86 protein-coding genes, 3 tRNA genes, 1 other RNA gene and 29 pseudogenes (2 of these 119 running past the window's edge) are annotated in these 115,343 nt (G+C 57.7%); 43 read left to right on the top strand and 76 right to left on the bottom strand.

Features of this window, described 5'->3' with window-relative positions; translation table 11 throughout:
- Positions 1–351, bottom strand: partial view of an oxygen-dependent tRNA uridine(34) hydroxylase TrhO gene (gene trhO / locus AC6I8M_RS05175; protein ID WP_010617284.1) — the beginning only. It extends 705 nt beyond the left edge of the window; 351 of the gene's 1,056 nt are visible here — the first part of the coding sequence; the start codon lies at positions 349–351; its stop codon lies off the left edge, out of view.
- Positions 352–618: 267 nt separating this feature from the next.
- Here trhO and AC6I8M_RS05170 point away from each other — a divergent pair, with 267 nt between their 5' ends.
- The 3 genes and pseudogenes from AC6I8M_RS05170 to AC6I8M_RS05160 all read left to right on the top strand — a co-directional run bounded on the left by AC6I8M_RS05170 (position 619) and on the right by AC6I8M_RS05160 (position 2,896).
- Positions 619–1,542 (top strand): Kdo(2)-lipid IV(A) acyltransferase, encoded by a 924-nt coding sequence (locus AC6I8M_RS05170; RefSeq protein ID WP_058948769.1) that lies wholly within the window; start codon positions 619–621, stop codon positions 1,540–1,542.
- A 563-nt stretch (positions 1,543–2,105) separates the two neighbouring features.
- Positions 2,106–2,372, top strand: coding sequence for a hypothetical protein (locus AC6I8M_RS05165; RefSeq protein ID WP_010617286.1), 267 nt, complete (start codon positions 2,106–2,108; stop codon positions 2,370–2,372).
- 121 nt (positions 2,373–2,493) lie between these two features.
- Positions 2,494–2,896 (top strand): annotated as a pseudogene (locus tag AC6I8M_RS05160) (MysB family protein).
- A 19-nt stretch (positions 2,897–2,915) separates the two neighbouring features.
- Here the strand turns inward: AC6I8M_RS05160 and AC6I8M_RS05155 are convergent.
- From AC6I8M_RS05155 to AC6I8M_RS05145, 3 genes and pseudogenes are all read right to left on the bottom strand, one after another.
- Positions 2,916–3,137 (bottom strand): annotated as a pseudogene (locus AC6I8M_RS05155) (YceK/YidQ family lipoprotein).
- A gap of 306 nt (positions 3,138–3,443) precedes the next feature.
- Entirely contained in the window at positions 3,444–5,996 is a 2,553-nt protein-coding gene (gene mdoH / locus AC6I8M_RS05150) for a glucans biosynthesis glucosyltransferase MdoH (protein WP_010617290.1), read from the bottom strand.
- Positions 5,989–7,524 carry a glucan biosynthesis protein gene (locus AC6I8M_RS05145; RefSeq protein WP_195910865.1) on the bottom strand — a complete coding sequence of 512 codons (1,536 nt, stop codon included), beginning with the start codon at positions 7,522–7,524 and terminating at the stop codon, positions 5,989–5,991. The genes mdoH and AC6I8M_RS05145 overlap by 8 nt, the downstream gene beginning before the upstream one ends.
- Before the next feature lie 281 nt (positions 7,525–7,805).
- On the opposite strand from AC6I8M_RS05145, the gene mdoC reads away from it, so the two are divergent.
- Positions 7,806–8,951, top strand: coding sequence for a glucans biosynthesis protein MdoC (mdoC, locus tag AC6I8M_RS05140; protein WP_498013691.1), 1,146 nt, complete (start codon positions 7,806–7,808; stop codon positions 8,949–8,951).
- Between the two features lie 40 nt (positions 8,952–8,991).
- Here mdoC and AC6I8M_RS05135 read toward each other — a convergent pair.
- Positions 8,992–10,452 (bottom strand): annotated as a pseudogene (locus tag AC6I8M_RS05135) (phospholipase D-like domain-containing protein).
- 138 nt (positions 10,453–10,590) lie between these two features.
- On the opposite strand from AC6I8M_RS05135, the pseudogene AC6I8M_RS05130 reads away from it, so the two are divergent.
- Positions 10,591–11,730 (top strand): annotated as a pseudogene (locus AC6I8M_RS05130) (glycoside hydrolase family 1 protein).
- Here the strand turns inward: AC6I8M_RS05130 and AC6I8M_RS05125 are convergent.
- The 23 genes and pseudogenes from AC6I8M_RS05125 to AC6I8M_RS05015 all read right to left on the bottom strand — a co-directional run bounded on the left by AC6I8M_RS05125 (position 11,727) and on the right by AC6I8M_RS05015 (position 32,414).
- Positions 11,727–11,909 carry a hypothetical protein gene (locus AC6I8M_RS05125; RefSeq protein ID WP_498013848.1) on the bottom strand — a complete coding sequence of 61 codons (183 nt, stop codon included), beginning with the start codon at positions 11,907–11,909 and terminating at the stop codon, positions 11,727–11,729. The pseudogene AC6I8M_RS05130 and the gene AC6I8M_RS05125 overlap by 4 nt on opposite strands.
- 309 nt (positions 11,910–12,218) lie before the next feature.
- Positions 12,219–14,343 (bottom strand): annotated as a pseudogene (locus AC6I8M_RS05120) (TonB-dependent receptor).
- 247 nt (positions 14,344–14,590) lie between these two features.
- On the bottom strand, positions 14,591–15,823 hold the full coding sequence (locus tag AC6I8M_RS05115) for a beta-ketoacyl-ACP synthase (protein ID WP_010617295.1): 1,233 nt from the start codon (positions 15,821–15,823) through the stop codon (positions 14,591–14,593).
- Positions 15,823–16,555 (bottom strand): annotated as a pseudogene (locus tag AC6I8M_RS05110) (3-ketoacyl-ACP reductase FabG2). Before AC6I8M_RS05110 ends, AC6I8M_RS05115 begins: the two are co-directional and overlap by 1 nt.
- Positions 16,555–17,028, bottom strand: a complete 474-nt coding sequence (locus tag AC6I8M_RS05105; RefSeq protein ID WP_010617298.1) for a hotdog family protein — start codon at positions 17,026–17,028, stop codon at positions 16,555–16,557. The pseudogene AC6I8M_RS05110 and the gene AC6I8M_RS05105 overlap by 1 nt, the downstream one beginning before the upstream one ends.
- Positions 17,021–18,179: pseudogene (locus tag AC6I8M_RS05100) on the bottom strand (beta-ketoacyl-[acyl-carrier-protein] synthase family protein). The gene AC6I8M_RS05105 and the pseudogene AC6I8M_RS05100 overlap by 8 nt, the downstream one beginning before the upstream one ends.
- A pseudogene (locus AC6I8M_RS05095) lies at positions 18,176–18,747 on the bottom strand (DUF3261 domain-containing protein). Before AC6I8M_RS05095 ends, AC6I8M_RS05100 begins: the two co-directional pseudogenes overlap by 4 nt.
- Positions 18,744–19,637, bottom strand: a pseudogene (locus AC6I8M_RS05090) (MMPL family transporter); the annotation flags it as partial. The pseudogenes AC6I8M_RS05095 and AC6I8M_RS05090, both read right to left, overlap by 4 nt.
- A gap of 445 nt (positions 19,638–20,082) precedes the next feature.
- Positions 20,083–20,688: pseudogene (locus AC6I8M_RS05085) on the bottom strand (outer membrane lipoprotein carrier protein LolA).
- Positions 20,661–21,101 carry an acyl-CoA thioesterase gene (locus AC6I8M_RS05080; protein WP_010617302.1) on the bottom strand — a complete coding sequence of 147 codons (441 nt, stop codon included), beginning with the start codon at positions 21,099–21,101 and terminating at the stop codon, positions 20,661–20,663. The pseudogene AC6I8M_RS05085 and the gene AC6I8M_RS05080 overlap by 28 nt, the downstream one beginning before the upstream one ends.
- Positions 21,094–22,784, bottom strand: a pseudogene (locus AC6I8M_RS05075) (glycosyltransferase family 2 protein). The gene AC6I8M_RS05080 and the pseudogene AC6I8M_RS05075 overlap by 8 nt, the downstream one beginning before the upstream one ends.
- A complete protein-coding gene (locus AC6I8M_RS05070; protein WP_041387672.1) occupies positions 22,781–23,128 on the bottom strand; it encodes an ApeI family dehydratase in 348 nt (115 codons plus the stop codon). Before AC6I8M_RS05070 ends, AC6I8M_RS05075 begins: the two are co-directional and overlap by 4 nt.
- Positions 23,115–24,416: pseudogene (locus tag AC6I8M_RS05065) on the bottom strand (AMP-binding protein). Before AC6I8M_RS05065 ends, AC6I8M_RS05070 begins: the two are co-directional and overlap by 14 nt.
- Before the next feature lie 13 nt (positions 24,417–24,429).
- Complete coding sequence (locus AC6I8M_RS05060) at positions 24,430–24,978, bottom strand: COG4648 family protein (RefSeq protein WP_010617305.1); 549 nt, start codon at positions 24,976–24,978, stop codon at positions 24,430–24,432.
- Positions 24,979–24,986: 8 nt separating this feature from the next.
- The gene (locus AC6I8M_RS05055; RefSeq protein ID WP_010617306.1) at positions 24,987–25,238 is read right to left on the bottom strand and encodes an acyl carrier protein; all 252 of its coding nucleotides are present in this window, start codon (positions 25,236–25,238) and stop codon (positions 24,987–24,989) included.
- Between the two features lie 11 nt (positions 25,239–25,249).
- On the bottom strand, positions 25,250–25,507 hold the full coding sequence (locus AC6I8M_RS05050; RefSeq protein ID WP_010617307.1) for a phosphopantetheine-binding protein: 258 nt from the start codon (positions 25,505–25,507) through the stop codon (positions 25,250–25,252).
- A 3-nt stretch (positions 25,508–25,510) separates the two neighbouring features.
- Positions 25,511–26,311: a lysophospholipid acyltransferase family protein gene (locus tag AC6I8M_RS05045; protein ID WP_010617308.1), complete on the bottom strand. Its 801-nt coding sequence runs from the start codon at positions 26,309–26,311 to the stop codon at positions 25,511–25,513.
- Positions 26,301–27,034, bottom strand: a pseudogene (locus AC6I8M_RS05040) (beta-ketoacyl synthase chain length factor). Before AC6I8M_RS05040 ends, AC6I8M_RS05045 begins: the two are co-directional and overlap by 11 nt.
- A gap of 232 nt (positions 27,035–27,266) precedes the next feature.
- Positions 27,267–27,626, bottom strand: a complete 360-nt coding sequence (locus tag AC6I8M_RS05035; protein ID WP_498013793.1) for a hypothetical protein — start codon at positions 27,624–27,626, stop codon at positions 27,267–27,269.
- Between the two features lie 202 nt (positions 27,627–27,828).
- A pseudogene (locus tag AC6I8M_RS05030) lies at positions 27,829–29,234 on the bottom strand (efflux transporter outer membrane subunit).
- Positions 29,231–30,323, bottom strand: a pseudogene (locus AC6I8M_RS05025) (HlyD family secretion protein). The pseudogenes AC6I8M_RS05030 and AC6I8M_RS05025 overlap by 4 nt, the downstream one beginning before the upstream one ends.
- A pseudogene (locus AC6I8M_RS05020) lies at positions 30,320–31,980 on the bottom strand (MFS transporter). Before AC6I8M_RS05020 ends, AC6I8M_RS05025 begins: the two co-directional pseudogenes overlap by 4 nt.
- Before the next feature lie 2 nt (positions 31,981–31,982).
- A pseudogene (locus AC6I8M_RS05015) lies at positions 31,983–32,414 on the bottom strand (MarR family winged helix-turn-helix transcriptional regulator).
- A gap of 478 nt (positions 32,415–32,892) precedes the next feature.
- Here AC6I8M_RS05015 and AC6I8M_RS05010 point away from each other — a divergent pair.
- Both AC6I8M_RS05010 and AC6I8M_RS05005 read left to right on the top strand, forming a co-directional pair.
- Positions 32,893–33,150: a biofilm/acid-resistance regulator YmgB/AriR gene (locus tag AC6I8M_RS05010; RefSeq protein ID WP_022548827.1), complete on the top strand. Its 258-nt coding sequence runs from the start codon at positions 32,893–32,895 to the stop codon at positions 33,148–33,150.
- Positions 33,151–33,301: 151 nt separating this feature from the next.
- The gene (locus AC6I8M_RS05005) at positions 33,302–34,801 is read left to right on the top strand and encodes a SulP family inorganic anion transporter (protein ID WP_010616822.1); all 1,500 of its coding nucleotides are present in this window, start codon (positions 33,302–33,304) and stop codon (positions 34,799–34,801) included.
- A 41-nt stretch (positions 34,802–34,842) separates the two neighbouring features.
- Here the strand turns inward: AC6I8M_RS05005 and AC6I8M_RS05000 are convergent, their stop codons facing one another.
- Positions 34,843–35,571 (bottom strand): FAD-dependent oxidoreductase, encoded by a 729-nt coding sequence (locus AC6I8M_RS05000; RefSeq protein ID WP_498013690.1) that lies wholly within the window; start codon positions 35,569–35,571, stop codon positions 34,843–34,845.
- 137 nt (positions 35,572–35,708) lie between these two features.
- On the opposite strand from AC6I8M_RS05000, the pseudogene AC6I8M_RS04995 reads away from it, so the two are divergent.
- A pseudogene (locus tag AC6I8M_RS04995) lies at positions 35,709–36,578 on the top strand (helix-turn-helix domain-containing protein).
- A 115-nt stretch (positions 36,579–36,693) separates the two neighbouring features.
- Positions 36,694–36,864: a hypothetical protein gene (locus AC6I8M_RS04990; RefSeq protein ID WP_022548828.1), complete on the top strand. Its 171-nt coding sequence runs from the start codon at positions 36,694–36,696 to the stop codon at positions 36,862–36,864.
- 112 nt (positions 36,865–36,976) lie between these two features.
- On the opposite strand, the gene AC6I8M_RS04985 is transcribed toward AC6I8M_RS04990, so the two are convergent.
- From AC6I8M_RS04985 to uvrY, 6 genes are all read right to left on the bottom strand, one after another.
- Positions 36,977–37,062 (bottom strand) — tRNA-Leu (locus tag AC6I8M_RS04985).
- An 11-nt stretch (positions 37,063–37,073) separates the two neighbouring features.
- Positions 37,074–37,147: transfer RNA gene (locus tag AC6I8M_RS04980), tRNA-Cys, on the bottom strand.
- Positions 37,148–37,190: 43 nt separating this feature from the next.
- A tRNA-Gly gene (locus AC6I8M_RS04975) sits at positions 37,191–37,266 on the bottom strand.
- Between the two features lie 151 nt (positions 37,267–37,417).
- A complete protein-coding gene (gene pgsA, locus AC6I8M_RS04970; protein ID WP_010616660.1) occupies positions 37,418–37,966 on the bottom strand; it encodes a CDP-diacylglycerol--glycerol-3-phosphate 3-phosphatidyltransferase in 549 nt (182 codons plus the stop codon).
- Between the two features lie 68 nt (positions 37,967–38,034).
- Positions 38,035–39,867, bottom strand: a complete 1,833-nt coding sequence (uvrC, locus tag AC6I8M_RS04965; RefSeq protein ID WP_058948772.1) for an excinuclease ABC subunit UvrC — start codon at positions 39,865–39,867, stop codon at positions 38,035–38,037.
- Complete coding sequence (gene uvrY / locus AC6I8M_RS04960; protein ID WP_010616663.1) at positions 39,860–40,519, bottom strand: UvrY/SirA/GacA family response regulator transcription factor; 660 nt, start codon at positions 40,517–40,519, stop codon at positions 39,860–39,862. Before uvrY ends, uvrC begins: the two co-directional genes overlap by 8 nt.
- Before the next feature lie 440 nt (positions 40,520–40,959).
- Between uvrY and AC6I8M_RS04955 the strand changes: the two genes are divergently transcribed.
- Positions 40,960–41,187: a DUF2594 family protein gene (locus AC6I8M_RS04955; protein ID WP_010616664.1), complete on the top strand. Its 228-nt coding sequence runs from the start codon at positions 40,960–40,962 to the stop codon at positions 41,185–41,187.
- A 31-nt stretch (positions 41,188–41,218) separates the two neighbouring features.
- On the opposite strand, the gene AC6I8M_RS04950 is transcribed toward AC6I8M_RS04955, so the two are convergent.
- The 3 genes and pseudogenes from AC6I8M_RS04950 to AC6I8M_RS04940 all read right to left on the bottom strand — a co-directional run bounded on the left by AC6I8M_RS04950 (position 41,219) and on the right by AC6I8M_RS04940 (position 43,113).
- Positions 41,219–41,830, bottom strand: coding sequence for an acyl-homoserine-lactone synthase (locus AC6I8M_RS04950; RefSeq protein WP_031279842.1), 612 nt, complete (start codon positions 41,828–41,830; stop codon positions 41,219–41,221).
- A gap of 124 nt (positions 41,831–41,954) precedes the next feature.
- Positions 41,955–42,677: pseudogene (locus tag AC6I8M_RS04945) on the bottom strand (autoinducer binding domain-containing protein).
- Between the two features lie 259 nt (positions 42,678–42,936).
- Positions 42,937–43,113 carry a hypothetical protein gene (locus tag AC6I8M_RS04940; RefSeq protein WP_195910864.1) on the bottom strand — a complete coding sequence of 59 codons (177 nt, stop codon included), beginning with the start codon at positions 43,111–43,113 and terminating at the stop codon, positions 42,937–42,939.
- Between the two features lie 230 nt (positions 43,114–43,343).
- On the opposite strand from AC6I8M_RS04940, the gene AC6I8M_RS04935 reads away from it, so the two are divergent.
- Positions 43,344–43,886 (top strand): DUF4396 domain-containing protein, encoded by a 543-nt coding sequence (locus tag AC6I8M_RS04935; protein WP_010616669.1) that lies wholly within the window; start codon positions 43,344–43,346, stop codon positions 43,884–43,886.
- A gap of 1 nt (position 43,887) precedes the next feature.
- Here AC6I8M_RS04935 and AC6I8M_RS04930 read toward each other — a convergent pair whose 3' ends face one another.
- A complete protein-coding gene (locus tag AC6I8M_RS04930) occupies positions 43,888–44,586 on the bottom strand; it encodes an extensin-like domain-containing protein (RefSeq protein WP_058948773.1) in 699 nt (232 codons plus the stop codon).
- 286 nt (positions 44,587–44,872) lie between these two features.
- Between AC6I8M_RS04930 and cycA the strand changes: the two genes are divergently transcribed.
- On the top strand, positions 44,873–46,264 hold the full coding sequence (gene cycA, locus AC6I8M_RS04925; protein ID WP_010616670.1) for a D-serine/D-alanine/glycine transporter: 1,392 nt from the start codon (positions 44,873–44,875) through the stop codon (positions 46,262–46,264).
- A 41-nt stretch (positions 46,265–46,305) separates the two neighbouring features.
- Here the strand turns inward: cycA and AC6I8M_RS04920 are convergent, their stop codons facing one another.
- Together AC6I8M_RS04920 and rutR are read right to left on the bottom strand one after the other, a co-directional pair.
- Positions 46,306–47,280: a metal-dependent hydrolase gene (locus tag AC6I8M_RS04920; RefSeq protein WP_010616671.1), complete on the bottom strand. Its 975-nt coding sequence runs from the start codon at positions 47,278–47,280 to the stop codon at positions 46,306–46,308.
- Positions 47,281–47,305: 25 nt separating this feature from the next.
- Positions 47,306–47,913 (bottom strand): annotated as a pseudogene (gene rutR / locus AC6I8M_RS04915) (HTH-type transcriptional regulator RutR).
- A 308-nt stretch (positions 47,914–48,221) separates the two neighbouring features.
- Between rutR and rutA the strand changes: the two are divergent.
- The 6 genes and pseudogenes from rutA to AC6I8M_RS04885 all read left to right on the top strand — a co-directional run bounded on the left by rutA (position 48,222) and on the right by AC6I8M_RS04885 (position 51,984).
- Positions 48,222–49,313: a pyrimidine utilization protein A gene (rutA, locus tag AC6I8M_RS04910; RefSeq protein ID WP_010616672.1), complete on the top strand. Its 1,092-nt coding sequence runs from the start codon at positions 48,222–48,224 to the stop codon at positions 49,311–49,313.
- A gap of 4 nt (positions 49,314–49,317) precedes the next feature.
- Positions 49,318–50,028, top strand: a complete 711-nt coding sequence (gene rutB / locus AC6I8M_RS04905; RefSeq protein ID WP_010616673.1) for a pyrimidine utilization protein B — start codon at positions 49,318–49,320, stop codon at positions 50,026–50,028.
- A gap of 42 nt (positions 50,029–50,070) precedes the next feature.
- Complete coding sequence (gene rutC / locus AC6I8M_RS04900; protein ID WP_010616674.1) at positions 50,071–50,466, top strand: pyrimidine utilization protein C; 396 nt, start codon at positions 50,071–50,073, stop codon at positions 50,464–50,466.
- A pseudogene (gene rutD / locus AC6I8M_RS04895) lies at positions 50,466–51,265 on the top strand (pyrimidine utilization protein D). The gene rutC and the pseudogene rutD overlap by 1 nt, the downstream one beginning before the upstream one ends.
- A gap of 14 nt (positions 51,266–51,279) precedes the next feature.
- The gene (gene rutF, locus AC6I8M_RS04890; RefSeq protein WP_022548837.1) at positions 51,280–51,801 is read left to right on the top strand and encodes an NADH-dependent FMN reductase RutF; all 522 of its coding nucleotides are present in this window, start codon (positions 51,280–51,282) and stop codon (positions 51,799–51,801) included.
- Positions 51,802–51,846: 45 nt separating this feature from the next.
- Positions 51,847–51,984 carry a hypothetical protein gene (locus tag AC6I8M_RS04885; protein ID WP_498013847.1) on the top strand — a complete coding sequence of 46 codons (138 nt, stop codon included), beginning with the start codon at positions 51,847–51,849 and terminating at the stop codon, positions 51,982–51,984.
- Positions 51,985–52,025: 41 nt separating this feature from the next.
- Here the strand turns inward: AC6I8M_RS04885 and AC6I8M_RS04880 are convergent, their stop codons facing one another.
- Positions 52,026–52,616: a recombinase family protein gene (locus AC6I8M_RS04880; protein ID WP_498013689.1), complete on the bottom strand. Its 591-nt coding sequence runs from the start codon at positions 52,614–52,616 to the stop codon at positions 52,026–52,028.
- 185 nt (positions 52,617–52,801) lie between these two features.
- On the opposite strand from AC6I8M_RS04880, the gene AC6I8M_RS04875 reads away from it, so the two are divergent.
- Both AC6I8M_RS04875 and AC6I8M_RS04870 read left to right on the top strand, forming a co-directional pair.
- Positions 52,802–53,371, top strand: coding sequence for a tail fiber protein (locus AC6I8M_RS04875; RefSeq protein ID WP_022548509.1), 570 nt, complete (start codon positions 52,802–52,804; stop codon positions 53,369–53,371).
- Positions 53,372–53,373: 2 nt separating this feature from the next.
- Positions 53,374–53,883 (top strand): tail fiber assembly protein, encoded by a 510-nt coding sequence (locus AC6I8M_RS04870; protein WP_022548508.1) that lies wholly within the window; start codon positions 53,374–53,376, stop codon positions 53,881–53,883.
- Here AC6I8M_RS04870 and AC6I8M_RS04865 read toward each other — a convergent pair.
- On the bottom strand, positions 53,790–54,362 hold the full coding sequence (locus tag AC6I8M_RS04865; protein WP_498013688.1) for a hypothetical protein: 573 nt from the start codon (positions 54,360–54,362) through the stop codon (positions 53,790–53,792). The genes AC6I8M_RS04870 and AC6I8M_RS04865 overlap by 94 nt on opposite strands.
- Positions 54,363–54,547: 185 nt before the next feature.
- On the opposite strand from AC6I8M_RS04865, the gene AC6I8M_RS04860 reads away from it, so the two are divergent.
- Positions 54,548–55,138 (top strand): recombinase family protein, encoded by a 591-nt coding sequence (locus AC6I8M_RS04860; RefSeq protein WP_022548474.1) that lies wholly within the window; start codon positions 54,548–54,550, stop codon positions 55,136–55,138.
- A gap of 198 nt (positions 55,139–55,336) precedes the next feature.
- Here AC6I8M_RS04860 and gcvP read toward each other — a convergent pair whose 3' ends face one another.
- The 7 genes from gcvP to AC6I8M_RS04825 form a co-directional block, all read right to left on the bottom strand.
- On the bottom strand, positions 55,337–58,210 hold the full coding sequence (gcvP, locus tag AC6I8M_RS04855) for an aminomethyl-transferring glycine dehydrogenase (protein WP_010617066.1): 2,874 nt from the start codon (positions 58,208–58,210) through the stop codon (positions 55,337–55,339).
- Positions 58,211–58,308: 98 nt separating this feature from the next.
- A complete protein-coding gene (gcvH, locus tag AC6I8M_RS04850) occupies positions 58,309–58,695 on the bottom strand; it encodes a glycine cleavage system protein GcvH (RefSeq protein WP_010617065.1) in 387 nt (128 codons plus the stop codon).
- Positions 58,696–58,716: 21 nt separating this feature from the next.
- Positions 58,717–59,814, bottom strand: a complete 1,098-nt coding sequence (gene gcvT, locus AC6I8M_RS04845; protein ID WP_010617064.1) for a glycine cleavage system aminomethyltransferase GcvT — start codon at positions 59,812–59,814, stop codon at positions 58,717–58,719.
- 555 nt (positions 59,815–60,369) lie between these two features.
- Entirely contained in the window at positions 60,370–61,572 is a 1,203-nt protein-coding gene (gene ubiI, locus AC6I8M_RS04840) for an FAD-dependent 2-octaprenylphenol hydroxylase (RefSeq protein WP_010617063.1), read from the bottom strand.
- 20 nt (positions 61,573–61,592) lie between these two features.
- A complete protein-coding gene (gene ubiH, locus AC6I8M_RS04835; protein WP_010617062.1) occupies positions 61,593–62,771 on the bottom strand; it encodes a 2-octaprenyl-6-methoxyphenyl hydroxylase in 1,179 nt (392 codons plus the stop codon).
- Positions 62,768–64,090 carry a Xaa-Pro aminopeptidase gene (gene pepP / locus AC6I8M_RS04830; RefSeq protein ID WP_010617061.1) on the bottom strand — a complete coding sequence of 441 codons (1,323 nt, stop codon included), beginning with the start codon at positions 64,088–64,090 and terminating at the stop codon, positions 62,768–62,770. Before pepP ends, ubiH begins: the two co-directional genes overlap by 4 nt.
- A 50-nt stretch (positions 64,091–64,140) precedes the next feature.
- Complete coding sequence (locus AC6I8M_RS04825) at positions 64,141–64,716, bottom strand: YecA/YgfB family protein (protein WP_498013687.1); 576 nt, start codon at positions 64,714–64,716, stop codon at positions 64,141–64,143.
- Positions 64,717–64,886: 170 nt separating this feature from the next.
- Here AC6I8M_RS04825 and zapA point away from each other — a divergent pair, with 170 nt between their 5' ends.
- The 3 genes from zapA to AC6I8M_RS04810 all read left to right on the top strand — a co-directional run bounded on the left by zapA (position 64,887) and on the right by AC6I8M_RS04810 (position 66,115).
- Positions 64,887–65,216, top strand: coding sequence for a cell division protein ZapA (zapA, locus tag AC6I8M_RS04820; protein ID WP_058948731.1), 330 nt, complete (start codon positions 64,887–64,889; stop codon positions 65,214–65,216).
- A 39-nt stretch (positions 65,217–65,255) separates the two neighbouring features.
- Positions 65,256–65,439: non-coding RNA, 6S RNA (gene ssrS, locus AC6I8M_RS04815), on the top strand.
- 70 nt (positions 65,440–65,509) lie between these two features.
- Positions 65,510–66,115 carry a 5-formyltetrahydrofolate cyclo-ligase gene (locus AC6I8M_RS04810; RefSeq protein ID WP_041387281.1) on the top strand — a complete coding sequence of 202 codons (606 nt, stop codon included), beginning with the start codon at positions 65,510–65,512 and terminating at the stop codon, positions 66,113–66,115.
- Positions 66,116–66,145: 30 nt separating this feature from the next.
- On the opposite strand, the gene serA is transcribed toward AC6I8M_RS04810, so the two are convergent.
- Positions 66,146–67,384, bottom strand: coding sequence for a phosphoglycerate dehydrogenase (gene serA, locus AC6I8M_RS04805; RefSeq protein WP_010617057.1), 1,239 nt, complete (start codon positions 67,382–67,384; stop codon positions 66,146–66,148).
- Between the two features lie 279 nt (positions 67,385–67,663).
- A complete protein-coding gene (gene rpiA / locus AC6I8M_RS04800) occupies positions 67,664–68,323 on the bottom strand; it encodes a ribose-5-phosphate isomerase RpiA (protein WP_010617056.1) in 660 nt (219 codons plus the stop codon).
- Between the two features lie 182 nt (positions 68,324–68,505).
- Between rpiA and AC6I8M_RS04795 the strand changes: the two genes are divergently transcribed.
- Complete coding sequence (locus AC6I8M_RS04795) at positions 68,506–69,411, top strand: LysR family transcriptional regulator ArgP (protein WP_010617055.1); 906 nt, start codon at positions 68,506–68,508, stop codon at positions 69,409–69,411.
- A gap of 115 nt (positions 69,412–69,526) precedes the next feature.
- Here AC6I8M_RS04795 and AC6I8M_RS04790 read toward each other — a convergent pair whose 3' ends face one another.
- The gene (locus tag AC6I8M_RS04790) at positions 69,527–70,258 is read right to left on the bottom strand and encodes an oxidative stress defense protein (RefSeq protein ID WP_498013686.1); all 732 of its coding nucleotides are present in this window, start codon (positions 70,256–70,258) and stop codon (positions 69,527–69,529) included.
- A 281-nt stretch (positions 70,259–70,539) separates the two neighbouring features.
- Between AC6I8M_RS04790 and AC6I8M_RS04785 the strand changes: the two are divergent.
- Positions 70,540–71,787 (top strand): annotated as a pseudogene (locus AC6I8M_RS04785) (MFS transporter).
- On the opposite strand, the pseudogene AC6I8M_RS04780 reads toward AC6I8M_RS04785, so the two are convergent.
- Positions 71,774–72,472, bottom strand: a pseudogene (locus AC6I8M_RS04780) (IclR family transcriptional regulator). The pseudogenes AC6I8M_RS04785 and AC6I8M_RS04780 overlap by 14 nt on opposite strands.
- A 61-nt stretch (positions 72,473–72,533) precedes the next feature.
- Here AC6I8M_RS04780 and AC6I8M_RS04775 point away from each other — a divergent pair.
- Positions 72,534–74,811 (top strand): annotated as a pseudogene (locus tag AC6I8M_RS04775) (FAD-dependent oxidoreductase).
- Here AC6I8M_RS04775 and argO read toward each other — a convergent pair.
- From argO to tkt, 6 genes are all read right to left on the bottom strand, one after another.
- On the bottom strand, positions 74,790–75,413 hold the full coding sequence (gene argO / locus AC6I8M_RS04770) for an arginine exporter ArgO (protein WP_010617050.1): 624 nt from the start codon (positions 75,411–75,413) through the stop codon (positions 74,790–74,792). The pseudogene AC6I8M_RS04775 and the gene argO sit on opposite strands and share 22 nt — an antisense overlap.
- A gap of 162 nt (positions 75,414–75,575) precedes the next feature.
- Positions 75,576–76,418: a small-conductance mechanosensitive channel MscS gene (gene mscS, locus AC6I8M_RS04765; RefSeq protein WP_058948729.1), complete on the bottom strand. Its 843-nt coding sequence runs from the start codon at positions 76,416–76,418 to the stop codon at positions 75,576–75,578.
- 187 nt (positions 76,419–76,605) lie between these two features.
- A complete protein-coding gene (gene fbaA / locus AC6I8M_RS04760; protein WP_498013685.1) occupies positions 76,606–77,685 on the bottom strand; it encodes a class II fructose-bisphosphate aldolase in 1,080 nt (359 codons plus the stop codon).
- Between the two features lie 104 nt (positions 77,686–77,789).
- Positions 77,790–78,953, bottom strand: coding sequence for a phosphoglycerate kinase (pgk, locus tag AC6I8M_RS04755; RefSeq protein WP_010617047.1), 1,164 nt, complete (start codon positions 78,951–78,953; stop codon positions 77,790–77,792).
- A 51-nt stretch (positions 78,954–79,004) separates the two neighbouring features.
- Positions 79,005–80,024 (bottom strand): erythrose-4-phosphate dehydrogenase, encoded by a 1,020-nt coding sequence (gene epd / locus AC6I8M_RS04750; RefSeq protein ID WP_010617046.1) that lies wholly within the window; start codon positions 80,022–80,024, stop codon positions 79,005–79,007.
- Positions 80,025–80,423: 399 nt separating this feature from the next.
- Positions 80,424–82,415, bottom strand: coding sequence for a transketolase (gene tkt / locus AC6I8M_RS04745; protein WP_010617045.1), 1,992 nt, complete (start codon positions 82,413–82,415; stop codon positions 80,424–80,426).
- A gap of 273 nt (positions 82,416–82,688) precedes the next feature.
- On the opposite strand from tkt, the gene loiP reads away from it, so the two are divergent.
- Positions 82,689–83,444: a metalloprotease LoiP gene (loiP, locus tag AC6I8M_RS04740; protein WP_010617044.1), complete on the top strand. Its 756-nt coding sequence runs from the start codon at positions 82,689–82,691 to the stop codon at positions 83,442–83,444.
- A 160-nt stretch (positions 83,445–83,604) separates the two neighbouring features.
- On the opposite strand, the pseudogene speB reads toward loiP, so the two are convergent.
- The 7 genes and pseudogenes from speB to speA form a co-directional block, all read right to left on the bottom strand.
- Positions 83,605–86,097 (bottom strand): annotated as a pseudogene (gene speB / locus AC6I8M_RS04735) (agmatinase).
- Positions 86,094–87,156, bottom strand: a pseudogene (locus AC6I8M_RS04730) (TolC family protein). The pseudogenes speB and AC6I8M_RS04730 overlap by 4 nt, the downstream one beginning before the upstream one ends.
- Positions 87,157–87,410: 254 nt before the next feature.
- Entirely contained in the window at positions 87,411–87,650 is a 240-nt protein-coding gene (locus AC6I8M_RS04725; RefSeq protein WP_022548897.1) for a type I secretion C-terminal target domain-containing protein, read from the bottom strand.
- Entirely contained in the window at positions 87,634–88,548 is a 915-nt protein-coding gene (locus AC6I8M_RS04720; RefSeq protein WP_041387283.1) for a VCBS domain-containing protein, read from the bottom strand. The genes AC6I8M_RS04725 and AC6I8M_RS04720 overlap by 17 nt, the downstream gene beginning before the upstream one ends.
- Positions 88,520–90,538, bottom strand: coding sequence for an Ig-like domain-containing protein (locus AC6I8M_RS04715; protein WP_498013684.1), 2,019 nt, complete (start codon positions 90,536–90,538; stop codon positions 88,520–88,522). The genes AC6I8M_RS04720 and AC6I8M_RS04715 overlap by 29 nt, the downstream gene beginning before the upstream one ends.
- Before the next feature lie 200 nt (positions 90,539–90,738).
- Positions 90,739–91,407 (bottom strand): EAL domain-containing protein, encoded by a 669-nt coding sequence (locus tag AC6I8M_RS04710; protein WP_498013683.1) that lies wholly within the window; start codon positions 91,405–91,407, stop codon positions 90,739–90,741.
- Positions 91,408–92,139: 732 nt separating this feature from the next.
- Positions 92,140–94,036, bottom strand: a pseudogene (gene speA / locus AC6I8M_RS04705) (biosynthetic arginine decarboxylase).
- A gap of 798 nt (positions 94,037–94,834) precedes the next feature.
- On the opposite strand from speA, the gene metK reads away from it, so the two are divergent.
- Positions 94,835–95,986, top strand: a complete 1,152-nt coding sequence (gene metK / locus AC6I8M_RS04700) for a methionine adenosyltransferase (RefSeq protein WP_010617035.1) — start codon at positions 94,835–94,837, stop codon at positions 95,984–95,986.
- A gap of 159 nt (positions 95,987–96,145) precedes the next feature.
- Here metK and AC6I8M_RS04695 read toward each other — a convergent pair whose 3' ends face one another.
- Together AC6I8M_RS04695 and AC6I8M_RS04690 are read right to left on the bottom strand one after the other, a co-directional pair.
- Positions 96,146–96,418: a DUF943 family protein gene (locus tag AC6I8M_RS04695; protein ID WP_022548904.1), complete on the bottom strand. Its 273-nt coding sequence runs from the start codon at positions 96,416–96,418 to the stop codon at positions 96,146–96,148.
- Positions 96,415–96,600, bottom strand: a complete 186-nt coding sequence (locus tag AC6I8M_RS04690) for a hypothetical protein (protein WP_153005911.1) — start codon at positions 96,598–96,600, stop codon at positions 96,415–96,417. Before AC6I8M_RS04690 ends, AC6I8M_RS04695 begins: the two co-directional genes overlap by 4 nt.
- A 780-nt stretch (positions 96,601–97,380) precedes the next feature.
- Here AC6I8M_RS04690 and AC6I8M_RS04685 point away from each other — a divergent pair.
- The 7 genes and pseudogenes from AC6I8M_RS04685 to ruvX all read left to right on the top strand — a co-directional run bounded on the left by AC6I8M_RS04685 (position 97,381) and on the right by ruvX (position 103,081).
- Positions 97,381–98,775, top strand: coding sequence for a sugar porter family MFS transporter (locus AC6I8M_RS04685; RefSeq protein WP_010617033.1), 1,395 nt, complete (start codon positions 97,381–97,383; stop codon positions 98,773–98,775).
- Positions 98,776–98,879: 104 nt separating this feature from the next.
- Complete coding sequence (locus AC6I8M_RS04680; RefSeq protein WP_010617032.1) at positions 98,880–99,380, top strand: SprT family zinc-dependent metalloprotease; 501 nt, start codon at positions 98,880–98,882, stop codon at positions 99,378–99,380.
- 79 nt (positions 99,381–99,459) lie between these two features.
- Entirely contained in the window at positions 99,460–100,167 is a 708-nt protein-coding gene (endA, locus tag AC6I8M_RS04675; RefSeq protein WP_010617031.1) for a deoxyribonuclease I, read from the top strand.
- A 73-nt stretch (positions 100,168–100,240) separates the two neighbouring features.
- Positions 100,241–100,975 (top strand): annotated as a pseudogene (gene rsmE / locus AC6I8M_RS04670) (16S rRNA (uracil(1498)-N(3))-methyltransferase).
- A 96-nt stretch (positions 100,976–101,071) separates the two neighbouring features.
- On the top strand, positions 101,072–102,016 hold the full coding sequence (gshB, locus tag AC6I8M_RS04665; RefSeq protein WP_010617029.1) for a glutathione synthase: 945 nt from the start codon (positions 101,072–101,074) through the stop codon (positions 102,014–102,016).
- An 85-nt stretch (positions 102,017–102,101) separates the two neighbouring features.
- On the top strand, positions 102,102–102,665 hold the full coding sequence (locus AC6I8M_RS04660) for a YqgE/AlgH family protein (RefSeq protein ID WP_058948726.1): 564 nt from the start codon (positions 102,102–102,104) through the stop codon (positions 102,663–102,665).
- Positions 102,665–103,081: a Holliday junction resolvase RuvX gene (gene ruvX / locus AC6I8M_RS04655; RefSeq protein ID WP_010617027.1), complete on the top strand. Its 417-nt coding sequence runs from the start codon at positions 102,665–102,667 to the stop codon at positions 103,079–103,081. The genes AC6I8M_RS04660 and ruvX overlap by 1 nt, the downstream gene beginning before the upstream one ends.
- Positions 103,082–103,147: 66 nt before the next feature.
- Here ruvX and AC6I8M_RS04650 read toward each other — a convergent pair.
- A pseudogene (locus AC6I8M_RS04650) lies at positions 103,148–104,135 on the bottom strand (type IV pilus twitching motility protein PilT).
- 16 nt (positions 104,136–104,151) lie between these two features.
- On the opposite strand from AC6I8M_RS04650, the gene AC6I8M_RS04645 reads away from it, so the two are divergent.
- From AC6I8M_RS04645 to hemW, 4 genes are read left to right on the top strand one after another with little or no spacing between them, the layout of a single operon-like run.
- Positions 104,152–104,859: a YggS family pyridoxal phosphate-dependent enzyme gene (locus AC6I8M_RS04645; RefSeq protein WP_010617025.1), complete on the top strand. Its 708-nt coding sequence runs from the start codon at positions 104,152–104,154 to the stop codon at positions 104,857–104,859.
- 12 nt (positions 104,860–104,871) lie between these two features.
- Positions 104,872–105,426, top strand: coding sequence for a YggT family protein (locus AC6I8M_RS04640; protein ID WP_010617024.1), 555 nt, complete (start codon positions 104,872–104,874; stop codon positions 105,424–105,426).
- Positions 105,427–105,446: 20 nt separating this feature from the next.
- The gene (gene rdgB, locus AC6I8M_RS04635) at positions 105,447–106,046 is read left to right on the top strand and encodes an RdgB/HAM1 family non-canonical purine NTP pyrophosphatase (protein WP_010617023.1); all 600 of its coding nucleotides are present in this window, start codon (positions 105,447–105,449) and stop codon (positions 106,044–106,046) included.
- A complete protein-coding gene (gene hemW / locus AC6I8M_RS04630) occupies positions 106,039–107,169 on the top strand; it encodes a radical SAM family heme chaperone HemW (RefSeq protein ID WP_010617022.1) in 1,131 nt (376 codons plus the stop codon). Before rdgB ends, hemW begins: the two co-directional genes overlap by 8 nt.
- A gap of 70 nt (positions 107,170–107,239) precedes the next feature.
- Here hemW and AC6I8M_RS04625 read toward each other — a convergent pair whose 3' ends face one another.
- From AC6I8M_RS04625 to trmB, 5 genes are all read right to left on the bottom strand, one after another.
- Entirely contained in the window at positions 107,240–108,208 is a 969-nt protein-coding gene (locus AC6I8M_RS04625; RefSeq protein ID WP_010617021.1) for a hypothetical protein, read from the bottom strand.
- Between the two features lie 122 nt (positions 108,209–108,330).
- Positions 108,331–109,479, bottom strand: a complete 1,149-nt coding sequence (locus AC6I8M_RS04620; RefSeq protein WP_022548909.1) for an Ig-like domain-containing protein — start codon at positions 109,477–109,479, stop codon at positions 108,331–108,333.
- A gap of 210 nt (positions 109,480–109,689) precedes the next feature.
- Entirely contained in the window at positions 109,690–110,406 is a 717-nt protein-coding gene (locus AC6I8M_RS04615; RefSeq protein WP_010617018.1) for a YggN family protein, read from the bottom strand.
- 172 nt (positions 110,407–110,578) lie between these two features.
- A complete protein-coding gene (locus AC6I8M_RS04610; protein ID WP_010617017.1) occupies positions 110,579–110,905 on the bottom strand; it encodes a YggL family protein in 327 nt (108 codons plus the stop codon).
- Complete coding sequence (gene trmB, locus AC6I8M_RS04605) at positions 110,905–111,624, bottom strand: tRNA (guanosine(46)-N7)-methyltransferase TrmB (protein ID WP_010617016.1); 720 nt, start codon at positions 111,622–111,624, stop codon at positions 110,905–110,907. Before trmB ends, AC6I8M_RS04610 begins: the two co-directional genes overlap by 1 nt.
- 154 nt (positions 111,625–111,778) lie before the next feature.
- On the opposite strand from trmB, the gene mutY reads away from it, so the two are divergent.
- The 3 genes from mutY to mltC are packed head-to-tail and all read left to right on the top strand — an operon-like array spanning position 111,779 to position 114,270.
- Positions 111,779–112,864, top strand: a complete 1,086-nt coding sequence (gene mutY / locus AC6I8M_RS04600) for an A/G-specific adenine glycosylase (protein ID WP_010617015.1) — start codon at positions 111,779–111,781, stop codon at positions 112,862–112,864.
- Positions 112,864–113,136, top strand: coding sequence for an oxidative damage protection protein (locus AC6I8M_RS04595; protein ID WP_010617014.1), 273 nt, complete (start codon positions 112,864–112,866; stop codon positions 113,134–113,136). Before mutY ends, AC6I8M_RS04595 begins: the two co-directional genes overlap by 1 nt.
- 54 nt (positions 113,137–113,190) lie before the next feature.
- Positions 113,191–114,270, top strand: a complete 1,080-nt coding sequence (gene mltC, locus AC6I8M_RS04590) for a membrane-bound lytic murein transglycosylase MltC (protein ID WP_058948724.1) — start codon at positions 113,191–113,193, stop codon at positions 114,268–114,270.
- 69 nt (positions 114,271–114,339) lie between these two features.
- Here the strand turns inward: mltC and AC6I8M_RS04585 are convergent, their stop codons facing one another.
- On the bottom strand, positions 114,340–115,343 hold the 3' end of the coding sequence (locus AC6I8M_RS04585; protein WP_058948723.1) for an ornithine decarboxylase. It continues 1,144 nt past the right edge of the window; only the last 1,004 of its 2,148 coding nucleotides appear in the window; its start codon lies beyond the right edge, outside the window; its stop codon occupies positions 114,340–114,342.

Raw genomic sequence — 115,343 nt, 5'->3', positions numbered from 1 at the left:
GATGCGATCGCGCACTTTCAGGCGCAGCACCCAGAACGATTTGCCGTCGTCATCCAGCGCGATGTTCATGCGCAGGTTGTCGAGCGCCGGGTCAAAGGCATAGAGCATCGCCTTCATCGCCTCATAGCGACTGGCCGGCACGCTGATTTGCGCATTAATCCCTTCCTGCGCCACGTAGACGCGGCCGAACACCTTCAGATGGGTTAAGGCAACATAGAGACGGTCGCGGAATGCCTGTGGATCGGCAATCTGGAAGTATTTGTAAAAAGAGACTGTGGTACGCGGCTCGGTTTCGGCTAGCATACGTTCTTTCAGCTCTTTATTGGAAACGAGGTTGTGTAACACTGGCATGGTGAACACCTGTTAGCAATCAGAGAAATTTAGCGCGCATATAATACCTGAATTGTGCGTGATGCAAAGCCTCTGGTGCAATTCTCCTGCCGTCAGCCACAATCGACAGGGTTCAGCGTTATGCTCGCCAATATCTGCGCAGAAATGCTGTTCGCCGTGCGCTGACGCACGGATGGTTGATTTCAGTCAGAGAGAAAAAATGGCATAATCCCGGCCAATTACAGAAACCGGACTCTCTGGTACACGACGCAGAACATTGATATTTCCATGACGCAACTTCCGCAATTTACCCGCGAACTCCTTCATCCACGCTACTGGCTGACTTGGCTGGGCATCGGTTTCCTCTATGTGCTGGTGCTGTTGCCCTACCCGCTGCTGTACGTGATTGGCTGCGGGCTGGGACGCCTTGCCATGCGTTTTATGAAACGTCGTGTTCAGGTCGCGCAACGCAATCTGGCGCTGTGCTTCCCGGATATGCCAACCAGCGAACGTGAAGCCATGGTGAAGAACAATTTCGAATCCGTGGGGATGGGGCTGATTGAGACCGGCATGGCGTGGTTCTGGCCAGACTGGCGTATTCGTAAATGGGTCAGCACCAGCGGCCTGGAGCACGTTACCGAGGCGCTGGCACAAAAGCGCGGCATCCTGCTGATTGGCATGCACTTCCTGACGCTGGAGCTGGGTGCGCGCGTGTTTGGCATGTACAACCCGGGCATTGGCGTGTATCGCCCTAACGACAACAAGTTACTGGACTGGCTGCAAACCTGGGGACGCATGCGTTCCAATAAAAGCATGCTGGATCGCAAAGATCTGAAAGGCATGATCCGCGCCATGAAGAACAACGACATCATCTGGTATGCGCCCGATCACGACTACGGCCCGCGCAGCAGTGTATTCGCCCCGTTCTTTGCCGTTCAGGAAGCCGCGACCACCACCGGCACGCATATGCTGATTCGTCTGGCCAATCCGAGCGTGGTGCCGTTTCTGGCACGCCGCCTGCCGCACGGCCGCGGCTACGAACTGAAAATGATGCCGGATATCCGCCACAAATTCTCTCTGGAGAGTGAACTGGATACCGCTATCGTGATGAATAAAGTGGTTGAAGAAACGGTGCTGCTGGCACCTGAGCAGTATATGTGGCTGCATCGCCGCTTTAAAACCCGGCCCGAAGGGCAGCCTTCACGCTATTAATCGGTTGCGGGGTATTATCAATGCCCCGCGTTATTTACCGCGCATTTGCCTTAATTCACGTGATTGTCTGCGCAGTGGCGCGCTAAAAAAGGCCCAGCCTGAGCTGCTATGCCTTCCACACGGTGACACTTAAGTAAACGACACCCTTTACGCCGCCTGCTGCTATCTTGCGTATTTATCACGGTTTTTTTCTGCTACGCCAACATGTTCCCCTTTGCCAGCCGCTGCTTTTCGGTGCCTGGATTTATACGGCAATACGCGTAAAACGCGGCGGGTGCGGATCTGATTTTGACGACTTCCAAGCCTTTTCCTATTTAATTTTACTCAGGCTTCCCGTCTTGTTTACTTATCTAATAAATTTTACTGATTAAACAAGTCAAGTGTTTGTCTGAAAGTTAACCGCAATATTCCCTTTTGATTTAAAATCCATCTTTAATATATCTTTATGGAATTGGTTAGCCCGATCGAATCCAGTTAGTTTCGACCCTGACAGTTAGCTCGTTAACTGCGCGTTTAAAAATATAAAAAGATTACACACAGCAAATATATTCAGGACACATAATATGAATAAAGGTATCTACTACTACGTGACGATCAGTACCGATCAGGAGGGTTACCATCTGCTGCATCGGAAGGAGTGTAAACGTCTGCCGGTTAAGAAGGATATGGTGTTCATCGGTACGCTCTATAATTTAAATCAGGCTTTGGCCACCGCACGAATTAATTTTAAAAAGGTGAAACCCTGTATTAAATGCTGCATCCGTTATTCTGCACCCGTGTTACGCGAGTCGGTACGACCGGTTCTGCACTTTCCGCAAAAAATGATGTAACCGGCGCGGGTGGATGACTTTTTACGCATCCACCCCGTCATTGTTCTCTCCCGCCCTGACAGCCGCCAATTTTCGTCTATTCTTCTGTGAAATCCCTTTTTGCACTGACAAGGAGTTGCAGATGAGCCTGTATAGTACGTTAGAAGAAGCCATTGAAGCCGCACGCGAAGAGTTTCTCGCCAGCCAGCCTGAGCTGGAGCAGGATGACGCCAGCGTCAGCCAGTTTGCGCTGCAGAAGTACGTGATGCAGGATGGCGACATTATGTGGCAGGCGGATTTTTTCGCTGACGAAGACGGCCAGGGCGAATGAATGCCTGCCAATTTGCAGCGGTGAAGCGGCGCAGGCGGTCTTCGACGGTAATTTCGATGAAATTGAGCTGCGCCAAGAGTGGCAGTCGGAAAATACCCTGCACGAATGGGACGAAGGCGAATTTCAGCTGGAGCCGCCGCGCGACCTGGAAGAAGGCGAGGCAGCGGCCGAAGAGTGGGAAGACGACGACAGTCCGTCAGACAACTGGGCGTAAGTTACTCGTACGGGCCGTGCTATGCGTCAACCGGCAGTAGCAGCGTGTCCATCACCAGCGACAGCGGCAGATCGAGAATGGTCAGCACGCGCTACGGCCCGTCACGCACATCCCACTGCACGCCGGGATAATATTGGTTGCCGTACCCCTGTCCGGGTACGGTCCGGCTGATAATGCTGCCACAGCCCGTCAGCAGCAAAATGGCAGCGCACAGCGCAATAAACTTCAGGCAATATTTCACTGCATTTACTTACCCTGAACTGACACCCTTGATTCTAATGTGCGTCAGTTACTCTTTAAATGTGCTCAGGAACGCTGGCACTTGTCATCGCGCCGCAATGAATTGCGCGATGAATCACACCGCGACAATCAGGGTGCGACGTGCGGCTTTGTTAACCGATCGGCATTGCGCCATTTTAGCCGCGGGTGCAGCTAAACCGCTATACCTTTATGCGTAAAGATTGTGTGAGGCGCGTTAAGCACCCCGCTGAAGCGCAGGCATAAAAAAAAGCGGCATCGCTGCCGCTTTTTCATCACCGTTAGCCTGTCAGGCGCGCTGAGGCAGCGCCTGCGGGTTAAGCGTGAGTTTCTGATAACTCTCTACCCACTGATGATATTTATCCGCACTTTCCCACAAGCGCGTGTGCACGCGGGCCAGCACCACCGGATCGCTGATCAGCTGCAGACGCTGTTCGCGATTCAGTTTTTCCGGCGCATCGCTCAATGCCTGATCGACGCGGCGATCGCGCGCGTGATCCAGCAGTGCGCTCTGCTTATGGCGCGATGTCGCCATCGCCGTCGCCAGCGCGTTGAACGCCGGATTGAACAGCGCATGCATGAAGCCATGCTTCAGCGCACGTTCACGGTTCAGCTGCAGATAGTGATCGGTGTCGACCAGCTCTTTCGGCGGCTCATACTCTTCCGGGATCAGGAACAGGTTGGCACGCTTACTCTTCAGCCCGACCGTGGCGCGACTCGACATCACTGAGACAAACGGCGACAGAATCAGCGAGAAGACGATTGGCGCCAGCCACAACAGGAAGTTGAGATCGAGCACGCCCATACCGACGGCCCAGACAATGCCCTGCAGCATTTGTGAACCATGGCGACGGAACGCTTCGCTCCACGGCGTGGCGTCATCGTCACGCTGCGGCGAGTTCCACACCACTTCCCAGCCAAGGAACGCGCTGACCACAAACACGGTGTGGAACAGCATGCGCACCGGTGCCAGCAGCACCGAGAACAGCATCTCCAGCAGCAGCGAGAGGAACAGGCGGAATGCGCCACCGTACGGTTTGGCCCCTTTAAACCAGATCAGCACCACGCTGAGCAGTTTTGGCAGGAACAGCAGCACCAGCGTGGTGGAGAACAGCGCAATGGCTAAATCCGGACGCCACTGCGGCCACACCGGGAACAGCTGACGCGGCTGCAGGAAGTAGGTCGGTTCCATCAGCGTATGCACCACCTGCAGGGCGGTTGACAACGCAAGGAACATAAACCACAGCGGCGCCGACAGGTAGGACATCACGCCGGTCAGGAACACCGCGCGGTGTACCGGGTGCATGCCTTTTACCAGGAACAGGCGGAAGTTCATCAGGTTGCCGTGGCACCAGCGACGGTCACGCTTCAGCTCGTCCAGCAGGTTCGGCGGCAACTCTTCATAAGAACCCGGCAGATCGTAGGCGATCCACACCCCCCAGCCGGCACGACGCATCAGCGCCGCTTCCACGAAGTCATGTGATAGGATCGAACCGGCAAAGGAGCCTTCACCCGGCAGCGGCGCCAGCGCACAGTGTTCAATAAACGGCTGCACGCGAATGATGGCGTTGTGCCCCCAGTAGTGCGATTCGCCCAGCTGCCAGAAGTGCAGACCAGCGGTAAACAACGGCCCGTAAACGCGGGTGGCGAACTGCTGACAGCGCGCATACAGCGTATCCATACCCGACGCTTTTGGCGACGACTGGATAATACCGGCGTTCGGGTTCGCTTCCATCATGCGTACCAGACCGGTGAGACACTCGCCGCTCATCACGCTGTCGGCGTCCAGCACCACCATGTAGCTGTAGTTGCTGCCCCAGCGACGGCAGAAGTCATCGATGTTGCCGCTTTTACGCTTCACGCGGCGACGACGACGGCGATAGAAGATCTTGCCCGCTCCACCGACATCCCGCACCAGCTCCATCCACGCTTTTTGCTCGGCGATGGCGATGTCGGCATCGTAGCTGTCGCTCAGGATGTAAACGTCGAAATGCTCCGCGTTACCGGTGCGTTTCACCGACTCCCAGGTGGCGCGCAGACCGGCGAACACGCGTTCCACGTCTTCGTTACAGATCGGCATGATCAGCGCGGTGCGATGTTCCGGATTGAGCGGCTCATCACCGGTGGTCGAGTACGAGATGCTGTACTTATCGCGGCCGATCAGCAGCTGCAGGAAGCCCATCAGCGCGGTCCAGAAACCGGCCGATACCCAGCAGAACAGGATGGCAAACAGGAACAGGATGCCGGTCTGCAGAATATACGGCAGGATCAGCTCCACCGACTGCAGCCAGTTCTGGTTAAACAGCTCGACCGGATCGAGCAGCGTCCAGCCCTGATACGGCAGAATGGTTTTCATGTACCAAGTGGCGACCATGGTCTGCAGAATGGTCAGAATCAGCAGCACGTAGCGACGCATGGAACCCACGTGGCGCCATTTGTCTTCCGCTTTCTGCTCTTCCACCGTGGCATAGCGTGGATTGCCTTTTTGCCCGTGCAGGAAATCCCAGGCGCGGGCAATCGGGTTAGTACGCCAGGCTTCCGGGAACATCAGCGAACGCTTCACCGGCGGCATCGCCTTCAGCGTGGTGCGGTCGAGATAATCTTTACTGAGCTGCTGGCCACCGGCGAGCGAATCCGGCCACGCCATGGATACGCGCGAAGAGACCGATTTCAGCGGCGCATCGTCCGGCCGTTCGCTGGCGGCGATATCCTGCCCCAGCGCGCTGTGAATGGCATGAAACGCCTGCGCATTCTGCAGCGAGGCGCTGAGCGTGGCGCGTGCTGCCGCATCAAGCGACAGCGCCTCCACGTAAGATTGAGGTAAATAAGTCGATTTATTCATTGGCAGGTAACTGATAGCTCCACGTTTCCGTCAATGTCTTGTCGCCGCTCACCAGCGCCGCACGCATTTCGGTCGGCTGCTTGTTGTCTTTGACGCGCAGACGCAGCACCAGACGCCAGCCTTTGGTGACCGGGTTGTAGCGTACGCTCTGCTCGACCACGTCGGCGTTGTTACCGACGCTGACCTGCGGCGCCACCTGGGTGTTTTCCGGCAGCTTGCTCATCGCTTTACCGACAAAGTCCACGGTAAAGGCGATGGAACCATCCGGCTGACGCACCAGGTTAGACTGCTTCACATCGCCCGCAGAACGCAGCGTGTCTTTCACCCAGGCCACGTCGTCCTGGTGAAGCTGGTTTTCGTCACGCGTAAAGTGCAGACGATACTTGAAGTTCATCTCTTTGCCTGGCTCTGGCAGGCTCTCCGGCGTCCAGAAGGCCACGATGTTATCGTTGGTTTCATCCTCCGTCGGGATTTCCACCAGCTCTACGCGGCCTTTGCCCCAGTCGCCCTGCGGCTCAACCCAGCCGCTTGGACGCAGGTCATAGCGGTCGTCCAGGTCCTGGTAATGGCTGAAGTCACGGCCAGGCTGCAGCAGACCGAAGCCTTTCGGGTTTTCGATGGTAAAGGTGCTGACCGCCAGGTGTTTCGGATTATTGAGCGGACGCCAGATCCACTCGCCATTTCCGGCGTGAATCGACAGGCCGTTCGAATCATGCAGTTCCTGGCGGAAGTTGCTGACCGGCGACGGCTGGTTAGCGCCAAACAGGAACATACTGGTAAGTGGGGCTACGCCGAGTTTGCCGACGTTGTCACGCAGATACACTTTAGACTGCACGTCCACGGTGGACTCTTTGCCCGGCTGGATCACAAAGCGATAGGCACCGGCGGCGCGCGGACAATCCAGCAGCGCATAAATCACCAGCTGTTTATCCTGCGGCTTCGGCCGCTCGATCCAGAACTCTTTAAAGCGCGGGAACTCCTCACCGGAAGGCAGCGCGGTATCAATCGCCAGACCACGCGCCGACAGGCCATACACCAGGCCTTCGCCAATCACGCGGAAATAGCTGGCCCCCAAGAAGCTTGTGATCTCATCGTCTTTACCCTTTTTATTTAAAGGATACAGCACTTTGAATCCGGCAAAACCGAGGTTTTTCACCGCATCGGCATCGTGTTTTACGTTGCCGAAATTGAAGTAATCAGGGTTATATTTGATTTCACGTACCGAAGACGCGGTGACTTCATTGATTTTCACCGGCGTGTCGAAATACATGCCCTGATGATAGAACTCGAGCTTAAACGGCGTGCGCAGTTTGCGCCAGTATGCTTTGTCGTGGTTAAACTGGATCTGCTGATAGTCAGCAAACTTCATTTCACGAAACTGAGAGGGTAAATTGCTTTTTGGCGCATCAAAACCTTTCCCTGCCAGCGCCTTAGCTTGCTTTGCCACATCATTAATGTTGAACGCCCAGCTATTGTTGGCGTACAACGCCAGCAGAACTGCTGCGCCTACCCAGCGCATCTTCACCAGCCCGCCATTATTCTTCACTTTAGTCAGCACATCCCCCCCCCTTTCGTGTGCTTAGATCAAACCCCTTTATCTTAAAGAGATTATTCGGTTTTCCGACAGCTTATGTAAAAGATTGTTCCCCTGATTCGTAAGCCGAAAGTGTACTTTTCGGATAATTAAACCCGGAAGATTAAGAAACAGATTCACCTGATAGTATACGCTGTTTACAGCCGGTAAAATTTCGTCCGGCATAATCCGGTTTCAGGGTGAAACCGGTAAGTAAACTGACAAACCGGAAGCTTATGAGTTCAGCCAAACCCGAACGTGAATATTTCCTCGACTCGATTCGAGCGTATTTAATGCTGCTGGGCGTGCCTTTTCACGTCTCTCTGATTTACTCGACCCAACGCTGGTCGGTTAACAGCCAGGACGCCTCACTGTGGCTGACGGTGCTGAATGATTTTATTCACGCCTTCCGCATGCAGGTGTTCTTTGTTATTTCAGGTTATTTCTCTTATATGCTCTATCTGCGCTATCAGCCCAATCGCTGGCTGAAGGTGCGGCTGGAGCGCGTCGGCATTCCGCTGTTAACCGCTGTGCCGCTCATTACCCTGCCGCAGTTTTTTATGCTGAAAAATCTCACCAGCAAAGTCGGCGACTGGGCAAACTTCTCGCTGTATGACAAGTACAACGCGCTGATGTGGGATCTGATTTCGCACCTGTGGTTTTTACTGGTACTGGTGATTCTCACCGCCTTTGGCATGCTGAGCTTCCGCTGGCTGCGCGATCAGCAGCGCCGCATCGATTATCAGCAGGTTGGCTGGGGCAAACTGACGCTGGCCCTGCTGGCCTATGCGCTGGTGTGGTGCGCCTTCCGTCGGCTGATTTTCCACTTCGCCCCCGCACTGTTAATGGATGGCCTGTTCAGCATTGCGGTGATGCAGTCGCTGTTTTTCCTGCCGTTCTTCATGCTGGGTGCGCTGAGCTGGAAACATCAAGCGCTGAAAGCGCTGTTTGTCCGTTTTAATCCGGTGATGTGCTTTGGTGCCATTGCGGTGTTTATCGCGTACAGCCTGAATCAGCGCTACAGCAGCGGCGAAGGCTGGCTGTACGAGCTCGATGCCATCATTTCTACGCTGATGGGCTTGTGTATGCTGAACGTCTGCTTCAGCTTCGGCCACAAGCTGCTGAACAGCCACTCGCCGCGTATCATGTATCTGGTGAACGCGTCGCTGTTTATTTATCTGGTGCACCATCCGCTGACTATTCTGTACGGCATCTACGTTACGCCACACATCAGCAGTAATACGCTGGGCTTCTTTGTTGGTCTGCTGATGGTGTTTGGCGTCGCCTTTGCCTTGTTCGAGATTCATCTGCGAATCCCGCTGCTGCGCTTTTTGTTCTCCGGCAAGCCGCAGCGCAAAACCGATCGCGCCGCGCAGGCGTAACGGCGTACTTACCGCCGGGCTGCACCATTGTGCAGCCCGGCTATAGCAGCCACTCCACCGGCAGACGCCATACCAGTCGCACGAGCAAACGCTGCAACAGCGTGCACTGCGGTTCGTGCTTATGCACAACTTCCCGCGCTTCGCCGCTGTACTCCACCCAGTTAACGCGGCCCCACTTATCCAGCCGCAACGCCCAGGCGCGGTCGCGCATGCCGCTGCTGAAGCGCTGATGGGTCTGCTGCGCCAGCGCTTCGCTCTCAATCACCAGCCCCATCTCAGTGTTCAGCACCGCCGAACGCGGATCGAAATTGAATGAGCCAATAAACACTTTGCGGTTATCGACGGTGAAGGTTTTGGCGTGCAGGCTGGAGCCGGAATTCCCGGTCAGACCGCGATCGTGCGGGGCATCCGCGGCATTGGCCTGCGGCTTCAGTTCATAGAGCGCAATGCCGTGACGCAGCAGCTTCTTGCGCCAGCGCGCATAGCCGGCGTGAACCACGGTGACACCATTGGCGGCCAGCGAGTTGGTTAAGATGGCGATCTTAACGCCACGCCGCTTCAGCGCCAGCAGCTGCGCCACCCCGGCACGGGTCGGGACAAAATAGGCCGAGATGATATCGAACTGCTGCTGCGGCGTGCCGATCACCTCCAGCATGCGCTGCGGCAGCAAAGAGGATCGCTTCGCTTTGCCCAGCCCTTTGCGCGGATCGTCACTCAGCAGCCTCGTGTGTGCCTAGGTCATGCTCAGCGAGCCCTGCTCCAGCTGACAGACAAACGAGGATTTCTCCAGCCGCGCCAGATAGCGCTGCACCGCCTCGCTCTGCTGCCACTCCGGCGGTAAACGCACCGCTTCATGCGGCGGTGCGCCGGTGTCCACGACGCTGCGCAACAGCGATACCGCTTTGCTGTGCCAGTAGCGGGCGAAATCTTCCGCCAATTCATCTACCGCCGGTCCCAGCGCCAGTACGTCGAGATCGGTAAACAGTGGCTCATTGCCGGTGCCAAAATATTCGTCGCCGATGTTACGGCCGCCCACCAGCGTTACCGCGCCGTCAACGGTCAGGCTTTTGTTGTGCATCCGGCGATTCAGGCGGGCGAAGTCGGTCAGATAGCCCAGCGCGCACAGGGTTCGAAACGAGAAGGGATTAAACAGCCGCACGGCGATATTTGGATGCCGATCGAGTTCGGCCAGCGTTTCATCCAGCCCGGGCGTATTGTTGTCATCCAGCAGCAGGCGCACCTGCACGCCGCGCTCCGCCGCATCCAGCAGCGCGCTGAACAGCAGGCGTCCGGACATGTCGTTGTGCCAGATGTAATACTGGACGTCGATGGTGTGCTGCGCCATGCCCATCAGCAGATAGCGTGCCGCAAACGCATCCAGCCCATCGTTCAGCGGATGAATGCCGCTCAGTCCCGGATGACGGGCACATTGCTGTTGCGCATGTTCTCTCAGCCCGTCGCCCGGCCGTTCGCGTGAGGAACGCAGTGCCGCTTCGCTCATACTCAATCCCTGCTTACCCTGAAGCTGTTATTGTTGGTATCACCGCACGTAAAGGCAATCAGATCCGTCTACTTCCGCGTCGGGTGCGGCGTTAATTTAGTCTAGACTTAGCCAAGCGTTCTTCGTGAGGAGAAGATCATGACTCAGCTATCCCCGCGCCATCAGCCCCGGCTATTTCGCAGCTTTTTTCAGGGCAGCTTCCCCTGCTCTACCGCCTGCCGCAGCGGCGGGCGACGACTGGATATGGTCATCAGCAGCGGCCACGACATGCTGCTGGAGAAAGATTACGCCGCGCTGGCGCAGGAGGGATTGCGCACCGCGCACGACGGCGCCCACTGACACCTGATTGAGGCCACGCCAGGTGAATACGACTGGCGCACCTTTCTGCCGATGATTCACGCGGCGGCGCGCCATGATTTACAAATCATCTGGGAGCTGGCGCACTTTGGCTACCCCGATCATCTCGATATCTGGAAGCCGGCGTTTGTGGAGCACTTTGGCCGCTTCGCACGCGCCATGGCGCAGCTGATGCGGGATGAGGGCGTGAAGCAGCCGTTCTTTACGCCCATCAATCAGATATCCTTCTGGTCCTGGGCCGGCACCGATGTCTCCTGGCTCGATCCCTACGCCAGCGCGCGTGGCCGCGAACTGAAACGTCAGTTGGTGCGAGCCTCGCTGACGGCCATGCACGCCATTCGCGACGTCTATCCGGATGCCCGCTTTGTACTGACCGACCCGCTGGTGCAGATCGCCGCCGATCCGCATAACCCCGACAGCAAACCCTATGCCGATAGTCAGCATCAGGCGCAGTTTGAAGCTTGGGACTGGCTGGCGGGTCGTGACGCACCGGAGCTGGGTGGTCAGCCCGATTTTCTCGACATCCTTGGACTGAACTATTATCCCGACAACCACTGGTTCTTCTCCGGCGACACCATTCCGCCCGACCACCCGCAGCGTCAGCCGCTGCACCGGCTGCTGATGCAGTGCTGGCAGCGTTATCAGCGCCCGCTGCTGCTGGCGGAAACCGGCGCGGAGGGCGACGCGCGCGCGCGCTGGCTGCGGCATGTCAGTGATGAAGCGCGGCTGGCCTTAGCGCAGGGCGTGGCGCTGGAAGGCATTTCGCTCTATCCGGTGGTGGAGTATCCGGCGTGGGCCGACGATCGGCGCTCGCCTGGCGCGCTGTTTGGTCTGGGCGATCCTAACGGCAATCGCACCCTGCACGAAGCGCTGGCGCTGGAGTTACGCAGTCAGCAGATTAAATGGCGCACCCAGGATTAAGAGTGCTGCACCGGGCTGGCGGTTTTGGGCGGGCAGGTTTGTACATCCAGTGACGGATCGGCTGGATGGCGTACGTCCGTCAGCCAGGTCATGGTGAAAAGGAACACTACGCCGATCAGGCAGGCGGAAAGCAGTCTAATGATGGCGATCAGTTTGTCATCCCGGGATTCCATCGACATCTCCTTGCGGGCGTCCGTAGTCGGCTGCTGGCCTCAGCTCATCCATTAATGTAAGCATCAGGACGAAGATTATAAGGGTAACCGAGGTCACTGCAAGTACCACAATGGCGAAGTGCGCATCATCCAGCGGTTGCCGTAAAGGTTCGTCGTGATCGTCAGGTGGCGCGGGTGAACTCATGATGACTCAACAGGAAAGAGGCGTTTTTCAGCGGGATTGCCGCACAGAGTGTAATGGAATAGCGGCCAACGTACAGCATTATATTCTGCCGGAAAAGACCACGGAGCGTCGCTACGCCCCGTGGTGGCCGCTTAGAAATCGTAGCTCATGCTGATTTTCAGCGTACGCTGGTCGCCCTGCGCGAGGTAGGTGCCCGTGTCATCAACGTTTGACCAGTACTTCTCATTGGTGACGTTTTCGACCGCCACGCGCCACACCAGATCGTTCTGATTCACCTTCATGCGGTAACGCATGCCGAGATCCAGCGTGGTATAGCTGTCCAGCTTCAGGGTGTTGGCCGAGTTGGCGTACTGAGAACCGCTGTGGTTGAGCAGCGCCGTGGCCGTCAGACCCTCCACCGGCTTGATGTCATACTCCGCGCCCAGCACGTAGGTGTAGCGCGGCACGCCGATCGCCTGTTTGCCATCGTAGGTGCCGCCGGCGGTTTTCTTCATCACCGGATCGATCCAGGTGGCGCTGGCGTTGAGGCGCAGGCCCAGCACCGGCTCACCAAACACGTTGGCTTCCACGCCGCGATGGCGCTGCTCGCCATCCATTACGTAGACATTGTCACTGTTGATCAGGCCGGACGGTTTCTGGATTTCGAACAGCCCCAGCGAGCCGCCGATGCGGCCGAAATCCGTTTTCACGCCGATCTCATTCTGCTTCGAGTACGCCACGCCGGTCACGGTGCCATAGTTGACGGCGTCTTTGGGTGCCACTTCACCAAGCTGCAGCGCTTCCGTATGGTTCGCGTACAGCGCCACTTCTTTCCACGGCTTGTAGACCACGCCATACGTTGGCATCCAGCGGTCGTTGGTGAAGCGCGAATCAACGCTTTCCGCGCCGGTGTTGTAGTTATAGCTGCGCACCACCACTTTCTGATGGCGTGCACCAACGGTCAACCAGCAGCGTATCGTCCAGTAATCCCAGCGTATCGCTCAGCAGATAGCCCTGAGTGCGGGTGCGCGAAGTGGTGAGCGGATCGGAGAACTTGCCGCCGGCGAAGGTGGCCGCCGGTTCAGCCACGTTACCGCTGTGGTAGATATTAAACGGCGTGCCCACCAGCGACATGTCGTAGGCATTTTTCGCATTGGTGGTCAGCGCCGAGTAACCCACGTTGACTTTATGACTGACGAAACCGGTGTGGAAATCACCTCGCAGCCCCACCATGCCGCTCATGTTGTCCTAAATGCGGTTGGAGTAGAAGCTGCTAATGGTACCGTCACCGTTGCTGTCGGTAATGGTCGGCGCGCCGTAATTGCCGGTTTCATGGGCGTGCTGTGCGCCGAGGCCGGCATACGCCGTCCAGCTGTCGGTAATATCGTATTCTGCTTTGGCGATACCGAATTCGGATTCCATATCGCTGTACACCCATTTCTGGCTGTAGTTGTGCGAATTTGACGGCACCGCCGGGATCACGCCGGCGCTGGCGAATTTCACGCCCTGTAAGCCGTCATGGAAGGTTTTCTTCTGATAGCCGACGTCCAGCGAGGTGCGCAGCCGGTCGCCGCGATAATCAAGACCGACCGAGGCCGCCGTGGTGCGTTTTTTCTCACCGTCAACGCCGGTTTCGCCCTCGCGATGCACGGCGTTAAGCCGCACGCCAAACTGATTGTTATCGCCAAAGCGACGCCCCACGTCCAGCTTTCCGCCGACCTGTGACGAGGAGGTGTAATCAATACCAACACGATTGACCGGCGTATCTTCGGCATGCTTCGGCTCGAGGTTGATCATACCGCCGACGCCGGAACTGGCTGCGCCGTTAACCAGACTGTTCGCGCCTTTGAAGATCTCCACGCGATCAATCAGCGAAGCGTCCATCACCTGGCGCGGTACAACGCCCGGCAGACCGCCGAAGGTCATATCATCGCCGTCGAGAGTGAAACCCCGAATGCGGTAAGTTTCAGCAAAATTGCCGTAACCTTTTACGTTCTGAACGCCCGCATCGTTGCGCACCACATCGGCGATGGTTTGCGCTTGCTGGTCCTGAATCATTTTTGCCGTATAGCCGATGACGTTGAACGGCACGTCCATGGCGTTTTGCTCGCCCAGCATGCCGAGGCGACCGCCGTGGGCAATCTGGCCGTCGAGAAAGGCCGGTACTAAGTCGTTACCGCCGGGTTTGAATTCACTCTGCGGCGTGGCGGTGACGGTCAGCGTCTGCTATTCGTTATCGCCCTGAGGAGCATTACTGGTGTTAGTGGTAGCAGCCATCACTGGCAAACAACCGGCGCTGACCAGCATGGCCAGCAGCGTCGGTTTCATTCCGGGATTGAAAGGCGTTCTGCGCATGGTTATCCCCTGATGCAAACTATACTGAGAATCATTATTATTGCGTTTTGCGATTATGCACAGCGTACAGCCAAATGCAAGCGAAATCCGGCGGAGTATCACCGCCAGAGGCATCATTGGGGAGAAAGATTCCCGCCGGGCGACGGGAATAAGGGGTAAACGGAGAGACTCAGGCGTCGCGCCAGCGTTTAAACACCAGCGAAGTGTTGATACCGCCAAAAGCAAAGTTGTTTGACTGGACGTAATCGGTCTGTAGCTGCCGAGGCGCGCCAATGATGTAATCCAGCTCACCGCATTCGGCGGCGGGCTGCGTCAGATTCAGCGTTGGCGCAAACCAGCCCTCACGCATCATCTCAATACTAATCCAGGCTTCCAGCGCGCCGCAGGCGCCCAGCGTGTGACCGAAGTAGCTTTTCAGCGAAAAGATTGGCGTACGATTGCCAAAAATCGCTGCCGTCGCCTGGCTTTCAGCAATATCGCCGCGATCGGTGGCGGTACCGTGTGCGTTAATGTAACCAATCTGCGCTGCCGTCACCCCTGCGCTGTCCAGCGCGCGCTGAATACAAATCTGCATAGTTTCACGCTGCGGCTGAGTGATATGGGCCGCGTCACAGTTAGTGTGAAAACCGACCAGCTCAGCATAGATGGTCGCGCCGCGCGCCTGCGCATGTGCCAGCGATTCCAGAATCAGCGTGCCCGCCCCTTCGCCAATCACCAGACCGTCGCGCTGTTGATCGAACAGTGCCGGCGAGGTGTGCGGCGCGTCGTTACGCTGGCTGGTGGCAAACAGCGTATCGAACACTGCGACTTCCGAGGGGCACAGCTCCTCTGCCCCGCCCGCGACCATCACGGTCTGATAGCCATGGCGAATGGCTTCCCACGCGTAGCCAATCGCCTGGCTGCCGGAAGTGCAGGCGCTGGACGTGGGGATCACGCGACCGCGCAGACCAAAAAACAGTCCGGCGTTAACCGCCGTGGTGTGGGGCATCATCTGCACATAGGTGGTGCCGGTGATGTTGTTGGTGTGCTTCTCGACCAGCATGGTGGCGAACTCGCTCACCGGGCCGGTGCTGCCGGTCGAAGACCCATAGGCGATGCCGGTTTCACAGTTAGTCAGCACCGGATGGTCAATCAGGCCGGCCTGCTCCAGCGCCAGCTCGGTGGCACGCGTCGCCAGCAGTGAGACGCGGCCCATGGCGCGGATGCGTTTACGCGTGTAGTGCGGCGGCAGCGTGAAGTCATCGACCGGCGCGCCCAGCAGAGTGTGCAGGCCATCATAGACTTGCCATTCCGGCATTTTACGTACCGCATTCTGGCCCTGTTTAATGCGCTGCGCCACCGCGCTCCAGCTCTCGCCAAAAGCGGTGACGCCGCCCATACCGGTAACAACTACCCGCTGCATCACAACATCCCTCCGTTGATGGAAATCACCTGCCGCGTAACGTAGCCAGCGATATCCGACATCAGATAGCTGGCCAGGCCAGCGACTTCTTCTGCCGCGCCCATGCGTTTCATCGGAATGATTTTCAGCGCTTCGTCGATCACCTGCGGCTCAAGATCGGTCATGCCGGTATCGATCAAACCCGGCGCGATACAGTTAACGGTGATTTTGCGTTTCGCCAGTTCAATCGCCAGCGCTTTCGTGGCGCCGATGATACCGGCCTTGGCCGCGCTGTAGTTGACCTGCCCGCGGTTGCCCATCATGCCGGATACTGAAGAGAGGGTAATGATGCGTCCGCCCTGGCGCAGGCCGATCATCGGCATGACGCATGGATGAATCACGTTGTAGAAGCTGTCGAGGTTGGTGTGGATCACGCTGTCCCATTCGTCTTCGGTGAGCGCCGGAAAAGCACCGTCGCGGGTGATGCCCGCATTGCTGATCACACCATAATAGGCACCATGCGCGGCGATATCCTGCTCCAGCGCGTTACGCGTGGCTTCCCGCTGTGCAACGTCAAACTGCAGAGTGCGGCCGCGGCCTGCCTGCAGCAACGATCTGCGCCGGCGTCTGCTGTGCACCGGCGGCGTCGCGGTGGTAATGCACCACGATATCAAATCCGTCGGCAGCCAGACGTAAAGCCATGGCACGGCCAATACCTTTACTGGCCCCGGTTACTAATACGCTGCGGGTCATCACTCGGTTCCTTGTTGCGCTAATCGGGTTAATTCGTCGTCGTCGGGCTGGTAGGTGTTCAGTAGTCCGCTGGCCAGCAGGCTGGTGCCGCAGCGGATCTCGCCCTCAAAACTGCCCAGTTTGTTATCGCGCATCAGCAGGTGCATCTCAATCTGCAACTCACTGTATGCCGCGAAGGTGGGTGCACTGGCACGATAGCCGCGCCCGCCCAGCAGCATGCCGGGGCGGATGTCACTGGCGCCGCGCTGGCGGGCATGAAAGCCGGACCAGACGCCCACGGTCTGCGCCATAATCTCGACACCAAACCACGCCGGCAGCTCGCCCTGCGGCGTGAGAAACGGTGCCAGCACGCCGTGCGGGCTCACCGTGACCGCACAGACAACGCTGTCTGGCGTGACGTCAAGCACGCGCTCAAGCAGCAGCAGCGGCGCGCGGTGCGGCAGGTAATCGCCCACCGGCAAAAAATCATTCATGCGAAGATCCTACAATCAGGCAGGTATTGTTCCCGCCAAAGGCAAATGAGTTGGAGGCAATCACCGGGCGCGCCAGCGGCTGTGCCACAGTCAGCAATCCACAGGGCGGCAGCGTACTATCCTGCGTCGCGTGCGAAAAATCCTGCGGCGGCAGCGACAACTGTTGCTGGATAATCAGGGCCGCCAGCGCAGCTTCGGTTGCGCCTGCTGCGCCCAGCGTGTGGCCGGTGAGATGCTTAGTGGAACTGCACGGCACGGCATCGCCAAACAGGCGGTGAATCACCGCCGCTTCAGCCTGATCGTTCAGCGGCGTGGCGGTACCGTGCAGATTGATATAGCCCACCTCGTGCGGCTGCAAACCGGCCTGCTGCAGCGCCATGTGCATGGCGGCTTCCGCGCCCACGCCCTGCGGATGCGGCGCTGACATGTGCCAGGCATCTGACGATTCACCGCAGCCCAGCAGCGCCAGCGGCTGTGGCTCACGCGTCAGCAGCAGCAGCGCCGCCGCTTCGCCAATCGAAATACCGTCGCGTCCGGCGCTGAACGGTGCGCAGTGATGTTCCGACAGCGAATCGAGGCTGGCAAAAGCCGTTAATCGGCATGCGGCTGAGCGAGTCCGCACCGCCCACCAGCGCCACGTCGGCCAGACCGGCGGCAATCAGCCGCGCCCCGCTGATGATGGCGCGCGCGCTGGAGGAGCAGGCAGTAGAAAGGGTGTACGCCGGGCCATCCAGTTGCAGATAGTGCGCCAGAAAGCGCGACGGATCGCCCAGTTCCTGCATCCAATAGTCAAAACCGGCATGGCCGCCGTCCGTCTGCCGATCGCCCTCATCCACGCCGGAGGTACTGGTGCCCAGCACGATGGCCACGCGGGCGCGACCATAGCGCGTAATCGCCTCATCCAGCGCTGGCTGGCACTGCTGCAGCGCCGCCAGCAGCAATCGATTGTTGCGCGTATCATGCGCAGCCAGTGCCGCCGGTACCGGCGGCAGCGCGCCCGGCACTTCGCCCAGCCAGCAGCGCTTGCCCTGCGCTAACCAGCCGTCACGCGGCTGCATGCCGGGAGCTGTGCCCTGCTGTAGCTGGGCGGCAATCTGAGCCAGGCTGCTGCCCAGCGCATTGACCATGCCAAAAGCCGACAGGTAAATCATGAGGAGGCGTCCAGATGCTGGATATGAATCTGATAGCCAAAGGCGCGCTGATCGACGCTAATCGGCTCACGCTGTTCCCCGCGCTGCAGATAATGAATCTGGCTGATCAGCTGGCCGGAGGCATCGCGCAATTCGCGCCGATGGCCAAGATCGCGCAGCGTCCAGCCGGACGGCAGCTGCGGCTGCCACGCGCTGACCGGCCAGTAGCTCAGCATAATATCGGCCAGCACCTGGCTGGCGGCAGGTCGGGCAGCGCCATCATCTGCTGGGTATGAATCCCCTGTTGATCGTAAGTGACGCGGAATAGCCGGATGCCAAGCGACGACAGCCCGGCCAGCGAGATCTGCTGCGCATCCGCGCTGAGCAGCACCAGCAATGACTGGGTTTTGCCCTTCACGCGCCCGGTCAGCAACTGCTGCTGCTGAAAGCCGGGCGAGATGCCCGGTGCCGGCAGCGTGACGCGCACGCCGGGTTTGAGCCAGGCCGTGGGCCGGCTGGACTCGTCATGGTAAGACGCACACCCGCTCAGCAGCAGGCTGAGCGCCAGCAGTAACGCACCCATTCTCATCGTGATTTCCTTTTTCCGCCCGCCAGCGCCAGCGGCGCCAGTAAAAATGCACAAAAAATTCCGCTGCACAGCACGGTACCAAAGCTGCTGATAGGGCTGGTGCTGCTGAATACCAACATGCCCTGCGTCAGCAGCGTGGTCATCATCGCCAGCGTTACCGCCAGCATCGACGTCAGCGGCGTGCCGCGCGGATTACTGAAGAACAGCGTGTAATTGATGCCAATGCCCAGCACCAGAATCAGCGCCAGCAGCGCAAACAGATTCAGACTGGCACCCAGCCAGCCGAGCGTGGCCAGCGCGGCCGCCAGCGACAGCCATGACGGTAGCGCGCTGCGCAGCCCGGCTTTGAGGCCAAGGCGCAGGGTATAACTGACGGTGATCAGCAGCAGCGCCAGCGCCAGCAGGCCGCTTAGCAGCGTGCGCCAGAAGCCAAACAGCTCATCGTAACGGGCTTTGCGATCGACCCAGCTCACGCCTGCCTGCGGTGTCGCCAGTTTTTGCAGCGCGGCACTGTTCTTCACGCCACTCACCGGGACCAGCACGCTGCTGCGTCCGTCAGGCAGCGACAGCCACAGCAGCCACCAGCCTTCACTCAGCGGACTCGCCAGCCAGCCCTGCTGCTGCGCGCGCTGCAGTTCGGGCGCCAGCGCATTAAGCCGCTGCAACACCTGCTGCTCGTTATCACCCCAGATCACAAACCAGGTTTGATAGGCCTGCTGCCCGGTGAGCTGCGCCAACTGGCGATCCTGCGCCAGCAGTTGCGCCGGCGCGCTCTGCAGATGGGCAATATTATCGTCGACGCGCAGCTGTAAGATGCCGCTCAGCGCGTAAAGGGCTACCAGCAGAGGTAAACCGACGCGCAGCCCGCGCTGGTGGCGCCACGCGGCCAGCTCTTTGCTGCTGACCCCGGCAAACGCCGAGAACAGCTGCGCCAGAATCCAGTCGGCCTGCGCGCCGCCGCCGTGCTGCAGTCGCGCACGCGTCAGTGGATCGATCAGCCCGTTGCGATGCTGATAAGCAAAGCTTCCCCAGCGCTGCAGCTGATGATCATCCAGCGCGCCGCTGACCTCACTGAGCATCGGCAGTGCCTCGAGCTGAGCCTGCCACCACGCGGCGGCGGCGTCACCGTCCGCACCGGGCGCACTCACCAGCCACACCAGCTGGCGGTCGAGCCGCTGCATAAAGCCCTGCTGAATCTCTGCCGGTGCCTGGCCAAGATTCTGCTGCGGCAGCAGAGCCAGCACGCTGCTGTTGATGTGGCAGCGCGGCAGTAACCAGGCCAGCGCCAGCATCAGCAGCAGACAGACGGCCAGCCACGCGCGCGCGGCAAAAATTTCACTGCGCTGCGGCAAAACGGGCTCGCTCTTCATCAGTCAGTTGGCTGGGCTGCGTACGGGTATCGCTCAGAGTGATTTCCGTTTTATCGCCCTAGCGGTCATCCAGCGTAATGCGGTTGAGATACGCCGCGCCCTGCAAATCGATGCGGTTAAAGATCTTATTCAGCGGTGCCGCTTTTGGCGTCAGACTCAGCTGCCAGCCGTCGCGACCGCCATCGCGGAAATCGAGCACAAAATTCTCGCGCAATACCTGCTCATCCGCCTGGAACAGCGCGCGCAGCAGATGGTTAAACTGGAACATTTGCGGATTGCTGTCAGCGGTGATCACCTGCGGCGGCTGGCCGCTCATGCTTTGCACCATGCGGTGATCATCCAGAATCAGCGTCATCGGGAACGGTGTCGCCTGGTGCCACCACAGCTCCTGCTGCTGAGCAATCAACAGCTGGCCGCGCGACACCAGCGGCTGAGCCATGCCGGCGATGCTGCGCACCTGAACAAAGCTGGCGCGAATCACCGGCTGGCTGGCAAAGCGCTGCTGTAGCTGTTCCAGCGTCACCGCGCTGGCGCTCAGCAGCGTCAGCAGCAGGCAGAACAGACGAATAATGATGACACCCCCAAACGCTGCAGCAGAATATCTGGCGAGACAAAGCACATCTGCTGCGTGCTGGCGCTGAACGCCACCTGTAGCGTGTGCGCTTTGGTGGTCACCTGCCCGGCAGCGTTACGGATGACATAATCGATGCGCAGCCGGTTTTCATATTCGCTGATGCTGGCTTCAACACGAATGGCCTCTTCACAGCGCAGCGGCAGACGGTATTTAACCCGGGTATCGACCACCGGCCAGACGTAGCCGCTGGCGCTCATCTCTGCATAGCTGTAGTTAATGCTGCGCAGCAGCGCTTCACGCGCCACTTCGAAGTAGCGGAAATAGTTGCCGTCCCACACCACGCCCATCGGATCGCAGTCATGAAACGAGACCACCCGTTCAATCTCCGCGCGCCAGCTTGCGTCACGCATCGCGTTGCTCCTCTTCGGGCAGAGCCCAGAAATCGTAAAAGTTAAACCAGTCCAGCGGGGCCAGCAGGGCGTGATGCTGCAGGCGCGCAGCGTAGCGATCGACCGCCGCCTGCAGTGCCTGCTGTCGCCCATTGCGCGGCAGCGGTAAAGGATCGGCAAAGGCCTCGCAGTGCACGCGCAGTTTGCCCTGCTGGCGCAGCGCGAACATCAGCAGCACCGGACAGCGCAGCGCTGCCGCCAGCACAAACGGTCCCTGCGGGAACGGTGCCGGTTGGTCCATGAATTCACTCCACACCACGCGCCGTTCGCCGCCGCGCTGACGCTGCACGGCGGTGCGGTCGCCAACGATGGCCACCCACTCACCGGCATCCAGCTTTTGCTGCAGTAAAATTGCGGTGTCCGGGCCGATATCACTGACCGGCAGCAGATTGACGCCCGCCTGCGGCGCAATGCTCTCCAGCACCGCGCGGAAGCGCTGGGCGTTGTCGGTGAACGCCAGCGCGTTGATCACCAGACCGCTGACCTGCTTCGCCATCGCCCGGCAGGCTTCGATATCGCCCAGATGCGAGGCGAGAACCAGCTGGCCTTTGCCTTCAGCGGCGCTAATCACCGCTTCAGCACCGGACGCGAAGTCGATATCGCGTCCCCATTGCAGGTCACCGCGCCAGCTGGCGACTTTATCCAGCATGCTGTCGCCAAAACGCAGGAAGTGGCGATAGCTGCTGAGCGGCCGCGGCAGCGCAATCTGCTGTTGATGCGCCACGGCCTGTACGCGCGTCAGCCACTGCTGCGACGCCGCCCGCGCCGCGCGACCGCTCAGCCAGTACACCGCCACCACCGGCCACAGCAGCAGAATAAACGGCAGGCGACCGGCACGCTGGTACAGCCACAGCATAAAGCGCAGCCCCTACTGCCCGCGGCGCTCTGGCGTCGCTACCCAGTACGCCTGCTGACGCCAGCGGGATAGCAGCTGCGGGATGCGTGGCAGCATGCCAAAGAACAGGCGGGTGTGCATCCACGAGATACGCAGGTTGTCGTGCAGCGCGTCAAAGTGTGAGACGCCGCTCGGGGGATAGGTCACGCGCGTGCGGATAAACCGGCTCGGCGTGCCCTGCCAGTAGAGGCGCACCATGATCTCGGTGTCAAAATCCATGCGCTGGCCAATAGCGCGGCGATCGCACAGCTCAAGCGACGCTGCCAGCGGATAGACGCGGAAACCGCACATGCTGTCTTTCAGCGAGAACGACAGCGTTTCCACCCATACCCAGAAATGGGTGATGTAGCGACCATAGAGCCAGGATTTCGGGATTGAGGCATCGTACTACGGCTGGCCGGAGATCAGGCAGTGCGGATAGCGTTCGGCCTCTGCCAGCATGCCAGTGTGTCCTCCACCTGATGCTGTCCGTCGGCGTCCAGCTGCAGCGCATGACTGAAGCTCGCGGCCGCGGCGGCGCGCAGTCCGGCAATCACCGCCGCTCCCTTACCCTAGTTGTGCGGCAGCGTCAGCACCTGGAGCTGCGGCGCATCCAGCGCAGCGATATGCTGTTTCGTCCGGGCATCGCTGCCGTCGTCGATCACGATCACCGGCAGGTTGAACGGGGCCAGCCGCGCCAGCACCGACGCCAGCATGGCACCGTGGTTGTAGCAGGGAATCAGCACGCAGGGCGCAAACGACGCACTCAGCACAGGCGAATCTTCCCGCTGCTGGCGACCTCAGCCTGCGCACCGTGCAGCAGCGCGTAGCGAAAATTCAGCAGCGACTTCTCCGGCAGCCACTGCAACTGCAGCTCCAGCTGCGCATCCGGCGGCACCGGCTGCTGGAATTTGATGTTTTCAATCGAGGCAAAGCTTTTACCCGGCGCGAGGCGCGTCAGGCCGTAGTGCAGCACCCAGTCAAGCTGCGCCACCCCCGGCAGAATCGGCAGCGTCGGGAAGTGGCCGCGAAACCACAGCAGGTCGGCAGCCGCCAGCAGGCGCAGGGTGAGCGTGCCATCCTGCTGTTGCGCGTCTAATTCAACCGGTAATATCAAACAGTTCCTCTATCTGCGGCCATGCGCGTTTGCTCTGCGCCGTGACCGGAATTGCCGTCACCACCCGCCAGTAGCGCGGCATGGCGACCGGCTCCAGCCAGGGTTGCAGCGCGCGTTTCCATTGTTGTTTACGCTGGTGCAGCGTTGCGGCGTCTAGCAGCTGCGGCAGTGCCAGCACCACCGCGATGGCATGGCGGCCGTGACGCTGAATCGCCAGCGCGGCGGCATCTTCCACACTAGGCAGCGCCAGCAGGCGACGCTCTACTTCGCTCAGCGACACGCGCTTGTCTTCAATTTTCATCACCCGAGCCTGCCGCCCTGCCAGCTGAAACTGGCCCGACTGCTGCTGCACAATGCGATCGTCCAGCGCACAACCAGCGCGGCTCTCCAGCAGATCGGAGAAGACCTGCCAGCGCTGCGGCGCGATCTCGCGCAGCGAGACGTGGGGGAAACACTGCCACAGCGCAGCGTCATCGCTGGCCCGGCGCCACGCGATCACCCCGGTTTCGGTACTGCCATAAATTTCATCCACCGCGCAGTCCAGCGTTTGCTGCGCGCGTTGCGCATCCGCGCCCGGCAGCGCGCCGCCCGCGGAGACAATCAGTGCACAGGGCGGCGCCACCAGCGCAGTGTCCAGCCGGCGCAAAAATGCCGGACTGCTGATAAAGGCGTAGCGGCGATCGGCACGCTGATCCGCCAGTTGCTCACCATAAAAAATTTGCTGCGCGGCGAACGGCAGGCCGAGCGCCATCGGCAGAATAATGCGAAAGCTCAGGCCATACAGATGCTGATGGCTTACCGAGGCAATGACGTGACACGCCTGCAGACGCGTTCCCCACAGGTCGGCCAGCCACTGGGCTTCCAGATCCATGGCGCGCAGTGATTTGACCACGCGACGCGGCGTTCCGGTTGAGCCGGAGGTGAACAGCACCAGACTCGCCTGCGCCGCCATCTCTGGCAGTGCGCCCTGCGCCAGCGCGCCGTCCCAGCGTAGCTATGGCAGGGTTACCGCCAGCGGCATATCGCTGATCACGCCATCAAGACTGTCGTGCATTTCTTCCAGCTGCGCCGCGCGGCAGTGGCCGGGGATGACCGGCGTTTTGCCGGCGTACCAGCTCGCCAGCAGCGCTACGGTAAAGTGGTAACTGTTGTCAAAGCACAGCGCCCAGCGTGCGCTAGGCTGCGCCTGTAGCTGATGGGTTAAGCCCAGCACCTGCTGCCGCATCTGCGCCAGCGTATGCTGCTGTTGTCCCTGCCAAGCGACGAGACGATCGGCGCCGTGCAGCCCGCCACGGCCTTCATGCGTGTTTCCTCATGCGCTGACGCAGCAGCCATTCGCCGCCCATCAGCACATAGCTGATGCACCCGTTCCAGAGTGTCCATAGCCGGATATTACTCAGCAGGCAGGTGGTCAGGGCCACGCTGCCGTTGAAAATAAAAAACCCGCACCACACCTGCGTCACTCGTCGGGTATAACGAACGGCTCGCGGCGGCAGCTGAGGTTCACGCAGGCGCGCTAGGCGCTCTACCAGCGGCATCGGGCTGAACAGCGAAGCGGCGAACAGCAGAAGCAACAGGCCATTAACCACCACCGGATACCACAGCAGCAGATGCTGCGCCCGCAACACGACACTGGCGAGAGACAGCAGGCAGCCGATCAGCGCCAGCAGCAGCAGCGTGCGGTTCAGCGCGCCCTGCGCCTGACGCAGGCTCCAGATGCGCGCCGCAAACACCAGCGCCAGCAGCACCAGCACGGCGCGCCACTGCGGGTGAGTCAGCGCCAGCCATACCAGCAATGGCCAGGCGATCAGCGCCAGCGCGTTCAGCAGCTGCAACAGCCTGTGCATGGCGTTTATCAGGCCTGGTCGCGCATCAGCTGGTCGACGGCGTCAACCACGTCCTGTACGGTGCGTACCGCGCGGAAGGCTTCTGGCTTGATCTTACGCCCGGTGCGTTTTTGCAGATGCACCACCATGTCAACCGCATCAATACTGTCGAGTTCGAGATCTTCGTACAGGCGAGCGTCCGGGCGAATCTCGTCCGGATCAATTTCGAACAGCGTAGTTAGCAGCGTCGCCACTTCCTGGTGAATATCTTGTTTGTTCATGTCGACGGTTCTCAGGCTTGCTGTTGTTCAACAAAGGCGGCCAGCGTGGCCACGGAAAAAAAGTGCGCCCGCAGCGTTTCGCTCTCGGCGGAGAGCTGCACGCCGAAGCGGTTTTTCACCGCCAGCCCCAGCTCCAGAGCATCGATCGAGTCGAGCCCCACCCCTTCACCAAACAGCGGTGCGTCGCTATCGATATCATCCGGACTGATATCCTCCAGATTCAGCGTGTCGGTAATCATGGTTTTAATGTCGTCAATCAGTGCTTGCATAACTTACTTTGTCTCTTCAGGCACCAGCGCCTGTTGCAGATAACGCGTCAAACGGCGCGCGGCCAGCGGCTGCGCATCCTCATCCGCTTCGTGAAAGACGTGGCTGGCAATACGCGATTGTACGCGTACCGTAAAAACCGGTTTAACCAGCGGAATCTGATACCAGCGGCTTTGCTTGTCGAGCATACGCTGTGTACAGGTGATATGAATCACGCGCAGATCGCATCCGGCGCGCACCGCAATATTTGCCGCACCGCGCTGCAGTTGCAGCGGCTGGCCGTAGCGGGTGCGCATCCCTTCGGGGAAAATCAGAATGGTATCGCCGCGTGCCAGCCGCTGCTGGCTATCAGGCAGTAGCGTCTCCGCTTCGCTGTTGATCAGGTAATCGGCTGATTTAATAACGCCGCGGAAGAAAATGTTGTGCTGCAGGTCGGCCTTCACGAGGCAATCCATCTCGGGTAAGAGCGAGGCGATCATCACGTAATCGATCAGCGACGGATGGTTGGCGACAATCAGGCAGTCGCGATCCTGACGCAGCGCTTCTGCGCCCAGCATCTGATAGTCATACACGCCGACAAAACGGCAGAAGCGCAGAAAGCAGCGAAAGCTCCATGCAATGCTGCGGCGCGCGATCTGCCGCCGGCGCAGACCGTCACGCTGAATCAGCAGCAGCAGGTTGAACCAGATCAGCGACAGCAACAGACCGCCAATGCTGAACAGGCTAAAGCAAAGCACGGTCATCACCAGCCGCCAGTAATAGTTGCCACCGCGCCGCTGGCGCATCGGCATAGCGTTATCCGCCATGAGCACGCTTCCAGCGCCACTGATGACGCTCGCCGGCTAGGGTGAAATCCGCCGTCTCGCTCAGCATCGCATGCAGAAACTGCAGGCTCTGCGGCAGCGCATCAGGCCGGCAGCGGGCGGCGGTCGCCGTACAGCGCCACGCTTCGCCGGCGCGCAGCAGCAGCGCAACCGCGTAGGGTGCATTAAAGGTATCGATCTCCGGCAGCCACGGACGGTAGTAGTCGGGCACCAGCCCATCAAAATCCACCAGCAGCACCTGCTGGTAACCGGCCTGATGCAGCGTGGTGACCTCAAGCAGGCCCTGCTGGAAGCTGTCGATGCCGGCAGAAATTGACGATGACACTAATGGCTGACGCGCGGCGATGGTCAGGCTGCCGACCGCCGAGTTGTGCACGGACATCGCGAAGTCGGTGGGGGGGATAGCGGCTGGCCGCCCGCGAGCGTACGCAGAATACGCAGATTGCGTTCCAGTTCGCCATGGCGGCTGGTAAACACCACGGCGTCAACCGACTGTCGGGCCAGCAGCGCAAGGCCGCACTCAACGGCGGCACGGCTGCCGGGGCTGAGACGACGGGCAGTCATCATAGGTAAAAACTGGGGTTTGGCGATAGCCAGGCAGGCATCCAGTACCGGCGCGTGTTGCGCCCAGCGCTGCCAGTCGTCGGCGCTGCTGTAGCCCGGCGAGATGGCATGCCTGTCAACAAGGGAGTAAGCGAGTTTCATACCTGCATTCTTTCTTCAGCCTCAGGGATGGTTAGATTTTCGCTGCGCGGCATCCCTTCCCTGCTCTCTATTCCAGTCATCCGCCTCACGCGGATGTCGCCGAGTTCTCAGGCGGACATCGGGTCAGCCTGTTTCTATTTCGGCAGCGTGCCGGCTAACTTTACGATTAACTGTTAGTGGCGCGCGTGATGACTTATTTTACTGCTTGCACCGCCAGACGGGTCTGGATGCCCTAGTTCAGGTTCTGAATCCAGCGGTTGTAGTTACGGTGAATCTGGCCACTGCCTGCTTTCAGATTGGTGCTGCTGACGTAATCAATGCGGTAGCTGTTAGCAGTGTAGGTGATACGGATATTCGCCGTGTGGCCGCGTTCTGCCAGCAAACCATTCATCACGACCGGACCCGCCGGTGAGATCACACAGTGATTGGCCGCGCCAGCTTCCACGATAGCCCGCTGCATCTGCTGATCGCTGTAACTCTGTCCAACCGTCTGGCTGACTGTTCTGACGTTCTGGATAGGTGCCGTACGCGATGCACAGCCGGCGATTAATACCGCTGCAACCAGCAGTGCCAGCGTGGCTTTTTTATTCATCATTTCCTTTTCTTCCCCTGTCATGGCAAGCCGCGCAACCACGCGGCCGTGCAGGCAACACCCCCTGCATAGTTCCGTTCAGACTGTGTAAAGCGCCGCGGATAATACCACTAATTGTAAAGACAAGTAAAAAAAAGCATGAACCACTTAAGTTTGGGCCGGTCCTGATGTGAAACCGGTGCTAACCGGCTTTAGACGTCATTTATGACCGCAGCCAGGCGGCTGCGGCATGATGATCACTCTGCCAGCCGCCGCCGAGGGCGCGGTAGAGATCGATTTGCGCCAGCAGCAGCGTGTTTTTCACCGCCACAATATTCAGCTAGGTGCTGAACAGCGTGCGCTGCGCATCAAGCTCATCGAGATAGGACGCATAGCCATTCTGATAACGGTTGCGCGCAATCCGCCACGCCTCGGCAAACGTAGCGCTCCTGCGCCTGCAACTCTGTCAGCTGCTGCTGGCTGCGCGTGATGGCATCCAGCGCGTTATCCACCTCGGCAAAGGCATTGCGCACCACTCTTTCATAGCCGTACAGCGCCTGGTTGCGCGATGCCATCGCCACATCCACCTGCGCGGTCAGCGCTTCGCGGTTGAGCAGCGGTGCCAGCACGCTGCCGCCGATGCTCCACAGGCGGAACGGATTATCCAGCAGATCGTGTAGCTGGCTGCTCTGCAGCGTGCCGGACGCCGTCAGGTTGAGCGATGGCAGCAACTGTGCCTGCGCCGCCGCCAGCGACGCGTCGCTCGCCAGCAACAGGCGCTGCGCCTGGACAATGTCGGGCCGGCGATTAAGCAGCTGCGACGGCAACAGCGCCGGCAGTGCGTGTGCTCGCAGCTGGTCGAACTGGCTGCTGCGCGCGATCTGGCGCGGATTCATGCCGACCAGAATGCTGAGCGCGTTCTCCTGCTGGGCGATCTGATGCTGCAGCTGGGGAATTTGCGCTTTCGCCGTCTGATACTCCGACGCCGCCTGCATCCATTCGAGTCGCGAGGTATAGCCGGTTTCGAACTGACGCTGCGCCAGGTTCAGCGAGTTCTGCCGCGTTTCCAGCGTGGCCTCGGTGACGCGCAGCTGCTCGTCGAGCGCGCACAGGCTGAGGTAACCGGAAGCGACCGAACTGGCAACCGTCAGCTCGGCTGCCGAGGCCGCCGCACGCTGCGCCGCCAGCGTGGCTTCCGCCGCGCGAATGCTGTTGCTGCGGCTTGCCCCATAAGTCGACCTCATAATTCGCCCGCAGCAGTCCCTGAAATACCGCATTTTCGTACGGCTGACCGGTCGCCGCTGACAGCGCACGCTGATGGGTTGCCGCCACGCCCGCCGACAGCGTGGGAAAGTTGTCGCCCTGCGCAGCGCGCAGCTCGGCGCGATACTGATCGACGCGCGACCGGGCAATGAGAATATCGCTGTTGTGCTGCAGCGCTTGGTTCACCAGCCAGTTGAGACGATCATCGCCAAAGCTGCGCCACCACTGCGCTTCTGGCGCGGCGGCGGGCTCGACCTGCTGGCGCCAGCCGGGCGGAATCGGCAGCGAGGACGGCGCCTGCTCCACTTCGCGGGCGCAGCCGGTCAGCAGCAGCGCGATGAGCGCCGCGAGTAACGGCCGCTTCATAACGCGTCCCGGTGTGGTTCGGCGGCGGTATCTATGTCGACTTCCACCGACATCCCGGGCCGCAGCTGCTGCAGTTCGTCACCAAGAATTTTGATGCGCACCGGAATGCGCTGGGCGATTTTCACGAAGTTACCGGTGGCGTTATCTGGCGAGATGGCGCTGAACTCAGATCCTGCGGCGGGCGAGATAAACTCAACGCTGCCGTCAAAGCGCTTGCCGTCCAGCGCATCAACGCGGATCGACACCGGCAGACCGAGGCGCACGCGCGCCAGCTGGGTTTCCTTCAGGTTGGCAATCACCCATTTATTATCCGGCACCACCGAGGTCAGCCGCGTGCCGGCAGTAACATACGTGCCTTTGCGCACCGACAGCTGACCGAGCTGGCCGCTGTCCGGCGCGATAATGCGCGTGTTGTCCAGATCGATATTGGCCAGCTCCAGTGCCGCCTGCGCGCTGGCTACGTCGCCGGCCAGCGCTGCGCGGTTGACGATGGTGGTTTGCATATTCTGCTGCGAGACCGCCACCTGCGCCGCCGCCTGGCGCAGCTGGGCCTAGGCCTGCGCATTGGCTGCGCGCGCGGCGTCACGCTCGCGTACCGACAGCGAGCCATCAGCCGCCAGATTTTCCACTCGCTTCAAATCCAGACTGCTTTTCAGCGCCTGCGCTTTGGCATTCTCCAGCGCGGCTTTATTGCTGGCGATAGTGGCCTCCGCACTCTTCTGCTGCTGCTGGTTGTTATTCTGCGCAGCGATCTTCATCGCCAGCTGTGCCTGCGCCTGATGCATGCGCTGGCGATAGATACGATCGTCAATGGTCATCAGCAGCTGTCCTTTGCGCACCGGCTGCAAATCCACCACTTCGACGTTCGTCAGGTAGCCGCTGACCTGCGGGCTGATAAAGGTCACCTGGCCGCGCACGTAGGCGTTTTCCGTTGACTGGATGGTTGCTGGTGAAGGGCCACAGCTGCCAGGCGTATAAAATCACCAGCACGCCCACGATGGCGATACCGCTCCCGGCGGCGATAGAGAGAATGCGTCGGCGGTTGGTGCGCTCGCGCTCCGCAGCCTGTAGGTAGTCCTGTTGACTCATGGGGTCTCCGTTCGGTTTGCTGGCGCAGCCTGCAGCTGTTGCTCAGTCAGATTATGTCGCGCCTGGCGCCAGTTAAGATAACGCAGCCGCGTCAGGCGCCACAGCACCCACATCAGCGTTACCATTGCCAGCGCGGCAGTCAGTAAGATAGGTATCGTTATAAGCCAGCACGTTGGCCTGTAGCGTGGCCACGGTTTGCAGCTGACTGCTGCTCTGCGCGCTGAGCAGGCCGCTGTCCGCCAGCTGGCTGCGAAACAGCGCGCTGTACTGGCTGAGGCGATCCACCACATTGGGATCGAGCAGCGACAGCTGATCGCCCAGCAGGCTGGAGTGATATTTTTCACGCCACGTCTGGAAGGTGCCGAGAATGGCGGAGCTAATCAGCCCGCCAAGATTCTGGCTCATGCCAAACAGCACGACAAAACTCACCAGATTTTTCGGCTGAGTCACCACGCCGCCGATGCCAAGCAACATCGCTGGCCCAAGGAAAAAAGCACTGCTGAAACCGAGCAGAAACTGGCTGAAGTAGAGATTACTGGCGTGTGTCACCAGGCTGGATTGCGCATCCATCAGCGAGGCGACAATCATTACTGCCAGCGAGACCACGATTGGCCAGCTCAGATGGTTGAGTTTGATGGTCAGCGCGCTGGTAATCATGCCGCAGATCACGCCCGCAATGATCGCCAGCGCCAGCCCGCGCATCTGCTCGTTGAGCAGGCCCAGCTGCTGCAGAAAGCCCACCGCACCGGTATTCTGCTCGGCCAGCACGATGCGCATCATGATCATCACAATGCCGAGCCGCACGATCATGCCATTGCTCAGCCAGCGGGTGTTAATCAGCGGGTTAGCGCGGTTATGCTCCAGCACCAGCGCCAGACAGACGCCGAGCCAAGGTGTGCTTGAACCACCACTCAATGCGCCCGAGCGACAGCACGCCGCACAATAACGCCATGCCCGGTGCCAGCAGCATAAAGGTCACGAAATCGAGCTTTTCGAACGCTTTGGTACGGTCGCCCGGCGGCAGCTTGACCACCAGCACGCAGCCCAGCGCAATCATCGCCAGGCCCAGCTCAAACAGATAGAGGCCGCGCCACTCCTCCAGCTGCAGCAGCTCGCTGGAGAACAGCCGCGCCAGCGGAATCGCCAGCTGTGAGGCGGTGATGCCAATCACCAGCGCTTTGAGACGGTGCTTCGCCGGCCAGGCCTGGATCTGATAATAGATGCCCAGCGAGCTGAGCGCCGCGCCCACCATGCCGTGCGCGGTACGCACGATAATCGCCGAGCTGAGATCGTTAGCGAGGATGTGAAAAAACGCCACGATGACGTACAGCACCAGAAAGGCTTCGGTAAACAGCCGCAGACCAAACTGCTGGCGGAACTTCACCAGCAACAGATTAATGGAGATATTGCCCATCACGTAGACCGCCGGCAGCCAGGCGATTTCGTTGCTGTACGCGGCGAAGGTGCCCTGCAGATTGGTGAGGTTGGCGGTCACCAGCGCATTACTCAGCGCACCGGTAATGGAGATCAGCAGGCCGATCAGGCCAAACGCGATGCGTTTCGATGGCGCATGCAGCGGTGTCGAGGGCGATCCCGGCAGCATCGGCTTTTCGTGCGGCAGCCATTCGCGGGGGGCATACGGGTTACGTTTCGCCACGGCTATACGTTTCCTAAGCGTTCAAGCAGCTGCTGCAACACGTTTTCGGTCACTGCCAGCGCGGCGGGATCGATATCGGCCAGCAGCTGGGCGCGCAGCGCATCCGCCTGCGTTTTCACCGTATCGAACGCCTCGCCGCCCTGCTCGGTTAACACCAGCAGGCGCTTGCGACGATCTTTCTTTGGCTGTACCCGTGCCAGCAACTGCTGTTTCACCAGCCGATCGACCAGAGGCACCACACTGGCTTCCTCCAGCGCCAATAGCTATGCCAGTGCCTTTTGCGTTGGCGGTTCACTGGCGGTCGCTACGCTGGCAATCGCCAGCCAGCTACTTATACTCAAACCGCTCTCTTTTAAGCGGCGATCAACCGCCAGCCGCCACGCATGGGCAGTAAGATGCAACAGACGGGAGAACGGTTGTGGATGGTCAGTCAAAGCGTAGCGGCCTAATAGTTAGAGTTCTAACTAAATGGGAAGGTTATTATAAGCTAAGCTACGTGCGAATGAAAAGTTTGCTTACATCAGCAAATTTAGTCGTGCTGCGCGCAGATTACCAGTTTCACTTAAGTCGCGAAAAGGCCCGGTCAGGCCGCGTGTACAGCTTGCCTGTATAACTTTTTTCGGCAAAATACCCTATATTATTGAGTTGATTACCCTGATAAGCACGAAATGCACAAGCCGCCGCTTGTACAGATTAGGGGTTACTGTATAACTTTAGCCGCCATGAATCGGTTAACGATTCGGTAACGAATGATGCAGTTGCGTCGCCTCTGAAGGTGTTGTGGATTTCCACCTTCAGAGGTGTCTTTTTGTGTTGGGTGATGAGTCAGGTTTTTCGCGCCTGTCCGCGCGGGAATATTTCATCCTGGTTGTGCTGGCCGCTAGGCCATCAGCCAATCTTAAGGGCTTACACATGCAAAATGCCGTCAACAGCAGCGACGCCATCGCTGACGATTTCAAACAGGCCGTTAACAGTGAAACCAATGAGATGGAAGTCTTAGGCCATCTGATTGCTGAAATCCTGCATAGCGGTATGCCGGTGACCAATAAGGCCATTATTGCCGCCCTGATTGGCCGGCTGGAGCAGGAAGCCGATGTCGTCCAGCTGGATGTCTACCGTCACCTGCTGGAACTGGTGGTTCACCAAACCCCGGATGATTTTTCGCTGTAGCCGCAGCGGATTCCAAGGATGGAATCAACCTTATCGCCCCGTTTTACTGGCGCCTCGCGTCATCCCCCGGTAACATCGCCCACGTTAACTTTTCCACTAAATATTGCTATGCCGTGACGGCATGCGCATCCAATAAAAGAGCCTGCAACAGATGAGTCAAACTGCCGATCGCCCCGCTGCCACAGCGAGCGACATCACGGTCGCACGTGTGCTGCGTTCACCTTCTCTTTTCACCCGCGAGTGCCTGGCCGGGGTGATTACCGCCCTGGCGCTGATACCGGAAGTGATTTCGTTTTCCGTGATTGCCGGCGTCGACCCTAAAGTCAGTCTTGTCGCTTCGGTGGTGCTGTGCCTGACGCTGTCGATTCTGGGAGGACGTCCAGCGATGGTCACCGCGGCGGCCGGTTCCGTCGCGCTGGTGATCGGGCCGATGGTGCACGCGCATGGCGTGGAGTACATTCTGCCGGCGGTGATCCTCGGCGGTATGATTCAGATCATTTTCGGCCTTGCCGGGCTGTCGCGCATGATGCGCTATATTCCGCGCTCGGTGATGATCGGCTTCGTTAACGCGCTGAGTATACTGATTTTCTTTGCGCAGGTGCCGCACGTCTGGGGCCAGTCCGGCCTAGTGTGGCTGCTGTTCGCCGCCACGCTGGCCATCGTGCTGCTGCTGCCAAAAGTGCTTAAAAGCGTGCCTTCGCCGCTGGTGGCTATCGTGGCTGTCACCGCTGTCGCGCTGCTGCTGGGCTATCGCGTGCCCAACGTCGGTAATGAAGGGCCAATGCGCGCCGGCCTGCCGGATTTCAATACCCTGCTGGTGCCGCTTAATCTGCAGACGCTGCAGATTGTCTGGCCCACCGCGCTGTCGGTCGCCTTCGTCGACCTGATGGAATCCCTGCTGACCGCCAAACTGGTGGATGACATGACCGATACGCCTTCCGGCAAGCGGCGTGAATCCTGGGCGCTGGGCGTCGGCAATATTCTGGCGGGCTTTTACGGCGGTATCGCCGGCTGCGCGATGATCGGCCAGACCATTGTTAACGTTGAGCTGGGCAAGGCGCGCATCCGGGTGTCCACCGTGGCCGCGGCGCTGGTGCTGCTATTGCTGGTCACCGGTCTGAGCCAGATCATGGCGCAGATTCCGATGGTGGTGCTGGCGGGCATTATGATGGTGGTCGCGGTGAAAACCGTGAACTGGCACAGCCTGCAGCCGGCCGCGCTAAAACGCATGCCATGGTCGGAAACGCTGGTGATGGTGCTGACCGTCGCCGTCACGGTGTGGACCGGTAACCTCGCGCTTGGCGTGCTGGTGGGCGTGATGCTCGCCATGATGCTTTTCACGCGCCGCATCGCTCACGTGATTCATGCAGAACGCCAGCTGAGTGACGATGGCGAGCAGGTGCACTACACAGTACGCGGCCTACTGTTTTTCGCCAGCAGCAACGATCTGTTTGAGCATTTTGACTACGGCCACGATCCGCAGCGCGTCACCATCGATTTGACCCACGCGCAGATTTGGGATGCCTCCAGCGTGGCGGCGCTCGACGCCATTGAGTACCGCTGCCAGCGGCACGGCGCCAGCGTAACCTTCACTGGCCTGGATAACCGCAGCAGCGATTTCCGCGATCGCCTGCGCGGCAATCTCGGCTAGGTGTGCGATCGGGACGCCCGACGCGGGCGTCCTAATCGTAATTATTTAACCAGGGCAAACAGATCATTGAGCGATTCGCTCATGGTTGGGTGGGTAAAAATCTGGTCACGCAGCACGCTATACGGCAGCCCGGCATCCATTACCGTTTTCACAATGTTAATGACTTCATGCGAGTCCGCTGCCAGCAGCGCCACGCCGAGAATCTGCTGCCTGCCATTATCAACCACGGCTATCCCGGCAAACATTGAAGCAAACTCAACGCCAATATAACCGCCGCCAAGGATCCCCAGCCGCTGCGGCAGTTGCGTTAAATTCAGGATACCGCTGCTGTCAACCACGCGTGGTCCGGCAACTAAGCCTTCCAGCACGGGAAACACCGCTTCGGCACCGCTATTGATAAAAATACGCTCAGCATGAATCTGGCTGATTTTCTGCGAGGAGGTGATTTTCAGCGTGTGGGCATCCACAAATTCCACCTCGCCATCAATGACATCGACCTGCGCAATAGCGGCCAGGTTGAGGTAATTCTTCTCACGCAACAATACTACTACTGCCGCTTTACGCTGCATAGCAGCGCTGAAATTGGCATGATGTTGCACATCATGTACCAGTGCTTTCGTTGGGATACAGCCGACATTAATGCAGGTGCCACCATACATTGCGCGGGATTTTTCGATGATCGCGACGCGCCATCCGGCGCGACCCAGAGCCGCCGCCAGCGTTTTACCTGCTTTACCAAATCCGATGATTGCTGCCTGATAATGGTTCATGATGTTCTCCATGAGCGTCAAAAATAGTCATCACCCTAAGCTTACGGTTTGCTGCCGCGCCGTATTTCGCCGCAACGCTGATATTTTGTCTTTGCGTCTGAATCAAGCGGGCAGCTCAGGGAAAAGGGAAAAAACAGATGGATCTATTGAGTCAACTGCTGCTACTGCATAACCCGCAGGGCGGCATAGATAAGAACTGCGTGCTGAGCGGTGAGTGGCAACTGCCGCACAGCGCCGGGCACCTGTGCGCAGTGCGCTGGCATACGGTCACAGGCGGCCCGGTCATTCTGGATATACCCGTCACTGCGGGTGTCGTACTCACTGCTGGCAGCGTCATATTTCTGCCGCAAAACGCCGCGCATCGTATTTATCAGCGCCATACTCAGCCTACCCAGCTGGTGTGCGGCCTGCTGGAGCTGCCCGCGTCGGCGCATGCTTTCCTCACCGCCCTGCCCGAAGTGCTAATGCTGGCCCCCAAATCCACAAGCAGCGATGGGCGCTGGCTGGCTGCGGTGCTGCCGTTCATCACCCAGAGTGCGGACGCAACGCCAACTGCTGGTGATGCCGCACTTCGCAGCCAGCAGATTGGCAGCCTGTTCACACTGGCGGTGCGCCATGGGCTCTCAACCCACGCAGCGCACCCTGGCTTACTGTCCCTGGCTCTGCATCCACGGCTTGGCCCTTTAATCACCCAACTGTGCGCCACGCCGGAAAGGCCGTGGACGGTAGAAGCCATGGCTCAGCAAGTGTTTATATCCCGCGCCTCATTCGCAATGCTGTTCCGCCAGCTCAGCGCTACCACGCCGCTGGCCGTGCTCACCGCCCTTCGTCTGCAACTGGCCGCTCAGCGACTGGCGCGCGAAACAGCCCCGTTAATCAACATCGCTCTGCCCGTCGGCTACGCCAGCGAATAATCCTTTCACAAAGCGTTTATCCGTGAGTTTGGCTGCACACCGGGAGAATACCGACGTCGCGTTGAGGCGCTGGCGCAGGACCGCCAAGAGTAAAGAAGAAAACTGTACACGGATCACTGCGCTTCGCTTGCGTAAAGGCGTATTCGTGGATTTGCTTATTTCTCAGTGCGTTAAACGATTACGCGGTTCGTAACAGGAGGAGAGCAAGATGAGTGGTTTGATGAAGGCAGCCTTAGCGGCACTTACATTGGTTACCCTGGCCGGCTGTATGCAACACAGCGATGCGGTGGGCAGTGACGGCCGTCCACACGCGCCCAGCAAGCAGTCAGTACCTGGCACCAGCGAAGGCGAAGGCCCGGTCGGCCAGCCACAGGATTGAGATTAGCGGGACAGAAGTTATGTCCCGTTTTTATTTTTCAGGCACAAAAAAACCGCCCTTGGGCGGTCAAGACATTGCTACTTATTGCTTTGATTTTATTCGGTATTAAATATGGTGCCCAGGGCGGGACTTGAACCCGCACGACCATAAGCCGAGGGATTTTAAATCCCTTGTGTCTACCGATTTCACCACCCGGGCAGGGTGTAAACTGGAGGCGCGTCCCGGAGTCGAACCGAGGTGGACGGATTTGCAATCCGCTGCATGGCCACTCTGCCAACACGCCTTTTAATCTGAGGTGCAAGCCGTCTGCGACGTATTGCAATATCTGGAGCGGGAAACGAGACTCGAACTCGCGACCCCGACCTTGGCAAGGTCGTGCTCTACCAACTGAGCTATTCCCGCATTTGCTTATGCTTCACCGAACTTGCTGATTTTATTCAGCTTCTTGCAGCCTTGCTGCCGTTCGATGCGATGCATTCTACTTATCTGACGCAACGAGTCAATAGAATTATCCACACACTACGTCCGTTTGCTGCTTTTTAAATCGCATCGATCAGCTATCGAGCAAATCGCCACGTGCCGCGCTTAAATACTGGAACATTGACCAGAAAGTCAGCACCGCTGCGATGTACAACGCCACCACGCCAACGCCCACTACGGTCGCGTCCGGACGCCACAGCAGCGCCACCAGCGACAGCATCTGCGCCGTGGTCTTCACTTTGCCAATCCACGACACCGCCACGCTACTGCGCTTGCCAATCTCCGCCATCCACTCACGTAAGGCCGAGATAATGATTTCACGCGCGATCATGGTGGCGGCCGGCAGCGTGATCCACCAGGCGTGGAAATACTCGGCGACCAGCACCAGCGCCATCGCCACCATCATTTTGTCAGCGACCGGATCGAGAAAGGCACCAAAACGTGTTGTCTGCTTCCAGCGACGCGCGAGGAAGCCATCAAACCAGTCAGTGACCGCAGCAATGACAAACAGCAGCGCCGTCGCGAAGGGAGCCCAGTGAAATGGCAGATAGAACGCCAGCACGAAGAACGGGATCAGAACAACTCGAAACAGGGTAAGACACGTCGGAATGTTAAATTGCATATGCCAGTAACTGTCTGGTGTGAGTAGGATTTAACGTATGTTCCTACATTGCCCATCCTGTTTCAATGTTAGTGTTTCAGCCAGTAGTAGATTTTTTCCGCCAGCGCGAAGGAGATACCCGGTACTTTAGCGATATCATCGACGCTGGCATTCATCAGCGGTTGCAGGCCGCCCATGTACTTCAGCAGCTGCTGACGCCGTTTGGGTCCCACGCCTTCTATGCTCTCCAGCGCGCTGGTGTTCTTCACTTTGGCGCGTTTTTTCCGGTGGCCCGAAATTGCATGATTGTGAGCGTCGTCACGAATGTGCTGGATAACATGCAGCGCCGGCGAGTCCGGCGGCAGCGAAACGCCCTCGCCTTCCGCCGCAAACAACAGCGTTTCCAGGCCGGCTTTACGGTCGCTGCCTTTTGCCACGCCGAGCAGAATCGGCCGGTTTTTATCCCATGACACATCCAGTTCCGCAAACACCTGCTGCGCCTGCGCCAGCTGCCCTTTACCGCCATCGATCAGGATCACATCCGGGATCTTTTCCGGTTCCAGCGCCTTGCCGTAACGACGGCGCAGCACCTGATTCATCGCCGCGTAGTCATCACCGGGGGTAATTCCTTCAATGTTGTAGCGGCGATAGTCAGCGCGCAGCGGGCCGTCACGGTTGAACACCACGCAGGACGCGATGGTCTGTTCGCCCATAGTGTGGCTGATGTCGAAACACTCCATGCGGTTAATCTGCTCCAGTTTAAGGAACGCCGCCAGCGCCGCCAGACGCTGCTGAATGGTCGAGTGCTGCGCCAGCCGCGTCGTCAGCGCAGTGGCGGCATTGGTGCGCGCCAGCTTCAGGTAGCGCGCACGGTCGCCGCGCGGTTTGCTCTGAATGCTGACCTTGCGCCCGACCAGTTCGCTCAGCGACGCGGCCAGCAGTTCCCGCTCAGGCAGATTGAAGTCCAGCAGGATGTCCGCCGGTAAGGTGCGCGCTTCGCTGCCCTGCAGATAAAACTGTCCGACAAACGTCGGCATCACTTCGGTAAGTTCCGTGTCCGCCGGCACCTTCGGGAAATAGCTGCGGCTGCCCAGCACTTTGCCCTGCCGGATAAACAGCACGTGCAGACAGGCCATTCCGGCGTCATAGGCCACGCCCATCACGTCGAGATCATCGCCCTGGTTGGAGACGAACTGTTTCTCCGTAATCCGGCGCACCGCCTGAATCTGGTCCCGCAGGCGCGCCGCCTCTTCGAAGCGCAGGCCCACGCTGGCCTGCTCCATGCGCTGCACAAGCTGATTAATCACCTGATCGTCTTTACCGGCCAGAAACAGCCGCACATAGTCGGTTTGCTGTGCATATTCCTCTTCGCTCACCAAGCCGGCGACGCAGGGGCCGAGGCAACGGCCAATCTGATACTGCAGGCATGGACGCGAGCGGTTGCGGTAGACGCTGTTCTCGCATTGGCGAATCGGAAACACCTTTTGCAGCAGCGCCAGGGTTTCACGCACCGCATAGCCGTTGGGAAACGGACCAAAATATTCGCCTTTGGCGTGTTTGGCACCGCGGTGCATCGCCAGGCGCGGATGCGGATCGCCGCTGAGGAAAATATAGGGGTACGACTTATCATCGCGCAGCAGCACGTTGTAGCGCGGCTGATACAACTTGATGTAGTTGTGCTCCAGCAGCAACGCTTCGGTCTCAGTATGGGTGACCGTGACATCAATATTATGGATGTTGCTGACCAGCACTTCGGTCTTACGGCTCCCTACCTGCGTGCGGAAATAGCTGCTCAGGCGTTTTTTGAGGTCTTTGGCTTTACCAACATAGATCACCGTGCCTGTCGCGTCATACATGCGGTAGACGCCGGGCTGACTGGTCACGGTGCTGAGAAAGGCTTTGGAATTAAAAACGTCACTCACTACTGATTAACGGCTCCGCATTAAACAGGCCATGGCGTATGGCCAGATGCGTTAACTCTACGTCACCACTAATGTTCAACTTGCTGAACATGCGATAGCGATAGCTATTAACGGTTTTCGGGCTCAAGTTAAGCTGCTCGGAAATCTCCGTCACCTTTTGCCCTCGGGTAATCATCAGCATAATCTGCAATTCCCTTTCCGACAAACAGCTGAACGGTGATTCGGCTCGCTGCGGCTCAATCTGGCTCAGCGCCATCTGCTGAGTAATATCAGAGGCGATGTAACGCTGACCGGCGTGCACCGAGCGGATGGCGCTGACCACTTCCTGCGACGCCGCCCCTTTGCTGAGATAACCTGCCGCACCGGCCTGCATGACTTTCGCTGGCAGGGGATTTTCGGTGTGGATGGTCAGCATGATGATGCGGATATCCGGATTGAAGCGCACGATTTTGCGCGTCGCCTCCAGTCCGCCAATGCCGGGCATGTTCATGTCCATCAGCACCACATCCACAGGATGAGTGCGGCACCATTTTACCGCATCCTCACCACAGGCCACTTCCCCGGCAATCACCAGTCCCTTCATATCTTCCAGTATGCGACGAATACCGGCGCGTACCAGTTCATGGTCATCAACAAGAAGCAGGCTGATCAACGGGACGTACTCCGCAGGCTCAGGCTAGTGGGGGGAAAATATATTTCAGGGGCGTTATCTTACCGGATTTCGCGTGGAAAGAACATCAGGTACGCCAGATAAATCTCAAAACCAATGACCCATGTCAAATAGCAGGCAGCGGTGATTGTTTTTTTTAGCTGATGCAATTCCATACTGGAATAAAATTGTTAAAATGTGACTAATATCATTAAGTTATAATTTATAATCCGCCTTCGCTTCTTGTCGCCCGCAGCACAAAAAAATAACCTTTCCGTGGAAGTTTTTTGCGCACAAAAAATAGCGAACGGCGCAATTAATTAACCGTCTGCGCGCGGGTCCATGGCGCGGCCTAAACTCTTCCATCAAGCATATGATATACTCTGTTTTTTACGCACGTGAAGAATGTGTGCGCACAAGGTCATTCCACAAAGGAGATAATGATGAGTGATGAAGATTTCGTAACATCGCGCGATACCCAGGCGCTGGCGGATGAAGTCGCCTGCCTGAAAATGATGGTGACGCTGATCCTGAAAGGTATGGGCCAGGCTGATGCCGGCAAGGTGATCATCAACATGGAGCGCTACGTCCAGTCCGCGCTGGCTGATAAACCGCAGGCCGAGGTGTTCAGCAACACCATCCGCCAGATTAAAACCGCCTACCGTCAGTAAGCGGCGTGCCCTGCGCATCCTGCGCGGGGCGTTAGCTGTGTGACTGCCAGTTGACCGACACGCCCAGCGAGGGCAGCACTTCTTCCGGACTGAAGCGACGCGTGCCGCGATACTTCTCCGCCAGCGCCGGCTGCTGCACCGGAATACGAATGGCAAACAGATTGTCTTCTGACTGGATCAGTCCCGGCGAGAGCGGCTCGTACACCACCTGATGCTGCTCAAACATCTTCTCCAGCATCGGCGTGGCCGAACTGATCAAATACTCCATCCCGCTCAGCTCTGCCAGCTGTACTGAATGCCATAAGATATTCAGCGGCAGCTCGGCATCCACTTCAAGGCGGGCCGAATAGCGCGACATTTCCCAGACTTTTTGCTGATCAAAAGGCAGCACCATGCCTTCCGGCACTTCCGGCTCGTGCCACGGTAACAGACGTGCGCAGCCACAAATGCCCTGACGCGCAGTCCAGGCAATCAGCCAGGTGACATCTGAACGATCGAAGCGATCGTACTCCTGTCCCGGCGTGCTGAGTCGCGGCGGAATTGACCAGCCCTCGCCACGCGCAAATACGCTGTAACGATAGGTGCCCAACTCGGCTAGCAAAGAGGACGGCATATCCTTTAGCTGTGTTTGAATTATTTTCATCATGCGCCCCTGACATCCCCATGTTTGCAATGATTTATTAAGCGCCAGCCTGGCGGAGTTTCCGGCGCAGGGTAGACAACTGACTGCGGCTTAGGAACTACTAAAATTAGTAGTTGCCTTTTCGCTATATCAGGCCGATGGCTGCGGCATAACAGGCAATCTGCGTTTTATTGGAAACATTAAAACGCTTTTGCATATTCTTTTGGTGAAAATTTACCGTGTGTTCAGAAATAGCCAGAATGAGGCAAATTTCGGCTGAGGTTTTTCCCTCCGCTGTCCATTTCAATATTTCCAGCTCGCGCTGACTAAAATCATTCGATAACACCACCATTGAGCCGTCATTCAGACGGTCCAGCACACGCAAACTCAGTTCCGCCAGGAAGAGCAGTTGCACCTCCAGCTCAACGCGTCTGTGCTGGGTCTGGCTGGGTTATTGCGATGCTATAGATAATACACCAATGGCACGATTTAGCGCCATTGCCGAGCATGAAAAGCCACTTACCAGCCCTGCTGCATTGGCTTCTGCCCATAAATTGCCTGCGCCTGTAAATAAATCACGCGTCCACTCCACGCCGCGACCGGGCTGCTGGCAGAGCATTAACACCGGATCCACCGCATAGTAATTTTCACTCTTGTAGCGTTTCACCCAGCTCTGCGGATAGGTGCTAAAGAGAAAAATACGCGGTCGGGTAAAAGGCTCCGGATGCTGAACCAAAAAGGCAAAAGCATCAAATCCAAGGGCCTCAACATGTTTTTGCAGCAGCGATTTCAATTGCAGCACTTCTGAAAGCGCCTGAAATTCTTTTTCAGTTTCGCCTCGCCAGACGAAATCATTATCGATGGTCATTATTACCCTAGCGCTGTTTCACGCCTTATTCATAACAGGATATCTGTGCCGATTAATGTAAAAAATAAATTAACAAGAGAAAAAATATTGATTGAAACCAGAGCGGCATTGCGGGCAAAAAGTGATAACTACCTTGTTGTCAATATGTTACCCAAATGAGAAATTAAACTATAGTGCGTTTGCCAGCGGCACCATCAGGATGATAAGTCGTGCGAATCAGAATAAGATTTTTCTGAAAAATTTTCAATCGTCCTGTTGATTAAAGGCCAGACTTCGCAGATAAAACATTCGCCTCATCATTAATCGCTATTATATTTTCCCCTTTTTTATACCGCCAGTCATAATCTTCCTGCTGATTAAGCCCGCAGCGCGGCTTAATTCCAGTTATTTCTGCAGTGTTTACCTGCCGTGCCCCTGTGGCAGACATTTCCGGCACCGTCTTTTCCAGCTACGCTTTAGCAGAGGCGCAAGGTGGTAGGAACCAGCATAGCTCCGCAGGCTGGCGCGATTTCAGCAAACTGAGTGGGACTGACTATGTTAAACCAGCTGGCATTACCCTTTCTGGTCGTAGGCGTGTGTACCGCCCTGATGATCGCTAAAGATCTGTTTCGTCACCCCAATCCGCTGGCGGTCATGAATATAATCTAGCCGCTCACCGGGCTGTACATGCCGTTTTTCGGCTGGCTGGCATGGTGGTATCTCGGCCGTAAACCGTCACGTCAGCGAAAACTGGCGCTGCTGATGCCATCCGGATTAACCGGTTATGCCAGCTGGCAAACCATTTTTATTTCCACCTCGCTCTTTACCGCCGCCTGTATATTCGGCGACATCATCACCCTGCCAATAGTCACTCTGCTCAAGCATTTTGCAATTAGCCCCGCGCTGTGGTTACAGGCGGTTATTTGCGTGATGATTTCGTTACTGGCGGGATTACTTTTTCAGTTTCTGGCCATTCGCCAGCGGGAACAACTTTCTATTGTCCGTACGTTATTATTAGCGCTGAAAACAGAAACCTTTCCGCTGCTGATTTATCAAACGGGAATCTTTATGTTTATGACGCTGGCCCTAAAATATGTGCTTAATCAACAGCTTAATCCCCTGTTCAGCGCCTTCTGGTTTATGTTACAGCTGGCGATGATCACCGGATTTATTTTCTCTTGGCCAGCAAATTATTTCCTCATCAAACGCGGATTAAACCCGGCGGTGTAGTTTAGCGACAAAAGCCTGCGCCGCGCATGCCAAGGTGGAAATGGCTGGCATGCGCCGCATTGTAATCCAGCCCCAGCGCATTACCGAAGCTGGCACAGCCGTTGCGCCATAACGCGTGCAAACCGGCAGCGGCCTGCGGCGGCTGCTGCCAGTTTTTGCCTACCTGCAGCCAGCGCCCGTCCGCCAGCTGAAAGCCCGTGATGTCCCACGCATCCGCCGTCGCATGTTCACTGCGGCGTCCTTCCTGGCGGTGATAAATATTGCGGCAGGCGTAACTGCCAACGTGCGCGATGCGTCGCAGCGGCGAGGTAATGCCGGCCTGCTGCAGCGCCGCATTGCTGCGCGTGACATACAGCGTGCTGGCCACCGCCATCGGACAGCTGGCAAGAAAACTGCTGCTCAGCGTGACATCACCGAAGCGGCTGATCCGCAGCGGCTGATCAATCGGACAATCGCCCTGCAGCGGCGGCACCTCACGGAAACTGACCCTGCCTTGGGCGCTGGCCGCGCGCATCACTGCCAGACACGCGGCCGGCTCGCTGCTCAGCCGCTGCAGCTTATAGCGCGTCATCCAGCCCGGCGGATCGGTAACCTGTAGCGGTATAAACGGATTCCACTGTGGCGGCAGATGCGTTTTCAGCCAGGGTAAACTCCACCAGCCGCACAGGGCCAGCAGCACTATCGCGAGCAAAGCGCGCACGCTGCCTCACTTTTTCCGAGTTCATCGAAATGACAAGTGTAGAACCCTGCGCAGCGCTGCGTGGTGCAAGCGGCTCATTTGCAGAACATTTACGCAAAATGACGGCAGGGCGCGCCATGTAAATATTTACTGACACGGTAAAGCACGCAAAAGGGCACAAATGTTTAAAAACCATTACCGAGAGTGGCCGCCTTTCCTCTATCTTATGCCCTCTTGCCCTGTGCAACAGCACGTTATTCAACAGTCAGCAGAGCTGACACAACATCAAGACAGGAAAGATATTTTTATGGTTGATCAATCTAAAGCGGCGCCCGCTGAGGCCGAACAGCCGGAAAAACTCCGGCGCAACCTGCATAACCGTCACATCCAGCTTATCGCCATCGGCGGTGCCATCGGCACCGGTCTGTTCATGGGCTCCGGTAAAACCATCAGCCTAGCGGGTCCATCGATCATCTTCGTCTATATGATCATCGGTTTTATGCTGTTCTTTGTGATGCGCGCCATGGGTGAGCTGCTGCTCTCCAACCTTGAGTACAAATCCTTCAGCGACTTTGCCGCCGACCTGCTCGGTCCGTGGGCCGGTTATTTCACCGGCTGGACTTACTGGTTCTGCTGGGTGGTGACCGGCATCGCCGACGTGGTGGCGATCAGCGCCTATTTCCAGCTGTGGTTCCCGGACTTCTCGATCTGGATGAGCGCGCTGCTGTGCGTGTTTGTTTTCCTTGCCCTGAACATCGCCACGGTGAAACTGTTTGGCGAGATGGAGTTCTGGTTCGCCATTATCAAAATCGTCGCCATCGTGGCGTTAATTATCACCGGTATTGTGCTGGTCAGCCTGCACTACCCTTCGCCGAACGGGAGCCACGCGGCGCTGAGCAATATCTGGGATCACGGCGGTATGTTCCCGAAAGGGCTAAGCGGTTTCTTTGCCGGCTTCCAGATTGCGGTGTTTGCCTTTGTCGGCATTGAACTGGTGGGTACGGCGGCGGCGGAGACCAAAGATCCACATAAAGTTCTGCCGCGTGCCATCAACGCGACCCCGCTGCGCATCATAATGTTTTACGTGCTGGCGCTGCTGGTGATCATGGCGGTGACGCCGTGGAACCAAGTAATGCCGGATAGCAGTCCGTTCGTTGAAATGTTTGTGCTGATTGGCCTGCCGGCCGCTGCCAGCATCGTTAACTTTGTGGTGCTGACCTCCGCAGCCTCCTCAGCCAACAGCGGCATCTTCTCCACCAGCCGCATGCTGTATGGCCTGGCGGAACAGGGCGTGGCGCATAAAGCGTTTGGCCGTCTCTCGGCGCGCGCGGTGCCGACCACCGGCCTGTTCTTCTCCTGCCTGTGTCTGCTGGCTGGCGTGGCATTGATCTACCTGATTCCGGATGTGATGACGGTCTTCACCATGGTGACCACGGTCTCGGCGATTCTGTTTATGTTTGTCTGGACCATTATCCTGTGCAGCTATCTGGCCTACCGCAAACAGCATCCGCAGCGTCATGCGGCGTCACGCTTCAAAATGCCACTCGGCAAGCTGATGTGCTGGGTGTGCATGGCTTTCTTTGCCTTTGTGCTGGTACTGCTGACGCTGCAGGAAGATACCCGCCAGGCGCTGATGGTGACGCCACTGTGGTTTGTGGTGCTGACCATGGGCTGGCTGCTTCGCCGTCGTAAAGCCTGATTCACTTAAACTAAAAGGCCCGGTTATGCGGGCCTTTTTCGTTATAAGCGTTCAGTGAATTTGTGCCACGCCTGCGCCAGCGACGGCCGCAGCGAATCTTCCCGCTGTGGTGCTGCTGCCGGCGCTGCGGCGGGACCGAGATTAAAGGTAAAAGTGTAATCCTGCTCTTCCCCCATGCGCAAATCCACGATCAGCGTGTCGTTGCCCTGCTGGCGCATGGCATAAAATCCATAGCTGAACCACGCAACGCGTTCGGCGTGCCACTGGCCTTTAAACGGGGCAAAAAGCGCGGGATGGCGATCGTACCAGCGAATCTGTAAGGGACGATCGGGCGACAGCAGCGACCACCAGGCTTCCCCGTAGCGCTGCGGCGTGATAATTACTGTGCGCCACACCAGCGTGTTGAAAGCGGTGGGCGCCACCAGCAGTTGCTGCGGCTGCACGGCCTGCTGCGTCAGCTGGTGCTCAATATGCCGGGTAGCAACGCTTTGCGCCACCATGCTCCAGCCCAGGTACAGCGTGCTGATGAGCAATCCGGCCTGATTCCAGCGCAGGCCGGAAGCATCCCGCCGCCACAGTGCGACGATCAGGGCGATTAGCAGCGGCAGCGTGTAGAGCGGATCGATGATGAACATGCTGCCGATGGCGAACGGGTAATCGGTCAGCGGCAGCCCGAGTTGCGTGCCGTACACCGTGGTCAGGTCCAGCACCGGATGAGTGATCAGTGCCAGCCAGATGGCGAGGCACCAGGCGCGCCAGTGCTGCCGGCTGCGCGTCGCGCCGGCCACCAGCCAGCCGGGAAACGGTGCCACCAGCGTCAGCCACAGCAGCGCATGGCTCTCGGTGCGGTGCAGCGTCATGTTGCGGATGGCATCGCCGTGGTCGATAAAAACGTCGAGGTCCGGCAGCGTGCCCGCGACCGCCCCCGCCAGCGCCGCCTGCCACAGCGGCACGCGTTTGCCCATTACGGCCACGGTCACCGCCGCGCCCAGCGTTAGTTGTGATAGCGAATCCATGCACTCTCCTGGTCAGCCACGGGGATCAGCGCACGCGGATCCCTTCAATGATCATGCGCTGAACGTTATCCAGCGTCTGGGCAAAAAATTCCGCATCGTTTAGCGTCTGGCCGGTGATGGCTTCCACCTGGGACGCGAAATCAGCGTAGTGCTGCGTGGTCGCCCACAGCAGAAAGAACAGATGCTGCGGCTGCACACCGGCAATTCGCTCTTCGGCGATCCACTGTTCGATAATCGCCGCTTTGTCATCCACCAGCGCTTTTAAATCCCCCGCCAGCTCGCCCTTCAGCAGCGGCGCACCCTGGCCTGCGGATGATCACGCGACACTTCCAGCTTAAGGCGAATATAGTTGCGGATAGCAACCAGCGGATCCTGGTCATGACGCAGCGCACGCAGCGGCGCCAGCCACACATCAAGAATCTCTTTCAGTACCGCCACATACAGCACTTCTTTTGACGGATAGTAGTAAAGCAGGTTGGTTTTTGATACGTCCGCGCGCTCAGCCACCTTATCCAGACTGGTGCCGTGAATGCCAAACTGCGAGAAGAAGGCCAATGCCGCTTCCAGAATAGCTGCCCGTTTCGCCGCAACGGCCCGCGATCGGCGTCCTGGCTTTTTTTCATCGCTTTTCACACTGTTACCTCTTCCATCCTGCGAAATCGCATCATAACAAACGCCCTGTTTCCAGCCTAATGCTGTGCCCTGCACCTTTTTCGCTCAGGTGACACATGAAAAACGTGCAATTTGTTTTGACCAGATGGTCTGTTTTGGCCCAGTCACTCAGGATTCATTAAGTCGCTAATTTTAACTGATTGTTATGTATCACTTTTAAAATTGTGGCACAGGCTTTGTAATTTTGTGATCGAGCGCCGCCCGCAGGATGCGTGCAGGAAGCAACGCAGCGCGTGAAGCAATCCACGTTCAATGCAGAGAGGTTTCACATGAAAATTGGCGTTTTCGTTCCGATTGGCAACAATGGCTGGCTGATCTCCACGCATGCCCCGCAATACAAGCCGACCTTTGAGCTCAACAAAGCGATTGTGCTCAAGGCTGAGCACTATCACTTCGACTTTGCCCTGTCGATGATTAAGCTGCGCGGCTTCGGCGGCAAAACCGAATTCTGGGACCATAACCTGGAGTCCTTCACCGTGATGGCCGGTCTGGCCGCGGTGACCTCACGCATTGAAATCTACGCCACCGCCGCCACCCTGACGCTGCCGCCCGCCATCGTGGCGCGCATGGCCGCCATCATCGACTCCATTTCCGGCGGCCGCTTCGGCGTCAATCTAGTCACCGGCTGGCAGAAGCCGGAGTATGAGCAGATGGGGCTGTGGCCGGGCGATGAATATTTTGCCAGCCGCTACAGCTACCTGACGGAGTACGTCACGGTGCTGCGCGACCTGTGGGGCACAGGCCAGAGCGACTTCAAAGGTGAGTTCTTCACCATGAACGACTGTCGCGTCAGTCCGCAGCCGCAGAAGCCGATGAAGGTGATTTGCGCCGTTCAAAGTGATGCCGGCATGGCCTTTTCGGCGCAATACGCTGATTACAATTTCTGCTTCGGCAAAGGCGTCAATACCCCGACCGCCTTTGCGCCAACCGCCGCACGCATGAAACAGGCCGCGGACAAAACCGGGCGCGACGTCGGTTCCTACGTGCTGTTTATGATTATCGCCGCCGAAAGCGACGAAGCCGCGCGCGCCAAATGGGAACACTACAAAGCCGACGCAGACGAGGAAGCCCTCGCCTGGCTCACCACGCAAAGCCAGCAGGACACCAAATCCGGCAGCGACACCAATGTGCGCCAGATGGCCGATCCGACCTCTGCCGTCAACATCAATATGGGCACGCTGGTCGGCTCCTATGCCAGCGTGGCACGCATGCTGGATGAAGTGGCGCTGATGGAAGGCACCGAAGGCGTGCTGCTGACCTTTGATGATTTCCTGCAGGGCATTGAAGATTTTGGTGAACGTATCCAGCCGCTGATGGCGTGCCGCCGCGCGCTGATTGACGCCCACAAGGAGGTTGCATAACATAATGAATACCGTCGTTTGTGCCCACAGCGCCAGCCAGCCTGCAGTGACTCTGCCGGCGCGACCGGAAGCCATCGCCCTGCCGCCGGCGCAAAGCGAGCTGATTGTGGTCGATATGCAGAACGCGTACGCCAGCCAAGGCGGCTATCTCGATCTGGCCGGGTTTGATGTCTCCGCTACACAGCCGGTTATCGCCCGGATTCATCAGGCGGTCACCGCCGCCCGCGCGGCGGGAATGCAGATTATCTGGTTCCAGAACGGCTGGGATAATCAGTATGTCGAAGCCGATGACGCCGGTTCGCCCAATTTCCATAAATCCAACGCGTTGAAAACCATGCGCCAGCGGCCGGAGCTGCACGGCACGCTGCTGGCAAAAGGCGGCTGGGATTATGCGCTGGTGGATGAGCTGGTACCGCAAGCCGGCGATATCGTGCTGCCCAAACCGCGCTACAGCGGCTTTTTCAACACGCCGCTCGACAGCATGCTGCGCAGCCGCGGTATTCGTCATCTGGTGTTTACCGGCATTGCCACCAACGTCTGCGTGGAATCGACGCTGCGCGACGGCTTTTTCCTCGAGTATTTCGGCGTGGTGCTGGCAGATGCCACCCATCAGGCCGGACCGTCGTTTGCTCAGCAGGCCGCGCTGTTCAACATTGAAACCTTTTTTGGCTGGGTCAGCGATACCGACACCTTCTGCGAGGCGCTGAAGTCGTAACCACCGTTTCACCTGCACGCTTAATAATAAGGACTCTGAGTCATGCCTAAAACAGTGATTATACCTCCCGGCACCACGACGCCTATCGCCCCGTTTGTGCCCGGCACCTTAGCCGATGGCGTGGTGTACGTTTCCGGTACGCTGCCGTTCAATGCCGACAACAACGTGGTGCACGTCGGGGATGCGGCGGCGCAAACCCGCCGCGTGCTGGAAACCATCAAAAAAGTGATCGAGACCGCCGGTGGCAGCCTGCAGGACGTCACCTTCAACTCGATTTTCATCACCGACTGGAGCAACTACGCGGCGGTAAACCAAGTGTATGCCGACTATTTCCCCGGCGACAAACCGGCGCGCTTCTGTATTCAGTGCGGTCTGGTGAAACCTGATGCGCTGATTGAAATCGCCAGCGTGGCACACATTGGCCGGCAGGAGGCGTAATGCATCTGGACATTCAGGGATTAAGCGCGCCCGACGCGCCGACGCTGGTGCTGTCGTCCGGACTGGGCGGCGTGGCCGCTTTCTGGCAACCGCAGCTGGCGGCACTGACGCCGCACTATCGCGTGGTGACCTACGATCAGCGCGGCACCGGTCGCAGCCCCGATACGCTGCCGGAAGGTTACAGCATGGCGATGATGGCGGCAGAAGTGGCCGACGCGCAGGCGGAGCACGGCATCGAACAGTATGACATCGTGGGCCATGCGCTTGGCGGGCTGATTGGCCTGCAGCTGGCGCTCGATTATCCGCAGCGCAGGGACGCGTAGTGGTGATCAACGGCTGGCTGGCGCTGGATGCCCACACCGAGCGCTGCTTCCAGGTACGCCAGGATCTGCTGCTCAACGTTGGCGTTGAAGCGTTTGTGCGCGCGCAGCCGCTGTTTCTTTACCCGGCCGAATGGCTGGCACGCCATCAGTCGCGCATCAGCGCGGAGGATGTGCATCACGTGGCGCATTTCCAGGGCATGGAGAACCTGCTGCGGCGTCTGCACGCGCTGAAATCGGCCGATTTCCGTCCGCACGCTACGCGAATCACCCAGCCGGTGCTGGCGATATGCAGTCAGGATGACCTGCTGGTGCCGTGGAGCTGCTCACCACAGCTGACGCAGGCGCTGCCCAACGGCAGCCTGATTGAGATGCCGTGGGGCGGCCATGCAATGAGCGTGACCGATGCCGACAACTTCAATGCGCTGCTGCTGCGCTGGCTGGCGGACACCGCCACGCCGGCTCGCCGCGCCAGCTAATCACGGAGCCGATGATGAGCGTACATGCACTGCCCCTGCTGCCCGAAGTGAGCCAGCAGGCTTTCCGCGATGCCATGTCCGGCCTGGGCGCGGCGGTTAATATCATCATCACCGACGGTCCCGCCGGACGCGCCGGTTTTACCGCCACCGCGGTGTGCAGCTTCAGTGATACGCTGCCGACGCTGCTGGTTTGCCTCAATCGCAACGCGTCGGTGTGGCCCCTCTTCCGCGACAACGGCGTGCTGTGCGTGAACACGCTGGCCGCCGGGCAGGATTCATTGTCGACGCTGTTTGGCGGCAAAACCCCGATGACCGAACGTTTCGCCGCCGCCCGCTGGCACACGCAGCGCAGCGGCGCACCGCTGCTGCAGGGGGCGCTGATGGCGTTCGACTGCACCATCACGCAGGTCGTCAGCGTGGCGACACACGACATTCTGTTTTGCAACGTGATGGCGCTGGAGCGCCATGATGCCCAGCCCGGTCTGATGTGGTTTGACCGTCGCTACCACGCCCTTTCACGGCAGGACGCCCGCTAACGCCGCACCGTGCAGCCCGGTTCGACCACTACCCTGGAGAAGACGATGGCGAGTTCCTGGTTCCCCCGCTGGCAGAAAAAGTCAGCCATGAGCGATGACGGGCTGATTGCCCCGGACGAAACCCTGCCGCTCGGGCAGATGATGCGGCGTGCGATATTTGAAGCCAAAACGTGCGATAAATGACAGGCTACTTTTGTTTCCATCAGTGCAACGAAATTACACTGTCATTTTTCATCGGAGGCACTTTGGCCTGTTCGAGTGGTACGATCAACGGGACAATATTTGTAGATGCTGGTCAATGAAACATCATACAGTAATGCAAGCTGTTTTCTGCTATGACCATTCGCCAATAATTTTTGAGCTTCCTGTTGCTGTGCAAAAGATAGCGACTGAGGTCTGCCGCCAATACGTCCTCTGCTTCTCGCTGCAGCTAAACCAGCCTGAGTACGCTCAACAATCAGTTCGCGCTCCATTTGTGCTAACGCGCTCATCACATGAAAGAAAAAACGGCCTGCGGACGTAGAGGTATCAATGGCATCCGTCAAACTATGAAAATGAATACCTTCATCTTCCAGATTGGATATTAAAGTAATCAAATGTTTAATGCTGCGACCCAGCCTGTCGAGCTTCCAGACCACCAGAGTATCCCCCGATTTCAGGCAGTTTAACGCGCGTTTTAATCCGGGTCTCTGGTCTGTTTTTCCACTGATTTTATCCTCAAAAATCTGTTCGCAATTTGCACAAATCAAGGATTTTTGCTGTAAATCGGTGTTTTGGTCATTTTTTGACACCCTCATATAGCCAATTTTTGCCATTTTAGCCCCTAATCCTCCCTCCGAAAGCCTTGTCATCGCTGGTTTTGGGCAAAATATTAGCTAAATTCCCGATTTAAGAAAACCTTGGTTTAACGGAAACGGTAGATTGTGCAAAAAATGCACTGGATAAACGGACTGGCGGAACGGTCAATGGCGACATTCTTTCACAGGGTGGCCAAATCGGAATGAAGGGGGATAACAGTAAGCCTTTTATTCTCGCGAATGCTGATGGCAACGTGCGCGCCTATATCTGGAAAGATAAGGGCGGTGATGGAATACACATCAATAACGGTATTGACGGCGGCGGCGATTATATTTTTCATAAAGATGGCGGTTTTCGTGCCCCTTCTTCCGTGTATGCCGGAGCTGCAAGGATAGCCGCTGACGGCAATATCTACGGTAGCATGTGGGGCAATCAGTGGCTGGACGCTTACCTGGAAAAGACCTTCCAGCCCAAAGGGGCCTACGGCAAAGCGAATACAGCGAAGCTCGGGGTCAATGGATGGTTTAAATGCGGGGACACGGGATTGATTATCCAGTGGGGTAAAACTGATAGCGAAAACTTTGACAGGAAAATCCTTCCGCTGCCCCTTCCGTTTCCAAATGAAGGTCTGTGGGCGCTGGGCTGGGTTGCTGAAGCTATAGGGATGGGTGAAGATCTATGTTCACACTCTGCCGGATTAGTCGATAAGGCGCATATCAAGGTTACAACTGACTACAACCTGGCTACAGCCAGGATAGCAATAGGATATTAATCATGTATTACTACAGTCCGGGTGAAAATGCTTTTTTCCCTGAAGAATTAAAACAGGACTATATCAGGGCAGGCAGCTTTCCCAAAGATACCGTTGAAGTCGGTGATGATGTCTGGCTGGAATTTGCAGGCAATCTGTCTCCCAAAGGTAAGCAGCGTATAGTTGGTACGGATGGTTTTCCAGCATGGGGAGATATACCACCACCAACAAAAGAAGATCTGATATCAGCAGCAGAGAAGCGAAAATCCTCGCTGATGCAGATTGCTACCGCCGCCATTGCACCTCTTCAGGACGCCGTAGACCTCGATATGGCAACGGATGCCGAAAAAGCGTTACTGCTGTCCTGGAAAAAATACCGCGTGCTGCTTAATCGTATCGATCTCAGCGCAGCCACGGATATCGACTGGCCAGACCTCCTTCAGAAACCAATCGCCAGAACCACGGTTTCAAGGCTGTTATCCACCGTCACCCTGACGATCCCGTTATCGACCAGATGGGCTGACTGTGATTGACGATCTGCATGAAAATTTATCGCAGAAGCAACATAGCCGATACAGAACAATCCCGCGCTGGGAAATTTCATGGGCAACGGGAAATCATAGGTTCCTTCCCTTTTATCTTTTCCATATCTTGCCCACTGAATAATTAATCCCGTGTCCCCGCATTTAAACCATCCATTGACCCCGAGCTTCGCTGTATTCGCTTTGCCGTAGGCCCCTTTAGGCTGGAAGGTCTTTTCCAGGTAAGCGTCCAGCCACTGATTGCCCCACATGCTACCGTAGATATTGCCGTCAGCGGCTATCCTTGCAGCTCCGGCATACACGGAAGAAGGGGCACGAAAACCGCCATCTTTATGAAAAATATAATCGCCGCCGCCGTCAATACCGTTATTGATGTGTATTCCATCACCGCCCTTATCTTTCCAGATATAGGCGCGCACGTTGCCATCAGCATTCGCGAGAATAAAAGGCTTACTGTTATCCCCCTTCATTCCGATTTGGCCACCCTGTGAAAGAATGTCGCCATTGACCGTTCCGCCAGTCCGTTTATCCAGTGCATTTTTTGCACAATCTACCGTTTCCGTTAAACCAAGGTTTTCTTAAATCGGGAATTTAGCTAATATTTTGCCCAAAACCAGCGATGACAAGGCTTTCGGAGGGAGGATTAGGGGCTAAAATGGCAAAAATTGGCTATATGAGGGTGTCAAAAAATGACCAAAACACCGATTTACAGCAAAAATCCTTGATTTGTGCAAATTGCGAACAGATTTTTGAGGATAAAATCAGTGGAAAAACAGACCAGAGACCCGGATTAAAACGCGCGTTAAACTGCCTGAAATCGGGGGATACTCTGGTGGTCTGGAAGCTCGACAGGCTGGGTCGCAGCATTAAACATTTGATTACTTTAATATCCAATCTGGAAGATGAAGGTATTCATTTTCATAGTTTGACGGATGCCATTGATACCTCTACGTCCGCAGGCCGTTTTTTCTTTCATGTGATGAGCGCGTTAGCACAAATGGAGCGCGAACTGATTGTTGAGCGTACTCAGGCTGGTTTAGCTGCAGCGAGAAGCAGAGGACGTATTGGCGGCAGACCTCAGTCGCTATCTTTTGCACAGCAACAGGAAGCTCAAAAATTATTGGCGAATGGTCATAGCAGAAAACAGCTTGCATTACTGTATGATGTTTCATTGGCCAGCATCTACAAATATTGTCCAGTTAACCGGAATGCTCGAACAGGCCAAAATGGCTTTGATGAAAAATGACAGTGTAATTTCGTTGCACTGATGGAAACAAAAGTAGCCTGTCATTTATCGCACGTTTTGGCTTCAAATATCGCACGCCGCATCACAATTCCGCGGCTACCGCCGGTGACCAGTGCCAGATCCATATGCATCTCCCATAAAAAAAGGCCGACAAATCGGCCTTTAGTATTACTGAAGGGTTTCGATTACGCCTGCAGATTACTGGTATTCGCTCATCGGAACGCATGAACAGAACACATTGCGATCGCCAAATACATCGTCCAGACGCTTAACGGTCGGCCAGTATTTGTTAGCGCTGCCGGCCGGGAAGACCGCCAGCTCGCGGCTGTACGGATGGGTCCAGTCACCGACGATTTCCATCTGGGTATGCGGTGCATTCACCAGCGGGTTGTCGTCGGCCGGCCATTCACCGTCGGCCACGCGATCGATTTCCATGCGGATCGCCAGCATCGCGTCAATAAAGCGGTCCAGCTCGATTTTGCTCTCGGATTCGGTCGGCTCGACCATCAGCGTGCCGGCGACCGGGAACGACATGGTCGGCGCATGGAAGCCATAGTCGATCAGGCGTTTCGCGATATCCAGCTCGCTGATGCCGGTCTGCTCTTTCAGCGGACAAATGTCGAGAATACACTCATGCGCCACGCGGCCGTCGCGGTCGGCGTACAGAATCGGGTACGCTGACTGCAGCCGGCTGGCGATGTAGTTGGCGTTGAGAATCGCCACCGAGCTGGCCTGCTTCAGCCCTTCGGCGCCCATCATTCGAATATACATCCAGCTGATGGGCAGAATAGACGCGCTGCCGAACGGCGCCGCAGAAACCGCGCCCTGCTGGGTCAGCACGCCGTCAATCTGCACCACGCTGTGGCCCGGTACGAATGGCGCCAGATGCGCCTTCACCCCGATGGGCCCCATGCCCGGACCGCCACCGCCGTGCGGAATGCAGAAGGTTTTGTGCAGGTTAAGATGCGACACGTCAGCACCAATGTAGCCAGGCGTGGTGATCCCTACCTGCGCGTTCATGTTTGCGCCGTCGAGGTACACCTGGCCGCCGTACTGATGCACGATCTGGCACACTTCACGAATGGTCTCTTCGTAGACGCCGTGCGTCGACGGATAGGTCACCATGATGCACGACAGCGCGTCACCGGCCTGCGCTGCTTTTTCACGCAGATCGCCGAGATCGATGTTGCCCTGCTTATCACAGGCCACCACCACTACCACCATGCCGGCCATCTGCGCGGACGCCGGGTTGGTGCCGTGCGCCGAGCTCGGGATCAGACAGATCGTGCGGCCCCCTTCATTACGGCTCTCATGATAACGACGGATGGCCAGCAGACCGGCGTATTCGCCCTGCGCGCCAGAGTTTGGCTGCATGCACAGCGCATCGTAACCGGTGAGCTGAACCAGCCACTGGGACAGCTGGCCGATCATCTGCAGATAACCGCTCGCCTGCTCTGCCGGGCAGAACGGGTGCAGTTCAGCGAATTCCGGCCAGGTGATTGGAATCATTTCGGCGGCGGCATTCAGTTTCATGGTGCATGAACCGAGCGGGATCATCGCCTGATTCAGCGCCAGATCCTTTTTCTCCAGGCTGTGCATGTAGCGTATCATCTCAGTTTCGCTGTGATGACGGTTGAACACCGGATGGGTAAGGAATTCGCTGGTGCGCTGCTGGCCTGCCGGAATGGCGCTGTTTTCCGCCGCCACCGCGGCGTCCAGCGCCTCGATATCCTGACCGTGCGCGTCGCCCAGCAGAATGGCAAACAGCGCCAGCACGTCTTCACGCGTGGTGGTTTCATCCAGCGTGATACCGACCGCATTGAGGATATCGCTGCGCAGGTTGACGCCGAAGCTCAGCGCTCGGTTCAGCACCGCCGCTTTGTCCGCGACTTCAACAGTCAGCGTATCGAACCAGCTGTGATGGCGCATCTTCAGGCCGCCGTTTTGCAGGCCTGCCGCCAGAATCGAGGTCAGACGGTGAATGCGCGAGGCAATGCGCTTCAGTCCGGTCGGACCGTGGTAAACCGCGTACAGGCCGGCGATATTTGCCAGCAGCACCTGTGAGGTACAGATGTTGGAGTTGGCCTTCTCACGGCGAATGTGCTGTTCGCGCGTCTGCATCGCCATGCGCAGCGCGGTGTTACCGGCGGCATCGCGTGACACACCGATGATACGGCCCGGCATGGAGCGCTTGTGCTCATCACGGCTGGCAAAGAAGGCCGCGTGCGGACCGCCGTAGCCCATCGGTACGCCAAAGCGCTGGGCGGAACCGAAGACAATATTAGCACCCTGTTTGCCCGGCGCTTCCAGCTGAACCAACGCCATGAAATCCGCCGCCACGCTCACCACCACTTTACGGCTTTTCAGCTCAGCAATCAGTTCACGGTAGTCGTGCACTTCTCCGCTGGTGCCGACCTGCTGCAGCAGCACGCCAAACAGATCGTCGTGCTCGCGGGATTTCTCGGCGCGATCGATAATTAGCTCAAAGCCAAAGGTTTCAGCGCGGGTGCGCACCACATCCAGCGTTTGCGGATGGATGTCATCGGCGATAAAGAATTTTGTCGCGTTTTTTAGCTTGCTGACGCGTTTAGCCATCGCCATCGCTTCGGCGGCCGCGGTGGCTTCATCCAGCAGCGAAGCTGAAGCGATATCCAGCCCGGTGAGATCGAGCGTCAGGGTCTGGAAATTGAGCAGCGCTTCCAGATGGCCCTGCGACACTTCCGGCTGATACGGCGTATACGCCGTGTACCAGCCCGGGTTTTCCAGCATGTTGCGCAGAATCACCGGCGGGGTGATCACGGCGCTGTAACCCATTCCAATCCAAGATTTGTGACGCTGATTCTGGCTGGCAATGGCTTTCAGCTCTGCCAGCGCCTGCTGTTCAGTCGCGGCATCGCCTACCGCCGGCGGGCCTGGCAGCTGGATATCAGCAGGCACAATTGAAGCGATCAGCGAAGCCAGCGAGCTGGCACCAATCGCTTCCAGCATGGTGGCCTGCTGCGCGGCATCAGGACCGATATGGCGCTCAATAAAAGCACCGTTATGTTCGAGCTGGCTGAGAGTCTGGGTCATTTACAGTACATCCTGAATCGGGCTGGGTGACAAAATGGCATTAAATCAGGCAGATAAAAAAGAAGGCGCCGCAGTGCGGCACCTTCAGAGACTACCGGTTACTCGTCGATGGACTTTTTGTAGGCCGCGGCATCAAGCATCGCGTCGAGCTCGGACTTGTCGCTGGCTTTGATGCGGAACAGCCAGCCGGCGGCGTACGGTTCGCTGTTAACCAGCTCCGGGGCATCGCCCAGCTCTTCGTTGACCGCCACGATTTCACCGCTCAGCGGCGCATAGATATCCGATGCCGCTTTCACGGATTCGGCTACCGCGCAGTCATCACCGGCGGCAAAGCTGGCGCCCACGTCAGGCAGGTCGACAAACACCATGTCGCCCAGCAGTTCCTGCGCGTGTTCGGTAATGCCCACGGTAAACGTACCGTCAGCTTCTTTACGCACCCACTCGTGGCTATCACGGTACTTCAATTCATTTGGCACATTGCTCATCGCCATTTCTCCTGAAAAAAATTACTGAGCGACCGGCTTGCCGGCGCGAACAAAAATAGGTTTAGTCACTTTCACCGGCATTTCACGATTGCGGATTTCAACAATCGCCTGCTCACCGATACTGGCCGGCACGCGCGCCAGCGCAATGCTGTAGCCCAGCGTTGGCGAGAAGGAGCCGCTGGTAATGATGCCCTGCTGCGGCTGTCCCTGCGCATCGGTAAAGCGCACCGTCAGACCGTTACGCAGCACGCCTTTTTCTGTCATCACCAGCCCGACCAGCTTTTCCGTGCCGTTCTCGCGCTGCGCTTCCAGCGCCTTACGGCCAATGAAATCACGGTCGGCGGGCTCCCAGCTGATGGTCCAGCCCATGTTGGCGGCCAGCGGCGAAACGCCTTCATCCATCTCCTGACCATACAGATTCATGCCGGCTTCGAGACGCAGCGTATCGCGTGCGCCCAACCCTGCTGGTTTCACGCCCGCAGCCAGCAGCTGCTGCCAGAAATCTGCGGCCTGAGCGGCTGGCAGGGCGATTTCATAACCGGCTTCACCGGTATAACCGGTAGTGGCGATAAACAGATCGCCGGCCTGTACGTCAAAGAACGGCTTCATGCCTGCCACCGCGTCACGCTGTGCCGCGCTAAACAGACCCTGTGCTTTTTGCTGCGCGTTCGGTCCCTGTACGGCGATCAGCGCCAGATCGTCACGCTCGGTCAGCGCAACCCCAAACGGCTGCGCATGCTCAGCGATCCACGTCAGATCCTTCTCGCGCGTGGCGGAGTTGACCACCAAGCGGAAGAAATCTTCGCTCATAAAGTAAACAATTAAATCATCAATGACGCCAGCTGAAGCATTCAGCATGCCGGTATAGAGGGCTTTGCCGGGCTGGGTCAGTTTGGCGACGTCGTTGGCCAGCAGGTAACGCAGAAATTCATGGGTGCGCGCGCCGTGCAGATCGACAATGGTCATGTGGGAAACGTCAAACATTCCGGCATCGTTGCGCACCGCATGGTGTTCATCCATTTGCGAGCCGTAGTGCAGCGGCATCATCCAGCCGTGGAAGTCCACCATGCGGGCACCGCAGGCCTGATGCTGTTCGAATAGAGGCGTTTGCTGAGTCATAACCCTCCTGTGAAGACAAGTGAGTGTGACGCGCCTGCGCCGTCATTGGTGAGCGACGCAAACGTTCTCTTTACGCTGAAGTTACCACCGAATACGGCAATTAACCATAAGGAAAACGAGAGTGAAACTTTATCATCCTTTGTGCTGCCCCGGCAGCCACGCCAGCACATCTCACTGCATTTATGTGATTTAACGCGCATATAATTCACCTGTTGCGCAGTAATTCAGCCGAATAATGGAACCTGTGCCGCAGACAAGGGAAATGGTTCGGGAGCGAAGAGCATTTTTGATTAGTTAAAGTAATGCGAATTGAGGCCTGAAATTAGAATAAATCAAATGAAGGGCAATTCCGGTGCAGCGATGCACAATAATGGTGCTGGGGCGGGTTTTGCAGTGACTCTACCGGGTGCGCACAAGGTCGCGATGGATAGCGACAACGCAGTGCAGTTCGGTGATTCATGAGTCGACAGCCGACTGCCACGCCCCCCTTTAGGGTGATCGCGTAACGTCGGTGCAAGGAAAACGGCACCTGAAACGGTGCCGTAATAAGGAGGGTTAGCGGATCCAGCCGGGCAGGTCGTTGAGGCCCATGGCCTGCTTCAGCAGTAACGGCTTCACGCCAAGCAGCGTGTCGGCCAGCTTCAGCCCGACGTCGCGCAGCAGTTTTTTCGCCGGATGGTGCCCGGCAAACAGCTCACGGAAACCCTGCATGCCGGACAGCATCAGCGCTGCGCTGTGCTTGCGGCTGCGCTCATAACGACGCAAATAGAGATGCTGGCCGATATCTTTGCCCTGCTGATGCAGACGGCGGATTTCGCCAATCAGCTCGGCGGCATCCATAAAGCCGAGGTTAACCCCCTGCCCGGCCAGCGGATGGATGGTATGCGCCGCATCGCCCACCAGCGCTAGCCGGTGCGCAGCAAAGTTGCGGGCGTAACGCGCCATCAGCGGGAAGGTTTTCCGTTCACTTTCAACCTGGCACAGACCAAGGCGCATATCGAATACCACCGACAGCTGCTGGTTAAACAGCGCTTCCGGCATGGATTGCAGTCGCGCCGCTTCCTGCGGTGACAGCGACCAGACGATGGAGCACAGGTGCGGATCCTGCATCGGCAGGAAGGCCAGAATGCCGTAGCCGTGGAACACCTGGCGCGCGATGGCATCATGCGGCATATCGGTACGTACGTTGGCCACCAGCGCGTGATGTTCGTAATCCCAGAAGGTGATCGGGATATCGGCTTTGTCGCGCAGCCACGAACTGGCACCGTCTGCGGCGATCAGCAGGCGCGCGCTCATCATGCTGCCGTCCTGCAGGGTAATAAAGGCTTCGTTATCGCCAAACGCCACCTGCTGCAGCTGAGCCGGCGCAATCAGCGTCACGTCGCTGCACTGGCTGGCGCGCTGCCACAACGCACTGTGGATCACCTCGTTTTCAATGATATGTCCGAGGTGCGACAGCCCCTGCTGCTCGTCATCAAAGCTGATCGAGCCAAAGCTGTCCTGATCCCACACTTCCATGCCGTGATACGCGCTGGCGCGCAGCGCGAGAATGGTGGACCAGACATCGAGTTTTTGCAGCAGACGCTCGCTGGCGGCGTTGATGGCCGAGACGCGAACCGACGCTGGCGCCGCCGCATCAAATTGCGGCTCAGGCGCTTTTTCCAGCACCGCAACGCGCAGGCCGCTGCCCTGTAAGCCACAGGCCACCGCCAGACCGACCATGCCGCCACCGGCAATCGCCACATCAAATGTTTGCATTGCTGCCCCTTAATTCATGCTTAACGCTTAACCCAGCCGAGCGTGCGCACGGCAAGTGGGTTTCGCAGCCATGGCAGGTGGTCCATTGCCACCAGTCCAAGATTTCGTCCTGCCACCAGCGGGGCATAACGGTTGGCGAACAGCCGCACTAGACCATCGGTGACGCCAATGGTCGCCGCGCGATCCGGCTGGCGGCGCGCAGCAAAATGGTGCAACACCGCGTGGCTGCCTGGATCCTGCTGGTGACGATGCGCCGCCGCAAGGGTTTCCGCCAGCGACATCACATCGCGCAGACCGAGGTTAAAGCCCTGCCCGGCGATCGGATGCAGCGTCTGCGCCGCATTGCCGACCAGCGCCAGCCGGTGCGTCACCTGACGCTCTGCGGTCTGCAGCGCCAGCGGATAGATTTCGCGCTGGCCGGCGTGAGTAAAGCGCCCCAGCCGCCAGCCAAAGGCGCGCTGTAATTCATGCAGGAAGGTGGCATCGTCCCACTGCTTAACCGTGGCTTCGGCGGCCGCCGGATGACACCACACCAGCGACAGACGGTTGTCGGACATCGGCAGCAGCGCCAGCGGGCCATGCCGGGTGAAGCGCTCAAACGCGCGGCCCTGATGCGGCAACTGCGTCGCGACGTTGGCAATCACCGCCAGCTGCTGGTAGTCGTCGCGCTGCCAGCGAATACCGCAGGATGCCGCCAGCGGCGAGCGTGCGCCGTCAGCAGCCACCAGCAGCGCGCCCTGTAACGTTGCGCCACTGCTGAGCGTCGCCTGCACGCTATCGGCGCTGCGGGTTACTGAGGTAACGTGATCCGGGCAGCACAGCGTCACGCCTGGTGCCTCACGCAGACGTTTAAACAGGCGCTGCCCCACGTCATACAGCTCGACCACGTTGCCCAACGCCGACAGCTGATAATCCTCAGCCTGCAGCTGAACAAACCCGCTGTGCCCGCGATCGGAAACGTGGATGTGGGTAATGGGCGTGGCGCAATCCGCCAGTGAACGCCACAGATCAATTTCCGCCAGCTGCTGACAGGTGCCCGCCGCCAGCGCGATGGCGCGCCTATCAAAGCCCGGGTGCGCGCGGCTGTCCGGCTGATGACGTTCAATCAGCGTCACCGGCAACTGGCCCTGCGTCAGATGCGAAATCGCCAGTGCCAGCGTGGCGCCGGTCATGCCGCCGCCTGCAATCAGGATACTCATACGCCGCGCGCCGCCGCCATCAGTGCTTCGATCGCCTCAGCGTCTTTTAACACGCTGTCGGTCAGGTTTTCATTACCGTCGGCGGTGATGACGATGTCGTCTTCGATACGGATACCGATGCCGCGATACTGCGCCGGCACTTTGGCATCCGGCGCGATATACAGGCCCGGTTCAACGGTGAGCACCATGCCGGGCTCAAGCAGGCGGTCGCGGCTGGGCGTGCCGTAGTGGCCGACGTCATGCACGTCCAGCCCCAGCCAGTGCCCAAGGCCGTGCATAAAGAACGGACGGTGCGCCTGCTCTTCAAACAGCGTATCGATATTGCCTTCCAGAATGCCAAGATCGACCAGACCGGTGATCATGATGCGCACCACTTCGTCGTTGACTTCATGGATGCTGATGCCCGGGCGGAACATCGACAGCGCCTTATACAGCGAGGCGAGCACGATGTCGTAGATCTCGCACTGCGGCTGGCTGAATTTACCGTTAACCGGGAAGGTGCGGGTGATATCGCCGGCGTAGCCATGGAATTCGCAACCGGCATCAATCAGCACCAGATCGCCGTCGCGCATTTCGCTTTCGTTTTCGGTGTAGTGCAGAATGCAGCCGTTCTCACCGGAGCCCACAATGGTGTTGTAAGACGGAAAGCGCGCGCCGTGGCGGGTGAATTCGTGATGGATTTCGCCTTCCAGCTGATATTCAAACATGCCGGGACGGCACGCCTGCATGGCGCGGATATGTGCCAGCGCGCTGATTTTTCCTGCACGGCGCAGAATGGCGATCTCGTCTTCACTTTTAAACAGGCGCATCTCATGCACCCAGGGACGCCAGTCAGTCAGCGTCGCCGGCGCGCTGAGGTTTTGTCGGAAACCGCGGCGCAGTTTCTCCAGCGCGCTGAACACCAGCGTATCCGCTTCCGCGTATTCACCCTGTGCGTGATAAACCACATCGAGTCCGTTGAGCAGCTGGTGCAACTGCTCGTCAATCGCATCCCACGGCAGCGCGCGGTCAACGCCCAGCTTCGCCGGTGCGGCTTCCTGACCAAGTCGACGCCCGAACCAGATCTCCGCCGTCAGGTCGCGTACGCGGTTAAACAGCACGCTGTGGTTATGATTGTCATCGCTCTTGATTAATACCAGCAGCGCCTGCGGCTCGTTGAAGCCGGTGAAGTACCAGAAGTCGCTGTTCTGGCGAAAGGGATATTCGGTGTCGTTGCTGCGCGTCACTTCAGGTGCAGCAAAAATCAAAGCCGCGCTGCCGGGCGCCATGCGGGCGATCAGCGCCTGACGACGTTGCCGGAAGGTTTCCAGTGTAATCATATTTGCACTCCCTGTAGAAAACGGGCAGCGACCTGCCCACGATGACGCGCTTAGTGTAGCGTAGGTTTTTGCACTTCCGGTGCGGTCGGCGTGCGTTGCCGGGTAAAGGTGTCATGGCACAGCAGCGCCGCAACGCGCACGTACTCAATCACCTCTTCCAGCGACTGTTCGAGCTCTTCCTGATCTTCATCGTAGCCGAGTTGCGCAATGATGCGCAGATTGTCTATCGCTTCGCCGGTCTCACCGGTCACTTTGTCCAGCTTCGGCTGCGTCACGCCCAGGCCCAGCAGGAAGTGATTAACCCAGCCGGCCAGCACGTCAGCACGATCGAACACCGTGATGTCCTCCTCATCCGGCAGCATCAGCTGGAACAGGAATCCCTCCTCGTCCAGCGTGTTGGTCAGGTTTTCATGCAGCGCCTGCAGCGGCTGCGACAGGCTCTGCGAGAACGCCATGCCTTCGTTAGTCAGGTCATGCACCAAGGTTTTCCAGCTACTGTCCTGATTGCCGCCGCACAGAATGCCACACAGCAGTCCGTGCATCTCGGCGGGCGTCATGCCTACGCCCTGCTGGGAAAGTGCCGCGGCCAGCGCGTTGTAAGTGGGTGTTGCGTTCTGTAAAGACATAAGCTTTGGTCGTCGTTGGCAGAATAAGTTCGTGTTATGCTACCACCAGGTGCCTCAGGGTTTCCAGAAAAGGGGTTGTAACTTATCACGCGGGTCTATATAGTTGCGCACCTCCCAACCCATTGACAGGTAAGGGAGATGCGAACGAAGTAATCAGTCAGGATGGTGGCATGTCTGCACAACCGGTAGATATTCAGATTTTTGGTCGTTCATTGAGAGTGAATTGTCCGCCTGAACAGCAAGATGCGCTGAATCTGGCCGCAGAGGATCTCAATCAACGGTTGCAAGATTTAAAAGTTCGCACTAGAGTCACAAATACAGAGCAGCTGGTGTTCATCGCCGCGTTAAACATTTGCCACGAGCTGGCACAAGAGAAAGGTAAAACGCGCGATTACGCAGCCAATATGGAACAACGCATCCGTATGCTGCAGCAGACCATTGAACAGGCATTAGTTGAGCAAGTTCGTATAACTGAACGTCAGGGACCTAAATTCGAATAACACTTCATGGTACTCGTGTTAGAGTAACGGTGAAGTCAATTTTCTCTGAGATGTTTGCAAGCGGGCCAGTCCCCTGAGCCGATATTTCATACCAACAGAGTGTGACTCTCTGTAACCTGTGAGCATACTCGGTCCGTCCGAGAAGCCTGATGGTTACGGCGGCATACTCACCTTGAACCAAGGGTTCAAGGGTTACAGCCTGCGGCGGCATCTCGGAGATCTCCTCTTAGTTCCACCCTGTTATTCCCGGTGTGATAATGTGGCTATCAACAGCCTTATCAGCCGGGGACATCATGCCAGCACTCTCTCTTCTCGACCGACAGGATATTCGTCAGCATGTGCGCCATCTGCGCCGCAATCTTACGCCTGAGCAACAGGTTGAGGCCGCCGATCTGCTGGCTGAACATGCCATCAATTTTGCCCCGCTGGCCAGCGCACAACGCATCGCGCTGTTTCTCTCCGTCGACGGCGAAATCAATACCCGACCACTGATTGCCAAACTGTGGCAGCAGAAGAAGCAGGTCTTTCTGCCGGTGCTGCACCCGTTTGCGCCCGGTCACCTGCTTTTTTTGCGCTACACGCCAGAAACCCCGCTGCGACCTAACAAGCTGCGCATCCCTGAGCCGCCGCTGGATATCACGCAGCTGGTAACACTCGATCAGCTGGATGTGATGCTGGTACCGCTGGTGGCATTTGACGCGCAGGGACAACGCTTAGGCATGGGCGGTGGTTTTTACGATCGCACGCTACAGCACTGGCAGCAGCATGGCTTTTTACCGCTGGGTATTGCGCACGACTGCCAGCGCGTGGATGCGCTGCCGGTGGCGGCTTGGGATGTGCCATTGCCGGCGATTCTGACGCCGTCAAAGCTGTGGCAGTGGGAAACGCTTGCGGGATAAAGACAGGGCGCCCACCGGCGCCCTGCACTGTCAGTACAGCAGACGGGCGCGAATGGTGCCCGGAATGGCCTTCATCAGCTGCAGGGCTTTCTCCGCCACATCCTCTTCGGCATCAATATCGATAACCACATAACCCATCACTGGCGACGTTTGCAGATACTGAGCGGCAATGTTGATGCCCTGCTCGGCAAAGATCTGGTTGATGGCGGTCAGCACGCCTGGGCGGTTTTCATGGATGTGCAGCAGGCGGCTGGCGCTGGCGGCGTGCATCGGCAGTGAGACTTCCGGGAAGTTTACTGCGGAGAGCGTGGAGCCATTGTCAGAGTACTTGGCCAGCTTGCCAGACACTTCCAGACCGATGTTCTCCTGCGCTTCCTGCGTTGATCCGCCGATGTGTGGCGTCAGGATCACGTTGTCGAATTCGCACAGCGGCGAGTTGAACGGATCGCTATTGGTTGCAGGTTCAACCGGGAAGACGTCGATGGCGGCACCGGCCAGGTGCTTGCTGGCCAGCGCATTACACAGCGCCGGGATGTCGATTACTGTACCGCGCGCGGCGTTGATCAGCAGCGCGCCGGGCTTCATTAGCGCCAGCTCTTCGCTGCCAATCATGTTCTGCGTGGACGGCGTTTCCGGCACGTGCAGGCTGACCACATCACTCATGTTCAGCAGGTCAGAGAGATAGCGCACCTGGGTGGCATTGCCCAGCGGCAGCTTGCTTTCAATATCGTAGAAAAATACGTGCATGCCCAAGCTTTCCGCTAGCACGCCGAGCTGCATCCCGATATGGCCGTAGCCAATGATACCCAGCTTCTTACCACGCGCTTCGTACGAACCGGTGGCGATTTTATTCCAGATGCCGCGGTGTGCTTTGGCATTGGCTTCAGGAATGCCGCGCAGCATCAGCAGCATTTCGCCGATCACCAGTTCTGCGACCGAACGGGTATTGGAGAACGGGGCGTTGAACACTGGCACGCCGCGTTTCGCTGCCGCACTGAGATCAACCTGGTTAGTACCAATACAGAAGCAGCCAACCGCCACCAGCTTTTCAGCTGCCGCGAAGATCTCTTCAGTCAGTTGGGTACGGGAACGGATACCAATGAAGTGGGCATCGCGGATGGAGGACTTCAGCGTCTCAGCATCCAGTGCGCCTTTGTGGAACTCGATGTTGGTGTAACCTGCGGCGCGCAGATTATCCAGCGCACTCTGGTGAACGCCTTCCACCAGCAGGAACTTAATCTTGTCTTTTTCCAGTGATACCTTTGCCATTTCCCGACCCTATTCAGAATTAAACGAGAACTACCATAAGGTAGCCTTCTGTCAAAATATCAAAATTTTCCGGCGCGGCAATACAAACGATTGCCTGCACGCCAGCACGCGCCCACGTGCAGACAACACAAATCCACACAAAATCGTGAGATGACGAGAGCGCAAAGTACGAACCTGCTGTTGATGAATCATTTGTGACATAAGTCACCAAATTTCATTGCAGCAAGAAAAGATGTTTTGCGGATGGAAATAACCGGCGCTGGCGGCGCGCCGGTGAGATCAATTGGTGATGGTTTTCACACCGTCCGGCGTGCCAATCAGCGCAATATCCGCTCCGCGTGCGGCAAACAGCCCCACGGTGACGACGCCCGGCAGCGCATTGATGGTTTTTTCCAGTGCAATCGGGTCAAGGATGCGCAGATTATGTACGTCGAGAATAATGTTGCCGTTATCCGTGACCACGTGCTGACGATACTCTGGCAGGCCGCCCAGCTTCACCAGCTCTCGTGCCACATAGGCGCGTGCCATAGGAATCACCTCCACCGGAAGCGGGAAGTTACCCAGCACATCGACCTGTTTGGACGCATCAGCGATGCAGATAAATTTCTGCGCCACCGCCGCGACAATTTTTTCGCGCGTCAGCGCTGCGCCGCCGCCCTTGATCATCTGCATATGTGGATTGATCTCATCAGCACCGTCGACATACACCGACAGCACATCCACGTTGTTGAGATCGAACACCGGAATGCCCAGCGATTTGAGCTTTTCGGTTGAAGCTTCCGAACTGGAAACCGCGCCCTCGATCTGATCCCTGATCGTACCGAGCGCGTCAATAAAGTGCGCTGCCGTTGAACCGGTACCTACGCCAACAATGGTGCCTGGCTGCACGTACTGCAGCGCTGCCCAACCTACCGCTTTTTTCAGTTCATCCTGGGTCATGGCATGTTTAAAACCTGTGCGACATCGAAGTGCGCGTAGTATAAAACAAGGCGCTGTCAAAAAGCGCGGCTGACCGACTTCGGATGTAAGCCTTTGGAAGCCAGCCCGCAAAAACGCGTCGGCCGCACAGCTTCGCTGTTTTATGGCATAGTAGTTTCCACCCTGAACGAGAGAGAACAACAATGAAACGCCCGGATTATCGAACGCTTCAGGCGCTGGATGCTGTGATTCGCGAACGCGGCTTTGAACGTGCCGCCCAGAAGCTGTGCATCACGCAGTCTGCGGTGTCGCAGCGCATTAAACAGCTGGAAAATTTATTTGGTCAGCCGCTACTGGTGCGTACCGTGCCGCCGCGCCCGACCGAACAGGGACAAAAATTGCTGGCGCTGCTGCATCAGGTGGAGCTGCTGGAAGAGGAGTGGCTGGGCGATGATAACGGTGGCACCACGCCGCTGCTGCTGTCACTGGCGGTGAACGCCGACAGTCTTGCTACCTGGCTGCTGCCGGCGCTGAAAGATGTGCTGGCCGACTCGCCGGTGCGCCTGAATCTGCAGGTCGAAGATGAAACCCGCACGCAGGAGCGTTTACGGCGCGGTGAAGTGGTCGGAGCGGTGAGTATCCAGCCGCAGCCGTTGCCAAGTTGCCTGGTGGATCAGCTGGGTGCGCTTGACTATTTGTTCTGCGCCTCGCCGGAGTTTGCCGCGCGCTATTTCCCCAATGGCGTGACGCGCTCGGCGCTGCTGAAAGCCCCGGCGGTGGCGTTTGATCACCTCGACGATATGCATCAGGCTTTTTTGCAGCAGAACTTTGCTTTATCGCCGGGCAGCGTGCCGTGCCACATCGTGAACTCGTCAGAGGCTTTTGTGCAGCTGGCGCGACAGGGCTCAGTGTGCTGTATGATTCCGCACCTGCAGATTGAGCGCGAGCTGGCGCAGGGAGAGCTGGTCGATTTGACGCCGGGTCTGTATCAGCGCCGGATGCTGTACTGGCACCGTTTCGCGCCGGAAAGCCGCCTGATGCGCAGCGTGACCGATGCGCTGATTGCCCACGGCCACCGCGTACTGCGCCAGGATGAAGTTGCGGCCTAGCGCCGTTCAGATTAGCGCACAACAGTCGTAGCGGCGCGATTCATCGCGCGTTTTGACAGCGGTTTTGCTGCTGGAAAGCGCGATGAATCACGCCGCTACAATTTTACAGGCTAACTTACTGCGCCGTATTCGGTTTGATTTCGAATACCACATCCACCTGATCGTCAAAATGGATGCTCTGCTGCTCGTAGGTCTGCTGCGCGGTGGTGTTCGCTGCGGCACCGGCCGCTTTGTACATGCGCGCCATCGGCATCGGCTGGTAGTTAACCACGTGATAACGAATGCTGTACACCGAGCCCAGTTTGGCGTTGAAGCCTTCCGCCAGGGCGCTCGCCTGCTGTGTGGCATTGGCAATCGCCGCTTTACGCGCCTGATCTTTGTAGCTGTCTGCGTTAGCCACGCCCAGCTCAACAGAATGAATCTCATTCAGGCCCGACTTCAGCGCACCGTCCAGCAGCTCATTCAGCTTATCCAGCTGGCGCAGCGTCACTTCCACCTGACGCACCGCACGGTAGCCTTTCAGCACCGATTTACCCTCTTTGGTGTAGTCATACTCCGGCTGAGTGCTGAGATTAGCCGCATCAATATCTTTCTTCTCGATACCGTTTTTTTGCAGGAAATCAAAATACTGCGCCACGCGATCGTCAGCCTGTTTTTTTGCATCCGCCGCGTCTTTCGACGAAACATTCACCACGATGGAGAGCGTCGCCATATCCGGACGGGCATCCACGCTGGACTGTCCTGATGTCACCACGTGCGGTCCGTTCGGCACTTCTCCCGCCTGGACCAGACCGGACAGTGCGCCCGTGCTCATTACGGCGGCCAGCGCCAGTGCTTTCAGTTTCACGAAAGTCCTCCTTGAAGGGTTCAATTTGCAGGTCGCCACTATGGCGAAACCCAAAACACATTACTATGCGTGATGGTCTGAGTTTGAAATTAGCAAAAAGTTCGGCTTTGCTCAGGTTTAACGTATCCGCGATCGCAAATTTATCGCAACAGATTCGCTGAAAAGCGCCGCCTGCGTTTCTATGAAAGAAACACTTCTGCCCCCCTCGGGAGGGTTGTATTATGACAGAATAGCCACTTAGCCAAAGCGCCGTCAGCGTGCGAGCCGGACGCACACGCTTTATGATGCTGGCACTGGTGTTTATCAACATCATCATTAACTACATGGATCGCACCAACCTGTCGGTGGCCGCCACGCAGATGGCCGGTGAACTGCGCTTCACGCCGCTGGAGATGGGGCTGATCTTCTCGGCGTTCGGCTGGATCTATGCGGCGCTGCAAATTCCTGGCGGGTTCCTGATCGATCGTCTTGGCGCGCGGCTGGTATACGGCGCTGGCCTGTTCGCCTGGTCGTTGATCACCGCGCTGCACGCTTTTGCCAGCAGCTTCGGCGCGCTGTTCGGTCTGCGCCTCGGCGTGGGCGCTTTCGAAGCGCCGGTGATGCCGGCTAACAATCGGGTGATTTCCAGCTGGTTCCTCGAGCAGGAGCGTGCCAGTGCAATTGGCATCTACTCGTCCGCACAGTTTGTTGGCCTCGCCTGTATGACGCCGCTGCTGTTTCACGTGCAGGCTGCGTTTGGCTAGCGCGGGCTGTTTCTGATTACCGGCGTGGCGGGCATGATTTGGGCGCTGGTGTGGTATCTGCTGTATCGCGAGCCGAACCAGCATAAAGGCGTATCAGAGACTGAACTTAATTATCTGCGTGACAACGGTGCACTGCTGGAAAATCGTCAGGGCAGCCAGCCGCAGCGCGCACGCTGGGCCGATCTGGCGTAGATGTTTCGCAGCCGCAAGCTGGTCGGCATCTATATTGGCCAGTTCACCATCTCTGCCACCTTCTGGTTTTTCCTTACGTGGTTTCCTATTTATCTGGTGGAGTATCGCCACATGGACTTTATCAAGAGCGGCTATGTGGCGTCGCTGCCCTACTTCGCGGCGTTTTGTGGTGTGCTGCTGGCTGGCTTTGCCTCAGACCGGATGATCCGGCGCGGCGTGTCAGCCAGCGTGGCGCGCAAGCTGCCGGTGATCCTCGGCCTGTTCCTGACGCTGTTCATTCTGGGTGCCAACTACACCGAAGATTCGCGGCTGATCATCCTGTTTATGTCGCTGGCGTTTTTTGGTAATGGCCTAGCGACCATTACCTGGGTGTTTGTTACCGCGCTGGCGCCGCGCCATCTGATTGGTCTGGCCGGCGGCGTATTTAACTTTACCGGCGCGCTGTCATCGATTGTGGTGCCCATTGCCATCGGCGCCCTGATTGACGGCAGCAACTTCGCGCCGGCGCTGGCGTTTATCGCCGTGCTGGCCGCTATTGGCATTTGCAGCTATCTGTTTGTGGTAGGAAAAATTGACCATGTCAGCGCGCGCTGATGAGCCGTTTCGCCAGCGCGTGCAGCTGTTGCAGACGCTGCGCCAGCTGGGCTTCATCGGCCTGCCAGATTTTGGCGAAGGCCAGCGCCGCGCGGTTGTTATTGATCGGCTGCGCAATACTGATTTCGCCGTCCTCGCGATGCCACACCAGATAATCCTCGGTGCGTTTGCGCGCCAGCAGCGGCGCAATCTGCGCCCACTGTTCGTCACTGAAGCTTGGCCGCAGCACCTCGTCACTCTCCGCCGCCAGCAGCGCGACGCCAATCACCGACTGCCACGCTGGCAGCATGCGGAAACCGGCCAGCGCCTAGCTGGTACTGGTACGCTCGCCGGGCTCCGAGTGCCAGATGTAAATGACCTGGTCCTCCCACAGCACGCCAAGCGCCACCACGATATCGCGCGGCGCGTGCACCTCCAGCTGCGGCAGTGCCGAAGCAAACAGCGACGAACCGCGAATGGCCTGCGCCGCCAGCGCATGAATGCCCGGGCTTGGCAGATAGCGCCGGTGTTCATCCTTAATCGTCAAGCCAATGGACGCCATGGTCATCAGCAGACGATTTACCCGCGTGCTGTTCATCCCCATCTGGCGCGCCAGTTCACGGCCGCCGACCGCTTTGTCACTGGATACCAGATATTGCAGGCAGCGAATTCCGTCAATCAGGCTCTGGTTGGGTTGCGAAGACATAAATCACCTTGTGACGGTAAAAATTCAATCTTAGCAGCCTTCAGGCGGGAGTAACCTCATGATGCAAACGTTCTCTTCTCAGGCCGCGCGTGCCTTTCCGTTTCAGTCGTTACACGCCGATGTGCTGGTCGCCGGTGGCGGTCTGGCGGGCGTCTGCGCCGCGCTGGCTGCGGCACGCGCAGGCCAGCAGATGGTGCTGATTCAGGATCGCCCGGTGCTCGGCGGCAACGCCTCCAGCGAAGTGCGGCTGTGGGCCAACGGCGCGACCTCGCACATGGGTAATAACAACCGCTGGGCGCGTGAAGGCGGCATCATGGGCGAGATCATGGAGGAGAACCTGTGGCGCAACAAAGAGGGCAACCCGGTGCTGTTCGACATGGTGCTGCTGGACATCGTGCAGGCGCAGCCGCGCCTGACGCTGCTGCTCAATACCGTGGTCAGCGACATCGAAAAATCCGCGCAGCGCCTGCAGGCGGTACAGGCCTTCAACGCCATCAATCAGACCCGCTATCGCGTGACGGCCGACCAGTTTATCGATGCCAGCGGCGACGGCGTGCTCGGCTATCTGGCCGGGGCAGCGCACCGCGTGGGCGCAGAATCACCGCAGGAGTTTGGCGAAAAAATGGCGCCGGGCGAGCAGTTTGGTCACAAGCTCGGCCACTCAATCTACTTTTATACCAAGCGCAGCGCGCAGCCGGTGCGCTTCGTGCCGCCCTCCTTCGCGCTGAAAGAGATTATCGCCATCCCGCGTTATAAACGCCTGAGCTCCGATCTCAACGGCTGCGATCTCTGGTGGCTCGAGTGGGGCGGCCGGCTGGATACCGTGCATGAAAGCGAAACCATCAAGTGGGAGCTGTGGAAAATTGTCTGGGGCGTGTGGGATTACATCAAAAATTCCGGCGAGTTTGCCGATGCCGACACGCTGACAATTGAATGGGTTGGGCTAATTCCCGGCAAGCGCGAGAGCCGACGCTTTCTAGGCGACACCCTGCTGTGTCAGCAGGATATCATCGCGCAGCGCGACCACTACGATGCGGTGGCCTACGGCGGCTGGTCGATTGACCTGCATCCGGCCGACGGCGTGTACAGCGCTCACGACGGCTGCCGCCAGTTCCACAGCAAAGGCACTTACACTATTCCGTTTCGGGCGCTGTACAGCCAGTCGCTGGATAATCTGCTGCTGACCGGTCGGCTCATCTCTGCCACGTACATTGCCTTTGGCAGCGCGCGCGTGATGTGCACCTGTGGCGTGCTGGGCGAAGTGGTGGGCCGCGCGGCGGCGCTGTGCCAGCAACACAACCAGACACCGCGTCAGCTGGCGCAGCCGGAGCATATTGGTCAGCTGCAGCAACAGCTGCTGCGCCACGGCGCGTTCATTCCGCGTCAGCAGCTAGCGCATCCGGCCGGTGCCGCTCAGGTCAGCGCCAGCAGCACCTTCGCGCTGCACGCCCTGCCCGCGGATGGCGGCTGGCACACCCTGACCTCACGCTGCGCGCCCTGCTGCTGCCGCTTAAAGCCGGAGAACGCCTGCCAGCGCTGACGGTGCGGCTGCGAGCGTCCTCCGCGCAAACGCTGCAGGTTTCACTGCTGACCAGCGACAATCCGGCCAACACCTGCGGCGATCGGCTGCTGGCCACGCACAGTTTGCAGATTGGCGGTGAAGAGGAGTATTCGCTGCCGTTTGACTACCGTGCGGAGTGCGATCGCTACCTGTTTATCGCCTTTGAAGAAAATCCGGCGATTGAAGTAGCGCTCACCCGCCGCGCCTGCCGGGCATCATGATAGTATTCAACAGCCTCAATCCGCGCGTCGCGAAACGCACCCGGCAGATAAACGACGACGATTACGGCGTGGATGAGTTTGATTTCTGGCTGCCGCGCCGCGCGCCCAATCAGATTCTGATCGCGTTTAGTCTGGCGACGCCGCTGCGGTTGTGGCACTGCGACTATTTGCTCAACGGTAAACTGCGGCCGGAAAGCCACACCAACGGCTGGCTGCCGGCGGCAGACGATCGCCAGCCGTGGGTGCGCTGGCAATGGCCGGACGCGCAGCGCGCCAGCCAGATTACGTTGCTGTTCGATAACGATTTCGATCATGCGATGGAAACGGTGCAGATGGGCCATGCGCAGGCGGTGACGCCGCACTGCACTACCCGCTATCGCCTGTGGCTGGATGACACGCTGCTGGCCGAGGTCAGCGATAATCATCACTCGCTGTGCCATCATGTGCTGCCACCGGATACCGCGTTCCGCCAGGTTCGGCTGGAGCTGCTGGCCAGCGCAGGCGCCCTGCCCACGCTTTACGGCCTGCATGTGCATCACCAGCCGGCGATGCCCTGACGCGCCAGCTGCAGGGCGATAAACCACATTACGCCGCCCACCAGCAGATTAATGATGCGCTGCGCCCGCACGGTGCGCAGGCGCGGCGACAGCCAGGCAGCCAGCAGCGCCAGACCGAAAAACCACAGCAGCGAGGCGCTGGCGGTGCCGAAAGCGAACCAGCGGCGCGCCTCCGCCGACGGCAGCTGACTGCCGAGGCTGCCGAGCACCACGAAGGTGTCGAGACAGACATGCGGATTGAGCCAGGTCACCGCCAGCATGGTGGCGACAATGCGCCAGCGCCCCTGCTTCAGCTCCGCCTCTGACGCCAGCGTGACATCGCCCTGCCAAGCAGTGCGTAGCGCGCCCCAGCCGTACCACAGCAGAAACGCTACGCCAGCCCAGGTAATCAGCATCAGCAGAACCGGGGACTGCTGTAACAGCGCGCTGCCGCCAAATATTCCGCCACAGATCAGCGCAATATCGCTCAGTGTGCACAACGACGCGGTCATCAAATGGTAGTGGCGCTTAATGCCCTGGTTCAATACGAAGGCGTTCTGCGGGCCTAACGGCAGGATCAGCGCAGCACCAAGGGCAAGCCCTTGTAAGTAAAAAGATAACACAGAAGAGTTCCTGAAAAAGGGGTGTTGCTGTGCAGTATAGTAAGGCGTGGATATTAGCAGAAATGGAAAGAATTAATCGGTCATTAGCGGAACTGATAAAACAAGGGCACCCGCCGGTGCCCTGATAACTTACTCGCTGCACGCAGGCTGCTGCGCCTCGCTCTACACCTGATGCAGCTGTACGTCCATCTGCGGATAAGGAATACCGATACCGTGCGCATCCAGCGTGCGCTTGAAGTTCTTCATCAGGTCCCAGTAGACGTTCTGCAGATCACCGCTTTTGCTCCAGCAGCGCACCACAAAGTTCAGCGACGAAGCCGCCAGTTCGTTAAGGCCAATCTGGATACCCAGATCTTTCAGCACGCGCTCGTCCGCTTCCACCACTTCACGCAGCAGATCGATCACCTGATCGACATCCGCATCGTAGGCGACGCCAATAATGAACTCGTTGCGGCGGATAGGTTCGCGCGAAAAGTTGACGATATTGCCGGCGATGATTTTGCCGTTTGGCACTACCACGATTTTGCCGTCAGCGGTTTTCAGCGTGGTCGAGAAGATCTGTACATTCTGTACGGTACCCATTACGCCACCGAGATCGACGAACTCACCGGTGCGGAATGGACGGAAGGTCACCAGCAGTACGCCTGCCGCCAGGTTGGAGAGCGACCCCTGCAGTGCCAGACCGACGGCCAGACCGGCAGCACCGAGCACGGCGATCACCGAGGCAGTCTGCACGCCGACGCGGCCCAGCGCGGCAATAATCGTGAAGGCAATGATACCGTAGCGCACCAACGCCGAGAGGAAATCAGCCACGGTGGCATCAATGTGACGCGCGACCAGCAGACGATTGACGCCGTTCGATACCACGCGCGCGATAATCATCCCGACAATAATGATGGCGATAGCCGCCACGATGTTCACCGCATAGCTGAGGATCAGCGCCTGGTTGCGCACCAGCCAGCCACCTGCATTGTTAATGCCGTCAACGACGTTAAGATCTTCCATTTGTTAGCCTTGTTGTTGAGTTTCCCGCAGGAAAGTACAAAAACTGCCAGATTCAATCCGACACTCCCGAGTACAAGGGTAAACAATAATGGTGCGAAGCGCCAAAAATGTGCTGTATAAACCGGGATTTCCAGACGGGACGCATAAAAAAAGCCCTTTCGGGCCTTTTTTGTACGGTAAGCAAAAATTACAGTACGTCGACAGCGTTCAGCTCTTTGAAAGCCTGCTCTAAGCGCACAACCATGGAAGATTGTGCCGCACGCAGCCAGACGCGTGGGTCGTAGTATTTTTTGTTCGGGCTGTCAGCACCGTTCGGGTTGCCAAGCTGACCCTGCAGGTAAGCTTCGTTGGTTTTGTAGTACTGCAGGATGCCGTCCCAGGTTGCCCACTGGGTATCGGTATCGATGTTCATCTTGATCACGCCGTAGCTGATAGACTCTTCGATTTCTGCAGCAGAAGAACCGGAACCGCCGTGGAACACGAAGTCCAGCGCGTTGTGCGGCAGGCCATGTTTCTCGGAAACGTATTTCTGCGAATCACGCAGAATGGTTGGGGTCAGTTTCACGTTGCCTGGCTTGTACACGCCGTGCACGTTACCGAAGGACGCAGCGATGGTGAAACGCGGGCTGATTTTGCTCAACTCGGTGTAGGCGTAATCTACGTCTTCTGGCTGAGTGTACAGTGCAGAAGCGTCCATGTGGCTGTTGTCCACGCCATCTTCTTCACCACCGGTGCAGCCCAGTTCGATTTCCAGCGTCATGTTCAGTTTCGCCATGCGCGCCACATATTTAGAAGAAATCTCGATGTTCTCTTGCAGAGACTCTTCAGACAGGTCGATCATGTGCGAAGAGAACAGTGGCTTACCGGTTTTCTTGAAGTGCTCTTCGCCAGCATCCAGCAGGCCGTCGATCCACGGCAGCAGTTTTTTCGCACAGTGGTCGGTGTGCAGGATTACTGGCACGCCGTACTGTTCAGCCATCAGATGCACATGCTGTGCGCCAGAGATAGCACCGAAAATCGCAGCGCCCTGTAGTTTGTCGGTTTTGAACCCTTTACCGGCGATGAAGGCAGCACCACCGTTGGAGAACTGAACGATGACCGGCGCTTTAACTTTAGCCGCAGCTTCCAGTACCGCGTTGATGGAATTAGTGCCGACGCAGTTAACGGCTGGCAGAGCGAATTTGTTTTCTTTCGCTACTTTGAAGATTTTCTGAACGTCATCACCAGTGACAACGCCGGGTTTTACGAAATCTAAAATTTTAGACATGGTTGTGTCCTGTTTCGTTTATCGTCCACTCCCCAATGGGAATGCGATCTGTTCGCCCACAGCGGGCAAGCCTTCAGGCAGCGCCGAAACGCTACCCCCAAAAATTACTGCTTCGCGCGCTCTTCCAGCATGGCAACTGCCGGCAGTTTTTTGCCTTCCACGAACTCGAGGAACGCACCGCCACCGGTAGAGATGTAGGAGATTTTGTCCTCGATACCGAACAGGTCGATAGCCGCCAGGGTATCACCGCCGCCGGCAACAGAGAACGCATCGCTGTCTGCGATAGCGTTGGCGACGATTTCGGTGCCCTTACGGAAGTTCGGGAACTCAAACACGCCAACCGGACCGTTCCACAGAATGGTTTTTGCCTCTTTCAGCAGCTTCGCCATGTTCTGTGCGGTTTCGTCACCGAAGTCCATAATTTCTTCGTTATCCGCCACGTCGGAAACCTTTTTCACGGTTGCCGGGGCAGTTTCGGAGAATTCCGTGCCGACGCGTGAATCGGTAGGTACCGGAATGCCGTACTGGTCGCGCAGGCCTTTAGCGGCCTCAACTAAGTCTGGCTCGTACAGCGATTTGCCGACGTTGTTGTCGATCGCCACGAAGGTGTTAGCGATACCGCCACCGACAATCACGGTGTCAGCGATTTTCACCAGCGACTGCAGCACGTCGAATTTGGTCGACACTTTAGAACCACCCACCACGGCGACTAGGGGACGCTGTGGATTGCTCATCACTTTGCCCAGCGCTTCCAGTTCGGCAGAGAGCAGCGGACCGGCACAGGCGATCGGTGCGAATTTGCCCACGCCGTGAGTGGACGCCTGCGCGCGGTGCGCGGTGCCGAATGCATCCATGACGAACACGTCACACAGCGCGGCATATTTCTTCGACAGGGTTTCGTCGTCTTTTTTCTCGCCTTTGTTGAAGCGAACGTTTTCCAGCACCGCCAGTTCACCCACGCCCACTTCAACGCCGTCGAGGTAGTCTTTCGCCAAGGTCACGTTAGTGCCGTTCAGTTTTTCTTTCAGGTAGTTAACAACCGGCAGGAGGGAGAACTCTTCGTTGTATTCACCTTCGGTCGGGCGACCCAGGTGAGAGGTAACCATCACTTTCGCGCCCTGTTTCAACGCCGCTTCGATGGTAGGCAGAGAAGCACGAATACGTGCATCTGACGTCACTTTCCCTTCTTTCACTGGTACGTTGAGATCGGCACGGATCAGAACGCGTTTACCAGCAAGATCCAGATCGGTCATCTTAATTACAGACATGGTGAACCCTCTCGTTGATTCTCATAAGTTTTGCCAGACGCAGTCCGCGTCTTACCTGAAACCGCTTGCGGCCATTGCTAACGTGGTGTCGATCATGCGGTTAGCAAAGCCCCATTCGTTGTCACACCAGACCAGGGTTTTGATCAGGTGGTGACCGCTGACCCGCGTTTGCGTGCCGTCCACTATGGCACTGTGCGGATCGTGGTTAAAATCTACTGAGACTAACGGTAATTCCGTATAGTCAACTATACCACGAAATGCCCCCTCTGACGCGTTTTGCAGCAACGCGTTGACCTCACACGCCTTCACCGCCTGGCGCACCGAAACGCTCAGATCAATGGCGGTCACGTTGATCGTCGGCACGCGCACCGCGATAGCCTCGAAGCGATTGTTAAATTTCGGAAAAATACGGGTAATGCCAGCGGCAAGACGCGTATCGACCGGAATGATCGACTGACTGGCGGCACGGGTACGGCGCAGGTCGCTGTGATACGCGTCAATCACCTGCTGATCGTGCATCGCCGAGTGAATGGTGGTCACGGTGCCCAACTCAATGCCAAAGGCGTCATCCAGCAGCTTGATCACCGGAATAATGCAGTTGGTGGTGCAGGATGCGTTGGAGACAATGCGGTCAGTTTGTTTAAGAGCCTGTTCGTTAACGCCGAACACGACGGTGACATCCAAATCGTTGCCGCCGGGATGCGAGAACAACACTTTCTTCGCGCCTGCCTTCAGATGCGCTTCACCATCGTCGCGGCTGCCGTACACGCCGGTGCAATCCAGCACGATATCGACATTCAGCTCGCGCCACGGCAGCGCGGCAATCTCAGCCTGATGCAGGATACGGATGGTATCGTCGCCAACCCACAGCTGATCGCGCTCCTGGCGTACGTCAAAGGCAAAGCGGCCGTGGCTGGTGTCGTACTTCAGCAGATGCGCCATGCCAGCCGCTCCCGCGAGTTCGTTAATCGCCACTACGGTGATTTCCGCCCGGCGACCGGTTTCATACAGCGCACGCAACACGTTGCGCCCGATACGACCAAAACCATTTATTGCGATACGAATGGTCATCTCACTTCCTGCAGCCACACCTGAAAAAACGTGCCAAATACCTTGAGCGTTTCGCTGCGTTTTGTACAGGGAATTCTTGCCCGGTTACGGTTACTGACGGAGAGCACACGGCTGCAACTGAAACGGTTCAGCAAGAATAAAGCATGGAAGGAATAACAGGAATGATTGCGATCAACTGTGCTGCTGATTATTGGATCTGCGTCACAAATTCAGGAAATGGCAATTATTACTGCAGGAATAATTGAACCGTTTCAGGTTCAGGAGATAACAGGGCCGCCGATCTGCACACTCGTGTAGCGGCGCAATCTATTGCGCGTAGTTAAGCATGAGGATGGCAGCAGAAATGCTGCGATGAATCGCGCCGCTACAACGCGCAGCGGCGCGATGGGTTACGCGAAATTACAGAACCGATTTCGCGGTTTTCACCACGTTGGCCACGGTGAAGCCGAACTCTTCGAACAGCTTCTCAGCTGGCGCTGACTCACCGAAGGTGGTCATGCCAACAATGGCACCGTGCAGGCCGGTGTACTTGAACCAGTAATCCGCGATACCGGCTTCGATAGCAATGCGTGCGCCAACCGCTTTCGGCAGCACAGACTCACGATAAGCCGCATCCTGCTTATCGAACGCATCGGTAGACGGCATGGACACCACGCGCACCTTGCGGCCTTCCGAACTCAGCTGCTCGTAAGCGCCGACCGCCAGCTCAACTTCAGAACCGGTCGCAATCAGAATCAGCTCCGGCGTGCCGTCGCAATCTTTCAGCACGTAACCACCGCGCGCCACGTTAGCCAGCTGCTCAGCGCTACGATCCTGCTGCGCCAGGTTTTGACGCGAGAAGATCAGGGCTGATGGGCCGTCAACGCGCTCGATAGCGTATTTCCACGCCACCGCAGACTCTACCTGGTCACACGGACGCCACAGGCTCATATTGGGAGTGGTGCGCAGGCTGGCCATCTGCTCAACCGGCTGGTGCGTCGGGCCATCTTCACCCAGACCGATAGAGTCGTGGGTATAAACCATCACCTGACGGATTTTCATCAGCGCCGCCATACGTGCCGCGTTACGCGCGTACTCGACGAACATCAGGAAGGTTGCGGTGTACGGCAGGAAGCCACCGTGCAGCGCGATACCGTTGGCGATGGCAGTCATACCAAACTCACGCACGCCGTAATGAATGTAGTTGCCTGCGGCATCTTCATTGATCGGCTTCGAGCCGGACCACATGGTCAGGTTGCTTGGTGCCAGGTCAGCCGAGCCGCCCAGATATTCTGGCAGCAGCTTACCGAAAGCTTCGATGGCATTCTGCGACGCTTTACGGCTGGCGATTTTCGCCGGATTAGCCTGCAGCTGCTCAATGAACTTCTGCGATTCCGCCTGCCAGTTAGCGGGCAGCTCGTTGTTCACGCGGCGTTTGAACTCAGTGGCCAGTTCCGGATGCGCAGCGGCGTAAGCAGCAAACTTCTCGTCCCAGGCTTTCTCTTTCGCCTGGCCGGCTTCTTTAGCATCCCACTGTGCGTAGATATCAGAAGGAATTTCAAATGGCGCGTAGTTCCAGCCCAGCTGTTTGCGGGTCAGCGCGATTTCGTCGTCACCCAGCGGGGCACCGTGCGAATCGTGCGTACCGGCTTTGTTCGGGGAACCGAAACCGATGATGGTTTTGCACATCAGCAGCGATGGCTTGTCGGTGACCGCTTTGGCTTCTTCCACCGCTTTTTTGATCGCGTCGGCGTCGTGACCGTCCACGCCACGCACCACGTGCCAGCCGTAGGCTTCGAAGCGTTTGGCGGTGTCGTCGGTGAACCAGCCATCCACGTGACCGTCGATAGAGATGCCGTTGTCGTCATAGAATGCCACCAGCTTGCCGAGTTTAAGGGTACCGGCGATGGAGCACACTTCGTGCGAGATGCCTTCCATCATGCAGCCGTCGCCCATGAACACGTAAGTGTGATGATCTACGATGTCATGGCCCGGACGGTTGAACTGCGCCGCCAGCGTGCGCTCAGCAATGGCGAAGCCCACGGCGTTCGCGATGCCCTGCCCCAGTGGGCCGGTGGTGGTTTCTACGCCTGCGGTGTAGCCGTATTCCGGGTGGCCTGGGGTTTTAGAGTGCAGCTGACGGAAGTTCTGCAGCTCGCTCATCGGCAGGTCATAGCCGGTGAGGTGCAGCAGGCTGTAAATCAGCATCGAGCCGTGGCCGTTGGACAGCACGAAACGGTCGCGATCTGCCCACAGCGGGTTAGTTGGATTGTGGTTCAGGAAATCACGCCACAGCACTTCAGCGATATCGGCCATGCCCATTGGGGCACCCGGATGTCCCGATTTCGCTTTCTGTACTGCATCCATACTTAACGCGCGAATGGCGTTGGCAAGCTCTTTACGAGAGGGCATCTTCTACTCCAGGTCGGATTAATGCTCCGCCACGCTTAACTGATTGTAATTAATGAGTTATAAGGCGAAGCGAGAAAAAAGTCGCACATCAATGTACATGAAAATCGGGGCAAAAGTACATGTATCAGGATGCTAAATCTGCGGTTCAGGGTTGCATTTCGGGGCCTGTCTGCTAGCCAATCCGCCCCTGGCACGCTATAACCAATGCGTTTAAACACCTGCGTGGTTTTTCAGGTGTTTGTTTTCTCTACTTGTTACTCAAAGGATGCTGATATGAAAATCCGCGCCATGGTTGTCGTGCTGGGAATGGTTTCGCTGCTGAGCGGCTGCGAAGGAATGGATAACAACGCACTGTTGCAGTCTGGCGCGCAGGCGTTTCAGGCTTACTCGCTGAATGATGCCCAGGTTAAAGAGCTGAGCGATCAGTCGTGTGCACAGATGGATAAAGAGAACCAGCTGGCGCCGGCTAACAGCAGCTATCAGCAGCGGCTGAACAAAATCGCCGCCGCGCTGGGCGATAACATCAACGGCGAACCGGCCAACGACAAGGTGTATCTGACCAAAGACGTAAACGCCTGGGCGATGGCTAATGGCTGTATCCGCGTTTATAGCGGTCTGATGGATATGATGAGCGACAACGAAGTGGAAGGCGTGCTCGGCCATGAAATGGGCCACGTCGCGCTCGGCCATACGCGCAAAGCGATGCAGCTGGCTTTCGCGACCACGGCTGCACGCAACGCTGCGGCGTCGGTGGGCAGCGTGATCGGTTCGCTGTCGCAGTCACAGCTGGGCGAGATGGGCGAGAAACTGGTTAACGCGCAGTTCTCACAGACCCAGGAGTCGCAGGCGGATGACTATTCGTACGATCTGCTGAAGAAGCGCGGCATTAATCCGCTCGGTCTGGCGACCAGCTTCGAGAAGCTGGCGAAGCTGGATCAGGGCCGCCAGAGCTCGATGTTTGACTCGCATCCGGATTCTGAGTCGCGCGCGCAGCATATTCGCAACCGCATCGCGGCAGATGGTAAGTAGTAGCCGTTTTCCCTCACCCCAGCCCTCTCCCGCACGCGGGAGAGGGAGCAGTCAGTGCAGCGGTTTTCACTCCTGCACGCGGGAGAAGGAGAGCCGGCTCGATCGGTTCCCTCTCTTGGGGGGAGAGGGTCAGGGTGAGGGCAGCCGTCCGCACCGCCGCTTAACCTTTATTCGCAGCCTGCACGTGCAGCATATCCAGCGCCAGCGTCGCAGCGGCCAGTGAGGTCAGGTCGGCGTGATCGTAACCCGGTGCCACTTCCACCAGATCCATCCCCACAATGTTCATGCCCTGCAGGCCGCGAATCAGCTTAGTGGCTTTATCGCTGGTCAGGCCGCCAATCACTGGCGTACCGGTGCCTGCCGTGTGGGCCGGATCGAGGCAGTCGATATCAAACGTCAGGTACACCGGCAAATCGCCCACGGTGCGCTTCACTTCGGCCAAGATGTCGTCCACGCTGCGGTCATTAACCTGCGCGGCGTCCAGCACGTTGAAGCCTAGGCTCTTATCGAACTCGGTACGGATACCAATCTGCACCGAATGCTGCGGATCGATCAGCCCTTCCTGCGGCGCAGTGTAGAACATAGTGCCGTGGTCAAAAGTCGGGCCGTTGGAGTAGGTATCGGTGTGCGCATCAAAGTGCACCAGCGCCATCTTGCCGAAGTGTTTGGCGTGCGCGCGCAGCAGCGGCAGCGTGACGTAGTGATCACCGCCAAAAGTCAGCATGCGCTTGCCGTTCGCCAGCAGCAGCGACTGGCGCTGGCCGCCGGACAGCCCGACGCCGCCCTCCATTACCGGATGATCGAGCCCGAGCGGCAGACGGCGAATGAAATCGGCCCCGCCACTGACCGTCAGCGCGGCAAAAATCGCCTCGTCGGTGGCGTGTGCCGCGCCCATGGTCAGGTTTTCCCGCAGCGTACCGTGGAACAGCCGTGCGTTCTGCGTCAGCAGCCCGACGTTGCGCCGCACGTCCGCGACATCAATATGCGGCAGGCTGAGGTTGTCCAGCCGCAGCTCGCCGCCCACCAGATCCATGCCGCCGGCCATCGCCTTCAGCAGCGTGGATTTGCCGGAGCCGTTGCGCCCCAGCACGGCGATGCGCTCACCCTGCTTCATGGTCAGCGTCTTGATACGCAGCGCCACCGTCAGCGAATCGCTGTAGTAGCGGAACATGGCATCGGTGAACTGGTAGTGGCCAAACAGCACCGGACAGTAAATGCGCGTTTCGTCTTTACTGTTCTCCACCGGCAGATTCATCAGCGCATCGAGGCTGCTCTTTGCCGCTTTTACCTGCTGCCAGCAGGCCAGCACATCACACAGCGTCGCCATTGGCGCAATCATGCGTGAGGACAGCAGCGACGCGGCGACAATCGCCCCGGTGGTGATATCGCCGTTGATCACCATCGGCGCCCCCACCACGATCATGCTGGCGTACACCAGTCCCTGAATAGTGACGCCCCAGCTGATCAGCGCATGCATGACTTTGCGCATCTCGACGCCCGACTGCGCGGTGATGCGGATATAGCTGTTCCACTGCTGCAGAAAGCGGTCCTCCGCCTGCATCAGCTTGATATCTTCCAGCCCCTGTACACTCTCCACCAGCACCGCGTTGCGCAGCGTCGACTCTTTCAGGTTTTGCTGCGCCAGCTTCGCCAGTTTTTTCTGGCTCAGCACGCCGGGCAGGATCATCAGCAGCACCGCCACCGGCGCGATCCACGCCAACTGCGGCGCGATGATCGCCATCACCAGCATAAACAGCAGGAAGAACGGCATATCGACGATCGCCGTCACCGTGGTCGACGTGACCATTTCGCGCACCGCTTCCAGCTAGCGCAGCTGCGAGATAAAGGTACCGGTCGATCGCGGTACCGCGCTGTTACGCAGCCGCAGCGCGTGGCCGAACACGCGATCGGAGACGCGCATATCGGCGCGCTTGCCGAGCAGATCGGTGACGTGATCGCGACCGACGCGCAGAATATAGGTGAACACCACCGAGAGGATCACCCCGATATACAACACGTATAGCGTGGGGTACGACTGCGCCGGGATCACCCGATCGTACACCTGCATCGAGAAGATGATGCCGACCAGCGCCAGCAGGTTGATCAGGAACGATCCCAGCATCACGTAGCCGTAAGGACGCATGTCGTGTAGCACCAGACGGCGCAGCCAGTCGGGCTTGACCGTGGCGAGATAGCGATCGACACGGCTATCTTTGGCGGCCGTCACCAGACGCAGTGCCGCGGCGTAGCGGATCTGCGGCAGCAGCATGTTCAGCGCGATCGGCGCCGGTTGTTCATCGCCGGCCGGGTGCACGCGCACCGTGTCATCGCCATCAAAGCTGGTGATGACGCCGACCTGGCCGTCGCTCAGTTCCACCGCCAGCGGCAAGCGCCAGCTGCTGATCTCCCACTGATGCTCTTCATACAGCTGCAGCGACAGCCCGGCCTGACGCGCCAGATGGCGCAGCGCTTTATCACGTGACTGTTTGCCCTGCCATTCGCTGGCAGCCATGATCATGCCCGGCGAGCACGGCAGGCGATAATGGGTAGCGATGAGAATAATGGCGGTGGCCCAGCCGTGTAGCGGCACCTCGCCACCGGCGGCGCTGGCGGGATTGCCATTGGGTGCGTCCGGAATCTGTAATTGCGTCATGGCTGGATCTCCACGGACTGGATGCGCTGGTTATTCAGCGCAAACGCTGACCGCATCTGCCCGGTGCTGTATAAGCAGTCGAGCTGCAGTGAACGTAACTGACTGATGGTTTGCTGCATGGCGAAGCGCGTCTGAAACACTTCCTGTTCGGCGTTGAGCACGTCCAGCAGCGGACGGGTGCCGAGCTGCAAATACTGATCCTGATACAGCTGCTGCGTCTTCTCGCCCAACGTCTGCTTGCGCGACATGATCGCCAGGCTCTGCGACAGGCTCAGCGCTTCGGTTTGCGATTCGCTGAGCTGCTGCTGCGCTTTGAGGCGCGCCGAGTTCACCGCCGCATTGGCCGCCTGCCGCGCCTGCGCCCACGCTGCCAGCACTGCCGGATTGGTTTTGTCGTCGGCTTTGCCCACCGCGCAGGCGCGCGTCAGGCTGGGCGGAAACGCATCGCTGACCTTTTTCACCAGTGGCCAGCCGAGATAGCTTGCCAGCGTCGCACGCCAGCGGTTGAGGCTGGCCTGATACTGGGTCAGCGTGGTGCGCGCCCCTTCGATACGCGCGTCGGTCTGCGTGGCGTCCGAGAGCGATGCCGCCCCCTCTTCATTGCGCTGACGCGCCAGATCGCCAATCTTACTCAGCGCCGTCAGCTGATCCTGGGCGATCTTCACCAGCTGCTGATAGCTCTTGCACCTGCACCAGCGCGGCGGCGGTGTCGTGCGCGACGGTATCAATACTCACCAGCACGCTGGCCTGCTCCTGCGCCACCCCGGCTTCGGCGGAGCGCACCAAACTGCTGACTTTGCCGAAGTCATACAGCATCTGCGATACCGACAGCACAAATGATGGGCTGAAGCCTTTCTCGCTGTAGGCGTTGCTGTAGCCGTTGTTCATGCCGGCGCTGATTTGCGGATAGTATTTGGCCTGCGCCACATCGACCTGGCTGGCCTGCTCAAGCATTTTGCCAATCGCCTGCGCGATGTCCGGATGCCACTGGATGGCGCGCTGTACCGCCTGGTTAAGGGTTAACGTATCCGGCACGTTAGCCAGGGCGGGTTCGGCCACCTAGCCGGTTAAGAAGGGAAGATCCTGCTGCTGCGCCAGACCGGCTGAGGTTATGCGCCCCGCCTGCGTCACGGCATCACTGGCAGCCATAAGATGAGAACTGTGAAAAAACACAATGCCAGCACACAGGGCGCTGAGCTTACAGGTACGGCGAGTTATTGCGCCTGATTGCATCAGATCCATCGATTGTTCACCAGTAAAAGAGAGAAAGGGGCACCTCCCTGTGCCCGTTATGCTTCCCTGCGTTACACCCACTAAGCCGTGTGGTTTTGATGCGGTTGCTGCAGAAACTCCTCCAGTGAGACGTTTACGCCTTCCAAGGTAATCAGCTGCGTACTGCTGTACCCCGTCCCGCTGCCGTCACGGTCAATCGACAACACCGTATTGCCGTCCGCGGTGTGATCCACTTTCACAAAATCATTGATATTACTGGTGGAATCATTCCAGCCAATCAGCAGACTGCTGACGTCGATCTTGTCACCCTGCCTTGTCACCCTGCGCGACGCTGAAGTCGGTCCAGGTGTCGTGACCGTTGCCACCGGTGGCATCTGCGCTGCTCAGCAGGTGGTAAACCAGCGTATCTGCGCCGGCACCGCTGGTAATGGTGTCGTCGTAGGCGCTGCTGGTAAGGCTGTCAGCCGAGGCGGTACCCGTGATGGTCGGGTGGAGCTCAATGGTAAAGGTGTTGCTGGTGATGGTGCCGTCGGACGACGCCAGGGTGTAGGTAAACACCTCCTTATGCGTGATGTTCTGGATATTCACATCCGCGTTCAGGGTATAGGTATAGCTACCGTTGGCGGCGATGGTCAGCACACCAAAGTCCCCGGCCACCGCCGTGCTGCCCACGCTGCTCACGGTGGTGAGATCGCCGTGCTCATTGAGGATGCTCAGCGTGCCGCTGTGGCTGACGTTGCTGTCTCCCCAGATGCTGCCGCTGGCATCATGCTCACTGCTGCTGGTGGTTTCCGCCGCCAGACTGGTGGTGGCGAACAGCGCGGTGGCCGCACCGTTATGCAACGTCACCGTCAGCGTCGCCGAGGTCACTGCACCGCTGGCATCCCGCACCGAGTAGGTGAAGGTGTCCGCTGATGGCAGGGTATCGATATCCAGCCCGGCCTTCAGCGTGTAGGTGTAGTTACCCTTCGCATCAATGGTCAGCGTACCGTAGGTGGTGTTGATCACCGTATTGCCGCTGGACGCCACCGCGCTGCTGCCCACCGACGCCACCGCCGTGCCGGACGGAATCGTCCCGGCGATCGAGCTGGTGTCGTTAGTCAGCAGGTTACCGGTGACCGTCGCGGCGGTGGTGACCGCCAGCGTGGTGAAATCCGACACCGTGCTTACCGTGGTGGTTGGCAACACGCTAATGTTCGTGGTGGCTGCGACCACCACCGCATAGTTGCCGGTCCCCAGTCCGGTGTAGGTGACGTTTGCCCCCCTTCAGCGTACCGATCGTCAACAGCGCGCTGATGTAGTTGGTCTTGATACTGATCAACTGCCACGAGCCGTTTGCCCGCTGTTCGTACTGGTTTAACGAATAGGTGGCGGCCACGCCGAGACTGGTCACCGAAACGTTGAGCGTCACGGTACGGCTGTCATCGTTACCCACGCTGAACAGGTAAGCATTACCGTTGTTCACCGTTGCCTGCGTGCTGGTGTAATCAACCTCGTTGCTGTCGTTGGTCGCCACGATGCGAATCGCACCGGTCAGCGATGTCCCCGGCGAGACGTTGCCGGCGCGATCCGTCTGGATCACCGAGAGCGGCGCACCGGTGATCTGCGCGGTGGTGAGCGTCACCGACCAGTTGCCGCCGTTGCCGACCGTGGTGGTGCCGAGCGCGTTGCCGCTGGCATCGCGCACTGTCACCGTGGCCCCCACTTCACCACTACCGGTGACAAGGGTACCGGCGCTGTTGATCGCCAGCCCGCTTACCGCCGCCGGAGGCAGGGTATCGACATTCACCGTCGCCGTGATGTTGCCGGTGCTGACGTTCCCCGCCGCATCGGTCACCGTGGTGCTCAGCGTGTGCGCGCCGTTCGCCAGCGTTGCGGTGGTGAAGCTCCAGCTGCCATCACTACCCGCGGTCACAGAACCAATGGCGCTGGCACCGTCGTAGATGGTGACCACTGCACCCGCTTCCGTAGTACCGCGCAGCGTAGGCGTGGTATCGCGCGTAAAGGCGCCGTTCGCTAGGGTCACCGGCGTGCCGCTGATGTCATCAATGATGGTCAGCGTACTGGCGACCGGCACCACGGTGTCGACGATCAGCGTGGTCGACACCTGCGGGCTGACGTTGCCCGCCGGGTCGGTCTGCGTCACGTTCAGCGTGTGGCTGCCGTTGCTCAGCGCGTTACCCACCACGAAGCTCCAGCTGCCGTTGCTGGCCTCGGTAACCGAACCCAGCACCGTATCACCATCGCGGATGGTCACGATGCTGTTGGCTTCCGCCGTGCCGCTCAGGCGTGGCGTGCTGTCATTAGTGACGCCACCCGCCGCAATCGCTACTGGCGTGCTGCCGTTGTTGTTCACCGCTGCCAGCCCGGTAATGGCCACCGGCGGCGTGGTGTCGCTGGTGACGCCGCCATTCGGGATGACGGTGCCGCTAACGTCGTTGGTGACCACCAGCGTGGCCGCGCCCGGCGCAACGGTATCAATGGTGACAGTCAGGGTGACGGAGGTGGTGACGTTACCGGCGGCGTCGGTGGCAACCGCGCGGAACGCGTAATTGCCATCTGCCAGCGTGGCGGGAGTGAAGCGCCACTGACCGCTGCCATCGGCAATGGTGCTGCCCAGCAGCGTGGTGCCGTCGTAAATACTGACAATGGTCCCCGCTTCGGCCGTGCCGCTCAGCGTAGGCGTGTTGTCATCGGTGCTGGTGCCGCCAGTGATAGCGCCCTGCACGCTGCCCGCGTTATCCGTGATCAGCAGATCGCTGACTGCCGCCGGTGCCGTGGTATCACCGCCGCCGCCGCCGTTGTTACCGGCGATCAGCGCCCCAATCCCTGCCAGCGCGGCACCGGCGATACCAAAGGCGGTCAGTGTTCCGTCACCCGTGACGTTTTCCGCTAACAGCCCTTCCGTGCTGTCGATAGACATAAACTGGAAGCCTTCTGTGCCGGGATCTTCCACCCACCACAGCGCGCCTTTGTCGTCCTGCAGCACCAGATCGCTGTCGCCGTTAGCATCGTAGAACTTATGAATAACAACGACTTCACCGGATTTAGTGGTGACCACTAAATCACTACCATTGCGTGTGAAAGACTTAATATCAGCCTGATTAAGGTTGAGCTTAACCACACTGGGAGCAGTCAAATTAACCTGATTACCGCTCACTTCAGTAGCAATCGTTCCGCCTTTAGGCGTTACAGAGATATTGTTCATTTTATCGATATCCCGCGCAGTTATAAGCTTAATGGCATCCATAAAAACGCCCGGTATCGCCAGACACCGGTATTCTTCGCGAATAATTCAATGAATTACTCACATCCTATCCAGGCCGGTTTCATCTGCCAGAGGCGCAGTGAAAACGCGCTGAGTCGTTATTTGCCGCCCGTCCGAAAAATAGCTCTGTCGAACGCTTTTCAGACTTGTGCCAACAAATCAGTGAGATAGACGCTCTTCCAGTGGTAGCCTTGCATGCCGTAAATTGATTTTTGCGACAGCAAATCAACCTGACGTTGATGTTCAACACCCTCAATAATCACGCCGCGACATAATTGATTGAGGTGGTCGAGCAGAATGTAGAAAGTGCGATCGTCGCCAAATTGCCAAAAAAAATTTTTATCAATCTTGACGATGTCGAATATTCCGCTATCGAGCATGGTCAGGTTGGAATAACCCGGACCAAAGTCATCGAGCCATAACGGGGCCGGCGTGATTTTGGCTACGCCTTTCAGGATCAGCAGATCGGCACTATTAAAGTGTGCGGTGAAGAAGGCAGAGATTTCCAGCCGTAATCGCGCCAGCGCGGCCAGTTTTCTTTGTATTTCAGCATCTTTAAAAATGCCTGAAACAATATCTCTGTCTACATTAACGCTGATGACCTGCTCAAACCCCGCATGGTAAAGCTGAATAAGTTTTTCGACCTGGTGGAGGAATAACTGCCATTTTTCGTCAGCAGAAAGCCGACTGAAGAACCCTGCATCCCTGTCAGGGTTACGCTTATTATTGGTATCTGCATCATCTGCGAAACGCGTCAACAATTCCCATGCCACCACTTCACCGGAAATAGCGTGAACCGGCTCCAGCATCAGAATGTAGTCGGATTTGCAGCGCATTTTACGATACTTACACTGGCTGACAGCGCGTTAAACCGTCAGCTTTTCTCATGTGATTTGTAAGGGAAACATCGATAAAACTTAACACCTTAACTGAAGGTTAACTTACAACTTACATTTTGAAAAATAGATTTCAGTGAACAACAGCGTAAACTTTAATCGTTTAAACCAATGAATAAAGCTTCATTTTCACTGCATGTTTCACATAAAGATCAGATAATTCTTGGTTTTAGATTTTTAATTACCGGCCTTGACAAAAAATAAAACTCATACTCAATTGATTAATAAGCAATAAATTTTCAATCATTGGTATAAATTCTGGCTTTGTCCTTAAGATGAGATATTGCACTGCTTAAAACGGGATTCCAGAAAGCGTCAAAAAACAGACAGCCTGCACATCGCTCATCCAACGCCTTATGCTTAAATTTTTATTATAGATAGCCAGAAACTCATAAAAGAAAGATTGGTCATTTGCGGGCAAGTGCAACACTAAGCCGCAGATTTAAAAAACGTTTTTTTCGCTACCGATGCGCTTTCGCTGCTGAATTAAGCAGATGGCTTTTGTTAATAAACGGTTTGAATTTGCTGTTTCGGCCGGGATAATTTCAGAGTGATAGCGATCACGAATTGAATAAATGGCAGGAAGGATTGTCAGGGAAAGTGATAATAACGGGTTCCGGCCGGAGCCCGTTGCGGAAAATAAACTTACTCGTCTTCGAGATAGGTGTAGCCGTAAAGCCCACTCTCAAACTCTTCAAGGAACTGCGCCCGCAGCTCTTCGTCAATATCCTGCTGCTGTTTTACCTGATCGCGGAATAACGTCATCAGATCGTTAGGATTGAGCTGCACGTATTGCAGCATATCCGCCACGGTATCCCCTTCATCAGACAGCGGCACTTCTACGCTGCCATCCGGGAAGGCGAAGACGTCAACCGCTTCGGTATCGCCAAACAGGTTGTTCATATTGCCGAGGATTTCCTGATACGCCCCGACCATGAAGAAACCCAGCATCGGTGGATTATCCACATCGTACTCCGGCATTGGCATGGTGGTGGCAATACCGTCGCCGTCAACGTAGTGATCGATGGTGCCATCGGAATCACAGGTGATATCCAGCAGTACCGCACGACGCTGCGGGGTTTTGTTCAGTCCTTCCAGCGGCAGCACCGGGAACAGCTGATCGATGCCCCATGCATCCGGCATCGACTGGAACAGCGAGAAGTTGACGTAAATCTTGTCCGCCATGCGCTCCTGCAGCTCATCAATGATCGGCCGATGGGCGCGGTTGCTCGGGTCAAGGTGCTGCTGAATATAGTGACAGATGCTGAGATAAAGCTGCTCTGCCCAAGCGCGCTGACCGAGATCGTAGGTTCCTGACGAATAGCCGGTATGGATGTCGAATAGGTCCATCTGGCTGTCATGCAGCCATTCGCGCAGCGAACGGCGTACGCTCGGCTCGTGCATCTCCTGCTAGGTATCCCCCACAGGCTCTGAATAGGGCGCGGTGAGTCGGCATCCGGTGCGACCGGCGTACTGAATTCATTGCGCTCAACGCCGATGATGTTGGAGACCAGCACGGTATGGTGCGCGGTCACCGCAAGCCCCGATTCCGTAATCACGGTCGGATGCTCCAGACCGTGCTCTTCACAGGCGTCACCGATGGCCCAGATCACGTTGTTAGCGTATTCGTTCAGGCCGTAGTTGACCGAGCAGTCTGACTGCGAACGTGTGCCTTCGTAGTCAACCCCAAGCACGCCGGTGGCGATATCGCGAATATTGGACACTGCGAGCCGAGGTGGAAATGCAGCACCTGCAGGCTGTCAAGACGACCCGCTTTACGCATGATATCGACCAGCTGCAGCACCTGCGATGCCGCCAGACCAAATTTGGATTTCTCGCCGCCGCTCGACTGCCACTTACCAGAGCCCTGCGATGCCAGACGGGCGCGAATGCCGAGGCGCGGCACCACGTTCAGCCGCTCGGCTTCTTCCAGCACCAGGCGCACTTCGGTCATCTTCTCAATCACCAGATAGACTTTATGGCCAAGCTTTTCACCAATCAGCGCCAGACGGATATATTCGCGGTCTTTATAGCCGTTACATACAATCACCGAGCGGGTTTTCCCGGCGTGCGCCAGCACCGCCATCAGCTCGGCTTTGGAGCCGGCTTCCAGCCCTAGCGGCTCGCCGGAATTGACCAGCGATTCAATCACGCGCTTATGCTGGTTAACTTTGATTGGGTAAACCAGGAATTAGTCGCCCTTGTAGCCGTAAGATTCACGCGCGCGTTTATAAGGCGGCATTAATCGAACGCAGACGGTGCTGAAGAATTTGCGAGAAGCAGAACAGCGCTGGCCGTCGGCCTCGCGCTCTTTAACCAGCTTCGCCTGGTCAACGCGCACTTCCGGCTGATCCGGATCCGGGCAGACGCTGATGTGGCCGAGTTCGTTGACGTCGTAATAGTTGTTTCCCCACTAGGCAATGTTGTAGGTGCGCAGCATTCTGCTTGCGTCCTGATCGTTCATCGCCACCTCCTGCATCGAGCGGAGTACACCCTGTTCGCCAGCTGACGAACCCGTGATATTCTTCATGTCGTCAGACATCACGAACCTCAATTTTCCGTTGAAATATGAAAAAGTTGCCGGATTTTGCTGCTACTGCGCCGGACTGAAATTTCCTCATTCTGCTTATCTTGCCTCAGCAGGTTACTGTGCGCCTTACTGAGGTTAAGTGTAAAACACCGTGCCGGAGAAGCGGTGAACAACGGGGCAAAATCGTCCCGCATCACCTCACCACAGGCGAGTGAAACACAGCAGAGAAACTGGGGGAATAACTTAGCCGGCGCTCGTGTCGGGATAATTACCGCAGCGCAGAAAACTTCGACGAGAGAAAAGAGCAGAACTGGAAATGGAAAGGCGTGCCAGCGCGCCAGAACGGCGCCGTGAACCGAAGAGAGCGAAAATGTGGTTCATTGTTTTTATCACCTCCAGCGCCTGCTAACAGCATGCGGAAACGGAGTGGATGAAAATCAGATCAACAGCCTCTGACAGCGCGACGCACGGGGGCGTCATCCATGGGACAACTGCGGCGTTTTATACAGTCTGATGCGGCAAAATGCAAAATCTTTGTCGGCGCGCTGCGGCGGGTGTCAGGAAAATATTCCAGTTGATCTGTAGCGATAAATGCGGATGGCGAAAAAGCACTGGAAAAACGCGCACTGAGTGACCTAAAATAGCCGTCCAGATGGTTTTCCATCTAAACTGATTAACATCCAGGCGGTGTGAGCCTGGTACGCTGACACTTCCTACTGCTTGCGGCTTTGCCTGAAGGGGCGTCGAGCTGGCATCATCCCGCTTACGCTATGCAGTCGAATTCAAACCATTTGCAAAGTAAAGAACAGAATGGCTAAACACCTTTTTACATCCGAGTCCGTATCAGAAGGACATCCTGATAAAATCGCCGATCAGATTTCCGATGCCGTGCTGGACGCCATCCTTGAACAGGATCCCAAAGCACGCGTCGCCTGCGAAACCTACGTAAAAACAGGTATGGTGCTGGTTGGCGGTGAGATCACCACCAGCGCCTGGGTCGATATCGAAGAGATCACCCGTAGTACCGTACGTGAAATCGGCTATGTTCATTCCGATATGGGCTTTGATGCTAACTCTTGTGCGGTGCTAAGCGCGATTGGTAAACAGTCGCCGGACATCAACCAAGGCGTAGACCGCACCGACCCGCAGGAACAGGGCGCGGGCGACCAGGGCCTGATGTTTGGTTATGCGACCAATGAAACCGACGTGCTGATGCCGGCACCGGTGACCTACGCGCACCGTCTGGTGCAGCGTCAGGCTGAAGTGCGTAAAAACGGCACGCTGCCATGGCTGCGCCCGGATGCCAAAAGCCAGATTACCTTCCAGTACGACGGCGGCAAGATTGTCGGTATCGATGCGGTAGTGCTGTCAACTCAGCATTCAGAAGAGATTTCACAGGCCGATCTGCGTGAAGCGGTGATGGAAGAGATCATCAAACCGGTACTGCCGACCGAGTGGATTAACGCCAGCACCAAATACCACATCAACCCAACCGGTCGTTTCGTGATCGGCGGCCCAATGGGCGACTGCGGCCTGACCGGTCGTAAAATCATCGTCGATACCTACGGCGGCATGGCCCGTCACGGCGGCGGCGCGTTCTCCGGTAAAGACCCATCGAAAGTAGACCGCTCAGCGGCTTACGCTGCGCGCTACGTGGCGAAAAACATCGTTGCCGCTGGCCTGGCCGATCGCTGCGAAATCCAGGTTTCTTACGCGATTGGCGTGGCAGAACCGACCTCAATCATGGTGGAAACGTTCGGTACTGAGAAAGTTTCAACCGAACAGCTGACGCTGCTGGTGCGTGAGTTCTTCGACCTGCGTCCATATGGTCTGATTCAGATGATGGATCTGCTGAAGCCAATCTACAAAGAAACCGCTGCCTACGGTCACTTTGGTCGTGAACACTTCCCGTGGGAACAGACCGATAAAGCCGCCCAGCTGCGCGAGGCCTCAGGCCTTTAATCTACGCGGGTGCGGGCAACGGCTCTCCCCCCGAGCTTCTCTTACGGGAGAAGGTAAATCGAGCCCGCGCAAGCGGGCTTTTTTATAACAGCAAACTTTTATTTTAATGCGCTGAATGCACTACTTTTCCGTACACTCTCCGGAAGAGCATTAAAAATGCTATTTTTTTAGGTTTATAGTCAACTCACCCATATGCAACGAATAATAAACACTTCCAATATTTATAAAAACCGGATACTCTTTTAACAAGCATCTTTTTTCGCTTTTTATTTCTTCAAAGCAAATGTAATCTTCATCACTTTCGCCGGAGAAGTCCTTTTCTGAAAAAGATAAAGATTTATATCCGCCGTTAAAACTCACTATGAATATGGATTTTAAATCGTGTTGCTGCTGGTTCGGTAGCTGATCAATCATTGGCTTAAGTTTATTCACCCACCAATTCTCAAGTGCTTTACCTGATGAGGGGGATGCTGAACAACGACCATTAATGCGCCATTTTCCGGAAAAAAACCTTTTATTACGGGGTGATAGAAAGCTTCCATCCAAAAATCTTTTGAGAAAAAGACGGCACCCAATGTCAATATGACCATTGTGGCTTTAGCTGTTTTAAACATGATAACTCTAGTTTCTCATCCAAAGTGAAATTGGCATGATGTATTGATGATTGTAAGTCCGCTATTTCAGGTCGCCATGAATGGCGACCCTACATCTGAGCTGGTTACTTTTTGTAGGGTGCGCATTTATGCGCACCTAGATTACGTGCAGAGTTTTAATTGGGAAATGCACTCGTGCACCTGGATATCAGGAAAATTTATGTCTTATAAACTGCAATCTACACGTGGCGTACCCTTACCCCCTGCAACACCATCAACCTGAAGAAATAAGCTACTCATTATTCGATTTCCCTTTCCGAAGAAATTGTTCCTGACACCGATAGTATCATAAATAAACAATAACCATTCAGACAAAGTGGCTATTAACTTTGCCTCCGAACCAATCCAACGCGCCTCTGCACCATCACACTTTTTGTCTACACCACCGCAGGCGCATTTTTCAGCGCTGTCTACACTGTTAGCACTGCGCTTACAACGAAGTGTTAACGATTACATTTTGAAATCCTTTTAATATCTTTAATTTAGAGATTTTTCAGCGTAGTAACGGTGATGAAAATGCGTTATTTTCAGCGTCGTCTGATAGCCGATATTTATAGTGATGTCAGAAACTTAAAGGGTGCTATACCTTACTGGTTATGTGACTGATTCGGGCAAAAAATGCTGGATTACAGGGTTTCAGCGTGTGTAACCGATCACATCGATGTGATCGCACTCACTTTTTCCCGCAGGCAGCTTACTTAACATTGATAAAAACAAAGATGGATAAACTTCGGAGGCAATATGCCTAATAATACTCACAAAAGCAGAACCTCAAACAAGGCGATGACCCTGTTTGTCTGCTTTCTGGCCGCTCTGGCGGGCCTGCTGTTCGGTCTGGATATCGGCGTTATCGCCGGTGCCCTGCCCTTCATCGCGAAAGATTTCAACGTTACCGCACATCAGCAGGAGTGGATCGTCAGCTCAATGATGTTCGGTGCTGCGGTCGGTGCCGTAGGCAGCGGCTGGATGTCTTCGCGTCTCGGCCGTAAAAAGAGCCTGATGGCCGGTGCCATCCTGTTCGTTATCGGTTCACTGTGGTCGGCGATGGCGCCAACCCCGGAAATGCTGATTGCCGCACGCGTGGTGCTCGGCCTTGCCGTCGGCGTTGCCTCTTATACCGCACCGCTGTATCTCTCGGAAATCGCACCGGAGAAGATCCGCGGCAGTATGATTTCCCTGTATCAGCTGATGATCACCATCGGTATTCTCGGCGCTTACGTGTCTGACACAGCGTTCAGTGCGTCGGGCGACTGGCGCTGGATGCTGGGCATCATCACTATTCCGGCGGTACTGCTGCTGGTTGGCGTGGTGTTCCTGCCAAACAGCCCGCGCTGGCTGGCGGCGAAAGGTGACTTCCGCGATGCACAGCGCGTGCTTGACCGCCTGCGTGACACCAGCGAGCAGGCGAAACGCGAGCTGGATGAGATCCGCGAAAGCCTGAAGATCAAACAGTCCGGCTGGCAGCTGTTCCAGAGCAACAGCAACTTCCGCCGCGCGGTGTTCCTCGGCGTGCTGTTGCAGGTAATGCAGCAGTTCACCGGCATGAACGTCATCATGTACTACGCACCGAAAATCTTCGAAATCGCCGGCTTCGCCAATACCACGCAGCAAATGTGGGGCACCGTGATCGTTGGTGTGGTTAACGTGCTGGCGACCTTTATTGCTATCGGTCTGGTGGATCGCTGGGGCCGTAAACCAACGCTGGTGCTGGGCTTCCTGGTGATGGCGGCCGGCATGGGTATCCTCGGCACCATGCTGCACATTGGCATTAACTCTGCCGGTGAGCAGTACTTTGCCATCGCCATGCTGCTGATGTTTATTGTTGGCTTCGCGATGTCAGCCGGCCCGCTGATTTGGGTACTGTGTTCTGAAATCCAGCCGCTGAAAGGGCGTGATTTTGGTATCACCGTCTCTACCGCGACCAACTGGATTGCCAACATGATCGTTGGTGCCACCTTCCTGACCATGCTGAACTCGCTGGGCAACGCGCCGACTTTCTGGGTCTACGCCGCGCTGAACGTGTTCTTTATTCTGCTGACGGTCGCGCTGATTCCGGAGACCAAAAACGTCTCGCTGGAGCACATCGAGCGCAACCTGATGTCGGGCAAAAAACTGCGCGATATCGGCCAGCAGTAAGGCCAGATGCGTTAACCGGGGCTGCCGCAGGGCGGCCCTTTTTTTATCTGCCGCCTGTGCGCATGCAGTTGCGTCCCCTGCTACAACGCCTTATGCTGCCGCACATGAAAACGCCACGTGTGCCCATCGCCCTGCAACAAGCCGTCATGCGCTCGCTGCGCCATTTTTTGCAGCTGGCTCAGCAAAAACTCGAACGTCATTTCGATGAGCCGACGCTGGTTTATCAGCAGCGCGGCACGGCCGCAGGCACCGCGTGGCTGGAGCAGTGGCAAATTCGCCTCAACCCGGTGCTGCTGCTGGAAAACCAGCAGGCTTTTATTGATGAAGTGGTGCCGCATGAGCTGGCGCATCTGCTGGTGTGGAAAACCTTCGGCCGCGTACCGCCGCACGGCAAAGAGTGGAAGTGGATGATGGAGGACGTGCTTGGCGTGCCCGCCCGGCGCACCCACCAGTTCGAAATCACTTCGGTGCGCAGCAATACCTTCCCCTATCGCTGTCGCTGTCAGCAACATCAGCTGACGGTACGCCGCCACAACCGCGTGATGCGTGGTGAGAGCGAATATCGCTGCGTGCATTGCGGTACGCTGCTGCAACCCGGTAAATAAGTCCGCGATTCTCATTCCCCGCGCCCGACAATTCTGTTACCCTGCCGCCCTTTTTCGGTACCAGGTTACTTTTTGGAATATGTCTCGCAAAACGCTGTTATTACTCTCTCTGCTGATCGCGCCGCTCAGCGCGTACAGCCTCAGTCTCACCCATTACAACCAGAACAATTTTCAGCAGGCGAAAGTGGTCGCTGCAAAGATCAACGCGGATGCGCCGGCGGATTTTTACTGCGGCTGCAAAATCAGCTGGCACGGTAAAAAAGGCGTGCCGGATCTCAGCAGCTGCGGTTATAGCGTGCGCAAGAACGCCAACCGCGCGCAACGCATCGAGTGGGAACACGTCATGCCGGCGTGGGAGTTTGGTCATCAGCGTCAGTGCTGGCAAAACGGCGGACGCAAAAACTGCAGCAAAGACGCAGATTATCGCCGCATCGAAAGCGATCTGCACAACCTGCAGCCAGCCATCGGTGAAGTGAACGGCGACCGCAATAACTTCCAGTACAGCCAGTGGAACGGTGGCGAGCAGCCGTACGGTCAGTGCAGCATGAAGATCGATTTTAAGCAGAAGCGCGCCGAGCCTCCCGAGCGCGCGCGCGGTGCCATCGCCCGCACCTACTTCTATATGCGCGACCAGTATCATCTGCGCCTGTCACGCCAGCAAACCCAGCTGTTCACCGTGTGGAACAAGCAGTATCCGGTCACGCCGTGGGAGTGCGAACGCGACCAACGCATCGCTGCGGTGCAGGGAAATCACAATTCCTGGGTACAGCAGGCTTGCCAGCGCTGAAAGCGCTACCCTACACTAGCTTTTTTCGATTGGGCCGCATCGCGCGATGCGGCATAACGCCGGCAGGAACCGCATGCGCATACCCCGCATTTATCACCCCGAAGCTTTAATGGTAAACAGTGAAATTCTGCTTGATGAGGATGCCGCCAACCACGTCGACCGCGTGCTGCGCATGAGCGCCGGACAGCAGATCGAGCTGTTTGATGGCAGTAATCTGACTTTTAGCGCCCAAATCACCCAGGCCGACAAAAAGCGTGTAAAAGTAAAGGTCCTTGCCAGCCAGCCTGACGATCGCAAATCCCCGCTGCACTTACACCTCGGTCAGGTGATGTCGCGCGGTGAAAAAATGGAATTCACTATCCAGAAATCGATCGAACTGGGCGTGAATGTGATTACGCCCTTGTTTTCTGAACGCTGTGGCGTAAAGCTGGATGCCGAACGCCTGGCGAAAAAGATTCAGCAGCGGCAGAAAATTGCCATCGCCGCCTGCGAGCAGTGCGGTCGTAATCGCGTGCCGGAAATCCGCGCCGCGATGACGCTCGAAGCCTGGTGCGCCGAAGCGGATGACGGCCTGAAGCTCAACCTGCATCCGCGCGCCAGCCACAGCATCAATACGCTGCCGCAGCCGGTCAAGCGCGTACGACTGCTGATTGACGACCCGGAAGGCGGCCTGTCGGCAGAGGAGATTACCATGACGGCGTAGCACGGCTTTACCGATATCCTGCTCGGTCCGCGCGTTTTGCGCACCGAAACCACGGCGCTCACCGCTATCACGGCACTTCAGGTGAGGTTTGGTGACCTCGGTTAAGGGATACTTTCAGCCCGAAGACAGACGCAGATAACTGACCAGCACAACGCTTTCGCACGGAACGGGGTGGCTGAATTCCCCTTTGAGGAGAGAATAATGATTAAGCTTGGCATCGTTATGGACCCGATTTCGTCCATCAACATTAAAAAAGACTCCAGCTTCGCCATGTTGCTGGAAGCACAGCGCCGCGGTTATGAAATTCACTACATGGAGATGGGCGATCTGTCGCTGCGTGGTGGCGTGACTTATGCGTGCACCCGTCTGCTGAGCGTCGAGCAGAACTACGATCAGTGGTACACGTTTGGCAGCGAGCAGACTATCCTGCTGGCCGATCTTAACGTGGTGCTGATGCGTAAAGACCCGCCGTTTGATACCGAGTTTATCTACGCAACCTATCTGCTGGAGCGCGCGGAAGAGCAAGGCACGCTGATCGTTAACAAACAGCAGAGTCTGCGTGACTGCAACGAAAAACTCTACACCGCCTGGTTTGCCGACCTGACACCAGACACGCTGGTGACGCGCAACAAAGAGCAGCTGCGCGCTTTCTGGCAGGAGCATGGCGATGTGATCTTCAAGCCGCTCGGTGGCATGGGCGGCGCGTCGATTTTCCGCATCAAAAAAGATGATGCCAACTTCGGCGTGATCACCGAAACGCTGACCAACCACGGTCAGTTCTTCTGCATGGCGCAAAATTATCTGCCGGCGATCAAAGACGGTGATAAACGCGTGCTGGTGGTCGATGGTGAACCGGTGCCATACTGCTTGGCGCGCATTCCGCAGGGCGGCGAAACCCGTGGCAACCTCGCCGCCGGTGGCCGCGGCGAAGCCCGTCCGCTGAGCGACAGCGACTGGGAAATTGCCCGCCGCGTAGGTCCGACGTTGAAAGCCAAAGGGCTGATTTTTGTCGGCCTCGATATTATCGGTGATAAACTGACAGAAGTTAACGTCACCAGCCCAACCTGCATCCGCGAAATCGAGGCGGCGTTTCCGGTCTCCATCACCGGCATGCTAATGGACGCGATTGAAAAACGTTTGGGCTGAGGATGCCGCAGGAGTGAGAGCTCCGTGAACCACCCAAAGCCGGTGCAGCCGTTCAGCACCGGCTATTTTTGGTAAACGAGTGAGAATGAATTTACAGCACCATTTCTTGATTGCGATGCCGTCGCTGCAGGACCCTTTCTTCAAACGCTCGGTGGTGTATATCTGCGAGCATAACGAAGAGGGTGCCATGGGTTTGATCGTTAACAAGCCGTTGGACAACCTGACGGTCGAAGGCATCCTGAAAAAACTTAAAATCAGCCCATCAGAACGGGATCCTGCCATCAAACTGGACAAACCGGTGTTTGCCGGTGGTCCGCTGGCGGAAGATCGTGGCTTTATTCTGCACTCGGCCCAGCGCGTGTTCTCCTCCAGTATCCGCATTTCTGACAATACGGTGATCACCACTTCACGCGATGTGCTGGAAGCGATCGGCACGCGTGAACAACCAGAGAACGTGCTGGTAGCGCTGGGTTATTGCGCGTGGGAGAAGGATCAGCTGGAAAATGAGCTGCTGGAGAATGCCTGGCTGACCACGCCGGCCAATACGCAAATCCTGTTCCAGACGCCGATTGCCGAACGCTGGCGTGAAGCCGCACGCAGCATGGGTGTGGACATCCACAACATGACCAGCGATGCAGGGCACGCCTGATGGCCAGTGAAACGCTGCTCGGCTTTGACTTCGGTACCAAAAGCATCGGCGTCGCCATCGGGCAACAGCTGACCGGCACTGCGCGACCGCTCACCGCGCTGAAAGCGCAGGACGGCACGCCGGACTGGGAGCTAATAGGTAAGCTGCTGAAAGAGTGGCGGCCGGATTGCGTGGTGGTTGGCCTGCCGCTCAACATGGACGGCAGCGAACAGCCGCTGACGGCGCGCGCGCGCAAGTTTGCTAACCGGCTGCACGGCCGCTTCGGCGTGCGTGTGGAGCTGCAGGATGAGCGCCTGAGCACCGTTGAAGCGCGTGCCGACCTGTTCGAACGCGGCGGCTATCGCGCGCTGCAGAAAGGCCATATCGATTCGCAGTCCGCGGTGATTATCCTGCAGGACTGGTTCGAGACGCATTAAATCAGCCTGAACGCGGCCGCGCGGTTTCGCGCCGCCGTGTCGGCGGTTCTCAGGACACTTCCCCGCTCAAATTAATCCCGCCTCGCGCCGGGCCTGCTCGCTCTGGGCGAAAGTCTGCATCCCCGCCTGCGCGCCGGTCTGCAACACACCGGGCAGCTGATGCATTTTACCTTCGCGGATCAGGTTAGCTACCGCCGGCGTCGCCACCAGTACTTCAAACAGGCCAATGCGGCCGCCGGCTTTGGCGGCGACTAAACGCTGCGCCAGCACCGCTTTCAGGCTGCCGGCCAGCTGCGTGCGCACGAGGTTTTTCTCCTCGGCCGGAAACACATCCACCAGCCGGTTCACCGCCTGCGTCGCGTCACGCGTATGCAGCGTGGCCAGCACCAGATGGCCGGTCTCAGCAGCGGTCAGCGCCAGCCGGATGGTTTCTCTGTCGCGCAGCTCACCCAGCAGGATTACATCCGGATCTTCACGCAGTGCCGCTTTTAATCCGAGCTGAAACGAAGCGCAGTGCGCGCCGATTTCGCGCTGCTGAATCAGCGAACGCTGGCTGTGGTGGACGAACTCGATCGGATCTTCCAGCGTGATAATGTGCCGCACCTGCTGACGATTGAGGCTATCCACCAGCGCCGCCAGCGTGGTGGATTTGCCGCTGCCGGTCGCGCCGGTGATGAGGATAAGCCCTTCCTCCAGCTGCAGCAGCGAGCGCACCACGTCCGGCAGCTGCAGGCGCGCCATATCTGGTGGCTGGCTGGCAATCAGCCGCAGCGCCAGCGCCAGTCCGTGACGCTGGCGGAACAGATTGGCGCGCAGCCGGCTGCCGTTGCCGAGCGTGATGGCGAAATCGACGTGACCGCTGCCAGCTAACTCGCTGCGCGGCGCTAAGCCACTGCTCGCTAAAGGCCTGCAGCCAGCTATCAGGCAAGGTGTTCTGTTGCGGTATTGGCTCCAGCACGCCCTGCCGGCGCCAGTGCGGTAAATGTCCGCTGCAAAGGTGCAGATCGGCCGCGTTATGCTTTACACTAAGCGCCACAACGTCATCTAAATCCATTTAACTTCTCCTGACTATGACTTCCATTGAGCACAACTTACAGCAAGTGCGCGAGCGTATCGCTGCTGCCGCCGCGCGTTGCGGCCGCGCACCAGAAGAAATTACGCTGCTTGCAGTGAGCAAAACCAAACCTGCGAGCGCTATCGCAGAAGCCATTGCCGCCGGACAGCGCGCCTTCGGTGAAAATTACGTGCAGGAAGGGGTTGAAAAAGTTGCCGAACTGGCCGCACATCCTGATCTACAATGGCACTTTATCGGGCCGTTACAATCCAATAAAAGCCGTCTGGTGGCGGAAAACTTTGCCTGGTGTCACACCGTTGACCGCCTGCGTATCGCGCAGCGGCTTAACGATCAGCGTCCGGCCGCGCTGCCGCCACTCAACGTGTTAATTCAGGTAAATATCAGTGACGAGCACAGCAAATCTGGCATCATGCTGGAGGCCGTCGCCGGGCTGGCACAACAGATTGCCGCCCTGCCGCGTTTGCGCCTGCGTGGACTGATGGCGATTCCGGCGCCTGAGCAGGATTACGCGCGCCAGCTGGCGGTGTGCCAACAGATGGCCAGCGCGTTTCGCGCCTTGCAACAGGACTATCCTGACGTCGATACGCTTTCTCTGGGAATGAGCGACGATATGGATGCGGCGATTGCCGCAGGCAGTACGATGGTGCGCATCGGCATCACGGTATTTGGCGCGCGGGATTATGCACGCCCTTCACAACAATAATTGAGGAACCTCATGTTAACACTGATGTTTTTAGTCAAAACGCTGATTGATCTGTACGTGATGGTGCTGCTGCTGCGCATCTGGATGCAGTGGTCACGCTGTGACTTTTACAATCCGCTGGCGCAGTTTGTCGTGAAGATCACCCAGCCGATTGTTAAACCACTGTGCCGCATTTTGCCGGCGCTGGGACCGATTGACACCGCGTCACTGCTGCTGGCATTCGTGCTGACCACCCTGAAATATCCGATTCTTCTGCTGATTCAGGTCGAGGTGTTCTCCGTCGATCCGACCAACCTGCTGGTGGGCCTGCTGTCGCTGGTCAAATCCGCCGGCTATCTGGTGTTCTGGGTGATAATCATTCGCTCGCTGATGAGCTGGATCAGCCAGGGACGCGGTGCGATGGACTATGTGCTGATCCAACTGACCGAACCGCTGATGGCGCCGATTCGCCGTATCCTGCCGGCGATGGGCGGCATCGATTTTTCGGCGATGATCGTGATTCTGGTGCTATATGCGCTGAACTTCCTAGGTATGGACCTGTTCCCGGGTCTCTGGTACCTGCTGTAATTTGTTAATCTGGAACTGTTATGCAAAAAGTTGTGCTCTCCACCGGTAATCCGGGCAAAGTACGTGAACTGGCCGATCTGTTAGCGGCCTTCGGCCTGGACCTGGATATCGTGGCGCAAACCGAGCTGGGCGTAGAGTCTGCCGAAGAGACCGGGCTGACCTTTATCGAAAACGCCATCCTGAAAGCGCGTCACGCGGCGCAGATCACCGGCCTGCCGGCGATTGCCGATGACTCCGGGCTGGCGGTCGATGCGCTGGGCGGCGCGCCGAGCATTTACTCGGCGCGCTATGCCGGCGTTGATGCCAGCGACCAGCAGAACCGCGACAAACTGCTGCAGGCACTGAAGGAGGTGCCGGACGGCGAGCGCCAGGCACAGTTCCACTGCGTGCTGGTGTACGTGCGTCACGCCGCCGACCCGACGCCGCTGGTGTTCCACGGCAGCTGGGCCGGGGAGATTACCCGCGCGGCCGCCGGTGAAGGCGGTTTCGGTTATGATCCGCTCTTCTACGTGCCGGCGCTGGGTAAAACCGCGGCCGAGCTGAGCAAGGATGAAAAGCGTGCCGTGTCGCACCGGGGTAAAGCATTGACGCTGCTGCTGGAAGCGATGCGCAATGCCTGAGTTACCTCCGTTAAGCCTTTATATCCACATCCCGTGGTGCGTGCAGAAATGTCCGTACTGCGACTTCAACTCGCACGCGCTCAAAGGCGAAGTGCCGCACGGCGAGTATGTGCAACATCTGCTCAACGATCTTGACCAGGATCTGCCGCTGTCCGCCGGGCGCGAAGTGCGCACCATCTTCATCGGCGGCGGCACGCCCAGCCTGCTGAGCAGCGAGGCGATGCAGCAGCTGATGGACGGCGTACGCGCGCGCCTGCCGCTGGCGATGGACGCCGAAATCACCATGGAAGCCAATCCGGGCACAGTGGAAGCCGATCGCTTCAGCGGCTATCAGCGGGCGGGCATTAACCGGATTTCGATTGGCGTGCAGAGTTTCAGTCCGCAAAAGCTGACGCGCCTAGGCCGCATCCACGGTCCGGACGAGGCGCGCCGCGCGGCACAGCTGGCGGCCGGTCTCGGCCTGCGCAGCTTTAACCTCGACCTGATGCACGGCCTGCCGGATCAGTCGCTGGAAGAGGCGCCGGACGATTTGCGCCAAGCGATTGCCCTCAACCCGCCGCATCTGTCGTGGTATCAGCTGACCATTGAGCCCAACACGCTGTTTGGTTCACGCCCGCCGGTTTTGCCGGATGACGATGCGCTGTGGGATATCTTTGAGCAGGGTCATCAGCTGCTGAGCGCCGCAGGTTATCAGCAGTATGAAACCTCGGCCTACGCCAAACCGGGCTATCGCTGCGAGCATAACCTGAATTACTGGCGCTTCGGTGATTACCTCGGCATCGGCTGTGGCGCGTACGGCAAGCTGACGCAGCCGGACGGGCGCATCGTGCGCACGGTGAAAACCCGTCATCCGCGCGGTTTTATGAAGGGCAACTATCTGGATAAGCAGCATGACGTGCCGGACGAGGACAAGCCGTTCGAGTTCTTTATGAACCGTTTCCGCCTGCTGGAAGCCGCGCCGCGCGCCGACTTTCAGCGCTACACCGGGCTGGACGAGGCAGTGATTCGCCCGCAGATCGACGCAGCCATCGCCGCCGGTTATGTGCAGGAACAGCCAGAACACTGGCAGATCACCGAAAAAGGCAAGCTGTTCCTGAATTCGCTGCTGGAGCTGTTCATGTAAATTCAGCGGAGAAGGCGTACGCCTTTTCCGCTGGCAGCCGTACTGCGCGGCACGGCTGCATCCCTTACGGTCAGGCGATCATCACCTCATTATTGATCAGCAGCGTCGCGCTGTGGTCGAGACTCTCAAACACCTGCCACACTTTACCACCGCTCTGCTGCGTCCCCTGCTGCTGCCACTGCTGATAAAATTGCGTGCTATCGCTGAGCTGCACCACGTCGCCGGCATCACCATCAATCAGCCAGCTGCGCGTGCGCTCTGGCAGCAACACATCCTGGTGCGCCTGCTGCAAGAGCTGCTGCGCATCCAGCTGCAGCAGATTGTCCCCTGAGCCGGTGAGATCGATATGTTGCAGGCCGTTGATATGCTGCGTCAGCTGCTGATGTTCTCCTTCCACTATCAGCGTTGGGAAATCCAGTTTTGACTGTCCACGCTGTGCTGCCAGCCACAGATCAACCTCGGTGAGATGCAACTCGCTACCTTGCTGCTCCTGTTCCTGCGGCTGAGGTGTCTGGTGTTGTTGCACTAACTTATCCTGTTTGCCCCAGCGAACGGTATCAATCACCCAGCCAACATCAATCGTGATCGACCAGCCCCAATTATTGCGGATACAGGGGTCCTGCGCAGAGTTCACCTGAATGTAACCAATTTGCTTACCTGCGGGCGCATCCCAAGTGAAGGTATTAAATTCGCTTTCACGCCAGGTGCGGCTGATCGGCGTCAGATATTCACGCCCCAGTAACTCACCGGTGGGTGAGAAAATATCCACGAAGGTATTGGAGTTGTTCAGTTTGCCATAATGAAACTCGACGTAATTGGTCGCGCCGAAATCAAACTGCACCTTTGAATAGTTGAGCAGGGTCAGCGCGCTACTGTCATGATTAGTTGGCCGATTGACGATGCCAGTGTAGTAGCAGGGCGCGTTAGTGCCGTGCCTGAGTTCAGTCACCTTCAAATCACCATATTGATACACCCGGCCGGTTTGCCAGTTAGTACTGGCGCGGCAGTTCCAGTTCTCTTCACCAAAACTGTGCTTCACGCCAGAGTCATATAGTTAATCGCCCAGTTGGGCGCATAGTTGCTGATATTACCCGCCAGATCGACCGCTTTTACCGTAAAGTTGTTGGTACCCGGCTGCATGTCGCGGTCCGGGGTAATCTGTCAGCGGCCATCGGCCCCCACCGTCGCGCTGCCAGCTGCCACGCCGTTCTGGTACAGCGTCACCTGACTGTAAGGCTCGGCCTGTCCGGAAAAATCGAGCCGCTTATCGTCGGTGGTCTGGCTCGGCAGCACCGGCTGGATGGTGCCGACGTCATCGATAGCCTGCAGGATGGTGGGCGTATTGATACTGGTGTCGATGGTCAGCGTCCAGCTGTCGCTCCATTGACTGACGTTACCGGCTTTATCGTTGCTGCGGCTGCGAAAACGCCAGTCGCCGTCCGGCAGCAGATCCTGCGGCGGCGTCCAGTGCCAGTGGCCGCTGCTGTCGACGGTGGCCGTACCGCCGACAATCCACTTACCGCCCGGTGCGGCATACTGAATGCGCACCACGCTGCCGGGCTCGGCTTCGCCGTGCAGTTCAGGCCGGACATCATCGGTGGGTTTGCCGCGGCCAAACTGGCCCTGATACAGCCCACGATTGTCGTCGTAATAGCTGAACGTTGGCGTTTCCGGGGTAAGCGTATCGAGATGAAAGGTCCACTTCGGCGACGGCTGACTGCGGTTGTCGGCGCGGTCCTCAGCCTGCGCCGTCAGGTTATAGGTTCCGTCCTGCGGCAGATCGAGCTGCGCCTGCCAGTTGCCCTGCGCATCGGCACGGACAGAGGCGAGAAGTTGGTTGCCATCATAGAGATAAACCAGCGCGTTGGCTTCCGCCTGCCCACGTACCACCGGCTGGTCATCGTCGGTATAGCCGTTACGCCTGATGCTGTTACCGTCCTCCACGCCGCCGGCAACGTGGTCTTCAATCGCTGCGATGATCGGTCTGGCGGGCGGATGGGTATCGATATTGTAATCAACGCGCGTGGGTGCGCTGTTATTGCCGGCGGCATCCACGGCGGTGAACGTTAGCTGGTATTCACCATCGGCCATCGGCTGCAGCGGCATCCACTCGAAGTGGCCATTGATCACCGGCACGCGTAGCGGGTTGCCACCGTTAACCGTCACGATGACTTCAACGGCGTCCGGCGTTTGCACCGTTCCCTGCCAGCGTTTTTGCGGGTCGTTGTACCAGCCGCGTTCGGCAAAGATAACGACAGGTGGCGATAATATCGGATGTGAACTGGAAGTAGAGGTGTCAGAAAATAACATAAAATTTACTTAAAAATAAATAAGTTCAATAGGATGAATGCCCGTTGATATAGTTATTAAAGCGGAAATTTTGCCGTTATCAGATTCGTCCCGAATCTAAGACAACCCGTTAAATCACTGCTTAAAAGCCGCGGGGATAAAAAAGGCGCCACTGTTCAGAAGAACAATGACGCCGTTATGTTCAGTGCATTCAGCTGCAACGCGGCTGGCTTAGCCCTTTACGTTCTGCATCAGCGTCTTGCGCTGGCTCTCCAGTGCGGTAACCCGGTTACACACTTCATGACCGAAGTTCTGGAAATCCTGCTCCTGATTGTTCCATTCAGTCTGAATCGACTGCTGTAGCCCGCCGAGGTTGCCCATCAGCGCCTGCAGCGGATTGCTGCCGCTGGCGGCCTGTTTGGTGCCCATCTCGTTCAGACTATCCTGCAACACACCGCCCAGCGTGCTCTGCACCAGCTTCTCGCCGTCGGCGCGAACCTGCTCAATTGCCTGATGGTGGAAGGTCAGGCCATCCGGACGGTGCTCGATGATGCGGTTCATCTGCTGCTTCAGCTGGCCGTTCAGCGTGGTCAGGCGATTGCGCACATTGCTGTCCGCCCCGAGTTTTTCGACGATCACTTTATCCAGCGCCACGCGACCCCGCTCCAGACGGGTGGTTGCGCCGCTATCAACCCACGGCAGATCGCGACGCAGCGCGTTCTGGTAGTCAATCGCCTGCTGGCGCGTGGTGTTATCGACGCTCACCGACTTGCCGTTGAACTGCACATCGCCCTGCGGCGTGATTTCAAGGTTGCCGTTGCTGCCCACCACCTGCACGCTCTGGGGTTTGATGATCACATCATCCTTTGGATTGACGCTGCACTGATAGTCAGCATGCGCCTGAGCTGCCGCCAGCAGCAGCGCGGCGAGAAGAGCCTTACGAACCATGAAATCTCCTGCAGATGTGAATAGTCTGATAAGCGGTGGCATTGTGCTGCGTCTGGCGATGCGCAATAAATTGCGCCGCTACGAAAGGTGCATTGGACAAGCGAATCAACCAACACGCACTGAATGTGTAGCGGCGCGATTCATCGCGCGAAGTTATCGCCAGTGGTGATACTTAGTCCCACCAAACGTCGAAGAGTTCAGTGACCTGAATATCGGCGAGATTTTTCTTTTCCAGCCAGTTACGCACCAGCTCGCGGTGCGCGTCGGTGCATTTGCCGGTCTGCTGCAGACACTCCAGCCCTTCCCACACCAGATAGCCGCTGCCGTCATAGGCCAGACCATTAGGATCGATCACCTCATTGATGAACTGATCGAGCGTGGCATCTACCTCTTCCTCACTGGTGCCTTCGGCAAAACGCCAGGCAACAGAGAAGCCTAGCTCCTGAAACTCATCAACATGCAACTTTTTACGTAAACGGCGGCTACGTTTTACAGCCATTATTTCACCCTCTCAAACATCAGATCCCATACTCCATGGCCCAGTCGCTGCCCGCGCTGCTCAAATTTGGTTAACGGACGCGTTTCCGGACGCGGCACGTAATTCTGGCTCTCCGACTGATTGCTATAGCCATCGATGCTGCTCATCACTTCCAGCATGTGCGTGGCGTACTCTTCCCAGTCGGTCGCCATGTGGAACACGCCGCCCAGCTTCAGCTTGCGCAGCACCAGCTCGGCAAACGGTACTTGGACGATGCGGCGCTTGTTGTGGCGCGCCTTATGCCATGGATCCGGGAAAAACAGCTGCACCATGCGCAGCGAATTGTCCGGCACCATGTCCTCCAGCACTTCCACCGCGTCGTGACACATCACGCGCAGATTCTGCACGCCAGCCTCTTTGGTCGAGGCCAGACAGGCACCGACGCCCGGCGCATGCACTTCAATGCCGAGGAAGTTCTGATGCGGATTGTTCTGCGCCATGGTCACCAGTGAGGCACCCATGCCAAAACCAATCTCCAGCACCAGCGGCGCTTCGCGGCCAAACAGCGCGACCATGTCCAGCGGCTGCGGCTGATACTCGACGCCCATCTCCGGCCAGTAATTGTCGAGCGCGAGCTGCTGTCCTTTCGTTAAGCGCCCCTGGCGGCGCACAAAACTGCGGATACGGCGTAAAGGCCGCCCGTTCTCATTAAATTCCGGGGTGATGACGTCATTAATCATGTTGAAACCTGCTGTTTAGCCTGTTCAGGGAAACGGGCATTATGCAAAGTTAAGTAACAGAAGCAAGCCTTTGCAATCTTCCGGTTTACACCCTGATGTCTCTGTGCTGGAATTCCTGCCTGATTGTAGAGTAAACACGGAAAATTTCCTTCTTATGATGCAGGCGCCGCAGTTCGCGCAACAGATGCTGGAGTGGTACCAACGCTTTGGCCGTAAAACTCTGCCGTGGCAGCTGGAGAAAACGCCCTATAAGGTGTGGCTCTCCGAAGTGATGCTGCAGCAGACGCAGGTTGCCGCCGTTATTCCCTATTTCGAACGCTTTATGGCGCGCTTCCCCACGGTTGCCGACCTAGCCGCCGCGCCGCTCGATGAAGTGCTGCATCTGTGGACCGGCCTCGGCTATTACGCACGGGCGCGTAACCTGCACAAGGCGGCTAAACAGGTGGTTGAGCTGCACGGCGGCGTATTCCCGCCCCATTTCGATGACGTAGCGGCGCTGCCGGGCGTCGGCCGCTCCACGGCGGGCGCGATCCTGTCACTGTCGCTTGGCCTGCATTTCCCGATCCTCGACGGCAACGTAAAACGCGTGCTGGCGCGCTGCTACGCGGTGAGCGGCTGGCCGGGCAAAAAAGAGGTGGAGAAGCGGCTGTGGCAGATCAGTGAAGACGTCACGCCAGCTGAAGGCGTCAGTCAGTTCAATCAGGCGATGATGGATCTCGGCGCGTTAGTGTGTACTCGCTCCAGCCCGAAATGCGACATCTGCCCGCTTAACAGCGGCTGCGAGGCGTATGCACAAGGCAACTGGGCTGATTATCCCGGCAAGAAGCTGAAAGTCACGCTGCCAGAGCGAAGCGGCTGGTTCCTGATGCTGCAGCACGGCGACGAGGTGTTTCTGGAGCAGCGTCCGCCGGTGGGTTTGTGGGGCGGCCTGTTCTGCTTCCCGCAGTTCACCAGTGAGCAAGCGCTGACTGACTGGCTGGCGGCGCGCGGCATCCACGCGAAGCCGCAGCAGCTTACTACGTTCCGCCACACCTTCAGCCATTTCCACTTAGATATTGTGCCTATCTGGCTGGCGTGGCCTTCCTCCGGGTCGCTGATGGATGAAGCCGGCGGTCTCTGGTATAACTTAGCGCAACCACCGTCAGTGGGGCTGGCCGCTCCGGTAGAGCGCCTGCTGCATGAGCTGCGCCATCCCCGGCAGCTTCAACTGCGAACCAGTTTGACCGAAGAGGAAGAGTAATGAGCCGCACCATTTTTTGTACTTATCTGCAACGCGACGCTGAAGGCCAGGACTTTCAGCTCTATCCTGGCGAACTGGGTAAGCGCATCTACAATGAGATTTCCAAAGAAGCTTGGCAGCAGTGGATGTCCAAGCAGACCATGCTGATCAACGAGAAGAAGCTCAACATGATGAACCCGGAAGATCGCAAAGTGCTGGAGAAGGAGATGGTGAATTTCCTGTTCGAAGGCAAAGATGTGCACATTGAAGGTTACACCCCGCCAGAAAAATAAACGTTCAGGGCCTCCCTTTGAGGCCCTCTTTTTCGAGTCAGGCACGCATTCACAATGAATAAAAAACTGATAGCACTGCTGGTCATCGCACCCCTGTTAGTCTCCTGCTCCGGACAAAAAAAATCGCAGTACCATGAAGAGTGGGTTAAGGACATCAACGGTTTTGACATTCTGATGGGGCAATTTGCCGCCAACATCGAGAATATCTGGGGAATCAATGAGGTTCTGATCGCCGGACCGAAGGACTACGTCAAATACAGCGATAACTATTACACCCGCAGTCACATCAACTTCGACAGCGGTAGCATCACCATTGAGACCATTTCCGGCACCGACCCGATGGCCAGCCTGCGTCAGGCCATCATCACCACGCTGTTGATTGGTGACGATCCGGGCAACGTCGATCTCTACTCCGACGCCAACGATATTCAGATCAGTAAAGAGCCGCTGCTGTACGGCCAGGTGCTGGATAATACCGGTCAGCCGATCCGCTGGCAGGGGCGCGCCGGTAACTTTGCCGATTACCTGATTCAGAACAAACTGCAGAAGCGTACCTCCGGGCTGCACGTCATCTGGTCGGTGACCATTCCGATGGTGCCTAACCACCTCGACAAACGTGCGCACAAATATCTGCCGCTGGTGCGCAAAGCGGCCGAACAGTATGGCGTTGATGCCTCGCTGATTCTGGCGATCATGCAGACCGAATCGAGCTTCAACCCCTACGCGGTAAGCAACGCCGATGCGCTGGGTCTGATGCAGGTGGTGCAGCATACTGCCGGGGTCGATGTGTTCCGCATAAAGGGCAAATGGGGTAAACCAAGCCGCAACTATCTGCTCGATCCGGCCAATAACATTGATGCCGGTACCGCCTATCTGTCGCTGCTGCAGAAGAGCTATCTCGGCGGGATTCAGGATCCGCTGTCGCGCCGTTACGCGGTGATCACCGCTTATAACGGCGGGGCGGGCAGCGTGCTGCGCGTGTTCTCCAGCGATAAAGACCGCGCTTTCGCCACCATCAACGGCATGTCACCGAGCCAGGTGTATCAGACGCTGACCACCAACCATCCGTCGGCCGAGTCGCGCCGCTATCTGTACAAAGTGAGCCAGGCACAGCGCAGCTACCATCGTTATTGATTAGCGCTCATCTCAACCTTCTCCCGCCCGCGGGAGAAGGTGCCGTGCGGTGGGGGAACAGCACCCCTCCTACAACATCATATTCGCCACTAACCGCTTGTGCCCGCTGTCATCCTCCTCGGTGTAAACCCCCTGCAACTCCGGTGAAAAGCCCGGCAGCAGATTGATACCCGCTTCCAGCGCGAGGAAATAGCGCTGCACCGCCCCGCCCCAGGTTTCGCCTGGCACCACGCACAGCACACCCGGCGGATACGGCAGCGCTCCCTCGGCGGCAATGCGTCCTTCGGCACTGGCGATCGGCACCAGTTCAACGTCACCGCGAATATACGCCTGATGCGCATCCTGCGGATTGACCTCAACTTTCGGGAAACACGCCTGACGGAACATGCCGCGCTGCAGATCCTTGACGTCGTAGCTGACGTACAAATCGTGCATCTCCTGGCACAGGCGACGCAGCGTGTAGCCCTGATAGCGCTCAACGTGCCTGCGATACACGCTCGGCAGCACTTCGGCCAGCAGCGCATCTTCACGCACGTGCTGTTCAAACTGCTCCAGCATCGCCACCAGATGCGCCATTTTTTCCGGCGTTTCCGCTGGTGTCAGCAGGAACAGGATCGAGTTGAGATCGCACTTCTCCGGTACGATACCGTTCTCGCGCAGATAGTTGGCCAGAATAGTGGCCGGAATGCCAAAGCGGGTGTATTCACCGCTGGTGGCATCGATGCCTGGCGTGGTGAGCAGCTGCTTGCACGGGTCCACCAGATACTGTCCGGCATCGTAACCGGCAAAACCGTGCCACTTCGCGCCCGGTTCGAAGCTGAAATACGCCGGATCGGCGGCGATGATGGCGGTTTCTGCCGCCTGCCATGGCTTGCCGTGCACCTGCTCTGGCAGGAAGGGCTGAATCAGGCTGCAGCGCTCGAGGATCGCTTTGCGTGCCTCAATGCCCAGCGTGACGCAGTTGTGCCACATGCTGCGCCCCGCTTCGCCCTGATGCATTCTGGCGTTGATATCCAGCGCAGCGAACAGCGGATAGAACGGGCTGGTTGAGGCGTGCAGCATAAACGCGTTGT

This window comes from Type-A symbiont of Plautia stali, assembly GCF_059731155.1.
The sequence above is the reverse complement of the archived record's forward strand: the minus strand, read 5'-3'. Positions and strand labels throughout refer to the sequence as shown.

Excerpts from the sequence above, each read along its gene's own strand:
- tkt (WP_010617045.1), bottom strand. The coding sequence starts at position 82,415 with ATGCCCTCTCGTAAAGAGCTTGCCAACGCCATTCGCGCGTTAAGTATG.
- rutB (WP_010616673.1), top strand. The coding sequence starts at position 49,318 with ATGAATACCGTCGTTTGTGCCCACAGCGCCAGCCAGCCTGCAGTGACT.
- mdoH (WP_010617290.1), bottom strand. The coding sequence starts at position 5,996 with ATGAATAAATCGACTTATTTACCTCAATCTTACGTGGAGGCGCTGTCG.
- epd (WP_010617046.1), bottom strand. The coding sequence starts at position 80,024 with ATGACCATTCGTATCGCAATAAATGGTTTTGGTCGTATCGGGCGCAAC.
- AC6I8M_RS04955 (WP_010616664.1), top strand. The coding sequence starts at position 40,960 with ATGAGTGATGAAGATTTCGTAACATCGCGCGATACCCAGGCGCTGGCG.
- ruvX (WP_010617027.1), top strand. The coding sequence starts at position 102,665 with ATGGCCAGTGAAACGCTGCTCGGCTTTGACTTCGGTACCAAAAGCATC.
- pgk (WP_010617047.1), bottom strand. The coding sequence starts at position 78,953 with ATGTCTGTAATTAAGATGACCGATCTGGATCTTGCTGGTAAACGCGTT.
- rpiA (WP_010617056.1), bottom strand. The coding sequence starts at position 68,323 with ATGACCCAGGATGAACTGAAAAAAGCGGTAGGTTGGGCAGCGCTGCAG.
- AC6I8M_RS05165 (WP_010617286.1), top strand. The coding sequence starts at position 2,106 with ATGAATAAAGGTATCTACTACTACGTGACGATCAGTACCGATCAGGAG.
- AC6I8M_RS05050 (WP_010617307.1), bottom strand. The coding sequence starts at position 25,507 with ATGCAAGCACTGATTGACGACATTAAAACCATGATTACCGACACGCTG.
- AC6I8M_RS05055 (WP_010617306.1), bottom strand. The coding sequence starts at position 25,238 with ATGAACAAACAAGATATTCACCAGGAAGTGGCGACGCTGCTAACTACG.
- AC6I8M_RS04865 (WP_498013688.1), bottom strand. The coding sequence starts at position 54,362 with ATGAAGGGGGATAACAGTAAGCCTTTTATTCTCGCGAATGCTGATGGC.
- AC6I8M_RS05035 (WP_498013793.1), bottom strand. The coding sequence starts at position 27,626 with ATGAATAAAAAAGCCACGCTGGCACTGCTGGTTGCAGCGGTATTAATC.
- AC6I8M_RS04595 (WP_010617014.1), top strand. The coding sequence starts at position 112,864 with ATGAGCCGCACCATTTTTTGTACTTATCTGCAACGCGACGCTGAAGGC.
- AC6I8M_RS04810 (WP_041387281.1), top strand. The coding sequence starts at position 65,510 with ATGCCAGCACTCTCTCTTCTCGACCGACAGGATATTCGTCAGCATGTG.
- AC6I8M_RS04640 (WP_010617024.1), top strand. The coding sequence starts at position 104,872 with ATGTTAACACTGATGTTTTTAGTCAAAACGCTGATTGATCTGTACGTG.
- cycA (WP_010616670.1), top strand. The coding sequence starts at position 44,873 with ATGGTTGATCAATCTAAAGCGGCGCCCGCTGAGGCCGAACAGCCGGAA.
- AC6I8M_RS04685 (WP_010617033.1), top strand. The coding sequence starts at position 97,381 with ATGCCTAATAATACTCACAAAAGCAGAACCTCAAACAAGGCGATGACC.
- AC6I8M_RS04870 (WP_022548508.1), top strand. The coding sequence starts at position 53,374 with ATGTATTACTACAGTCCGGGTGAAAATGCTTTTTTCCCTGAAGAATTA.
- AC6I8M_RS05045 (WP_010617308.1), bottom strand. The coding sequence starts at position 26,311 with ATGGCGGATAACGCTATGCCGATGCGCCAGCGGCGCGGTGGCAACTAT.
- gshB (WP_010617029.1), top strand. The coding sequence starts at position 101,072 with ATGATTAAGCTTGGCATCGTTATGGACCCGATTTCGTCCATCAACATT.
- AC6I8M_RS04610 (WP_010617017.1), bottom strand. The coding sequence starts at position 110,905 with ATGGCTGTAAAACGTAGCCGCCGTTTACGTAAAAAGTTGCATGTTGAT.
- AC6I8M_RS04825 (WP_498013687.1), bottom strand. The coding sequence starts at position 64,716 with ATGTCTTTACAGAACGCAACACCCACTTACAACGCGCTGGCCGCGGCA.
- AC6I8M_RS04795 (WP_010617055.1), top strand. The coding sequence starts at position 68,506 with ATGAAACGCCCGGATTATCGAACGCTTCAGGCGCTGGATGCTGTGATT.
- pgsA (WP_010616660.1), bottom strand. The coding sequence starts at position 37,966 with ATGCAATTTAACATTCCGACGTGTCTTACCCTGTTTCGAGTTGTTCTG.
- fbaA (WP_498013685.1), bottom strand. The coding sequence starts at position 77,685 with ATGTCTAAAATTTTAGATTTCGTAAAACCCGGCGTTGTCACTGGTGAT.
- AC6I8M_RS05010 (WP_022548827.1), top strand. The coding sequence starts at position 32,893 with ATGCAAAATGCCGTCAACAGCAGCGACGCCATCGCTGACGATTTCAAA.
- AC6I8M_RS05125 (WP_498013848.1), bottom strand. The coding sequence starts at position 11,909 with ATGTCGATGGAATCCCGGGATGACAAACTGATCGCCATCATTAGACTG.
- mdoC (WP_498013691.1), top strand. The coding sequence starts at position 7,806 with ATGAGTTCAGCCAAACCCGAACGTGAATATTTCCTCGACTCGATTCGA.
- rdgB (WP_010617023.1), top strand. The coding sequence starts at position 105,447 with ATGCAAAAAGTTGTGCTCTCCACCGGTAATCCGGGCAAAGTACGTGAA.
- AC6I8M_RS04885 (WP_498013847.1), top strand. The coding sequence starts at position 51,847 with ATGGCGAGTTCCTGGTTCCCCCGCTGGCAGAAAAAGTCAGCCATGAGC.
- zapA (WP_058948731.1), top strand. The coding sequence starts at position 64,887 with ATGTCTGCACAACCGGTAGATATTCAGATTTTTGGTCGTTCATTGAGA.
- AC6I8M_RS04715 (WP_498013684.1), bottom strand. The coding sequence starts at position 90,538 with ATGAACAATATCTCTGTAACGCCTAAAGGCGGAACGATTGCTACTGAA.
- loiP (WP_010617044.1), top strand. The coding sequence starts at position 82,689 with ATGAAAATCCGCGCCATGGTTGTCGTGCTGGGAATGGTTTCGCTGCTG.
- AC6I8M_RS05170 (WP_058948769.1), top strand. The coding sequence starts at position 619 with ATGACGCAACTTCCGCAATTTACCCGCGAACTCCTTCATCCACGCTAC.
- AC6I8M_RS04620 (WP_022548909.1), bottom strand. The coding sequence starts at position 109,479 with ATGTTATTTTCTGACACCTCTACTTCCAGTTCACATCCGATATTATCG.
- AC6I8M_RS04860 (WP_022548474.1), top strand. The coding sequence starts at position 54,548 with ATGGCAAAAATTGGCTATATGAGGGTGTCAAAAAATGACCAAAACACC.
- endA (WP_010617031.1), top strand. The coding sequence starts at position 99,460 with ATGTCTCGCAAAACGCTGTTATTACTCTCTCTGCTGATCGCGCCGCTC.
- AC6I8M_RS04950 (WP_031279842.1), bottom strand. The coding sequence starts at position 41,830 with ATGAAAATAATTCAAACACAGCTAAAGGATATGCCGTCCTCTTTGCTA.
- rutC (WP_010616674.1), top strand. The coding sequence starts at position 50,071 with ATGCCTAAAACAGTGATTATACCTCCCGGCACCACGACGCCTATCGCC.
- hemW (WP_010617022.1), top strand. The coding sequence starts at position 106,039 with ATGCCTGAGTTACCTCCGTTAAGCCTTTATATCCACATCCCGTGGTGC.
- rutF (WP_022548837.1), top strand. The coding sequence starts at position 51,280 with ATGAGCGTACATGCACTGCCCCTGCTGCCCGAAGTGAGCCAGCAGGCT.
- AC6I8M_RS04690 (WP_153005911.1), bottom strand. The coding sequence starts at position 96,600 with ATGTTTAAAACAGCTAAAGCCACAATGGTCATATTGACATTGGGTGCC.
- rutA (WP_010616672.1), top strand. The coding sequence starts at position 48,222 with ATGAAAATTGGCGTTTTCGTTCCGATTGGCAACAATGGCTGGCTGATC.
- mltC (WP_058948724.1), top strand. The coding sequence starts at position 113,191 with ATGAATAAAAAACTGATAGCACTGCTGGTCATCGCACCCCTGTTAGTC.
- AC6I8M_RS05115 (WP_010617295.1), bottom strand. The coding sequence starts at position 15,823 with ATGCAGCGGGTAGTTGTTACCGGTATGGGCGGCGTCACCGCTTTTGGC.
- AC6I8M_RS04990 (WP_022548828.1), top strand. The coding sequence starts at position 36,694 with ATGAGTGGTTTGATGAAGGCAGCCTTAGCGGCACTTACATTGGTTACC.
- AC6I8M_RS04880 (WP_498013689.1), bottom strand. The coding sequence starts at position 52,616 with ATGGCAAAAATTGGCTATATGAGGGTGTCAAAAAATGACCAAAACACC.
- AC6I8M_RS04920 (WP_010616671.1), bottom strand. The coding sequence starts at position 47,280 with ATGGATTCGCTATCACAACTAACGCTGGGCGCGGCGGTGACCGTGGCC.
- pepP (WP_010617061.1), bottom strand. The coding sequence starts at position 64,090 with ATGATTACACTGGAAACCTTCCGGCAACGTCGTCAGGCGCTGATCGCC.
- AC6I8M_RS05000 (WP_498013690.1), bottom strand. The coding sequence starts at position 35,571 with ATGAACCATTATCAGGCAGCAATCATCGGATTTGGTAAAGCAGGTAAA.
- gcvP (WP_010617066.1), bottom strand. The coding sequence starts at position 58,210 with ATGACCCAGACTCTCAGCCAGCTCGAACATAACGGTGCTTTTATTGAG.
- mscS (WP_058948729.1), bottom strand. The coding sequence starts at position 76,418 with ATGGAAGATCTTAACGTCGTTGACGGCATTAACAATGCAGGTGGCTGG.
- AC6I8M_RS05080 (WP_010617302.1), bottom strand. The coding sequence starts at position 21,101 with ATGCGTGACGCAAGCTGGCGCGCGGAGATTGAACGGGTGGTCTCGTTT.
- AC6I8M_RS04645 (WP_010617025.1), top strand. The coding sequence starts at position 104,152 with ATGACTTCCATTGAGCACAACTTACAGCAAGTGCGCGAGCGTATCGCT.
- AC6I8M_RS05005 (WP_010616822.1), top strand. The coding sequence starts at position 33,302 with ATGAGTCAAACTGCCGATCGCCCCGCTGCCACAGCGAGCGACATCACG.
- AC6I8M_RS05105 (WP_010617298.1), bottom strand. The coding sequence starts at position 17,028 with ATGAATGATTTTTTGCCGGTGGGCGATTACCTGCCGCACCGCGCGCCG.
- ubiH (WP_010617062.1), bottom strand. The coding sequence starts at position 62,771 with ATGAGTATCCTGATTGCAGGCGGCGGCATGACCGGCGCCACGCTGGCA.
- AC6I8M_RS04680 (WP_010617032.1), top strand. The coding sequence starts at position 98,880 with ATGAAAACGCCACGTGTGCCCATCGCCCTGCAACAAGCCGTCATGCGC.
- AC6I8M_RS04710 (WP_498013683.1), bottom strand. The coding sequence starts at position 91,407 with ATGCTGGAGCCGGTTCACGCTATTTCCGGTGAAGTGGTGGCATGGGAA.
- AC6I8M_RS05060 (WP_010617305.1), bottom strand. The coding sequence starts at position 24,978 with ATGCACAGGCTGTTGCAGCTGCTGAACGCGCTGGCGCTGATCGCCTGG.
- AC6I8M_RS04935 (WP_010616669.1), top strand. The coding sequence starts at position 43,344 with ATGCCGTTTTTCGGCTGGCTGGCATGGTGGTATCTCGGCCGTAAACCG.
- AC6I8M_RS04875 (WP_022548509.1), top strand. The coding sequence starts at position 52,802 with ATGAAGGGGGATAACAGTAAGCCTTTTATTCTCGCGAATGCTGATGGC.
- serA (WP_010617057.1), bottom strand. The coding sequence starts at position 67,384 with ATGGCAAAGGTATCACTGGAAAAAGACAAGATTAAGTTCCTGCTGGTG.
- gcvT (WP_010617064.1), bottom strand. The coding sequence starts at position 59,814 with ATGACTCAGCAAACGCCTCTATTCGAACAGCATCAGGCCTGCGGTGCC.
- mutY (WP_010617015.1), top strand. The coding sequence starts at position 111,779 with ATGATGCAGGCGCCGCAGTTCGCGCAACAGATGCTGGAGTGGTACCAA.
- ubiI (WP_010617063.1), bottom strand. The coding sequence starts at position 61,572 with ATGCAAACATTTGATGTGGCGATTGCCGGTGGCGGCATGGTCGGTCTG.
- gcvH (WP_010617065.1), bottom strand. The coding sequence starts at position 58,695 with ATGAGCAATGTGCCAAATGAATTGAAGTACCGTGATAGCCACGAGTGG.
- AC6I8M_RS04660 (WP_058948726.1), top strand. The coding sequence starts at position 102,102 with ATGAATTTACAGCACCATTTCTTGATTGCGATGCCGTCGCTGCAGGAC.
- AC6I8M_RS04615 (WP_010617018.1), bottom strand. The coding sequence starts at position 110,406 with ATGGTTCGTAAGGCTCTTCTCGCCGCGCTGCTGCTGGCGGCAGCTCAG.
- trmB (WP_010617016.1), bottom strand. The coding sequence starts at position 111,624 with ATGATTAATGACGTCATCACCCCGGAATTTAATGAGAACGGGCGGCCT.
- metK (WP_010617035.1), top strand. The coding sequence starts at position 94,835 with ATGGCTAAACACCTTTTTACATCCGAGTCCGTATCAGAAGGACATCCT.